Raw genomic sequence first — 101,161 nt, 5'->3', positions numbered from 1 at the left:
CGAACAGGATGGAAACGAATCTCCATCCTGTTCGATAGGTCTTACCAGATCCTCATCCAGCCCAACTTAAGTGAACTGCATTAGGGTCATGCCCCGCTTTTTTTGTGCCCGTCTCTCCGCGGGTTAGTGCCTTGACTGCCGTTTCGGCTGGTAGCCGCCGTCCGGCCTCTTGTCGAACATCTCCTTGATCTGCGGATGCCGGACTGGCTCACCCGACTGATCCTCAAGCAGATTCTGCTCGGAGACGTAGGCGATGTATTCGGTCTCCGAATTCTCGGCGAGCAGATGATAGAAAGGCTGATCCTTGCGCGGCCGAACGTCGGCGGGGATGGCTTCGTACCACTCGTCGGTGTTGGCGAATTGCGGGTCGACGTCGAAAATGATGCCCCTGAATGGAAACAGCCGGTGGCGAACCACCTGTCCGATTGCGAATTTGGCTGTTTTCATCGTACTCACCACTGAATTCCTTGGGCTTATTTGGCGCAGACCGCGCATCAATTCAATCCCGAGGCGCTTGACGCCCTATTAAGCAACGGGCTAGCCCGGCGCCAAGGTTTCGGACCAGCATAAAAATGTCTGACGTCATCGGTCTTGTTCTTCCGTTCTTCGGCTTGATTTTTGTCGGGTTTCTGGTGGCGCGCATCACCAGGCAGCCGCTGGAGGCGCTCGGCTGGATGAACACGTTCATCGTCTATGTCGCGCTGCCGGCCCTTTTCTTCCAACTGCTCGCCAAGACGCCGTTCGAAGACCTGACGGAATGGCGCTTCATCTTCGGTTCGGTCGTCTCGACCTTCATGATATTTTCCTTGATGTTCATGGGGTCGGTGCTGACCTCGCGCGGCGAGATAGCGCAATCGACCATCAAGGCGCTCGCGGCCGCCTATGGCAATATCGGCTATATGGGGCCGGGCCTGGCATTGCTGGCCTTCGGCGAGGAGGCTGCCGTGCCGGTCGCCCTGATCTTCTGTTTCGAGAACATCATGCATTTCGCCGTCGCACCCATGATGATGGCGCTGTCGGGCGACGAGAAGACCACTCCTCTCCGGCTTGCGCTGGGTGTCGTGCGCAAGATCGTGCTGCACCCGTTCATCATCGCAACCGCCCTGGGTGTCGGCGCCGCCTATATCGGCTTTCGACCGCCCGTGCCGGTGGAGCGACTTCTGGAATATCTTTCCCGGGCGGCCGCACCTTGCGCGCTGTTTGCCATGGGCGTCACCCTGGCGCTCAGGCCGCTCAATCGCGTCCCGCATGAGATGGTTCCGATTGCGGCGCTGAAACTGATCCTGCACCCGTTGCTCTGCTATGTCGTGCTGAGCTGGATCGGCCATTTTTCTGAGACATGGGTCTTCTCGGCGGTGCTTCTGGCGGCATTGCCGACCGCCACCAACGTCTTCGTCATCGCCCAGCAGTATGGCGTCTGGGTACAGCGCGCGTCGGCCAGTGTGCTGATCACAACCTGCCTGTCGGTCGTGACCGTCACCGGGCTGCTCTACCTGATCCGGCACAATATCCTAGCGCCGGACCTGTTTCCCTAACCCGCCAGCAAGCGCGGCAAAACCGCTGCCGGGACGAAGTCCCTCGCGCATGAAAAAAGCCCGAAGCGGCGCGAAGCCTCCGAGCACACCGAGCCCGGCAACGCGGGCCATCTGCGCCGGCAGCATGTCGGAAAGCAGCGACATGTTGAGCAGGTTGACCGCGCTGCTGCGCGCCAGAATATCGGGGCGGCGCTTGAAATCGTAGGCTGCAAGCGCCTTGGCTGCACCTGGATCGGCTCTATTTTCACGAGCGATTCCAATTAGATCGTCGACGTCCCTGATGCCGAGATTGAGGCCTTGCGCACCAATCGGGGGAAACACATGGGCGGCTTCGCCGACCAGCGCCACCCGATCTCGGGCGAAACGCAGTGGCGTCACCGCCGAAAGCGGATAGATCTGCCTGCCCGGCTCGACCGTCACCCGGCCCAGCATCGACTGCATCTGCTGTTCGACCCGCTCAGAAAGCGTCGCATCGTCCAGTGCGGCGAGGTCGGTCGCGGTCTCGGGCTTGACCACCCAGACCAGGCTGGAGCGATTGCCGGGCAGCGGGACCTGCGTGAATGGACCGGTCTCGGTGTGGAATTCGGTCGAGGTGAAGGCATGGTCGGCGCTATGGCCGAAATTGAGGACGAGAGCTGCCTGCGGGTAGGACCGGGCCGAGGTCGAGATGCCGGCGGCCTGGCGCGCCGGCGACAGCCGTCCGTCGGCTGCGACCGCCAGTGATGCGTCGACCGTGCTGCCGTCGGCCAGGACGGCATGGACGTGCTCGGCATCGAGATGCCAGTTCGCCACCATCGACATCAGCCAGTCGATGCCGGCATGCGCGGCAACGGCGCTGGCGAGTGCCGGGTTGAGGACGCTGTTGGGAAGGTTCAGCCCGAACTGGTCCTCGTCGATCTCGCTGGCACGGAAGGTGACGACCGGGCTGCGGATCAGCCGGCTGGTGGCGTCGACGATGCGCATCACTTTTAGGGCCGCCGCCTTGGATTTGACGGCTTCGAGCACGCCAAGCCGGTCGAGCACTTTCAAGGCAGGGTTCATCAGAGCCGTCGTGCGGCCGTCGGGGGCAGTGGGCTCCGGCCCGACCAGCGTCACCGGGAAACCTTCGGCGGCAAAACCGAGCGCCGCGATCAGTCCTGCCGGCCCAGTGCCGGCAACCAGTATCCGCGCAGTTTGCTGATGCTCCAAGATCGGCTTCCGGCTTGCAAGGCGAGGCGGGTCCACCCGACCTGCCGTTCGATGAGCATATAGGTCAGATCATGCCGCTTGATCAACGCGGCGATTCGGCCCATTCGGATGTCATGACCGGCCAGCAGGACGACTTCAGGCATCTCGACCGCGCCGGCCGCGCCATGGCCGGCATCGCGCGCAGTCCTCGCGTCACGGTAAACGTCGTTGTCGGCGCTTGCATCCTGCTTGCCTGGCTGACCCTTGCCGCGATGGCAATCCGCGGCGCCGAAGGCGGGATTGCAGGCGTCAGCGCCCCCGGCGACACGATCCTGCGCAGCCTGCCGCAACTGCCGCTGCCCGATTTCCTGGAACGGTTCTTTGTGCTGTGCCTCTCACCGGTGCCTTTGGACACAAGTCTCGGCTTGCAGGCCGGCGCGCTCGTTTTCATGTGGTTCCTGATGGCGATCGCGACGATGCTGCCTTCGGCGGCGCCGATGATCCGCACCTATTGCGAAATCACTGACACGGCTCGCATCAAGGGCGAACCGGTCGTTCACCCGCTGGTGCTGGTCGCCGGCTACCTCAGCGTCTGGCTCGCCGCTTCAATGATGTTCGCGGCGCTGACCCTGGCCGCCCATGCATTCGCCTCGTCAGCCGGGATGCTGGATCCGGTCGTCGGCGTTGCCGGTGCGCTCGCTCTCCTGATTGCCGGCCTCTACCAGTTCAGCGGCCTGAAGGAGGCTTGCCTGAAGAAATGCAAGAACCCGTTCTCGGTCCTGTTTTCGAACTGGAGCGCGAGGCCCCTTAACATCTTTCGGCTCGGTGTCGCGCAAGGTCTGTGGTGTCTCGGCTGCTGCTGGGCCTTGATGCTGGTGATGTTCGCCGTTGGCGTCATGAACATTTTCTGGATGGCGTTGATCGGGCTGTTCACCCTGATCGAAAAACAAACCGCCAGCAGGGTTCCAACCCGGCTGGCCGGTGCGATACTGCTTGTCTGGGCAGCCGCGCTGCTAGTAGTCTCGCTGTGAGTGGGGGAAAATCGATGGCAGACCAGAGCTGGGCGATGAAGGGAGAGCTCGTACTCTCCTGCAATTGCACGGTTTTTTGCCCCTGCGTGCTGTCGCTTGGCAATCATCCGCCGACCGAAGGCTATTGCCAGACCTGGGCGGGATTTCGCATCGATGCCGGCCATTTCGGTGAAGTAGATCTGTCCGGCCTCAATCTCGGGCTGGTCATGGAAATTCCCGGCTACATGAGCCGCGGCAACTGGACCGCGGGCCTGTTCATCGACAGCCGCGCCTCTGTCTACGCGGTCAAGGCGCTGACAAAGATCTTCACGGGCAAGGCAGGCGGAACCACATCGCTGCTCTCCATCCTGGTCGGCAAATTCCTCGGCGTCGAACAAGTGCCGATCACCTATGAGACGCGTGACAAGACGCGTATCTTCCAGATACCGAGGATCATCGACGGGGCGGTGACACCCATCCCCGGCAAGGATCGCGACAAGGATACGGTGATCAGCAATTCGGAATACTGGATCGCGCCTGAGATCATCGTGGCAAGGTCCGACAAGAGCAAGATGCGGGCTTTCGGCCGCAACTGGAATTTCGCCGGCCGTTCGGCCGAAATCTGCAAGCTGGATTGGCGGGGCCCGTGAGCAAGAACACAACGGCCCGAAAAGCCGCCAAAAAGATCACGGACCGGATTCCGCGCCCGAAGAAGAAGGTCACCTGGCCACAGGCGAGGGCGTTCTCCGTCCACCTCTTGACCGCCTCGGGGTCGTTCCTGGCCTTCCTGTCGCTGGTAGCGGCAAGCGAAGAGCGCTGGACGGCGATGTTCTGGTGGCTCGGGCTGGCATTGTTCGTCGACGGCATCGATGGGCCGATCGCGCGGAAGCTCGAGGTCAAGGAAATCCTGCCGACTTGGTCGGGCGAACTGCTCGACAACATCATCGACTACGTGACCTACGTGCTGATCCCGGCCTTCGCGCTCTATCAGCGCGGCTTCATGGGCGAGGGCCTGTCATTCCTGTCTGCGGCGATCATCGTCGTCTCCAGCGCCATCTACTATGCCGACACCGGCATGAAGACGAAGGAGAATTTCTTCAAGGGGTTCCCCGTGGTCTGGAACATGGTGGTGTTCACCCTGTTCGTCATCGAGCCCGGACAATGGGTTTCGTTTGCGGTGGTGGTGGTGGCCGGCGTCCTGACTTTCGTACCGATCAACTTCATCCACCCGGTGCGGGTGGTGCGGCTGCGGCGCATCAACCTTGGGATGACTCTCTTGTGGTGCGCTTTCGGCGCGCTTGCCCTGGCCCAGGCGGCACTCGCTGCCTTCTACGATCAGATCGGCGTGCTGGGCGAGCAGGTCAGCACCTTCACCAAGATCGGCATCACCATCACCGGGCTTTACCTTGCCTGCATCGGTGGCATCATGCAGTTCTTTCCCAATCTCGGTGCCAAAAAGGCCTGATCAGCCACTCCCACAGAGAGCCTAGCCCCACAGGAAGCCTAGCAATGTCCAAAGCGATCCGCATTCACGCCAACGGCGGCCCGGAAGTCCTGACCTACGAGGACGCCGACCTCGGTCAGCCGGGATCCGGGCAGATCCTGGTCCGGCACACCGCGATCGGCCTCAATTTCATCGATGTCTATCATCGCTCTGGCCTCTATCCGCCGCCCGGCGGCTTCCCGCTCGTGCCAGGCAGCGAAGCCGCCGGCGTGGTGCTGGAGGTCGGCCAGGGCGTCGACTGGCTGAATCCGGGCGATCGCATCGCCTATGCGGTGACGACGGGGGCTTATGCGCAAGAGCGCGTCATCGATGCCAGCCGGGTCGTCAAGGTTCCGGATGGCATCAGCGACGAACAGGCCGCCGCGATGATGCTGAAGGGCATGACGGCGGAATATCTGCTGCGCCGGACGTTCAAGGTGAAGGCAGGCGACACGATCCTGTTCCACGCCGCGGCCGGCGGCGTCGGGCTGATCCTCGGCCAATGGGCAAAACACCTCGGCGCGACCGTCATCGGCACCGCCAGCTCGTCCGACAAGATCGAGCTCGCGAGGGCGCATGGTTTCGACCATGTCATCAACTACAAGGAACAGGATTTCGTCGCCGGGGTTGCTGCCATCACCGGCGGCAGGAAGTGCGATGTCGTCTACGATTCGGTTGGCAACGACACGTTTCCGGCTTCGCTCGACTGCCTGAGGCCGCTCGGCATGTTCGTCAGCTTCGGCCAGTCCTCCGGACCTATACCGCCGTTCAGCATGTCATTGCTGGCTCAGAAGGGCTCGTTGTTCGCTACAAGGCCGACGCTGTTCGTCTACAACGCAAAGCGCGAAGACCTCGAGGCCTCCGCCGCTGCCCTGTTCGAAGTCGTGCTCAGTGGCGCCGTCAAGATCAAGATCAACCAGCGCTATGCGCTCAAAGACGCCGGCAAGGCGCATTCCGATCTCGAGGGCCGCAGGACCACAGGGACGACCATTCTCATCCCTTAGTTCGTTCTGCCTTGCTATCCCTTGAATTTCCGCTGAAATTCTTGAAGCTCTTTCAAGACGCGTGCCGCTTTCCGATGAGAGCCGGCCGCGCCTACCATGCCTGCGGGAACACAGAACATGTCTGGCTAACCAGATGGGAGGCACTGTGAGTGCAAATCAGGACGGCACGAACCTGCTCGAGGTGCGTAGCCTCACCAAGATATTCGGCACGCTGACGGCGTGCGATCACATCGATCTCGACATCGCCAGAGGTGAAATCCACGCTTTGCTCGGCGAAAACGGCGCCGGTAAGTCGACACTGGTCAAGATGCTGTTCGGCTCGCTGGAGCCCAATTCCGGAGAGATCTTCTGGAACGGCCAGGCGGTCAGGATTTCCAACCCCGGCGCCGCGAAAAAACTCGGCATCGGCATGGTGTTCCAGCATTTTTCGCTGTTCGAGGCGCTGACCGCGGCCGAAAACATCGCGCTATCGCTGGACGACGGCTCGCCGATCAGCAGCATCGCGGCCAAGGCGAGGGCGCTTTCCTTCAGCTATGGCCTGCCGCTCGATCCTGAATCGCTTGTCGGCGACCTGTCGGTGGGTGAGCGCCAGCGCATCGAGATCATCCGCTGCCTGCTGCAGACGCCGCAGCTCATCATCCTCGACGAGCCGACCTCGGTGCTGACGCCGCAGGAAGCCGACAAGCTGTTCGAGACGCTGGAGCGTTTGCGCTCGGAAGGCAAATCCATCCTCTACATCTCGCACCGGCTCGAAGAGGTCAAACGCATCTGCGACCGCGCCACGGTGCTGCGTCACGGCAAGGTGGTCGGCCACTGCAATCCGCGTGAGGAAACAGCCTCTTCGCTGGCTCGCATGATGGTCGGCAACGAGGTGCAGGCCGTGGTGCGCGCGCCGGTCGAGGGCATCGACAAGGCGCCACCGCTGCTCGAAATCCGCAATCTCAATCGCAAACCGGCAACACCGTTCTCGATACCGCTCAAGGGCATCAACCTGAACGTCCGCGCTGGCGAGGTGATCGGCATCGCCGGCGTCGCCGGCAACGGCCAGGGCGAGTTCTTCGAATCCGTTTCAGGCGAAGTGCTGCAGCAGAATGCCGCCTCGGTGCGCATTCGTGGCAAGGATGCGGGAGGCCTTAGCATCACCGGACGCCGACTGCTGGGCGCCGCCTTCGTGCCGGAGGAGCGCCTCGGCCACGGTGCGGCACCGCGCATGAAGCTTTCTGAAAACCTGCTGCTGTCGCGCCATGCCACCGACGGCAAGGCGTTCGTCGGTTCCGGCGGGATGGTGAAGAGCGGTGCCATCCAAGCCGCCTCCCAGCGCATCATCGAGGCGATGGATGTGCGCAAGAGTGCGCCGGATCCGGAGGCTGCGGCCCTTTCGGGTGGCAATCTGCAGAAATTCATCGTCGGCCGTGAACTCGACCGCCGGCCGAGCGTCATGGTGGTGAACCAGCCGACCTGGGGCGTCGACGCGGGCGCTGCCGCCCACATCCGCCAGGCCTTGATCGAGCTGTCGCGCAGCGGATCGGCGGTGCTGGTGATCAGCCAGGATCTCGACGAGCTGTTCGAGATATCGGATGCGATCGCGGTCATGCACAATGGCGAGCTGTCGAAGCCGATGCCGATCGCCGAGGCAACCTTCGAAAAGGTAGGTTTGCTGATGGGCGGCGCCGAACCAGGCCACGCCGAACACTCGCTGGAGACGGCATGATGCGCCTCGAACTCGTCAAACGCCCGCAGCGTTCCATGCTTTTTTCGGCCCTGTCGCCGTTCATCGCCTTTGCGCTGACCATCATTGCCGGCGCCGTCATGTTCGCGCTGCTCGGTGTCAATCCCCTGACCGCGTTCAATATCTATTTCATCGAGCCGATCAGCCAGGTCTGGCAGCTGCATGAACTGGCGATCAAGGCAGCGCCGCTCATCCTGATCGCTGTCGGCCTGTCGGTCTGCTACAAGGCCAACATCTGGAACATCGGCGCCGAAGGCCAGTTCATCCTCGGCGGCATTGCCGGTTCGATGATTCCGGTGCTGTTTCCGCAGTTCGAAGGTCCGCTGGTGCTGCCGCTGATGCTTTTGCTCGGCATGGTCGGCGGCGCGGCCTATGCGGCGATCCCGGCTCTGCTCAAGACTCGCTTCGGCACCAACGAGATACTGACCAGCCTGATGCTGGTCTATGTCGCGCAGCTCTTCCTCGACTGGCTGGTGCGCGGACCCTGGCGCGATCCGCAGGGCCATGGTTTCCCGCAGACCATCCAGTTCAACGATTCGGCCGTGTTGCCGGAGCTGATGCCGGATGCCGGGCGGGCAAACTGGGGTTTTGTCTTCGCATTGGTCGCCGCGGTGCTGGTCTGGATCCTGATGAGCCGCATGCTGAAAGGTTTTGAGGTGCGCGTGCTGGGCTCAAGCCCGCGGGCAGGGCGCTTCGCCGGCTTCGGCCTCAACCGCATGGTCTTTTTTGCTTTCCTGCTGTCAGGCGCGCTGGCGGGACTCGCCGGCATCTCCGAGGTCTCGGGCGCCATCGGGCAACTGCAGCCTGTCATTTCGCCCGGCTATGGCTTCACCGCCATCATCGTGGCGTTCCTTGGCCGTCTCAACCCGCTTGGCATCGTTGCCGCCGGACTGGTTCTGGCACTGACCTATCTCGGCGGCGAAGCGGTGCAAAGCGCGCTCGGCATTTCCGACAAGGTGGCGCGGGTGTTCCAGGGCATGCTGCTGTTCTTCGTGCTCGGCTGCGACACGCTCATCCACTACCGCATCCGCGTGATCGGCCTGGCGCTGACCAAACCGGAAGGCGTGGCCAAACTCGAAGCCGCACCGAAGCTGAAGGAAGCCCGTTGATGGACATCACCGTAAACATCCTTCTGACCATCGCCACCGCGGCAACGCCGCTGTTGATCGCGGCAATCGGCGAGCTGGTGGTCGAGCGCTCCGGCGTGCTCAATCTCGGCGTCGAAGGCATGATGATCATGGGCGCCGTCGGCGGATTCGGCGCGACCTATCTCACCGGTTCGCCCTGGATCGGCCTTTTGGCGGCAATCGCCATGGGCGCGGTATTCTCGCTGCTGTTTGCCGTCATGACGCTGTCGCTGGCCACCAACCAGGTGGCGACCGGCCTGTCGCTGACGCTGCTCGGCCTTGGCCTGTCCGGCATGATGGGCACCAGCTTCGTCGGCCAGCCCGGCGAAAGGCTGCCCAACCTCTACATTCCCGGCCTGACGGAAATCCCTGTGGTCGGCAGGCTGCTGTTCGGGCAGGATCCGATCTTCTACATCTCGATCGCGCTGACCGCGGCCGTCATGTGGTTCCTGTTCAAGACCCGGACCGGACTGACGCTGCGTTCGATCGGCGACAGCCACACCTCGGCGCATGCGCTTGGCATCAAGGTGATCCGTTATCGCTACCTCGCGGTCATCTTCGGCGGTGCCTGTGCCGGCCTTGCCGGCGGCCATCTCTCGCTGGTCTACACGCCGCAATGGGTGGAGAACATGAGTGCCGGCCGCGGCTGGATCGCGCTGGCGCTGGTGGTGTTCGCCTCCTGGCGGCCATGGCGGGTGCTGGCCGGCGCCTACATCTTCGGCGCGGTGTGGATCGGCCAGCTTCATGCACAGGCTTTTGGCATTCCGGTGCCCTCGCAGTTCCTTTCTTCGCTGCCCTATCTGGCAACCGTCGTGGTTCTCGTTCTAATCTCGCGCAACAAGCGTCTGACGATGATGAACACGCCGGCTTCCTTGGGGCAGCCATTCGTTCCGGATCGTTGACAATAAAAACAAACGGGAAGCTCCAAGGCTTAACTCAGAGAGGTAACACGATGAAAAAACTGCTTATTGCCCTGATGACCACGACCGCCGCCATGTCGCTGGCAGCGACGGCCGAGGCGGCGGACAAGCTAAAGGCTTGCTGGGTCTACACCGGCCCGATCGGCGACTTCGGCTACTCCTACCAGCACGACCAGGGCCGTCTCGAGGTGGAGAAGGCGCTCGGTGACAAGGTCGAGACCGCCTATCTCGAAAACGTCTCGGAAGGCCCCGACGCCGACCGCGCTTTCGAGCGCCTGGCTCGCGAAGGCTGCAAGATCATCTTCGGCACCTCCTTCGGCTTCATGGACCCGGAAGTGAAGGTCGCCAAGAAATTCCCGAAGGTGATGTTCGAGCACGCCACCGGCTACAAGACCGCTGACAATCTCGGCATCTACAATGCGCGTTTCTATGAAGGCCGCTATGTGCTCGGCCAGATCGCCGCCAAGGAATCGAAGGCCGGCGTTGCCGGCTACATCGTTTCCTTCCCGATCCCCGAAGTGGTGATGGGCATCAACTCCTTCATGCTCGGCGCACAGTCGATCAACCCGAACTTCAAGGCCAAGATCGTCTGGGTGAATTCCTGGTTCGATCCGGGCAAGGAAGCCGACGCCGCCAAGGCGCTGTTCGACCAAGGCGCCGACATCATCGTCCAGCACACCGATTCCACCGCTGCCCTGCAGGTGGCCGAGGAGCGCAAGCTGAAAGGCTTCGGCCAGTCCTCAGACATGATCAAGTTCGCGCCGAACGCGCAGTTGACCTCGCTCACCGACGAATGGGGTCCCTATTACATCAGCCGCGTCCAGGCCGCGCTCGACGGCACCTGGAAGCCGGACAATGTCTGGCTCGGCATCAAGGACGGCGCCGTCAAGATGTCGGCCTACACCAACATGCCCGACGACGTGAAGGCGATGGCCGAAGCCACCGAAAAGAAGATCGCCGGCGGCTGGAATCCCTTCACCGGACCGGTTGCCAAGCAGGACGGCACGCCGTGGCTGAAGGATGGTGAAGTCGCCGACGACGGCACGCTGCTCGGCATGAATTTTTATGTGAAAGGCGTCGACGACAAGCTGCCGAAATAAGCAGCGCGAGACATGAGACGGAGGGGCGCCGCGAGGCGCCCTTCTTCATTCGGCGGGCTGTGCGCCGGCAGAGGGGCGACGAAACCGCGTTCGTCCGGCATCGACCGCGCGGCCGAGCCAAAACCTGAGCAACCGCTGTACCGGTTGTTCGCAGGTGCGCCAGATCGCCCACGAAATGAAAAGCATGAGCACGACGCAACCAAGAGCGGCAATCCATTTGCCGACAAGGGGCGTTGCCGCATTGATGGCGAGATAGCCGATGTCCTGGTGCAGCAAATAGAGCGGATAGGTCAGCCCGCCCAGCGCCAGAGTGAGCCCCGATGCCCTGACACGGTCGCGCAGCAGCACCGCGCCGATCAAGGCCGCGTGCATGACGACGTTGGCGACGACGAGATTGGCCGAGGCAACGGCAATGCCGTAGTGGCCAAGCATCCAGTGCTGCGTCACCGATAGCGTTCCGCAGGAGATCAGGAACGCGGCGGCAAGCAGCAGCAGGGCCGGCACAGAACGGCCATGCGAATGGATTTGGTGGACCAGCACGCCGGCGGCGAAGAACGGGCCGAACTCGGTGAGGAACAGCAGCCTGGCTCCGCCGCTGCCGATGAAGAACTCGTTCAAGGCCGAGATCGCCAGCCAGATGAAGATCAGCTCCAGCTTGCGTTTCTGGAAGAGCCCGGTGAACAGGGCCAGCGTGATCCATCCGTAGAACACCAGTTCAAGCACGATCGACCAGTAGACGCCGTCCATGAAGGGCTGGCCGAAGGCCGGCGCGAACATCGACAGATTGGCGGCATACTGAACGAAAGAGGCCGAAAGCAGCGGCGACCCGACAAGGAAGACAATCGCGAAGGTGATCGTCATGCAGAACAGAAAACCCGGATAGAGGCGAACGAACCGCGCGATCGCAAACTGATCCCAGTTCCGGTTTTCCGCCGACCAGGCAATGACGAAACCGCTGATCAGGAAGAACAGGTTGACGCCGAGATAGCCGTAGAGGGCGAATGGTGCGGCAAGCGGATAGCCTTGCGCAAGGTAGCCTTCGGCGGCAGCGCCGCGAAAGAAATAGTGGAAGAACACGACGGCAAGTGCTGCCGCCAGCCTGAGCAGGTCCAGCGTCGCGATGTAATTTTGTTCCGCAGGTCTGGTGTTCATCCGCATTTCCTGCATCTACGGTCCACAAACCATAGAGCGGATCGCGGCTGCGCGGGTTAAGACGGCTGAATTATCGCCAGATGTAGTAAATACGGACCGTCAGACCGCCGAACCATAGAGGTCATAGGCATCGGCACGGTCGATCTTGACGGTGACGATGTCGCCTTGGCGCAGCGGGCGGCGCGACTGGATGTGCACCGAGCCGTCGATCTCGGGCGCATCGTATTTGGTGCGGCCCTTTGCCGATGTGCCGTGCGCCTCGTCGATCAGCACCGGTAGGCGCTTGCCGACCTTCCTGGCCAGCTGCGTCGCCGAAATCTTCTGTTGGCGCTGCATGAAGCGATGCCAGCGCGCCTCCTTGATTTCCTGCGGGACCTGTTCAAGGCCGAGATCGTTGGAGCGGGCGCCGCGGACCGGCTCATATTTGAAGCAGCCGGCGCGGTCGATCTTGGCTTCATCGAGCCAGTCGAGCAGCATCTCGAAATCGTCGTCCGTCTCGCCGGGGAAGCCGACGATGAAGGTGGAGCGGATGGCCAGATCAGGGCATACCTCGCGCCAGCCGCGAATGCGCTCGAGCGTCTTTTCGCCGTGTGCGGGCCGGCGCATGTTCTTCAACACCTGCGGCGAGGCATGCTGGAACGGAATATCCAGGTAAGGCAGGATCTTGCCCTCGGCCATCAGTGGGATGACGTCGGCGACATGCGGGTAGGGGTAGACATAATGCATGCGCACCCAGATGCCGAGCTTGCCCAGTTCCTCCGAAAGGTCGAGGAATTTCGCGCGCACTTCACGGTCGCCGAACATCGACGTCTGGTACTTGATGTCGATGCCGTAGGCGCTGGTGTCCTGCGAGATGACCAGAAGTTCCTTGACGCCAGCCTTGGCCAGTTTCTCAGCCTCGCGCAGCACATCGGCCGCCGGCCGCGAGACGAGGTCGCCACGCAGTGCGGGAATGATGCAGAAGGTGCAGCGGTTGTTGCAGCCTTCGGAAATCTTGAGATAGGCGTAGTGGCGCGGCGTCAGCTTGACGCCCTGCGGTGGCAGGAGATCGATATAGGGGTCGTGCGAAGGCGGTGCGGCCTCATGGACCGCAGCCATCACGCTCTCATAGGCCTGCGGCCCGGTGATCGCCAGCACGTTAGGGTGCTTTTCACGAATGACGTCCGGCTCGGCGCCCAGGCAACCGGTGACGATCACTCGGCCATTTTCCGAAAGCGCGGAGCCGATGGCGTTGAGCGACTCGTCGCGGGCGGAATCGAGAAAGCCGCAGGTGTTGACGACGACGAGGTCGGCGCCGTCATGCTTGCGCGCGATTTCGTAACCTTCGGCGCGCAGGCGCGTGATGATGCGCTCCGAATCCACGAGGGCCTTCGGGCATCCAAGACTGACAAAACTCACGCGGGGAGCGGACATAAAGGTTTTCCGGGCTTTTCAGGATTGCCGGCGCAGTACCACACTTATTGCGGCATTGGTATGGGCAGGCCCGCGATGCGGCAAAACGCACGGCGGTCTTGCTTCCACTGAGTGAAGATGCCGATGTCCGCCAGCCTCAGCCGACCGCACCGTTTACATGCGGCCAGACCTCCACCGCGCCACGATAGACCATGTCCACAGCCACATAGAAAATGATCAGCAGGCCGACATAGGCAATCCAGCGGTGGCGATGCAGCAGCTTGGCAATGAAAGTCGCGGCCAGCCCCATCAGGGCGATCGACAACACAAGGCCGATGACCAGCACCGGAAAATGATCGCGCGCCGCTCCAGCCACCGCCAGCACGTTGTCGAGCGACATCGACACGTCGGCGACGACAATCTGCAAGGCAGCCTGGCCAAGGGTCTTGCGCTTCGTCTTGCCGGCGACCGCCTGGTCGCTGTTGAGGTCCGAATTCGACAGTGCCTCGGTCGCTTCCAATTCATCGGCATGCGACGTACGCAACTCGCGGTACATCTTCCAGCAGACCCACAGCAGCAGGATGCCGCCGGCGAGCAGCAGGCCGACGATCGCCAGCAGCTTGACGGTAATTGCGGCAAACCCGATGCGCAGCACCGTTGCCGCCACCACGCCGAGAAGAATCGCCTTCTTGCGTTGTTCGGCGGGCAAGCCGGCCGCGGCGAGGCCGATGACGATCGCATTGTCGCCGGCCAGCACGAGGTCGATGGCGATGACCTGCAGCAGGGCGGTCAGACTGGCAGCGCTGAAAAAAATGTCCATCGACAGGAAGCCCTTGCTGATTTTGCCGAGTGTTCGTCGATTATCCAGAGGCCCTAACTTGGTGGTCCCCTGGCGTCAAGGGATCACGCGTGGCTGCATCACCGAAGCAGCATTGCGTCAAGCCGGATCACGGCTTCGCGGCACTCGCGACAGCCAGGCAAACCATGGCAGATCACAAATCAATCGTAGAGATTGTACCTTGCCCAGTCGGCTTCTGGAATTTCGTCCCCGATCCGGTAGCGGAGCTGCAAAACTTCCATATGGTCCGGCGCGGTCTGGCACTTGAATTTCAGCCGGTACCACTGCCCCTTGCTGCGAAACGCAGCACCCGGGCTCTTGATTGCATCGGCACCCATCTCGGGCGTGGCGAAGGCGTAGGCGACGACGCGATCGGCTTTGAACTTGCGATCGTCATGGGTGATGCGGTCGAGCACTTCGGCGTCGCAACGCTGTTCAAGACGGGTTTGGGGATCGAGTTTCATCAGACCGGCGCGCAATGCATTGTCCATTGCGCTGGCTGGAAAACTCAGTGTCACTGACGCCAAGGCGGTCATGCAGAGCTTCTTCATGGGCGGGACAAGCAACACATTTTGTCGGAGAAATCAACCGAGCGGACCGCCGCGAGCGCCGCCGGAATCTTCAATCATATGGCCGGTGCGTTCAAAATTGCGTGTCGGGCGTGCGATGCCTGCGGCCAACGGACCAAAGAGGCACGGCCTGCATCCGTAAGATCGTAGAGGCCGCGGTCGACGCGCGCGAACCAGCCATAGACATTGTGCTGCAGTATCTTGGGCGCGATCGGCGTCACCGCCTTGAGATCACGCGGTCGCCTGGGTCCGTCCACCATGGCGGCAGCGCAGGCGAGGGCGCTTTGACGATAGGCCGTCATGATCGGATTGCGCGATCCTCCTCCGGCAACGGGATCGCCGCGACGGCGCTGGTGCTCGTCAACCAGACGAGAGCGCCGGCGGGCATTCTTGCGCGGCGCCAGCGCGATCGGGCTGAGAAGCACCTCGACCCGGTCCGTCGCGGTCACACCGAGCAGGCCGAAGCCAAGACGGCGGCAGAGATTGCGAAATCTGGCGTCGCTTTCGCGGCCCTTGCCGCGGGCCGACATGCGCGCGGCCAGCCACACCTCGTCGCAGGCCGCCGCGCGATCGACACCTTGCAGCACCAGTTCGAGATTGAACTGCAGCTTCAACTCGCAGATGACGACAACCGGCGGCTCCCCCTCGCGCAATGCAACAACATCGCAGCCGCCGATCTCGCCTTTGACGACGAAGTCGAGGCTTTCGAGGAACCGCTTCACCGGCGCATAGAGAGACGTCTCGTTCATGCCTCAGGGTTTAGCCGATTCGACGCGAAAAGCCTTCCCGTGGTTCGGCGTTCTACGGCCCGAAATCGGATCGGGGTGGATACCGCACCGTCGGGCCAGCTGTCAGGCTTCGGTGTTCGGCACTGCTCGGTGCAGCTTCCTGCGGCGCAGGAGCGGATAGCCGATCTGACCGAAATAGGTGGAAGGGATCGGATCGTCGACGCCGTACTTGTCCGGCACCTTGTCGCCGGTGGGATTGTAGGTCCCGAACAGCATGTCGAGGAAAGGCAACTGCCCGGCGAAGTTCTTGTCATAGGCTTCGCGCTGGTTGGCATGGTGCCAGCGATGGAACTGCGGGCTGGCGATCAGCCACTTCAAGGGGCCGAACGGAATCCGCACGTTTGAATGCACAAGCAGCGTGTGTCCAAGGTAGATGGTCGAAAAGACGGCGATCGAGGCTTCCGAGAAGCCGAGGAAAAAGATCGGCGTCAGCGATATTGCCTTTGTGACGATGGCGTCGACGGGGTGATTGTGGAAGGCCCCGAGCCAGTCGAGTTCCTCAATGCCGTGGTGAACGGCATGGAACTTCCAAAGCGCGGGGATTTTGTGGAAGGCCCGATGTGTCCAGTAGACGCCGATATCGGTGATCACGATGATTTCGGCAACCTGCAGCCAGACGGGCTGGCCGCTGACGGCCTTCGTTATCGCCGGCGGGACCAGGAGCGCAGCGGCACCGAGCGCGCCTGCCGCCATCATGACGATGGCCAGCTTTATGATGAAGCCGTTGAACAGCAGATAGATCAGATCGACAGCGAAGCCCTTGCGGAAGATCTTCTGCGGCCGCTCGGCAAACAGATGTTCGAACGGAATGAAGATCAGCGCGCAGATCAACAGTGCCTTGATGCCGAAGATATCCATCGATTCGCCTCTGCTGCCGGCGCGCCGCCTGCTCCCTCGAGAAGAAACACATCTCCCTTTCCAAAGGCTAAAGGCTCTGTAAGGGCGCTGACGCACGGAACGTGCAAGCAATGTCGCCGAACGCAACGGCTCGGAGCAATGGGACCGTCGAACGCGGTTCTTTGACACGGCTTCGAACCGTTCGTGTCCTAGCCGTCAAGACCCCAAAGATCCGGGTTGCGTTTGAAATACTCAATCAGCATCTCGGTGAGCACGCGCACTTTCCGCGTAGGATGCTGCCCCGGCGGGCGTACGACATACGCAGCTCCCGGAGGTACCGGATAGCGTGTCATGATCGGGACCAGCGCGCCGGAGGCTACATATTCATGTGTAATGCAATCGGGGAGCCAGGCGATGCCGAGACCTGCCGCCGCCGTCGCGGCAAGCGCCGTGGCGCTGTCGGCCTTGAACCTGCCCTGCGGCTGGACCGTAACAATCTTGTCGCCATCCATGAACTGCCAGGCTTCCGTTCCCTGCATGAGGGCCTGATGGGTGACGAGTTCGTCCGGAGTCTCGGGTGACGCGTGCGCTTTGATGTAATCCGGGCTCGCGACAAGCTTTCCATGGATAGGCCCGACGCGCTTCGCGATCAGGTTGGAGTCCTGAAGGTAGGCGCCCCGGATCGCGCAATCGAAACCCTCTGCGATGAGATCGACGAAGCGATCGCTATAAGAAGTATGGATGTGAAGCTTCGGGTGCAGACGCGCCATTTCCGCGAGCACGGGAGCAAAATGGGTCGCGCCGAAAGTAAGCGGCATAGCAACCCTCAGGCGGCCGCGCAGCTCACCGGTAGGGAGGATCGTTTCCCTGGCCGTATCAATCTCGGCGCTGGCTCGGGCCGCATGATCTCTGAACGTGATTCCCGCTTCTGTGAGCGCGGCACCGCGGGTCGTTCGTGCAAGAAGCTGGACGCCAAGCTCCGCCTCAACCCGAAAGAGCCTGCGACTGACGATTGATTTGGAGACGCCGAGCCGGCGCGCGGCGGCCGATACGCCCCCGGCATCGGCCACTACGACGAATGTCTGTAGATCCTCGATATCCAATTCGGCGTTCCTCGTTTCGCGACACAGCTTGCCTGATTATGGCACTATCGCATCACCAAAAGGAACAGCAAATTGCGTTCAGGCAACGTCGCCCGCTGGCGCATGTCTCCCGGAAAACCCACGCCGTCCAGGCGGCAGAGAGAGGAAGTTCTTATGACCTTTCGTAACGGCCTTAATTCACTTCTTCGCCCCGAGGATTCGGTCCTCGTTCTGATCGACCACCAGCCCTACCAGCTCTCGAACCTGAACAGCCACGATCCGCATGCAGTGGTCAACAACTCGACGGCCTTGGCAAAGGTCGCAAAGGCCTTCGGCGTTCCCACCATCCTGACCAGCGTCGTTGCCGATCGGGGCGGCCTGATCTTCCCCCACATCACCGACGTATTTCCCGGCCAGGAGGTCATCGACCGGACGTTCATCAACACCTGGGAAGACAGGAAGGTCGTGAACGCGGTCAAGGCGACCGGCCGCAGGCAGCTCATCATCGCCGGCCTGTGGACCGAGATCTGCGTCGCCATGCCGGTTATCCAGGCGTTGGGCGAAGGCTGGGACGTCACGGTCATCGCCGACGCCTCGGGCGGCACGTCGGTCGAAGCGCACGAGGTCGCCATCCAACGCATGATCGCGGCCGGCGCAAACATGATGACCTGGCTGGCGCTGGCATCGGAGTGGCAGCGCGACTGGGCGCGTACCGAGCACGTCGGCGAGCTGACGGAAGTGCTCAAGCAGCACGCCGCTGGCAGCGGCATCGCGTACCTCTGGGAGCAGCAACTGCTCAACACGCCTGTGCCGAGCACCGCCGGCTGAACTGGGCGGGGTGACGAAAGCGTTGAGCGATCCAGCGCCAACATGCTGAGCCGGGTCACCCCCGCCCACAAGACGAGCCGCCTGAATGCAGGGCGGCCGGCCGTCATCAACGATCACTTCCTCCATCCATTGGCCGCGACTACAGTCGGCGCAGCCTGGCTATCTATCGCCTCATTGAAAGGACCATGGAGATGTTCGGCGGAGCGCTTCCGAGAGGAAATGGACGTCATCTATCCGAACTTCAAAGTCAGCCTGACGCAACAGGGCGCTCGTGATCGATGACCTCGCAGTTCGGATATATCGACTTGGAACAGAGGACCTTGCAACCAATCGACAACCCGCTGGGCACGAGGTTGTCATCATGTCTTAGGTACAAACCGCTACCCATGTCTCCGGGCTGGACAATTCGACGTCTGGCGGAGGAAGTGGGATTCGATTCTTGCCTCCGATCCAAGCAAATCAAGAAATCTAAGAATCGATTGTTACACAGCATGTTACGCGCCAGTCAGACGGTGCGGACACGAGCGCGGCCCTTCCCGAAAATGCTAGTGGTGAATCTGTCTAGCGAGGCAACGGAGCAGTGCACGGTGCCGTTTGCGAAGGCCCTGAGGGAATGATCGTGGAGAAAGGCCGCCTTCAGGATCAGCTAGACGCGCTCAAGGCTCCGCTTCTCGGCAAGCGATATGGATGAGCAACGAACGAGTGCCGGTTCCAGCACCTAAGCTGATTTGCGGCTATTGGCCTTTGGCCGATCTTGGCCGATCCCTTCCTTGGCGAGGCTCTTTCGAAGAACTGAGGCCAAGTCGACCACGTTCTCCTTGGGTTTCGGTACCGGTTTCGGGGGTTTTTTGCCCTTGCGCTTGGCGTCAATCATGGCAATCAACGCGTCCTCGTAGGTGTCCTCGAATTTCGAAGGATCGAACTTTGTCACCTTCTTGTCGATGAGAAGCCCCGCGATTTCGAGCAAATCCGAATCATATTTTGCGCTCTTCACATCGTCGAAGACGGTGTCTTCCGATGTCATCTCATTGTGGGTCCGTAGCTCGGTCAGCAACATCCCTTTTCCAAGGGGCTGTATCAACACTTCGCGCCCGCGCTGATAGAGTACGACGCAGGAGCGTGCCGCAACGCGTTTCTTGGCCATCGCATCGCGCAGGACGGCAAAGGCCTCCAGGGAGGCGCCGTCTGCCGGGATCAAGTAGTATGGTTTCTCGAGATAACGTGTGTCGATCTCGGCAACCGGAACGAAGGAATCGACGTCAAGTGTATGCTGTGACGTCAGCTTCAGTTTCTTTAACTCGTCCGGCTCGACGTGGATGAAATCATCCTTGTCCGCCTCATACCCTTTGATCTGATCCTCGGCTTTGACAACGTCGCCAGTCTCTTCATCGACATAGGCGCTTTTAACGGGTAAACCGTCCTTGCGGTTCAAAATCTTGAAGTCGATCTTGGTTGCCTCGCTTGTGGCACCCACTATCTTTACCCCGCATGACACGGAACCGACCCTCAGAAAGCCCTTCCAGACCGCGCGTGGCGCCACCATGCCGTTTCTCCTAGACGTCGATCCGGCACAACGTCAGGCACACGGTTCTGTTCCTCAACGTTGGCAGTACCCTCGCCAATGTTAGTTATTCTTCACGGTAGTCCAGCAGCTTTGCATGGCGCAGTTTTTCTTCGCCCTTCAGAAAAACTTGACCCGGCCGACCAAGCCTGGCTTGATCCTCTCGGCCTTGTCTTTCTTTAAGCCCTTCGGCACGGGACGCCGATCTTGCCCTGCACGCGCTCCGACAGGCTGTTGAATATGCCCAGCAGCAGGTTGATAGGCCGGCTCGATGTAGGTCCAGTTTTGGGCTTATGCGAATGTCCGCAAAGCGCCCTCATTCCTGTCGTTTGGGTTGTGTGTTTGCCGGCCTGGAAGCGGACATCGATTTTGTCAGAAATGGCGGACGCGCCGAACCGCGAAGCAGGTCTTTCTTTTGGTTGGCTCAAGCTACGTGGAAGGGGCGCCTTGTCGGCCTTGTGCCTGTCTCGAGATCCAATTCACTGGATTACAGTGGCCTCCATGCCGATGAAATGAAACGCCAACCCCAAAGTTCCATAAGGCGTTACTAATTTAAATTGTTGTTGTGGGCGGGTGGCGAGCTGTTCGTTCTGAACGGCTTCGGTCTGATTTGGGATGAGATATCGTTTCGCGCGCCGGCGGAGCAATGCGCTGTTTTTGTCATTTCGCAATCCATGTCGGGCAAGTGGCCGCCTTACCGGCTCTTGTCAGTGCGTAGGCGCGCGATAGTTTTTGTGGGGAAGGGACTTCGATCAAAAGGAGCCGACGATGGAACACCAAACTCTAAGTCAATTGCAGACAATTGCAGAAGTAGAACCCCTCTCGACATACCCGATCATGACCCGGCAACAGCGTATTGAGCGCTGGGCAGAGTTGCTGGCACAACATCCCGAGCGACGCCTGAGAGCCCTTACCGGCACTGAGTATCTGAAGCGGGAAGCCCGCGACGCAGCACGCGGTGAGGGCTCGCCAATTACAGTGGCCTTCGAGGACCCGCTACTGCGTGCGTTAGGCCTGAAGGATGACACCTATGGGGAAGCAAAGCGCTTCTTCGAACTGTCTGACGGTGAGTTGCATGACATCGTCTGCAGTTGCCATGTCGGAACCACGTTCAGAGGGCAGTGGGCTGCCGCTAGAGTCCGCCGGTCGATTGGAGGGAACAGGTTTCTTAAGTGGCTTAGAGAGAGAATGTGGCACTGAGATCGCCAAGGACGGCGATTGAAGCTCGTTTCAAGCGAGGTGGATGAACGATTGGGCGCCAGTGGCGCGCCGCCGGGGTGACGACGGGGGTCGGCGCCTGTCCCAAAGGTTGTGACGGCTGTGCAGACGGGTGGGGCGCTCCTCGGTCCGGTTTACTCGCGGTGCGTTCCAGGCAAGGCTGCAATACCCCAGGGGCAGGATTTCTGGATTCCTGTTTGCGGCTAGCATCACCACGTAAAGACGTCGATCGTTCGACCATCTGCTGCGCTAACCTCGGCGGCGCCGCCTGGCCTGTATGGCAGCAAAAGTGACTGGGCGAAAATCCCAGGCGTCTACGCCGACGTCGTGCTGGCGCGTCATCGGCTTCAGCCGGCCATGAGAATGGCCGTGCAGGTTTATCGATTTCTTGCCGATCTGGTTCCAGGTGCGGAACGGGTAGTGGCAAAGAACCAAGAAACGGCCCTCGACAGTCAGCTCCTTGTAGTGTTGCACGCTAGCCCAAGCCGAAGCGCGGAGCGTTACCACGCCGTCGTTGTTGCCGATGATGAGGTGCTTGGTGCCGTGGAGGCAGGACAGCAGCGAAGACACTGTCTCGGCCGATCCCCTGGCAAAGTCGCCGAGGTGCCAAACCTCGTCGTTTGGAGCAACAGTCTCGTTCCAAAGTTCAGTCAGTGCCTGGTCATGCGCCGCCAATGAACTGAAGGGGCGGGGGTCGAGCCGCAAAATGCGGGGATCGTTGAAATGCGTGTCGGAGGTGAAGAAGATCATGCGCCGCCGCTGGCTGAGACGAGCGCTCGACGAACGCTTCTAAGTTCGCTTGCCGGAGTGCCTTTTGGGTCCATCATCGATCCTGATTTGGGCTTCCCTGAACATCTTGAGTGCCTCTTCCTTGGTGAGGCCGCACTTGCGCGCAAAGTAGAGCGCTTCGATCGCTTTTTCACGATCCGCCGTGGCTTCTGTGTGCTGTTTGGGCTTTTTACCCATCGTTCTCTATCACCTTTGATGCCACCGAACCATCACCGTGCCGGGTTGTTCCCTCCATCGGATCTGCTGACCTGCCGAGCGCGGCAGCCTGATGTCGCCGATAAAACGAGATCCCGAGACCTTAGCAGGCATCAGCTTGGTCGTTTCTATATGGCTCTATATGGCCCATCTGGGAGGCACAGTCGGAGCTCTAAAGTTGCCGAACGCCTTGCAGACGGTTGCTTTTGGCTAGAGCGGGACGCGGCTGGCATCTTCTGCCGAAGGCGGCTCGCGCTCGCGGAGGAACCATGTAACGCGCTTGTTGAATCGTAGTCTGAAGACCAAACCTCGATCACCTCGTGCACCCGACGGTAGTGCCATGGCGATCCGGAACCTCGAGGCATGTGGAGAGTTGTCCAGCAGCCCAGCGGAGATCCAAGCCATGGCGCCACCAGATGCCAATCCCGGCGCCGCCGCGCAGCCAAAACGCTCTGGCAAGCGACAACCCCATCACCGGCACGGCACAAGGCCTCCGGAGCAGGATTATCTATCGACGGGCTTCCAACGATATGAAGGACATGGCCCATGAACGTCGCCAACCTGCAATTGGAAGGTTTGCTCATGGCGGTCGCGGCCGTCAATAACGCCTTGGTCCGCAGAGGCCTTCTCTCGGTCGATGATATCGACACGGCGTTGAAAAACGCCGAAGCCTCGTTCACGGTTGATGAGCGCCTCTTCGAGGATATGTCGCCTGCTAACCGCGACGCAGTGTGTTTCCCTTTGCGTCTTTTGCGGCTGGCTAACACCAAGCAGTTCGAAGCGAGTGTGCCACCGTTTTCCGAGCTGGCCAGGCAGGTGGGGATCACCAAGCAGCCTAACAACGACCAGATGTGAGGGAGGAAGGTCGACCTGCGCGGGTGACCTCAAAAGACTTGATGAACGATGACCCTGTAGATTCGCTCGCCAACGCAATTCGCCATCGCAGCGCAATTCTGTTTGTTGGGGCAGGGGTGTCGATCAGTGTTGGACTACCCTCCTGGGAGAAGCTGATAGAGCGAATGGCAAAGGAGCTCGGCGTCGACGACGAATTTTCCACGCGACGCGATCGTTTTCAAACCCTGGCCGAGTACTATCGGATCAAGCATGGCAGCATCGGGCCACTTCGCAGTTGGATGGACAGAAACTGGTCCGTCCCCAAGGACCGGATCGAGAAATCCGAGTTGCATCGTCTCATCGTGAGGCTCGACTTCCCTGTCATCTACACAACTAATTATGACCGGAACCTAGAACTGGCTTATGAGATATACGGCCGGGACTACGTGAAAGTGGCCAATGCACGCGATGTAGCGCAGGCCCGCCAAGGCGTTACCCACATCGTCAAGTTCCATGGTGATTTCGACGAGGATTCGTCCCTCGTCCTCACCGAAACGGACTACCTCGATCGCCTCTCCTTCAATTCTCCGCTGGACGTGCGTTTTCGCTCGGATGCACTCGGCAGCACGATCCTCTTCATTGGCTATAGCCTTTCCGACCCAAATATTCGGTTGCTGTTGCACCGTCTCTGGCAGACGTGGCATCGGTCCGGCTATGAGAAAGATCGCCCGCCCTCGTTCATCCTCATGACCAGCCGAAACCCTGTGGAGGAGGCCGTTCTTGGGCGTTGGGGAATTTCGGTCGTCGTCGGCGAAATCGACGAGCCGCAAGCTGCTTTGGTGGACTTCCTCAGCCGGCTGGCGGAGATGGTTGGGGATGGGGAACTGTCGCCAAAAAGTGGGCGATAGCAACATCCGTATGATGGGCAGTTCGGCGGGCTCTCAAGGAGCGGCACATGGCAGAGAATTCCGTCCGGAATTTCAAGTTCAATTGGCGTCAAGGATACTATCGCGGCACGGAGAGCTAATCGGAAAACTTACTCACGCGCTGCCTACTTTGAAGTGCCTTTCACAGCGGTAACGGCTCAACCTCGATGCGCCTTGCGCCGAGCTTCAGCGCAAGGCGCGAGCTTGTTTAGCAATGACGCTACCGGCTGATCAACGCTTGGCGTTCTCACTCTCCGAGTCGGCCCGCGCCAGGAACTGCTCGGTTGTCGCTGGAATATGGCTTTTCAACCAGTCCGCCATTGCGACTTCCTCACGCAGGTTCTCTTCGCAGACCTGGGCGACCTCTGCTTCACCCAGAGATTTGGCAGCGGCGATAAGGATTGTGTAGGAGGCGATTTCCATGTGCTCGAACGTGTAGCTTGCAAGCGATCCTTTCATCACTTCGTCACCGGCGAAGACCCCGCTGAGCGACTGCGCCATCGCCGTCAGCTTGCCGCCGGCATCCTTCAGTGTGGAAGATCCTTGTCCGATGCGGTCGAGACAGGTTTCCAGCCGAGCAGCCTGCTGCCTGGTCTCCTGGACGTGCTGGCGAATCCGTTCGCTGAGCTCAGGATAGTTCTCAATTCGGTTCAACTGCCCATTCAACATGGTCTCGGCCTGCTCTTCCATGGCGTGAGCATCCCTGAGCCATTGGACAAGCCATTCGCGCGATTCTGACATTTCATATCTCCTTCATGGGTCGGCCAGAACTTTCAAAGGGAGATATTGTTCCTCATCGGTTGAACTGCGGCCTCGGCCTGTATCGCGAGCCTTTTGCTGGTCGGCGCTGATTCAGGCTCCTGGACCTCGGGCGATGGGCATTGCCGCGGCGCTGGAAACGCATTCTGCAGAATGACCGAAGCTGCTGCCGTCACCGCGTTCGGCGATGGGTATCTCTACGAGTTTCGTGTTGGCTCGTATTCTGCTGCCACGCTGCCATGTGTCAGGCTAAGCTCTGTCTTGCCCGAGCTGGCCGGCATTTACCGTTTGTCTTGCGAAAACAGCCCGTTGGCTCAGCGAGGCCCCGGGTTCACCAGCGGAGTTCTTGTTTTCACGAACGAATTGCAATGGAACGTCACGGCGTTTCGCAGGTTGGTAATGGAATTTCGCAACCAAGGAAACGAGCCATGACTTCTTCAGACAATTCTTCAGTTGGCATATCACCCCGTCCCACGACATGGCGGAACTTCGGATCGCCGCCGCGCTTAACCCGGCGGAGGAGTTATCCGATGAACGCGACCAAAGAATTTTTTGAAAACTGGCTGCAGGAGAATGTCGGCACTCTGGCTGGCGAAGAGGAAGTCAGCTTCGCCGTGCTGGCCCAGCAATTCGAGCAGGATGCCGAAGCGGCCGGTTATGGTCGCGAGGTGCGTGAGGACGAGCTTGGAAACATTGAAGATGCGATCGAGCAAGCACTAAAGAATGCCGGAACTGGGGTGCATGGTGGCGTCGACGGAGAAGCCAGCGATGTGGCAGCCGTCATGGATGCGCTGGAGGTCGAAGATGCCAAAAGCGGGCCATAGGTTTTATCAGGTTAGCTCTATTCGTTTGTCGAAGTTGTCGGGGTAGCCCTATGGAGCAGTTTCGCAAGGACATGGCCGCCTTGGCAGAGCCGGCTTTCTGGGTGTCGATAGGTTTGCTTCTTGTCCCGTATGCGCTTGGAACCGTGCTCCTCGTCTGGACTTGCGGCTGCCTGTAAGGTTGACTGCAGACACACCCGGTAGTGGTTCAACGACCCTAGCGCCGAATTCCCTGCAATGCCGAGCTTATGCGTTTCCGCGGGATCCCTTGCTGCAGCAAAGTCTGAACCATCGCGTCGCGAGGAAAGTTCATCGTAGACACCTGCGGCATCACGCCGTTTGGACAACCTAAAGACCGACAACGTGTTCCAAGCGTGAAATCAGCTATGAACCTGCCTCGAGCAGTCCCGCTGCTCATTCGCGCACCTGCAAGGTGGGTCGTTATCAATCGCTGGACGCGAGTTGGCAAACGACGCCAGGCTCGGATCGCATGCCTTGGGATCCGCCGCTGCATCCGAAAATAGCCCAGCAACTTGCGAGTTGGCTGGGAACACTTCCGCCATTTCGAAGTTGGGCCCGCATAGGAGAACCGAGATGGCCATCCCACGAGCGGACAACGACAACCACCTGCGCAAGAAGCCGGCTCATGCAGGCAAAAGCTCCGCCAAGAGGACGATAGACCAGGTTAGAGCACGACCCGGGTACAAAATGGCACCGCGGGCGATAAGAATTAAGGCGAGGCGCTGAGATGCCGCGGACCAATGATGACGGTCGCAACGAGAAGACCACATCAGCTGCAGCACTCATTGTCGACAAGGAACGTGCTGAGCGCGCCGCCAAGACGGCGCGGTTGAAGGAGGCTCGCCTCGCACAAGCCATCACGCCCGGTCCCAGCCAACGCAAGCCGCGTGTCACCAAAAGGTTCGCAGGATTTTTGTTGCTGGCTAGGAGGTGTCCGTGACTCGCAATCACGACAAGGAAAGATACGACCGCGCCAAACGTATCAGCCAACAGATGCTGGACGCTGAACGAGCCGAACGCGCCGAGAAGACGGCGCGGCTGAGACAAGCAAGGCTTGCACAGCATCTGGTGGAGTCGTCGCCGGCGCAACCGCAAATTCATCGAAATCCATTCAGGCTCTCAAAAAGAGAAGCCGTAAAGCGGCGCGGCGTTTAACTTCGACCAAGAGCGTCTATCAATACCAATCGCGAGCAATCGCGGGGACTTTGCATCTCCGCACCTCGCCATTAAAGCTGGGAGCGAAACCTGCTCGCAAAGTAGTCGGTGACCTTTTCGCTTAGCGGACGAGCTTGCCATTCTTCCACACTGACCTGCCTTGATCGTTTCAGGTCCTCGTTGAAAACGTCTATTTGCGTCCGCGCGAATTCCATGCCGTAGACATTCAGAGTGGCCTCATCGTTGAGGCGCAAGGAACGCTCATCCAAATTAGCCGAGCCAAAGCTCACCCAGACATCGTCGACGATCAAAAGCTTCGGATGGTACATTGTGGGTTGAAACTCAAAGATGCGCACACCGGCCTTGAGCAATTCGCCCCAGAAGTAACGTGAACCCTTTCGCACTATAGGCACATCCGTCAGCCAATTGGGAACGATGATATCGACCGAGACGCCTCGCCTCCTTGCATCAAGAATCTGCTGCAGGGCTATGTCGTCCGGCACGAAGTAGGCCATGCCGATGCGCAGATGGTCCTTGGCCGCGGCTATTGCCGCCAACATCATCAACTCCATGTTCTCCGAGCCGTTTGGCTGCGAAGAAAGTATTAGTTGGGCATCGAGCCCACCAGCGGGCGCAACTGCAGGGTAGAACTTCGCGCCCTGCAATGTCTCGCCGGTCGTCTCCAGCCAGTTTTCGGCGAACGCCGCCTGGAATGCGGCCACGGCGGGTCCTTCGATCCGGTAGTGCGTGTCGCGCCATTCATTTGAGTTGCGTGCGTTCCCGCGCCAATTATCGGCAATGCCGACCCCGCCAGTGAAAGCGACCCGGCCATCGACGATCAGCAGCTTGCGATGAGTTCGGTTGTTTACACGGTCCAACGTATACCAGCGTAGCGGCCGATAGCGTTCGAACCTCACACCGGCCGTGGTCATGATGTGGATCAAGTCCTCGTCGAAGGGAAGGCTGCCAACCCCGTCGACGTTCACGCGGACTTCGACGCCTTCGCTGGCCTTGGCCGCCAATGCGATTGCGAACTCGTAGCCGATGGCTCCCGACCAATAAATATATGTCTCGATGTCGACGCTGGATCGAGCCGCCCCGATTGCTTGCAGCATTGACGGAAATATTTCGTCCCCGTTGATGAGAGTTTGGACCGCATTGGAGCCGAACATCTGCCCTTGCGAATAGCTGCTCATCGTCTTGGAAAATTGGGGATCCGTAGCGTCGAACCGATGGGGAACGATTGATCGTAGAACGCGCGACTCTGGAGTGAGATTTATGATCAACACCGTGAGCAGGCTGGCGATGGTGGCAATGGCCAGATAGATGAGCACCTTTCGCCAAAGCTCAATACCGGAGGTCTTCTTGCGGGCGCCTGACGCAACGGAACCGAAAGGCTGCACGTCAATCGCCCCGCTGCCGGCGATGGCGATGTTTTTCGATCTCCTCGGGCTCTTCATCGTCGATCCGCGTGATGTTTGAAGCCGCGTGATCTGACCGCAGAATCTCGTCAAGCTTGGCGTGGATCGCTTGAGTGTCGCGGTGCTCCGCGCGCTGGATGAACAGCGTCATCGCCCAAGTAAACAATGTAGCGGCTCCATGCCAATCCAAGCTCTGTCGCTCGAAAATCATCCAAAGGATTGCATAGGCCAGCAACACCAGGAACGCTGCGGGACGGGAAGTCAATGTGCCGATTGAGGTAAGGGCGCTCGTGACCGGATGATTTGCCATTCCAAAGAACTCGCGGCAGTGCCCCTGGTTCCGCGGGGCATTATATCCCCCCGCCATGAATCAACAAAAGGTACAGTTGAGCAGCGCACGCTTTCCAGGTGTCCTGCGTCGGCCCTCCCACATGCCATCCGGCATCGAGAACGGTCTCGATTTGGATAGTCTCGCCAAGCGTTCGGTTCAGCAAACGCTCATATCGGCGACGAGGCGATTTGGATTCAGCCGCTTCGGCACCTGCGGTTGCGCTTGGTAAATTCTGCTGCACGTTGTGCCCCATCAATCGCGCCGCGAAGAGTTATAGTCGCTGGAGTATAGGGCTTCGCCGTCTACACCCTTGCGCGAAGGTTAAGCGATGAATGGGCCGTGGGGCGATCTTCACGCATGAACAACGGCCGAGTGCATCATAGTTTAATGACAGCTGGTGGGCTGTGCCGCATAAAGCCGTGGTCAGCGGCTGTGTAACGGGTTTCGCTGCTTGGAGCGACTATCGCACTCTCGCCCGTTTGGAGGAGCCTGATGCTTAACCGACCCATCCGCATGAACACAGAAGCTCTCTACCCCAGTGACCTGAATATCCTTCGCGCGGCATTTGACGCGCTGTGCCAGGAATTTGCCATTTTGCCTGACACGGCGGCGGCCTATGCCGTCGCAAGAGAGTTGATCAGGCTGTTCCAAACAGGAATGACGGAAGCGGCCAAGCTGATGATTGCCGTGCGCGCACGTTGGCGGGACGATTGGGAGATGGGACGCAGCAACGCTGCCTGACGTTGGATGGTCATGCGAACACCATCCGCTGCATCCTTTTCGACACCGCCGCGTTGACCGTCAAACCTGCCAGAAATGGCCGATCCGCTGGCACACCGACTGGAGCAACCGATGCCGAAATTTCGCTTCGAGTTTATCGAAGGCATGTCGCAGCCTGCAATCTTCGCCGATATGGCTGATCGAGATGAGGCTGTCAGGGAGGCGAAGCGCGTTGCCAAAGAGGCCATGCTCGACGGAATTGTCGACGGCGTGGACCCGACCAGTTGGGTGACGAAGGTTTACGATGAGGCAGGCTATCTCGTCGCCACTCTCGGATTCCAGGATCTGGTCGCCGCGCCCAAGGATACGGAAGAGTTCAAGGAAACAGAGGAGCCTGGCGTCTTACGGTCGGGTTGAAGCCTGGTGTCTACGCTGTCGCCGTCGAGCCAGATGTCTCGAAAACCGCCCTTGGAACATCGCACGAACCAAATCGTTCGCCGGTGATGCGCCGAACCATGCACGATAGCCACGTCAGTCGACCGGCCGCCGAGACCGAAGATGTCCTGATCGTCGGAGGCGGGCCGGCAGGACTCACCGCCGCTCAATATCTGGCCCGTTTTCGCCATCGCGTGCTGGTGATCGATGCCGGCGATCCTCGTGCCGCCTTGATCCCAACGAGCCATAACTGTCCTGGCTTTCCCGAAGGGATAAGTGGAGCCGATATTCTGGATCGCCTCCGACGTCACGCCACCTTGTATGGAGCCACTCTGGTTGGAGGGCAGGTCTATTCCCTCGCCCCTGCCCATGGGGGGTTCGTCACTGAGACCTCGATTGGCGCAATCCGGACACGCAAGGTGTTTTTGGCGACAGGGATCACCGACACGACACCCGTCATTCCGCGTCTACGCGAGGCAATTGCCGCAGGTGTCATTCGACTCTGCCCGGTATGCGATGGGTATGAGGCGATCGACCAGAAGATTGCGGTCGTCGGGCACGACGTGAGAGCCTTGAAAGAGGCCATTTTTCTCAGTCGGTTTACACCGCTCATAACGATGCTTGGGAGCGACGCATCCGACTTTTCGCTCAGCACTCGTCGTGCGGCGAGGGCAAGAGGCATAGTCATCGGTGACGCTCTCGACACGCTCTGTCCGGCAGCAGACGGCTGCGAGGCGATTTTGAAAGATGGGACGTCAGACCGCTTCGATGCCATTTATCTGGCACTGGGGTGCAAGGTACGTTCTCAACTCGCCGAGGCCGTTGGCGCAAGATGTTGTAAAGACGGCTATGTCACAGTCGACGAGCATCAGCAGACTTCCATCCACGGCATGTACGCCATCGGTGACGTTGTCAAAGCGTTGAACCAGATAGCCGTCGCTTTTGGACAGGCTGCCATTGCCGCGTCGCATGCCCATAGAGAGTTGGAGAGCGCTGAGCGGACTGGATTTGCAGATCAGCCTTCTCAATGAACATGAGACCACGCGGCTGATCGGGATGTCGGCCGCTTGACGGCGCGTCGGAACGTCTCAACCCCGGCCGACAAGAAGTTGCCGCGCCCTGCAATCGCAGCAGATGATCTCGCCAACAGTTACAGCCGCGGAACATTCACTGCGGCACGAGGTTTGGCTGCAGGCCTACAATCCTCCCTCATTGTCTGGGCCTTGAGGCTGCCGAAGCAGCTTCGGCCCGTCTCGGCTTTGTCCGGGGCGGGCTTTCCATCTAGGAAGAGGCTTTCCGGATGTAGTTGAGGCAGATCACGCGTAGACCGATAAAAGGCCGTTGCGAGCGGACGCCATTTTGTTTGCCTCGTGAGAATACGTGGAACATTCTTTCTCGTCCAGCGTTAGCGCGCGCCGGACGACCTGTTCTGCGATTCTTGCTGGCCGGCATCAGAGGTTGCAACCATAGCTTCAGCCTCGGCCCCTCTCGAGACGGGCGGCGCGCGGAGTTGAGATGCGATGCATAGAGACGCCTTCACGCCATCAGAAGTTGCCCTACTCAGTCGCGTCTTCGCACGCAGCAAAATCAAAAACGAAACCGCAACCGAGAGGGAACGCCGCGCATCACGTATTCTGGCCTACTACCAAGCGGGGATCACGGATGAGGATGAGCTAGAACAGCTTTCTCGCCAACCGCTGGGAAGGTGACGATTAGTCTTCCTTCTTCAGAGCTTCCGCCTCATCTTTGAGCTTCGGCCAATCGGCGCCGTGCTTGCGAAGCAGCGTTCGGGCCTGCTTGGGATCAATGTCCGTGAGCTCGACCAGATGTTCGACCTCAAGTTCCTGGCCTTTCGCTACCCGGCTTGCTTCGTTCGCTTTTCGTTGCACTTCGACACCCACTGCTGAGACAACATGAACGAGCGCCGAGAGTGCGCGTTCCAGAACTTTATACAAAAAATACGCGACACCGGTTGGGCCGTATGGGACGGGCTATGCCCTTCTGGCTGTGCCTTGCCGATTTCTTCCATGTGGGCCCGCCCCGACTTGTCGTCGGTCGCAAATCGCGGCGGCATCTTCGTCCGACTGTCCGACCACGCGGCGTGTGCCGGCGCTCGGCAGCTTTTCGACGCAGCAAGTCCGGTGCGCACGTCACCTCATCAACTTGATCTGAAGCGAGATGCTCAGCCTCAGAATCCTGTCGCCGTTTTCGTTCCGCACTTCAACAAACACTTGCTGCCCGTCCACCTCAGTGAGTGCATCTCTCGTAAGGTCGATAAGGCCCTCGAAGCCCACGCGGCGCACCTCCTCCAAACCGGCACATTCGATGCCGATTTGGTCCTCGAAGACCAGATCGTGATCGCCACTATCAAAGAAAAATCGTGCCATGCGAGAGCATCCGTCACCACTAAACTGCAGGGTTTCTTTGGTGCAGGTAGGTCGTGTCGAAATCACCTGCATGAGTGAGGCCAAGCCAATCCAGAACATGCACTCTTGATCCTGTGGTGGCGATGAGGCCTCTACGTCGAAGTTCCTGAAGCATTCGGTTGACGTGGACTGTGGACAAGCCCAATGCATCGCCAAGGGCTGCCTGGGTAATGGGAAGATCCGCGACGTGATCCTGGATGCGTCCAACCGAGCGCAAGCGAAAAATCAATTCGCACAATATGTGAGCCATGCGCGTGTATGCCTCGCGTCTTCCCACATTAGTGACCCATTCCCTGTAAATAGCTGCATCGATCAGGGTCGACCGCCAAAAAGCCGTCGCGATTCGAGGATGCTGTTCGCAAACGGCGCGAAGAGCGTCATGTCGTATGAAGCCCAGTCTAGCTGCTGTGAGGGTCGTAAAATTGCAATCCATGACCGACAGATGCAGTCCGTGCAGATCCGGAATATCCCCAGCCACAAAGAAGGATGTAATCTGCCGTTTGCCGTCGCCGGTAAGTTTGGTGGAACCGAGCAGGCCATCCAAAACGACAAACGAACTGACAGGACGGTCCCCCTCACGCACCAGGTCGTAGTTGGGCAAAAAATCCTTCTCCTGGATCGGGATGCTCTTCAAAACGTCGATGTCGGTCTGTCGAACATCCGAGATGCTCAGGAGTTTGCGGATAAGTACATCCGAGGATGAGGTGGGAGACAAATTGGCTACCTAGCTTATGTTATTTATCGAACTTGCAATCGCGCTGAAAGTTCCGTGACATTACAGAGCGGCGGCGGAGAACGGGCCCGGTTCGGCGGGTGATTGGACCGCCGCACAATCGAACCCGCAGTTATGCCGCCCATAGGGGAGCCTGCGGAGCCACGCATTAACCTATGACATGGGCTGTGTTCGAAATTGTCGCTGAGATAACCATTGGCGCCAATTCGGCAAGGCTTTGACGTCCGCAACGGAACATATGCCCCAACTGGCGCTACGAGGTTGTTCCGCCGAGACAATCTGCAAGCACCTTGGAGCGGCAATACAGCTCCTGGCGCTCCGCTAAGCTCCGCTATTTGAAACAGTGGCTGGCTCACGCACGAACTTCATCCGCGGCGGCACGGCGAATGCCGTGAACCGCTCAGCCAGTCTGTCGAGGGCTTGGCGCATGCCAACTCCCGCAGCTGGCGCTCCGTGTCCGCTGATCACCATCTGCGGCTTCAGCGCAGCCAGTTGTTTCACGGATTTTTCCGCCGCATCCCAATCCGGTGTGAAGTAGCGCGGTGGACCATGCATCTCCAAGTCCTGAACGGCGACTTCATAGACCGACTCCTGACCCGTGGTGATGAAGGCGTCCCCAGCGATCAGCGAGCGGTCTTCTTCGCGCCAGAGAGAGACATGCCCCGGCGCATGCCCGGGCGTGTGCAGCCAGCGCCATCCGGGCATGCCGGGGACCGATCCGTCGGCCGGCAAGAGTTGCAGGCGATCTCCGAGATCGATTGGGCCACGAGGAAAGAGTGGCGAAAGCAGCGCTATCAGGCCGCCCCCCACCTAAGGATCAGGCGGTGGATAGGACCCGGTTCCGTCCAAATAGGGACGCTCGAGCGGGTGCGCGAAAACGGGCGCATCCCATGTGCCGGCCAGATCCACAACCGCTCCCACATGGTCGAAATGGCCATGGGTCAAGATGATCGCGGCGGGCCGCGCGCCGGCTCCAAAGCGCTTTTCCGCGACCGCCAGGATGCTGCTTCGCGACGTCGGCAAACCCGTATCGATCAGGACCCAGTTTCGATCTCCGCTGCCGGGAGCGCCGAAGAACACGACATTCACAATTGTCAGCCGCAAATAGGCCAAATCCGGCGCGATGCTCCAGACGCCGTCGCCACGATCCTCGCGCCTGGCATGGTCGATGTCGGAAAGTCGAATCTGAACGGTCATACTGTTCCCTGCCTCCGTTGTAACCGCTGGACAATCGATGACGGCTCGGTCCCGAACTTGCCTCGGCGCACCTTGTTCCCTGGCTCCTGTCTGCTCCACCGGCTCGGTGGGCTCGATCGGGGAACAAAGGCTCGACCATCCGGGTTTGGCCCTGAGTAATACACTGGACGATGGTGCAGCATGGCAAATGAGAAGGGGTTGCCGCATGAGCGAAGCAGCACAAAGCGATAGCGATGGCTTGACTTCGATTGCGGGCACGTCGGCGTTCGCCAGTTTTTTCATGGCTGGCTTTGAGTGCTCGTCGCACCGGCGCAAGGACGGCGTTCGCCTCGATCTTATCCGCGCGACGTCGCATTATTTGCATGCCCTGGGCGACTACCGCGGTTGCGCCGAACTCGGTCTTCGTACCATCCGCGACGGTTTGCGCTGGCACCTCATCGAAACCGCTCCTGGGACCTATGACTGGTCAAGCTGGACGCCGATGGTCGAAGCAGCGCAATCGGCAGGTGTCCAGGTCATCTGGGACATTTTCCACTACGGATCTCCAGACCACGTTGAACAGGGGTCGATGCATTTCATCGATGCCTATGCCTCGTTCGCTGCGGAAGCTGTGAGGGTCCATCGTTCAATCGCCGGTACAGCGCCTCTGTTGTGCCCAATCAACGAAATTTCGTTTTTCGCCTGGGCTGTTGAGGTCGGGTATTTCCCGCGCGTCGGCCCGAAGAAGCGGGGATGGTTCAAGCGGCACCTCGTGAAAGCTGCAATAGCTGGCGTTCGGGCAATGCGGGAGGTCGATCCCGCTTGCAGATTTGTCTGGGCCGAGCCGCTTATCCACATTGCTCCTCGCGACCGAACGCGGACCGAATGGCGCCGGGCCGAAAATGCCCGTCTCGGACAGTTCGAAGCTTACGACATGCTGCTGGGCCGGGCAGAACCAGAGTTGGGGGGCAGCGAAGATGTTGTCGATGTCGTTGGCCTGAATTTCTACCCACACAATCAGTGGTACCTAAACGGGCCGACGATTCCGATGGGGCATCACGAGTACCGTGCCCTATCGGAGATGCTGATTGAGGTCGCGCGTCGATACGGCAAGCCGATGTTCATCGCCGAGACCGGCTCCGAAGGATCGGGCGGGGCGGCTTGGCTCCATTATGTCTGCGACGAGGTGCGTGCCGCAATCGGTCTCGAAGCGCCGATCGAAGGTATTTGCCTATACCCGATAACCGCCTATCCGGGCTGGGACAATTCGCGGCATGCGGAAGTGGGATTGTTTTCGGTCATCCAGGCGAACGGCAGCCGACATGTCCGCACGCCCATCGCGGATGAATTGGCCCGCCAGCAAACTTTGTTCGCGGCGAACCCGACGCGTTAAATACATGAGCGGCACAAGGGACTGTTGCGAGCGCTGTTGGCGCCGCGTTGCCAAGCCCGATGCTCCCAAGTACGTCTAGGTGGGGGAGCTACAGCGCCCCTTCGGCCAACGACGCCTTCCTCGCGCTCGCCCATTCCGGGACGCTCTTTTGGATGCGGGCGAAAGTTGCCAGAGCCTGCCCGACCACTTGATCCATATTGTAGTAGCGGTAGGTTGCCAGGCGGCCGACAAACCACACGTCGGGACAGGTTGCGCCGAGCGCTTCGTAACGCTTGTAGAGCTCTTCGTTTTCGGCCCGCGGCACCGGATAGTACGGGTCCCCGATATCGGTGGGATATTCGTAGGTCAGGCTGGTCCGCGCGTTCTGCTGGCCGGTCAGATGTTTGTACTCGGTGATGCGGGTGTAATTTTCCGTCTGGGGGTAGTTGACGACGGCAACCGGCTGAAACTGCTCTTGGTCGAGGGTGACGTGCTCGAAACGGAGCGAGCGATAAGGAAGACGCCCGAGCTGCCAGCCGAAGTATTCGTCGATCGGGCCGGTATAGATCAGGTGGTTGAATGGTATCTCGTCACGAATTTCGCGGAAGTCGGTCTGCAACATGACCTTGATGTTCGGATGGTCGAGCATGCGTTCGAACATTCTCGTGTACCCGCCGGCCGGCATCTTCTGGAAGCTGTCGCTAAAATAGCGGTCATCGCGGTTGGTTCTGGTCGGCACTCGTGCCGTCACTGATTTGCTCAGTTGGCTAGGATCGACGCCCCATTGCTTCCTGGTGTAGCCACGGAAGAATTTCTCATAGAGTTCGCGTCCCACCGTGCTGACGACGACGTCCTCGGCCGTTCGTACGTCCTCTACGGTTTCGCGCCGCGACGCGAAGAACTCCTCCAACTGTGTGGAATTCAGGTCGAGGCCGTAAAGGCGATTTACCGTGTCGAGATTGATCGGGATGGGAAGCAGTTTCTCATCCACGGCCGCCAGCACCCTATGCTCGTATGTGCGCCATTCCGTGAACTGCGAGAGGTAGTCCACGATCGACTGGCTGTTGGTGTGAAAAATATGTGGCCCATAACGATGGATGAGGATGCCGGCCTCATTATAGCAATCATAGGCGTTGCCGCCGACATGGCTGCGGCGGTCGACCAGGAGAACACTTTCGTGGCGCTGGGAGGCTATCCTTTCAGCAAGCACGCTGCCGGCAAATCCCGCGCCGACGATCAGCCAATCGAACATGGCTATGCACTCCTGCGGAGAGGGATGACCTTCTTACCTCGATAGGCACGCTCGATGTGAGCGGTCATGCCACTCCATGTCTTTTGCCAAGACATGTCCGCAAGATAGGCGTCGACTTGCGGCAGGAACGTCTCACGAGGTCGCAATAGAATGGAGCGCAGCTTGATTTCCAGATCGTCACTGTCGGCGATTTCCACCAGTCCAGCAGCGCCGTAGCTGCGCACAACGTCAACGATTGCCGTCGAGATCACCGGGAGACCGGCCGCTAGGAACTCTGGCGTCTTGGTCGGACTGATGAAGCGGGTCGCTTCGTTGAGTGCAAACGGCATCCAACCGGCATCCCAATGGCGCATATAGTGGGGCAGGTCGCAGTAGGCCTTCGCGCCCAACCAATGCAGGTTTTCGGCTCTGGGCAGGGTTGCGGGGTCGATCTTGACGACCGGGCCAAGCATCACGAAATGCACGTCCGACATAGTCTCCGCCGCCTGCGCTACGAGCTCGACGTCCAGCCGCTCGTCGATAACTCCGAAATATCCGACCCTCGGATGAGGAATGCCGGCCTGGTCGGTTGGCTCCTTTCCTGGGCGTCTCGCAGTGTGAAAGTGCTTCACATCGATGCTGCTAGGAAAAGGGAAGATCGCGTGATGCAGGTGACGCTTGGTCTCGAACAGGCTTAGGCCTCCGGTGAAAACGAGATCGGCGCGGCGCAGCAGGGCCTTTTCCATCTGCCCCAGCTCGGGCGGCGCATTCTTGAATGCGGAGAGTTCGTCCATGCAGTCATAGATGCATATGTCTGGGTCGAGGTGCTCGGTGAAGCGCAGAGCCATCGGCGTGTAGTACCAAGCGATCAACCGGCTGTGCGGCATTGAAGCTATGATCTGCTGGACAAATCTCCGCTGGACGGCATCTGCTTTCGCGGCCGACATGCCGAGCGGAAGCACTGGCGTCACAATTAGAATGCTTGGCGCTGCCTCGCTCGTCCGCATCAGCGGCTGTGGCAGGTCTTCGAAAACAGGCTCTTCGAAGTAGACCACTCTCTGCTGCATGGAGGCGAGACTGAGGATATGTTGCGGGCGTTGATGAACGAAATTCCACCGCAAATGGGAGAAGCAAACCAGTAGATTTTCCCTGCCAGCGCGGTTACTGGCGACTGCCCCACCCAAGGCTGCTTCCATTGAAGATTTCCTTCCTTTAGTCTGTCGTTTATGTTCCGACTAACATTTGTTAGTCGCGGACGGGAGAGAACTAAACTTCGTTCCCGTCTCCTAACTTTCAACGAGGTGAGTTGTTCCAAGGTGAAATGGAGCGCCTTCAGTCGCCGCTCGATAGACGAAAACGAGATCCGCTCGCTGAGTCGAGAACGGCTATCGTGTGTCGGCGGGCTTTGAGGCGCGGGGCGACTGGGGAATGCTGGTGGAGAACGGCATTGCCGTATTTGCGTTGAACTTGTCGGCTATAAAATGTGCAGAACATCACGTTGATTCGCCTGCACGACTGGCGATTCGGTTTTGGCAGGGCAAGATTCCGGGGCTGATATGAAGATCGACTTTGCGACCAATGTTTTTCCGCTGTTTCATCCGCAAAGCGTCGATGATCTCAAAGACCCGTGCCCTGTCTTCGATGGCAGTCTGTGGCACGTCTTCGGCTCAAGTGGCACGGTGACCACCGAGACGTGGAGGATCCTTCATGCCACGGCGCCCGATCTCTATGGACCGTGGACCGAGCATCCGCCGATCGAACTTCCTATCAACGGGAGTGGTGTTGCGGCTCCCGGCGTCATCCACGAAAGCGGCGTCTTTCATATGTTCATCCAGACCGAGTTCATGAAGTCTGGCGGCCGGTGCGAGCACGCGGTTTCCAATGACGGATTCCAGTGGGTGGTTCTCAGCCCGGCGATCCTTGCCATCCCGGACACCGAGGAGGACGGCATTTACGATCCGCATCCCGCAGTTATTGGCGGCAAGCGCTACCTCGTCTATTCCGCGATGCCAAAATTCACCAGGGTGCCGCAACCCGACATCTACCTCGCACGGAGCCAATCCGACTCGTGGTTCGGTCCCTGGAAGCGGATCGGCAAGATCCTCGACCATAATGATGTCCCTCACCATAATACGAGAGAGGATCCCGACTATGAATGGGGCATAGAAGGCGCACAGCTGGTCGAGTTGCCGGACGGTCGGGTGCTTCTCAATGCCACTTGTTTTCTGCCGAATGGACTTCGGGGGAACCGGCAACGCGTGTTCTTCGCTATCGCTGATGACGTTGCTGGACCTTACGTATCGATCGGCCCGGTGCTGGAGCCAGGCCAGCCGGGAGAGAACGGCCACTCGACGGTGATGATCGAAGGCAGCCAACTATCGTTGTTTTACCAAAGCCGGGTCGCCACGACCGATCATCGGTGGCGCTACGGCCTGGCCAGATGCGACGTCGCCCTGTTTTCCAAGGTCGCATGATCCCCGGTGCCAATGGGCACCCACGGCGTAGACCGACTGGACGGCTCGCATTGCGCAATGAGCTTCCGTAGCTCGAGACGTTCCGTCGGGAAGCCTGCCGGAATTAAACGTTCCTCCTACGGAACAATGCGTCCGAGCTGAGGTTCGGCTGACTTCAAACCAGGAGTCAGCCATGTATTACACCGACAAGAAATTGCAGTACCCGGTTCGTGTGGAAACGCCGAATCCAGTCTTTGCCCGCGCGTTGCAGCAGGCCATAGGTGGAGTAGAAGGCGAGATCCGCGTCGCCTTGCAGTATTTCTTCCAGGCATGGGGATGCCGCGGACCGGCCAAATACCGCGACCTGTTGTTGAACACGGCGACCGAGGAACTCGGCCATATCGAAATGCTGGCGACTGCGGTCGCCCTCAATCTAGAGGGTGCACCACTTTCGCTGCAGGAGGACATCTCGTCGGACACGGTCGGCGGCTCGGTCCTCAACGGGATGAACTTCCGCCATATCTTGTCGACCGGCCTGGCCGCACTGCCTGAAAACGCCAACGGCGTTCCCTTCAATGCTTCGCATGTCTATGCCAGCGGCAATCTTGCCGCGGATATGGTCGCAAACGTCACCGCGGAAGGAAGCGGCCGCGTACTGGCTACCCGCCTGTACAACATGACCAACGATCCCGGCATGAAGGACATGCTGTCCTTCCTTATTGCGCGCGACACCATGCATCAACAGCAGTGGCTCGCGGCGATCGAAGACATGGGCGGATTGAACGCGTCTCTGCCGGTCCCCAACTCCTTTCCGCAGGAGAAGGAGCATCAGGAGGTATCCTATGCCTTCATCAATTGCTTCGTCGAAGGTGTCGAACCAGCGCGGGGACGTTGGAGCGAAGGACCGTCGATAGACGGAAGGGGCGAGTTCTCCCTTGTTGCCGCTGCGCCAATGGGCGAGGAGCCCATGCTTTCGCCGCCAAGGCCAAGTTCAGGCGCCCAGAGCGAGCAGTTGATCGACAGGCAGGCAGCCGAATAGGCTGTCTTAGCAATACCGAAGGCTGCCGGCACTGGCTGTCTCCCCCTTGGCGCTTCTCGCTGACTCGGCCGCACCCGGTTATATCGGCCAATTGGCGCTGTGTACGAGAGACAGCGCAGCTCATTCGTGTTGGTGTGTGCCTGACGAGCTCTCCATTTTCAGCTTAGCTATAAATGCTTCACCTAATGGAACATCGGAGGTTCCACGAAGTTGGGAGCCACGGAGGACGTGCACATGAACAGTGTTATCTATCTTATCGGCCTTATCGTTGTCGTGCTCGCGGTCCTCTCCTTCCTCGGTCTTCACTAGGTGGCCCATGCAGCGTGAGAACGATCAGGGCGGACAGCCCACCGATTTTGACAAGGCGAAAAGCGACGTTTCCGACAGGCTTCGCCTGGAACAAGAACGTGCCAGCGAGTTGCTCCACGACGCGCGTGACACGGTGACCCGTAAGGCTGGCGACTATGCATCTGAAGCCAGGGATGTCATTTCCGACAAGGCGGAGGAAGCTCAGCGCGACATCGGATCGAGTTTGGCGGCGCTGGGCGGCGCACTGCGCGCGGCCAGTGACCATCTGGCCAACAACGATGAAAGGAACGCATCGAAGTTCGCATTGGATGCCGCCGGTGGCTTGGAGCGGCTTTCATCGTCATTGAAACAGAAGCCGTTCGGCCAGGTCCTGGAGGACGTGCAGTCCTTTGGCCGGCAAAATCCCGGTGTCTTGCTTGCCGGATCGGTATTGGCCGGATTGGCTCTCGGGCGGTTCATCAAGGCTTCTCCGCCGGCGGGTCCTGAAGCAGCTCAGGGAGCGTCGGGAGACATCACGTCCAGCCAGGCCGCCGATTGGTCCGCCGACAGTTCCCAGAATTTCGACCTTCTCGGCGAGGATCCGGCCACTCAGAATGCGGAGCAAGACAGATGAGCACACAGGACAATACCAGCCTTGCCGGGCTGGTGACGGACCTGGCCCAGAACGTCACCACGCTTGTGCAAACCGAAGCCAGGCTGTTTCGGGCAGAGCTCTCTGAAAAGCTTACCAAAGCCGGAGCAGGTGCCGCGGAAGTACTGGGCGGCGCGATCTGCCTGCTCGCCGCGCTATTGGTGTTGCTGCAGGCACTCGTTATCGCACTGACGCGGGCAGGGCTTGGCGCGGGGTGGTCTTCCCTGCTGGTCGGTGTGGTCGTGGCGGTCCTCGGCGTCATCCTGCTGCGGACCGGGATGGCCAGCATGGCGCCTTCGGAACTTACCCCCGACCGGACCCAGGAACAGCTCAAGCGCGATGCGAGCGTGATCAAGGAACAGGTGAGATGAAAGAGAAATCCGCAGCCGAACTTGAACGCGAGGCAGAGGCAGCCCGCGCCCGGGTGATGGAGACCGCCGAATCTATTCGAGGCAAGATGACGCCCGGACAATTGCTGGATGAGTTCACCGGGCTGTTCTCGGGAGGGGAGAGCTCGGCCATACTCAGCAATCTCAGGACGCAGGTCCGAGACAATCCTTTGCCGGTCACCATGGTGGGCGCGGGTCTGGCTTGGCTAATGTTCGGCAGCGGTACCTCAAACATGGCCCACGGTTCGGCTGGCTACCCATTGCCTCCAGCGCCGGGACGACATGATGAAGGGGAGCGCGGCGGCTTCGGCGGCACGCTCTCCGATGCCGCGGATTCGCTCTCATCGAGCGCTACCAGCGTCGGCGATACCATATCGGGCACCGCAAGGGCCGCTGCGGCGGGTCTGACGGGAAGCGCTGCCAATGCAAGCTCGATGACTGGTGACATGGCGGCGAAAGCCAGCCGCTCCGCGCAAGATCTGTTGGAAGACCAACCCTTGGCCGTAGCGGCCGTCGGTCTCGCCATCGGCGCCGCTATCGGTGCAATGCTGCCGCATACCACAACGGAGGATGAGCAACTAGGCGCCTTTGGTGACAAGCTTCGCGATACTGCCGGAACCATGCTGGACAGGGGTCTCGATGAGGCCAAGCAGGCCGCCGCCGACGCCTATGAAACCATCAAGCAGGAAGCTGGCCGGCAACATATGGAAGCAGACACGATGGCCGATCAGCTCGGCGAGATCGTGAAGTCCACAGCAGACAAAACCGAGCACGCCGTGCGTGAACGGATTTCCGATCCGTCTCAGGGTCAAACCTAGCTTGAATGATCCTGGATCAACGATAGTCGGTCTCTTCAGAAGGGCCGGCGTTGTTGTTCAGACGATGAACCGCTAAGATCATTTTAGAGCGTAGAGGTAGGCCGCGATATCGCGCGCCTGCTGCTCCGTGATCCGTGTCGATGGCATGGCCGTGTGCGGATCGATTTCCCTGGCCGATCGTATCCAGCGGATCAGGTTCTCTGGATTGTTGGCCAGCCCGCCGCCGATAAAGACGCGGCCAGCAAGACTGGCATCCAGGCGAGGACCCACCTGCCCTTGCGCGCCCGGCACGCCCGTTATCGTATGGCAGCCGGAACAGCCATTCGCAGTCATGATCGGCAAGGCCCTCGCAGTGTCACCGCCCGTGGCCGCCTCCGCCTCGTGGCGGACGCGCGCGGCCCGATCGGACCACCAAGTCATTCCGGCCACGGCCGCGACGAGCAGCACTAGCGCGGCGATGACCGCGCCAAGCAGTTTAGACAAGCTCGTACGCATGCGCCGCCTCCCTCCTTCCGCTCGCCTTGATCCACAACGCGGCCAGCAGCAGAGCTGCGCCGCCATATATCAATCCAGCCGGAACCCACATCACCAGCCCGGCAAGTTGCTGGTCCTCCAGGGGGCTCAAATTCCACAGTGCCGCTCCTACGGCGTTATCCGGGTACCAGAGGCGTGGCGAGAGCAACAGGAGGACGCCGAGCAGCCCGGTATGCAGCGAGGTGACAAAGAGGTGCATCACTGCGCTCCCATAGGCATGCTGGCGGCCGGGACGCGGCAAGAGGACCCACCAGAACAGCAGCCCTGTTCCGAAGAAGCTCGCGTGCTGTGCATAGTGCAGCACGCCGCGTTCGAGCGCGGCTTCGAATAACACCGGAATGTGCCAGATCCATATGGCTATGCCGTGGATAATGGTCGCCATGAACGGCCGCGTTGCGAAAGCCCAGACCGCCTTCAGCCAATTGGCGTGCCCGGCAATTCCCAGAATGCGCCGGAACCGGGTGGGTAGGCCCCACATCAAGGCAGCAGCCGGGCAGGCAGAGACCAACAGCGGCGCCGCCACGGCCATCAGCAGTTCATGCTCGATCATATGCGCCGCAAAGACCTGCTCGCCGAGCATATGAATCGGGCTGACCAATGCGGCTGTCAACACGCCCCATCCGGCCGTGAACAGCAGAGCCTGGCGCAGCCGCAACGTCCTGCCGCGGCTGCTGCGCCGCCAAAGCCGGCTCGCGCCAACGACATATATCAAGGCAAGCACGGCGAGTGGCAGGGTGATGGGCAGCGCGAGCGTCCACCCGGCCCCGGGCGCGCCGGCGCCGTAGCAGATGGAAGTAGGGAACAGCGCGTCCAGGTTCATCGCAGGCACTCATCCAGGATCAGCGCCGCGCTGCCTTGCATGAGGATCACAAGCGCAAACAGCAACGCCGACAACATCCCGAGATTGGCGACGAAGCGCTCTGTGCCGCGCGTACGCTCCGGTTTGAATCCGGCACCGCCTCGCCGCTTCGCCCGCCACGACAGCGCCCCGCCGAGCAGCGACAACAAGACGAGCAGCAGCGCCACGGGAAGCACGACCGGCACCTGGCGGTTGCATTGCCAAGGCACCAGCGCATAATTCAGCTGTGTCGAGACCGCCCAGGCCAGCGGACCTGACAGAAGACCACCCCAAGACGTTCCCAACCGCAACGCTCGCATCTCAGCCTAGCCTCGGCGCCCAATAGATGAGCACGTAGATCGGGATCCAGGTCAGGACCACGAAATCCCAGTAGAAGACATTGTCGCCGACATCGCCGAAGCGCCGGCCGCTATAGCCGTGGCGCGTGAACATCAGCACTGTCAGCACGATGGTGTCGCCGACATCTGTTATGAGGTGCGTGGTGTGCAGGCCAAGCAGCACCCAGAGCATCGATCCATAGGCGTTAGTGTCCCAATAGATGTTGAGGGCGGCGAATTCGAACCAGCGCACGACGAGCGGAGCGATGCCGAGCAGCGACATGACCAACAGGCCGATCCGCACCGGAACAATGGAGCATTGCTTGGCATAGCGGTGCAGGATGTGGTTGGGCACAAGGCTGACGACAAACAAAATCGTGACGATCGTCCCGGGCCAATGGTTCGGCTGCGGTGCGCTGAGCGGCCATGCTGGCCATGACAGCGCAAGGTAGAGATACGCGCCCGCCGCCAGCGCGAAACCGGTGCCTTCGAGCGCCATGAAGCCCAGCGTGCCCCACCAGGTCGGGCTATGCGGACCATGCCCGAAGGTCGGCAGTCCTGAAAGATCGGCGGCAACTCGATGCTTCATTCCTGGTCCTCCGGATCGCCCTTCGGCCAGAACCAACCGATCAACGTGATGGCGATCGGCGCGGCGCCCCAGACGATGGCCCAAGGCGTAAAAATCGAATAGAGAAACGTACCACCGACGGCGAGCGCCGCGAAAAGAGGCCAGATCGACGGTGTGGCCGATTTCTCACGAATGTCGGGATGAGCTTCCGCCACGGTGGAGATGAGGAGCTCGCGCGCATCGACGCGCAGCCCGGTCGCTACAGAGAGCGTCTCGCGCTCGGCCCAGAGCGGCTCGATATGGGTGACGATGGGAATGCGTGCGAAATTATAGCTCGGCGGCGGCGAGGATGTTGCCCACTCCAAGGTTCCTGCGTCCCACGGATTGTTGCCGGCCGAGGTGCCTTTCAACGCGCCATGCACGAGGTTGAAGGTGAACAGCACAAAGCTCAGGAAGAAGAGCAGCGCCCCGGCCGAGATGAAAAGGTTGATGTTGCCCCAGCCAAGCTCGGCCGGATAGGTGTAGACCCGTCGTGGCATGCCCCATAGACCGACGAGATGCATCGGGAAAAAGGTCGCATTGAACCCGATGAAGGCCAGCCAGAAATGCCAACGCCCAAGGCGTTCGCTCATCATGCGGCCGCTGATCTTCGGGAACCAGAAATACGCAGCGCCAAGCAGCGGGAACACCGAGCCGCCGATCAGCACGTAATGGAAATGCGCGACGACGAAATAGGTGTCGTGCACCTGAAGATCCAATGGCACAGAGGCGAGCATGACGCCGGTCAGCCCGCCGATGACGAAGATGAAGAAGAAGCCGAAGACAAACAGCAACGGGGTCCGGATCACCGGTCTGCCATCCCATAATGTTGCCAGCCAGCAGAAGATCTGCACGCCGTTCGGAATGGCGATCATCATGCTGGACGCGGTGAAGAAGCTTGCGCCGAGCTTCGGCAATCCGGTGGCGAACATGTGATGGACCCAGAGCCCGAACGACAGGAGGCCGACAGCGAAGAGTGACAGGACAAGCCCGAGATGGCCGAATGTCGGTCGCCTGGCGAAAGCCGGGATGATCGAAGAGACCATGCCCGTCGCCGGCAGGAAGATGATGTAGACTTCCGGATGGCCGAAGAACCAGAAGAGATGTTGGAACAGCAGGGCATCCCCACCCTCAGCCGGGTTGAAGATATGTGTGCCGACTAGCCGGTCCAGGATCAGGAAGGTCGAGGTGATCATCACCGCCGGCATCGCGAAAACGACGACGAAGGAAGTGACCAGCATCGCCCAGACATAGAGCGGGATCTTGTCCAGCGACATGCCGGGGGCTCGCTGCTTGAACACGGTGACGATGGTCGCCACCGCCACGGCCAATGAAGACACTTCCGTATACGTGATCATCTGCGCCCAGACGTCGGCGCGCTTGCCCGGTGCGAATTCGGGGCCGGACAGCGGCACGTAAGCGAACCAACCGACATCAGGAGCCATGTTGAGGGCGAAGGACACCCAGGCAAAAGCGCCGCCCGAGACGTAGATCCAGTAGCTGAACGCATTCAGGCGCGGAAACGCGATGTTGCGGGTGCCGACCATCAGCGGTACCAGATAAATGCCAGTCGCCTGGACGATAGGCACGGCGAACAGAAACATCATCGTAACGCCGTGCATCGTGAACAGCTGGTTGTAGAGGTCCGGCCCGATCAGGCCGCGTTGCGGTCCCGAGAGCTGGATACGCATGGCCACAGCGTTGAGGCCGCCAAGACACAGGAAAACAAATGCGGTGATCAAATAGCGTCGTGCGATCACCTTGTGATCGACGCTAGACAGCGCTCCAAAGATACCGGACGGCGTCCGCCAAGTGCGTTCGAGCCAGCGATGCAGACTGGCATCATCCATTCCCGTATCCCGGGGTCCGTCGCGTTCGGGAGCGAGGTCGCCCTTGGAGGCGGTATCCAGTTCCGGGATGTGGCGGTCGCCTGTGATATCGGCGCTGCTCATTTCAGTCCCTCGAGATAAGCCACAATTGCGTTGAGCTCGTCGCCATTGAGATCTGCCACTGGCATGTGGGAACCCGGCTTGATGCCTTGCGGGTCGGCTATCCAGGCGGCGAGATTGCCGCGGCTCATCGTCAGCGTTCCGGCCGCCAATGTTTTCCGGCTTGCTATGTGGGTGAGATCGGGAGCCACCGTTCCGCCGGCCGGCGTCCCCCCGATCCTATGGCACATCACGCAGGGGCGCTTGAGGAACAGGTCCGCGCCGGCCTTGGCCTCGCCACTCGCCGGCGCGCCGGCCGGCTGCAACTGGTCGTTCAGCCAGGCATCGAATTTCGGACGCGGCTCAGCGATGATGAAGGTGCCCATATTGGCATGCTGCGCGCCGCAGAATTCAGCGCATTGACCACGGTAGACGCCCGGCTTGTCCGCCTTGATGTCCAGCACGTTCATGTGACCCGGTATAAGGTCGAGCTTACCGGCCAAGCTTGGAATCCAGAACGAATGGATCACATCCGTCGAGGTCAAAAGAAGCCTCACCGGCTCGCCGGCGGGGATGTGGACCTCATTCGCCGTCGTCAGGATGCGGCTCGGCGTAGCATTCTCGTAACGCACCTCCCACCACCACTGATGCCCGGTTACCCTGATTGTCAGCGCGGCGTCCGAGCCAATGGCGGCAAGCGTCCTGTTGGCGAAAAAGCTCAGCAGCGTAAGTCCGATCAGGATTATGGCGGTCAGCCCAACAGCGGTGACAACCACGCGCATCTTGCGGCGTTCGGCCCCTTCGTCGAGTAAGAGCGGCTCATCGCCGGGACGCGATCGCATGACCAGCGGTGCTGCGAGCGCGATCATCACCAGCACCCACACAACCGCGCAAAGCGCGGTGAAGAACCAGATCAGCCAGGCCAACTCGCCGGCCGCGGGGCCTTTCGGGTCCAGCGCCGACTGCCAGCCTGCGCATCCCTGCAGAAGCAGGACACACAAGGGGGCAAGCGCCATGAAGGCGAGCCGTTTCACGGCGACTTTCCCAGCGTCGCGGCATCCGGCAGGCGGTTTTCAGACGGGTGCACCATCATATCGTCGTTGCGTTGCGGCGCGGCGGAGGAGGGCGCGTTGCCGCTCAGTGCGCGTACGAAGGCCGCAAGTTCCCAGATTTGGTCGTCGGGTATCTTCTGGCGGAAGCTCGGCATCCCGTTTGGTCGCCCGTCGCGGATCGTGGCATGGATGCTTTCGATCGAGCTGCCGTAGAGCCACTTTTCGTCCATCAGCGCCGGGCCCATGCCGCCACCGCCATTGGCGTGACAGCCCGAGCAGTTGAACCAGCCGAACAGGCGCTTGCCCTCGCTAAGGTGAAAGGCGTTCGCCTCGAAGCTCGCCGCCTTGTTGTCACTGGCGGAAGGCCGCTGGCCGCCGGGCTCAAGCGCGGTCACCGGTGTCGGCTGTTCGCCTGAGCCGAGCGCCGATTGTGGCCGGGTATCGCGCTCCTCACGCTGGCAGGCGACCAGGGCCAGCGTCAAGGGCAGCAACATCGCCAGAGCCTGCCTCATCGCGCCGGATTCCCGGCCATGTCCAGACGCGGTACGCCGTATTGCGCCAGAACCGCGTCGATCTCGGCCTTGTGTCTGGCAAGCGCGCTATTCACATCGCCACGCAGCGCATCGTCCTCGCGCCGAACACCCATTGAGATGTCGTACATCAGCGGCAGTTGCGGTCCGTCGATGCGAGGCGTGACCGGCGTGATCCGGAGCGACACCTTTTGCCTCTGGGCGAAATAGCCGGCGAGCGGACCCCAGACCACGGCAAGATCAATCTCACCGTTCGCGACAGCTTCGACGATGCGCGCCGGAGGGTTGGGAGCGGAGTAGTCGCCATAGACGGGATAGCCGATCAGATGTCCGACGATGCCGCGGCGGCCAAGCGCTTGGACAGGCGGCGAGTTGGCGCCATCGTCGCCGATGAGCTGAACACCGATGCGCAATTCTTGCAACCGCAGGTCGTTGAAGGAGGTCACGTCCGGGCCGTCCTGGCGGGTCACGAAGACATAGGACGAACGGTAGTAAGGCGTGGTCGTGCGCAGCATTTCGAGATTGGCAGGCGTGCCGGGCACGAGATCGCAAAGACCTGCCTTCAGCGTGTTGCGGATGAAGCCACGGCGCTGCGCCCACCAAGTATACGTCAGCTTGGCGCCGAGATCAGTGGCGATAATTTCCGCGATCCTGTTCTCGAAGCCTTGACCGGCCGCGTTGGAAAACGGCATGTTGTTCGGGTCGGCGCACACTCTCAACTCACGTGCATTGGCAATAGCCGGCAAGAGCAATAAGGCGAGCCCGGCCATGCCGATCGCCACCCGTTGGAACGCCTTGCGCGTCGGACGGACGGTCAAGTCCAATCCATCAAGGAAGCCGGAACACATAAAGCGTGCCTCCCGCCGTGGTAGCGTTCTTCAGATCCTTCATCGCGTTGACGAAGCCAAGTGCCGCGGTGGCATCGCGTGGGTCGAGGTCGCCCGAAACGATGGCGCCGGCCCAGCCACCGACGCCCGACAGAATTGCGACATATTGGTGCCCATCGGGGCCGCGATAGGTTATCGGCTGGCCGATGATGCCGGACGATGTCTTGAATTGCCAAAGGAGATCGCCAGTCCTGGCGCTGATCGCCTTGAACCAGCCTTCCATGGTGCCGTAAAAGACGACATCGCCGGCAGTGACGACGGTGCCGCTCCACACCGGAAAGTTCTCCTTCAGGACCCAGGCCGGCTTGGCGGCGGCAACATCCCAGGCGGTGAAGGCACCACGATTGCCGCCCGGCCCGGGGATCATGCGTACGTTCATGCCGACATAGGGCGTGCCTGCGATGTAGTTTACCTCGACGCCTTCTTCGTCCATGCAGAGATTGTTGTGGGGGATGTAGAGCAGGCCGGTCCTCGGCGAAAAGGCCGATGGTTGCCAGTCCTTGAGGCCCGACGCTGTCGGGCAAATGTCTCGCACCACCTTGCCGGTGCCGGTTCTCTTGTCGGGGTTTGCAATCAGGCGGCCGGTCTTCAGGTCGACGCCCTTGCTGGAATTGACCGGGCCATAGGCTGTGGCCGACAGCACCTCGCCAGTGGTCCGATCCAGGATATAGAGGTAGCCGTTGCGTTCCGGTCGGACGAGGACCTTGCGCGGCTTGCCTTGCCAGGTCATGTCCAGAAGGATCTGCTCGTTGATCCCGTCATAGTCATGGAGGTCATGCGGGCTCCACTGATAGAACCACTTCGCCGCTCCGGTATCGGGATCACGCGCGAAAATACCGGACGTCCATTTGTTGTCGCCGGGCCGCAAATCCGGATTCCACGGTCCTGGATTGCCTGTGCCGTGGAAGATCAAGTTCAAGTCCGGATCGTAGGAGATCCAGCCCCACATATTGCCGCCGCCGATCTTCCAGGCTTCCGGCGGCCATGTCGTCACGCCAAGGTCTGTGCCCTTGTCCATGTCATAGTGGGGCTTGAAGTCCGGGCCGATCAGCACATCCTTGTCGGGTCCAGTGCCATAAGCCGTCCAGACAACATGCCCGTTTCCGGCATCCAGCGCCTTCACCCAGCCGCGGACGCCCATTTCGCCGCCGGAATTGCCGACCAGAACTTTTCCCTTCACCACCAGCGGCGCCATGGTGATTGTCTCGCCGATGTTGATGTTGCCGATATGAGCGTTCCAGATCGGCTTGCCCGTACCGGCATCGAGCGCGATCGTGTAGCCGTCCAGCGTGTTGAAGAAGATACGCCCGTCGGCGAAGGCCGCGCCGCGGTTGACGACATCGCAGCAGGCCACCCCTTGTGCCGCCGGCTCGGGGTTGGGCTCGTACTTCCACTTCATCGGCGCGCCGGGCCTGGAAAGGTCGAGCGCGTAGACGATGTTGGGAAAGGGCGTGACGATGTACATGATGTTGCCGACAACCAGCGGCGCTGCTTCCTGACCCTTGTTCACGCCGGTCGAGAAGGTGAAGGCGACCTGCAGGTTCTTGACGTTGCCTTCGTTGATCTCGGTCAGGTCGCTGAAGCGGGTCGACGCGTAGTTCTTGGCCGGCATTGTCCATTGCCCGTCATCGGGTGGCGCGGCGGCGGCGGGCGGCGCAATAGCCGCCGCCGATGGCGGCCCCGAGGCACCGCTCAGGAATGGGCCGCATGCCAGCAGCATCACCGAGAGTATGCAGGTGCGAAAAGAATTCCAGGTCGCCAATGCGCGGGCGCCTTGTCCTGCGTCAACGCGCGCTGGTGCCGGGTGCAGCATGCCTTTCATTTGTGGATCGAGCCTCCCACGCCGGCGCCGAGCTCCGCCGCGATGTCAGCCTCGGTGCCGGCACAAAGCGGATGACCCCAGCCCGAGGCGCTTTTGCCGCCGGGATCGAGATCGTAGACGATGGCGTCCTTGCGATTGGGATTGACCCCGGCGGGAACCTTGTCGAAGCCGAGCGCCGCGCGAACACGCCAGGCGACATTGTGATCGGCGCATGAGGAATCTCCGGAGACTCCGATGCCTCCGACGATGCTCTTGCCGTCATAGAGGGCAAGCCCGCCGCCAAACACAACGACGCCTCCAATCGGCTTGCCGACGAGGGGATCGCTGGCGCTTCCGAACGTTTTGGGATCGCCCGCATAGGCCGCGGCCTGGTTGACCGGATTGGTCTCCTGCAAGCCGAAAAGCGGCCCGCCCGGCTGCGCCCCCGCGTAGAGATTGGCCGTCGATAGGGCCATCTGCGCCAGGCTGAGTCCATTGGCCGTGTTGGCCTTCTCTGCCGCGACGAGGCGACTGCCTGGCCATTGCGAATCGGCGGTGGGACCGCTGAAAGCGATCGCGCATACGGCGCCGTCGCGGGCGACGATAGCGGCCCATTCGTTGGTCTCAAAGCCACCGTTGGCAGGTCCGCCGCTTGCTTTCACATTGGCCTTGAGGACAGCGAGCAGCTTATCGTGGTCGGCCGGGCAGGGCGCCTGTGCCATGGCTTGGCCCTGTGGGAACAGGCCACCCGTCAACAACACCAGACCAAAGGCTGATAGCAAAAGCTGACAGCGATACATTGTCCTGCCCATTCGTTCGAGCATCAAAGAATCCCGGAGCACTCTGGCAGACTGGAAATGCGAGAATGAAGCCGTGATCCAATGCCGTCGGTATTTAACTTGGGCGATGCAGCTATGTTCCTGCTTCTGCAAAAAATTGCGCAGCCCCCTCGTACGCCGATGCAAGTTGCCGTCTGTCCGTGTCGCCGGCGGAATATCCGCGGCGAGATTGTGCTGCCTGCTGTGATACATATTGTGATACAAACAACACCCCGCAGGAAGGAAAAACGTGACAAAAACAGTTGGTTGATGGGCGAACTGATCCCAGCCAACGGTACCACCGGCTTTCCTCATAAAGCATTGGATTTAGTGGAAATGATCGCCCTCCGTTGCAGGAAGCGGTCGGGATCATGCTGCCCAGAGAGGTCAGGGATCACGGAAGGCGTGTGGTTCTCCGTATACCAGCCGTGACGGAGGAGAACGAACGGCAGACCCGAGGTCCGCAACGCAGCTTGACCTTTTGCAACGCTGCGCTGAAGCGCTTGAGGGGTTTTGAGCTATGGCGTTCCGGATGGGTGTCGCATCGGCCCGAACTGCGAGGTCGATCCTGGCTGCGTAAATTAAACTCGTTGACGATGTCCGCTTCTGGCTGTTGGGACGCTTGGTCTTATCGTCCAACTGGGGATCGTATGGAGAACGGCAGCTATCTCAAATGCCTGCCGAGACCTGACAGTCGGTTACAGCCCGTTGCCGCCGGACTGCTTGCGCCCGCTTTTGGTCAGGCGAAATGCGTCAAAAGATGTTCGATGACGCGCTGTGTAGCATCGATGTCTGCCATGCTCAGCCCTCGGCGATGATCGCTAGTGCCTTTGCAAAGCTAGCATCAAGGGAGGTCAGCGCCTCAATCGCTCCGTCATATACGCTGTCGAGTGTCGCTCCCCAGCCGTCTGCTGCGCCACGAGTATCGATGCCAAAGCGGGCGAGCGCCTCCTCGATGCCGGCGTCGATGCGCCCAGCCAATTTTACGCCAGATTCATTCCAACTTTGTGCGGCGTCTCAGTTGGGCGAACGCCGATAGATACTCGTTTGACAGGAAGAACAATGACCGTTCTCACTTGGTCACGAGCGTCTGTTGGTAGAAGGATCGTTGACAGAGGCGCTCTGGGGCCATAGCGTATTGGTATAACAGGTATGCCAATGATCGGAGTTCTGATCAAGCCGCGGAAGCTTTCGGACGAGGTTGCAGCGCACCTTGAGCGGATGATCCGCGAGGGAGAGCTGGCCGAAGCCGACCGGCTCCCATCCGAACGGGAACTCATGCGGCAGTTTGGGGTCGGGCGCCCTTCAATCCGCGAAGCCCTGCTGCATCTGAGCAAGATGGGCCTTGTCGAGGTGAAATCCGGCGAGCGCGCCCGCGTCACTCGGCCAACGCCCCAATTCGTGATCGACGCCCTCTCGGGGCCGGCGCGTCACATGATTTCGGCCCCCGGCGGGGTTCATGACTTCCAGAGCGCGCGTTTGTTTTTCGAAGTCGGTCTTGCCCGCAACGCCGCCATCAATGCCACCCCAGAAGATATTGAAAGTCTCAAAGAGGCGCTTGAAATCAACCGACAGTCGATCGGGGACCTGACGCGCTTCGAGCGCACCGACGTGGACTTCCACTACGTGCTGGCGGTGATCACCCGCAATCGAATCTTCACAGCTATCCACGCGGCGTTGGCCGAATGGCTGCTCGAACAGCGGCGCACGACTTTGGCCAAAGGTGAAGACCGCAAGGCCTATGAGGCTCATCGCGAAATCTTTGATGCCGTCGCCGCGCGCGATCCAGACGCCTCCGAAGCGGCTATGCGCAGGCATCTGGAATATGTGTCCAGGCGCTATCTGGAAATTGCAGGTGCCAAGTGATGAGGGGCTTCGTGGTCTGGGTCGATTTCCGCCTCAAGCCGGGTGCCCGGGGCAGATTCCGCGAACTTGTGGACGCCAATGCAACCGCGTCGATGCGCAGCGAGGCCGGCTGCCGCCGCTTTGACGTGACGGAGGCGCGCGGCGAACCGGACCGGGTCCTGCTCTATGAGATTTACGATAGCGAGGCCGCATTCGAGGAGCACTGCCGCACCGCTCACTTCGACGAATTCAATACGCAGAGCGCGCCGCTCGTCGTGACCAAGTTGGTGATGACCTGCGACCTCGTTCTTGAGGCCACGCATTGACGAGAACTAGGCGGATTGGCCCTTTTGGGCGAACGGGAGGAAGTGCATGTCAGAGCCAAGTCTCAGGGCGTTAACTTCTCACAGGCGGGTCAAACTTGGTACGCTCGTCGCCGAGTTCGCGACGCCGGGTATAGGTCACATCCTGAAGTCCGCTGGCTGTGACTTCGTCTTTTTCGATATGGAGCATTCGGGCTTCAGCCTGGAAACGGTGAAGAGTGCGATCCGCTATTTCGAAGCGGCCGACCTGCCGGTTATGGTGCGTGTGCCATCGCAGGACTACCATTTCCTTGCCCGCGCCATGGACATGGGGGCCGAAGGCCTGATCGCCCCGATGGTGAGTACCGTCGAGCAGGCGCAGCACATCATCAATTCCATGAAATATCACCCTGCCGGCGTCCGCGGCGTGGCGCTGCAGATCGCTCATGACCGCTACCGTCCGGGCTCGGTCGCTGATAAATTCTCAGCCGCCAACAAGCGCTCGACATTCATCTGCCTGATCGAGACCGCCGACGGCGTCAAGAACATTGAGGGCATCGCGGGACTGGACGGGGTCGATTGTCTGTGGGTCGGACATTTCGACCTGTCCGTCTCGCTCGGCATTCCTGGCGACTTCGCCCACCCCACTTTCTCTGCTGCAATGGCCAAAATCGTTGCCGCCGCCAAGAAGCACAACAAATCGCTTGGACGCTTGGTTCCCAACGTCGCGCAGGGACACGACTTCTACGCACAAGGCTTTGATTTTATTTGTTATTCAGGCGACGTTTGGATTCTGCACGACGCGATCGCCGACGCGGTTTCCAAGATCCGCGCCGGGTGCGAATAGGAGCGGAGGAGACGATGGACAGCGTAAAATTCAGGGTGGCGCTTTCCGGTGATTTCCGCAAGCCGGACGGCTCGCCGACCTACCCAGATTTCGATCTGGTGCCACTGCGCAATGCGACGGGCGTCGAGATGGTGTTCCTGGAGTCAAACAGTCCGCTTCGCGCCGACCAACTTGAGGATTTCGATGCGCTGATCCTCCTCGCCCATCGCTTCGATGCCACGAGTGTCCCCAGGAGCGGACGCCTGGCCGTCGTTGCCCGCTTCGGGGTCGGCTACGACACTGTCGACGTTGAGGCCTGCACCGCAGCCGGCATTGCCTTGGTCATCACGCCCGATGGCGTGCGACGCCCCGTCGCCGTATCCGTCATCACCTTCATGCTGGCACTGACCGGCAAACTGCTGACAAAGGACGCGCTCACCCGCAAAGGGTCTGTTGGTTTCGAGAAGCGCTCCGATCACATGGGGGTCGGCCTCGTCGGGCGTTCGCTTGGGTCACTGGGCATCGGCAACATCGGTGCCGAGGTCTTCCGCTTGGCGAAGCCCTTTGACATGCAATTCATTGCCCATGACCCGTTTGCCGACAAGAGGGTCGCTGCCGACCTGGGCGTCGAGCTGGTCGGGCTGGAGGATCTGTTTCGCCGCGCCGACGTGCTGTCGGTCAGTTGCCCCCTGTCGCCTCAGACCCACCACATCGTCAACGCTGAGCGGATCGCCCTGATGAAGCCGACAGCTTACCTGATCAACACCGCGCGCGGCCCGATCGTCGACCAGAAAGCGCTGTCGCAAGCGCTGCAGGAGCGCCGCATCGCCGGCGCCGGTCTCGACGTGCTGGAACAAGAGCCTCCCGACGCAGACGATGCGATCCTCAAACTCGACAATGTCATCCTGGCGCCGCACGCACTTTGCTGGACCGACCAGTGCTTTGCCGGCAACGGTGCCGCCGACGTCAAAGCGGTAATGGAGGTGCAGCGCGGTCGGGAGCCGCGCGGCGTGGTCAATCGCGAGGTTCTTTCGAGCGAGCTGTGGAAGACCAGGCTGTCGGGGCTCGCCGCCCGCTTCGGAACCTAGGAGGACACTGATTTTTGGGCGCGCCGCCGCGGCCCCTTTGCGGCGACCTTACGGGAGGAAATGCTTGACCGCAGCGCCGGCGGACGAGTGAAGCAAATGGAAATGGGAGGACCAAGCACTATGAACGATCGTGAAAAACGTGACTTTCAGGCAGGTCTCGAAGCAGAGGTCGACGCCTTCATGAGCGGCGAAACCACCCGCCGAACTTTCATCACCCGCTTCGGTCAGATGACCGGCATGTTGGCCGTGTCCGGCCCGATGCTGGGGATGATGACGGATTGGGCGATGGCGCAGCAAACATTGGAATTGGCGGACGCCACGTCGCCGCTCGGCCAGGCGCAGGCCGCAGCCCTAAAAGCATCGAAGGAAGGGCCGGCGGACGGTTCCGCCTTTCGCGCGGCGGAGGCGGCCAAGGCGCATTCGGGCGTCACCCTCAACATGACCTACGAGGCTGGCCTGCAGGCACTCGATCCGCGCAATTTCAGTGGGCCGATGTGGGAGCAGCTTACCGGGATGAAGTCGAATGTCGTCGAACTGTCGAACCCTGACCAGTACTCCAAGGCAGTCGCCGAGCACATCGCCGGCTCGGGTGCCTATGACGTTCTCGACATCTCGCCGGCCTGGACACCGTCGCTTGCCGATGGCGGCGTCATTGCCCCTCTAGACGACTACATCGCCAAATACATGAACCCGGCAGACCTCGAGGACTATCATCCCCTGTACAAGGCGCTGCCGACCTACAAGGGAAAGATCTGGGGGTTCTTCGACGACGGCGACATGTTCGCTCTCTACTACCGCAAGGACATCTTCGAGGATCCGAAAATGGTGGAGGCTTACCAGGCGAAGTTCAACGCCAAGCTTGGACCGCCGAAGACCTGGGAAGAATATGCCCAGATCGCCCAGTTCATTACCGACCAGATGGCGCCAAAGGTTTATGGCGCGGGACATTTCCGCAAGGCGGGCAGCCCTGGCAATCAGTTCGACTTTCTGCAGCAGTACCGCGCCAACGGCGGAAAACTGTTCGGAGACGACATGAAGGCCGGCTTGGTGTCGGATGCCGGCGTCAAGACGCTGACAAACATGCTCGCCGCAAACAAGGCCTCGATCCCCGGCAACAACGAGCTCGACGCCGTTTCCTTGTGGGCGGCTTTCCTGACCGGCAAAGTCGCGATGATCTATTCCTGGCCTCCTAGCGGCCGTATGGCGGCGAACTATTCGCAGTCCGCCACGGCAATCAACTTCATTCCGCAGTCGCAGATCGCTGGCAAGGTCGGCTATGCCGTCGTTCCGGGAAATCCGGAACATGCGACCGGCTACAACAAGGCACTGTCCGCGGATTCGCCCAACCCAGAGGCGGCATATCTGTTCATGCAATGGGTATGCTCGCCACCCGTCTCGCTGGCACGTTGCATGCTGCCCTATGCGCTACGCGACCCATACCGCATCTCGCACTTCAAGTCCGAGCTCTACGGCGCGCTCTTCCCCAGTGCCAAGGAGTACCTTGCCAACCTCAACAACTCGGCAAATGTCGGTCTGCTCGATCCGATCATGCCAGGCGCGCAGGACTACTTCTTGAGCATCGACCGCATGTGCACCGCGGTGTGGGCTGGGGCGGATGCGAAGGCGTCGCTTGAAACGGCCGCCGCCGAGTGGAACGAGACGACCGACCGACTGGGTGTGGATTCGCAGAAAGGCTTCTACACCGAGTTCTTGAAACTGCCTGGCGCCACTGCCGACAACACGGTGGAAAAACTTGGCATGGCGGTCACCCTCTGAGGGGAGGCATGCTGTCTGGAGCAATTGGTGTTGCGGGCGCTTGGCTCGCAACACCTCCCCGCTAAGCGGCGATTTTTGGATACGCCTATGCAGCCCACCGCCACGATCCGTCGCTTGAAGGCCGCCGGCGCACCGCCCCGGCTGTCTGCCTTTGCCCAATGGGCAGACCGTCACTTCAAGTGGCTGCTGGTGGCGCCCGCGGTGCTGCTGATATTGGCGCTCTCGATCTATCCGCTTCTGTTCTCGCTGGTGGTATCTTTCATCAACTACGACTTCCAGGTGCCGGGCCACGCCTTTGTCGGATTGAAGAACTTTGAGCGGGTCGTGTTCGATCCAGTAGCACGTTGGTCGCTGTTGCTGACAGCATGGCTGTCGGGCATCAGCGTCGCTATCGAATTCGTGCTCGGTCTCCTGGTGGCGCTGACAATGGTGCGCAGCTTTCCGGGCCGCGGTGTGATCATGTCGATCCTGATCGTGCCGCTGTTCATCAGCCCGGTCATCGTCGGCCAGGCCTGGACGCTGCTTTTACAGCGGCCTTTCGGACCGACCAACTATATCCTGACGCAACTATTGGGGCAGGAGGTTACGATAGGATGGATGACGGAGCGCCCGTGGCTCTATATCTCGCTGATCATCGCCGATGTCTGGCAGTGGACGCCGTTCATGTTCGTCATCCTGCTCGCTGGGCTGACCGCAATCCCACCCAATCTCTATGAGGCGGCAGAACTTGACGGCGTCAACGCCTGGCAGGCTTTTTGGGCGATCACGCTCCCGCATCTCGGGCCGATGATGCTGCTGGCCCTGACCTTCCGTCTGCTCGACGCAATCCGTATGTTCGATACCATTTTCATCATGACAGGCGGTGGCCCGGGAACACAAACTTACACGGCCTCCTATTATCTCTATACCGTCGGCTTCACGCAGTTTCATCTATCGCAAGCAACAGCAGGAAGTTGGCTGTTCCTGATCTTTACGGCGCTCATCGTGACGTTGCTGGTGCGTCGGCTCTTGAAGGTAGAACCGGTCTAATGGCCGCCGTCGCGCCCGCCCGCCGCAGGAAACGCCGGTCGTTGCCGATCGGCCGAATTCTGCTGCTGGGGTTCTTCCTGGTGTTTGTGCTGTGGCCGCTCTACTGGATGTTCAACACCTCCATCAAGCCCAGCGACGACTACCTCACCGTACCGCCTGTCTGGTTCCCTGCCGCACCGACGCTTGTCCACTACGAAGCTGCGCTGTTCACCTATCGCGGTCTCGACGGGCTTATCAACAGCCTGATTATTTCGCTTTCGGCGACGGTGCTTTCGGCACTGATCGGCACGCTGATGGCTTATAGTCTGGCGCGCTACAACACGGGCGGCCGGCATCTGTCCTTCTGGGTCCTGTCGCAGCGCTTCCTGCCACCGATAGGCATCGTCCTGCCGGTATTCCTTATCTATCGTGGCGTCGGGCTGTACGACACCCATATCGGGCTGATCCTAGCTTACACGGTCTTCACGCTACCGGTGTCGGTTTGGATGATGTTTGCCTATTTCCGCGGCATGCCGAAGTCGATGGAGGAGGCGGCCCTCGTCGATGGCTGCACGAGATGGGAGGCGTTCTGGCGCGTTGCCGTGCCGCTCGCAGCACCAGGCATCGTCGCGGCGGCTGTCTTCGCCTTCATTGCCTGCTGGACGGAGTTCTTCTTCGCTCTGATTTTGACCAGCCGAACTGCCTTTACGCTGCCAACGGTCTTCCGAGCCTTCATCGGCTTCCAGGGCGCACAATATGGTGAAGCCGCAGCCCTTGCCATTGTCTCCCTTGTGCCATCGATCGCCCTTGGAGTGCTTGCTCAACGACATCTCGTGCGCGGGCTGACGCTCGGCGCCGTTCGCGGATAGGAAGGGAAGGCATGGCCGAAGTCAGAATCACCGGCTTGCACAAGCGCTACGGCGCCTTCCATGCGGTGCGCGGCATTGACCTCCACATCCCCGACGGCGAGTTCACTGTCCTGGTTGGACCCTCCGGATGCGGCAAGAGCACTCTGCTGAGGACCATCGCAGGACTGGAGGAGAGCTCACAAGGCACGATCGAGATTGGCGGCGAAGTGGTCAATGATTTCCGGCCGCGCGATCGCGACGTGGCAATGGTGTTTCAAGATTATGCGCTCTATCCGCATATGAGCGTGGCCAAGAACATTGGCTTCGGCCTCAAGGCTCGCAAGATGCCGAAGCCAGAGGTCGAGGTGCGCGTGGCCGAGGCGGCACGCATGCTTGGCATCACTCCCTTGCTGGGGCGTTTTCCGCGTCAGCTGTCCGGTGGCCAGCGTCAGCGCGTCGCCATCGGCCGCGCCATAGTCCGCAACCCCCTCATCTTTTTGTTCGACGAGCCACTGTCCAATCTCGACGCACAGCTTCGCGACGAAATGCGCGGCGAAATCAAACGCCTTCACCAGGACATTGCCACAACGATGATCTACGTCACCCATGACCAGATCGAAGCGATGACGTTGGCTGACCGCATCGTGCTGATGCGCGACGGGTTGATAGAGCAGCAGGGCGCGCCACTCGAGTTGTTCGAGCACCCGGCCTCAACCTTCGTCGCTGGGTTTCTGGGTTCGCCGCGGATGAGCTTCCTGCCAGGCAACCTTGCCTTGGACGGAAGCGCCGCCGCCATCCGGCTCGCGGACGCGCTGCTGCCCTTAGCGCCGGGCAGGGGGCTGAAGGGCGTCGCAGACGGACAGCAGGTGCTGCTCGGGTTGAGGCCAGAACATCTCACTCGGGCGCACACTGCCACACCGGAGCAGGGCACGTTTCGCTATGAGGCAACGATCGACCTGCTGCAGCCGACCGGCTCGCGCAGCTACGCGACATTCCGACTGGCTGGCGCGCCGGTGATGGCTGAGCTGCAGGCGCACGACGTCAGCCGTCCGGGCGAGAAGCTTGCGATCGACATCAACATGAACCGGGCCTCGATCTTCGACGCCACGACGGAGCGGGCAATTTGACCTCGACAGCTTCCCTGGCAGTCCGCTTATGTGGCACCGAACAGCACGAGGCACCGCTGCGCACACTGCGCGCCGGATCCTTGTCGGTCGCGTTCGACAATGGGGCGTTGCGCTACATCCGCATCGGGACGATCGAGATCTTGCGCGGAATCTCGTTTCTTGTACGGGACGAAAACTGGGGAACATGTACCCCCGTTCTCGATGATCTGCGGATCGACGAGAGGCCGGATGCGTTCGCCATTGAATACCGTGCAACATGTGCCGCAACATCCGGCCGCCTGGTTTACCGGGCACGCGTCTCGGGCAGTAGCGATGGTGCGCTGTCGTTTGTGACAGAAGCAGAGCCTGAGACCGACCTTTTGACCAACCGGACCGGCTTCGTCGTGCTGCATCCCATAGCAGATTTGGCCGGCAAGCCGGTGCGGGTCCTGCATCAAGATGGTCTCGAAAGGCTTTCGCATTTTCCGGACTTTATTGATCCGGAATGTCCGTTCACCGACGTGCGCGCGTTGTCACATGAGATCGCGCCTGGGATCTGGGCCACCTGCACCATGGATGGTGATGCCTTTGAGATGGAGGATCAACGCAATTGGTCTGACGCATCCTATAAAACCTATGTTCGTCCCTTGCGTCGCCCGTGGCCCTACAGACTGCCCAAGGGCCAGAAATTCACCCAGGCCGTCCGGCTGCATATGTCGGGGACGCTTCTTGCGCCGATGTCTGAAAATCCTGACCCGCCGATCAAAGTGACGATTGGCGGACCGGCCGGCCGAGTGCCTCGCATTGGCGTCGGCGTCGCCGCCGACGAGGCCAGGCACGCCCTTGGAAACTCCGATCTAATTCGGCAATTGGCTCCGCAGTGGATAGCCTGCCAGGTCGATCTCCGTCTCGGGCACGGCCACGATGAACTTGAACGGTACGCAGCGCTGACCCGGTTGATTGGTGCAAGCGTCGTGCTGGAGATCATAACCAGGGGAACGCTGGATCCCTTCGGCGAGTTAAAGCCGGTCGCGGATGCTGTCCGTCGCCTCGGCCTCAATCTAGAAGCTATCTGCGTCTTTCCGGCGCAGGACATGAAATCGGTACAGCCGGGAGCAGCATGGCCGGCCATGCCGAGCTTCCAGGAAAGCTACTCGGCAGCGCGCCGGGCTTTCCCGGGTGTACCGGTCGGCGGCGGCATGGCCGCGTACTTCACCGAGCTCAATCGCAAGCGCCCGCCAAGCGAGGCGCTCGACTACGCGACCTTTACCACCTGTCCAAGCGTGCACGCTGCCGACGATGTGTCAGTGATGGAGACGCTTGAGGCCATTCCCCACCTGATCCGCTCTGCCCGTTCCTTCATGGGCGGGTTGCCGCTGCGTGTGGGTCCCAGTCAGCTCGGCTGCCGCGAGAACCCTTACGGTGCCTCCACGGCGCAGAACGAAGCGAATGGTCGCGTCTGCCTATCGCGCATCGATCCTCGTCAGCGCGGGCTGTTCAATGCGGCCTGGATCGTCGGCTATTTCGCCGCATGCGCTCGCGAGGGCATCGAGGCCGTCGTCTTCGGTGACTTCACCGGTCCATTTGGCCAAATCCATAGGAAGGCTGACTTCGTGCAGCCATGGTTTGACCAGCAGGATTCCCGAACGGTCTATCCCGCTTTCCATGTCTTGGCTGGTCTCTCAAAGCTCGGCGGAGCCACCTTGCTGTCCGTAGGAACTTTCGGCGCTGACGGCGTTGTGACGATCGCAGCTGAAAACGATCGGGGCGTGACCCTGTGGGTCGCTAACCTCACCGCCAAGACGCAATCTGTGCGGCTTTCGGATGCGCCGAGCAGCGCCCGTATTGCTCTTCTCGGCGCCGAGCAGTTCGAGCAGGCGGCAACCGATCCCAACTTCATGGAAATTTCCGCAAGACCGCTGGATGACCAATTCATCTCGCTTGACGCCTACGCCGTCGCGCGAGTCGACCTCGATCGGCCGTCTTCGGCCTAGCCCGATCTTCGCTTAGTTGGCCAAAACCCCAACAAAGATGAGGGTGATAGTTCTATGAGGCCCTAAGGCCGCGCTTGGGATCAATCTCGCTTTGACCCCCAACCCCATCGTTGGTCAATTCAAAGGCATAGCGCGCGAAAGCAGCAGATGATTGAGACCTGGTCTGCCGTGCAAAACGTCCGTGAGCCTGGTTTGCCCTGGCTGCGCCGGGCAAGCCTCACGCGCCTCAATGCCCCCTGGCCACTACGTGCGCTTCAGCATGTGCCTGGAAACCCGTTCACCGAAACGATTTTCAGGTCAACAAAAGTCAACATAATCGTAACACCCCATGGAGTGGCACCGTTTGCATCTTGATTCATTCAAGCGGATTGTTGACCCATTCAAACCCGTCCGAATATGTCCGTTGAGGAGTCAAGTCATTCGTTGAGCGCCGACGATTGCCAAGCCAATTTGCTAGGAATCAGCCGCAGCTCTCCACCTCTCCCAACGATACCGCTGCGCTTCGGCTATCCTATCCTTTCCTCCTTGGGATGTGGGGCCTGTACTCAGCCCACCATGAAACCGACATCTGAGCTTTCCAGGCACAGCTGCGTTTCTGCATTCCGTCCCCCTCCTAGTTTTAGCTTCGCATGTCTCGGTGTAGTCTTGGGCCAACTGGTTCTGTCCTCCATGTTCGATCCTTCGCTCCAACGCGGAACAGGGTAGCTTCGCCGCTCGCGGCAAACATTTTTCAAAATGGTTTAGGTAAGATTTTTTGTTTCGTTGGATTTCCGTCTTGTATGGTCTCTATCTCTGTCTCTGTGTCGATAGGGTATCGATAGGGTATCGATGGGGTATGGATAAGGTATCGATAGGGTAGGGCAGCGACAGGGTCTCGATAGGATGGCTCACTGAGAGCGTTTCAAAGACCCAGCATTTCGGACGATTGCGGTATTATGAATACCCGATTTGAATGGGAGTACCTCTGATTCATCTTTTAGCTTTACTGGGCAAAGCCGCTCAAGCTCGGATAGCGCCGCTCCACGAACTCGCTTGCTTACAATCTTGTCGATTTGCATTATCACGCCAAGCCGATGTTTTTCACGGCGGGTTATCTTTGAACCAGTCGATAATGAAATATTCTTCAGTCTTTGGATCGTAGATGACAAAACGATCTTCGATAAGGACAGTTCGAGCCAATGACAGCTGTTTTTCATTTAGGCGGCTCTCTGCAATGGCATGAGCATCGGGGAGCTGACAGCAGCCCCCACTGGTCTGGTACGGAGACGTAAGCAGGTAAACGTAAAAATGGTGGCTCTCCAGAGCTGGCAAAAGCACGGGCCGCTTCGATCCCGTCCAGCGTCGTAGAAATCTTAGCCGAGGCTCGGCATCGGTGAGAAACAGCGCCTGCAGGCGGTGGAACGCCTCGTGGTAGGCCGCATTGGGCCGGCCGCTGTCCAGCGCGGTACGATTGCGTCTCTAGGCGTGTAGTAGCCGCCGGCGGTGTCCGTCCGGTCGCTCCAAACTCAGGCGCGTCTGCTCGGTGTCACCGTCGACGGCACCCCAGCCGCATAGGCCGATTTCGCTGCCTTGGGGCGTAGACCCTCCAAGGCTTTTCGCGCGAAGTCGCCCGTCTCTTTCGACTGTTGCCGAAGCAAGTCGAGCTCAGAGGGCGTCAGCATCACGGAAGTCGAGGATGTACTCAGCTTCGGAGCGGATGAGGGCCGAAGACTGGAGATTGAGTTCTTCCCTAACGACATCGCCATACATCCTTCGGCCTCTCGGATTTGTTCTCGGCTCACGGCCATTAATCGGAGAGCACCGCATATACAAGCGTGACTGTACCCCTGAGAGCGCATACGTGCCGTTGTTCGAGCATCTGGAGCGCGCCGTCGAGCTCAAGCGCGCCACGATGATAACGCGGCGGTCCTCACCGCAATGATGCGCGGGAGGTCAAAGATGCGCCGGCGGTTTGAACGCGATCTTCTTCAGCCAGAACTGCTTTTGCTCGAGCGTCGGGCCAGAACCGTATTTTGGCCGATGCCATTTGTGGCCCATCAGCATGGCCACGACCTTTTCGGGCGCCTCCACGGCCGTCAGCCGATCCTCGTATGTGTGCCGCAGGCTGTAGAGAGAGTGGTCATCAGTCGGCAGGAGATTCGCATTGTCAAGAAACTTGTTGACCAAGGCAGAGAGCGAGTCGGCCTTGTCGAGATAGCGCGGAAACCCTTTGGGGTGGAGCTTCATTACGGCGAGCGCGCAACCCACGAGCGGAATGTCGCGCAGGGAGTGGTCTGTCTTCAACACGCGTCCATCGGGCCTCACCTGCACATGTGGCACCGCGTGATCTAGCAAGATGCGGTGCGGCAGAAGGTTCGCCGCCTCCGACAAACGCATGCCGGTGTCCGCTATCAGCAGCACAAGGTGACGGGCCTCCTCGTTGAGTTCCGCCAGCGCGCGGTCGGCAAGGATCTTGTCTTGGACGAAAGCCGCTTCGAAAGCCGCTCGTTGGACCGCGACCTGTCCCGATAGCCGCAATTTCTTGAACACCGGCGGCAAATTCAGCTGATGTGCCATGTCGACAGTGGTCAGCATCTTCGACACGTGGCCAATGTCCTTGTTTGCGGTGCCGATGTCGAGACTTTCCACGCGTATGCGTTTCTGCCACCACTCGCGAAATTGTATGGCGTGGCTCCGGGTGAGGGCGGCTATGTTCATGTCGCCCACAACCTCGATAAGGTTGCCAACGGCGCGCTTTTTCGGATTGCGCCACTTTCGGAGCTGGTTCGGGGACATGGCATTGAGGCTTTGGGCCTCGATCTTCTCGAATTCTGCAACCAGCCCCGTGAGGCGGATCGCCGGCCGCTCCTCACCACCCAGGGCGGCCGCCACCTCCCGCTCGTCCTCAATGACGTTCCTGTCGAGGAGCAGTCTAATGCGGTCGACAATATCATCGCGCGCGCCTTCAGCGAGCTCGGCATTCGTCTGATAGACCAGCCTCAGGGCTTTCGCCCGCTGCTGGGCCGCCTCGAAACGCAAGCGAGCTTCGCCAGATTGACCGTCGCGAAGCCCTCCCCAATACGCATCGAGCTCGACGTGGAGGCGCTGCACTACTTCCTTGGCACGAATGCCACGGGGATCGTTTACGATCGGAATGTCGGTGCTGATGCGGACCAGGACGCGGCGATCGAGCTCGGCGAATTCCTTCGGAACACGGCGAACGAGGTACCAGGTGCCGTCGCGCTTATGCGCCTTTGGCGGATCTTGCAGGGGCGCCAGTTGGCGGAGGAAGTGGGATTCGAACCCACGGTGAGCTTGCACCCACGCCGGTTTTCAAGACCGGTGCCTTAAACCGCTCGGCCATTCCTCCATCGTGATTTTTCAACCACTTGGGTAGCGCGGGGGCCAACCCGTTTGGCCTGTTGGCACCGGATTGGCACCGAAGGCGCTCCCGGCTGGTTCACGCCTCATTCCTGTAAAGCGGCATTGAGGGCTGCGTCAACCACCGCTGCGTCGCTTCCTGCTGTCCTGGGCAGACTCTGAGCTTGTCGGGATCGAGCACCGGGACCATCGCGGTCCAATGGTGCATGAAGAAGAAGCCCGCCGCGGGCGTTGCCCGAGATTGTGAGGCGCTGCAGTGCTTCCATGCAGCGCCCCAGGCAAGGGCGCAGTCCAGCTATCGCCAGAACCATCCTTGCAACCGGGCGGGGCGGGTTAATCCCTATAGGTCAACCTCTTGGGAGAGCTGCGGCATTTCCCCAAAAAATTCAGTTCGCCAAGGGAACAGCTGCTCGTGAGGAAGGCCGAAGCTGCAAATCGGCTCCGGCCTGCGTGTTCCTCAGTCTTTGCAGCTTTCGTCCGCCTTTGCCGCCGCGGCCTTATCACCATGCTGCTGCGCCTCAATGTCCTGCTGCGAGGTTGCAAGATTCTTGTCGCCGCCGCCTTCGGCGCCCGCCAACGGCATCGTGGCGCCATCCTTGGCGGCTGGCTTGCCCGTGCTGTCCGACGCTTTTGGGGTCTCTAAAGGCGCATGAGTTCCATCTTTCGAAATACCGGCCGTCTGTTCGGAATCCGTCCCTGCGTTGGAAGCCGACTTGTCCGGGCATGCGGCGATCGCAGACCCGGCAGAAAGTGACATTGCGATCGCGATTGTCAATGAAGCCATTTTCATCATGCTCGTCCTTCTGTTCGAGTGCCCTGCGGAAGAAACTAGCGGCGCATTTCTTTGTTCCGACGGTCGGTCCGCTGCCCGTCAAAGCTTGGTCAACGGCAGGCATGGGCGGCAGGAGCGAAGCCAGGCTCTTTGTGGCAGAGGGCATCACATCTCTCGCGTGGAAGCACGAAAACCGTTACTTTTCAGAAGGCTTTCACGGTGGAGACGCCACAATCTTGCCCGGTTGCAGCCACAATCGGTTAATACCGTGATAAGCAATTCCTGCGCACAAAGGATCGGGGTTCAAAGGCGTCGTTGTATTGGTCGGGTGAGTGTTTCGGCTTCTTCGACGGTTGGACACAACGTCTAGGTCAAGACTGAAGGGGACATCAGGAAAATGCAGGCTGTGACGCAACCGCGTCTTCGTCGCGCTGCTGCAGTCGCGTTGTTCGCCATGTCGGCCGCCTTGCTGGCGGCTTGTGCGTCGCAGCCCGAGCCGAAAGCGATGGTCTACAAGAAGACCCGCTCCAAAGAATATTTCGCCGAATCCGAATATGGCGTGAAGGCAAGCCCGCGTGTGATCTCCCAGAATGGGCGCATCCAACGTGGCGGCGGCAGGGATCAGCTCGGCAAACCCTATCAGGTCCGCGGCAAGTGGTATTACCCCCGGGAAGACAAGCGCTACGCCAAGGTCGGCCTGGCCTCCTGGTATGGCGACGCCTTCCATGGCCGGCTTACCGCCAATGGCGAAGTCTACGACATGACCCATCTAACGGCGGCGCACCCGACCATGCCGCTGCCGAGCTATGCCCGCGTCACCAATCTCAAGACCGGCAGTTCGGTCATCGTTCGCGTCAACGATCGCGGCCCATATCACGAAGGCCGCATCATCGATGTCTCGGAGCGCGCTGCCCAGATGCTTGACTATGCCAACACCGGCACCGCTCAGGTGAAGGTCGAATATGTCGGCCGCGCGCCGCTCGACGGCGATGACGACCAGTATCTGATGGCTTCCTACCATCCCGGCAACAGGGCGCCAGACCCGTCGGATGGACTGCCGACCGGCGTCATGGTCGCCATGAACGGGCCGTCGCCAAGCCTGCCTGCGGGCGCCGCCGCCGTGCCGTTTCCGGGCCAGTTGACCGATTCCGGCGCTGTCCAGCCGGTCATGTCGACGCAGTCCTCGGCCTATGGCGATCTGGCGCTTCCGGATTTCGGCCCGATCGTGCCGGAGCGCCCGCAGATCAATCTGCCGCCGCAATCACCGTTTGCCGTGGCCTCGCTGTCCTATGCCGACGAGCGGGTCGAACGCGCCTCAAATGCCTTCGCCGCAATGGGTAGCGACGGCATGTCGCCGGCCGACGTGCTCCAATCGTGGAAGCGGCAGCCGCCACCGGCCGGTCCGTCCACCGACTACGTTGCTGCCGGTTCGTTCGAGGATGCCGGAGAAGCCAAGCGTATTGCCGCTCAGCTTGCCGCCTTCGGCAAGATCGAGATCCAGCGTTCGGAACTCGACGGCGAGGATTGGTATTCGGTCAATCTCTATCCCGATGGCCATCACAACCTGGATGATTTGCTGCAGGCTGCCTGGTCGCATGGCGCTCCCGATGCGCTGGCTGTGCGCAACTGAGCACAAGCCAGGCTGGATTTCCGCTACGCGGTTGATCCGCCGTGCAAAAAGCCCGATACTTTTTGCGGGCTTGCCGGCGGTGCCGGCCAACGGGTCGAACATCATGCAATTGCGCTTGCTCCCGCTCGCCGGGCTTCTGGTTTTTGGCCTGCTGCTGTTTTTCCAGGCTCCGGCCGGTGCGCAGCTGTTCGAGACCAAGGCCGCACAGGCCTTCATGATCGACGCCGAGACCGGGACGGTGCTGTTTTCCAAGGATGCCGACAAGCCGATACCGCCGGCCTCGATGGCCAAGCTGATGACCATGGAAGTGGTTTTCAACGCCATCAAGTCCGGTCGCCTGAAGCTCGACGATACGTTCGTTGTCAGCGAAAACGCCTGGCGCAAGGGTGGCGCGCCTTCGGGAACATCGACAATGTTCGCCAAGCTCAAGTCGTCGATCCGGCTCGAAGACCTGATTCAGGGCGTGACCGTGCAGGCGGCCAATGACGGCTGCATCGTCATCGCCGAAGGCATGTCGGGATCCGAGGACAATTTTGCCGCGCAGATGACCGAACGGGCCCGCCAGATCGGCCTCAAGACGTCGACTTTCGTCAATTCGACCGGCCTGCCGGCGGATGGCCAACAGACGACCATGCGCGAGCTGGCGCAGCTCGCCCTGCACCTGTGGCGCGATTATCCGGATCTCTATCGCTATTACAGCCAGAAGGATTTCACCTGGAACAAGATCTCACAGAGGAACCGCAATCCGCTGCTGGCGATGGACATCGGCGCCGACGGCCTGGCGGTCGGTGCGAGCGAGGCAGCCGGTTTCGGCATCGTCGGTTCGCTCAGCCACAATGGTACCCGCGTGATCGCGGCGATGAGCGGGCTGGCCTCGGACAAGGAGCGCGCCGAGGAAGCGCGAAAGCTGCTCGACTGGGGTGTCCGCTCGTTCGAGAAGACTGAAATTTTCGCCAAGGACGAGGTGGTTGGAGAAGCCCAGGTTTTCGGCGGAGCGAAATCCGGGGTGACGCTGAAGGCCAAGGGTCCGATCGACATTTTCCTGCCGATCACCAACCGCGACAAGCTGACGGCCAGGATCGTCTACAACGGCCCGGTTGCTGCACCGGTGGAGGAGGGGCAGCCGGTGGGTGCGCTGCGCGTCTGGATCGGCGATACGCTCAGCCAGGAGACACCGCTTTTCGCCGCCGAATCGATCGGCGTCGGCACGCTGCCGCAGCGCGCACTCGATGCCGTCAAGGAACTGGCGGTCGGCTGGCTGCGATAACGCATATCACTCAAAACCAGCCATGGTTTTGGGGGCGACTGCACAAGGGCAAAAATTGACGGCATGGACGTTTGGCCGAACGCGGACTATCTAGAGCGCTACAATCCCATTCAGCCATGGACAAGAAGGCCTCTCGGTTGGCACGCGGTTTTTTCATCACCTTCGAAGGCGGCGAGGGGGCAGGCAAGTCGACGCAGATCGAGCGGCTGGCCAGGAAGATGCGCGCCAAGAAATACGATGTGCTGCTTACCCGCGAACCCGGCGGCTCGCCGGGCGCCGAAGCCGTCAGGCATGTGCTGCTTTCGGGCGCGGCCGAACCGTTCGGACCGAAGATGGAAGCGCTGCTTTTCGCCGCCGCGCGATCCGATCATGTCGAGCAGCTCATCCGGCCGGCGGTCGAGCGTGGTTCCATCGTGCTTTGCGACCGCTTCCTCGATTCCTCGCGCGTCTACCAGGGCGTCACCGGCGGCATCGATTCGGCGTTCATGGATGCGCTGGAGCAGGTCGCCATCAACGGCATGATGCCGGACATGACGCTGATCTTCGACATCGATCCGGCGGAAGGCCTGAGGCGCGCAACGCTGCGGCGCGGCACCGAGGCAGTCGCCGACCGCTTCGAAAAGGAGACGCTGGCGATCCATCAGGCCCGCCGCGAGGCGTTTCTGGCGATCGCCAAGGCCGAGCCGGAGCGCTGCATCGTCGTCGACGCAGCCGCCGAGCCCGACGCGGTCGAGAACGTCGTCACCGCGGCGGTGTTCGCGGCACTGGCGGCGAGAACGCCGGCACGCGACAGGCAGGCAACGCCGGCATGATCTTCGAACGCATCGCACCCGAGCAGCACGACACGCTCGACGGCGTGCCGGAGCCCTCCGAAACGCCCGTTCTGGTCGGGCATAGCCAAGCTGCAGGCGTGCTCACCGCCGCTTATCGTGCGGGCAAGCTGCCGCATGCGCTGATCTTCTCCGGGCCAGTCGGCATCGGCAAGGCGACGCTCGCCTTCCACCTTGCGCATCATCTGCTGAAGCACCCGGATTTTGCGCAGGCGCCGGAAAGCCTTGCCACTGCCGATCCGGCTTCGTCGCTGTTTCGCCAGATCGCCACCGGGGCGCATCCTTCCGTGCTGCATCTGACCCGGCCGCTGAACGACAAGACCAAGAGTTTCAAGACAGTCGTCACCGTCGATGAGATACGCAAGGTCAGCCGCTTCCTGTCGCTGACCTCGCACGACGGCAGCTATCGGGTCGTCATCGTCGACCCCGCCGATGACATGAACACCAATGCGGCCAATGCGTTGCTGAAAAATCTTGAAGAGCCGCCGGCACGGACTCTGTTCATCCTGATTGTCCACGCGCCGGGCAGCCTGCTGCCGACGATCCGGTCGCGCTGTCAGGTGGTGCGATTGAACCCGCTCGACGCCAACGACCTGATGACGGTGCTGGAAACGACCGAGCCCGCGCCGCCTGACGATCCGGCGGCTCGCGCGGCACTGGTCGGGCGGGCAGGGGGCAGCGCCCGGAACGCGATCCTGTTGACGCAGTATGGCGGGCTGGAGATCGCCTCCACGCTCGACGCTCTGGTCACCGGCAGAAAGAGCGATGTCGGCGGCGCGTTTCGCCTCGCCGAAGCCGTGGCTGGCCGCGATCAGGCGATCCAGTTCGATATCTTCAACCGCCGGGCGCTGGACCTGTTGTCGGACGCGGCAAGTCAGGCAGCACTGGCGGGCGATCTCGCACGGGCCAAAACGTTGTCCGACACTTGGCATGAGGCGCTGGACGCTATATCTGAGACCGATACCTACAATCTCGACAAGAAGCAGCACGCCCTGATCATGATCGACCGCCTGAATTCTGCAATGCGAATGTGACTGGGTTTCCTGGATCGGGATGGCAAATGCTGCCTCGATACGATATCCACCGCCACGCCTTTCCATTCAGACATTCATGACGGTTCCTTCATGTCACGCGACAAGTTCTACATCACCACCCCGATCTTTTATCCGAACGGCAAGCCGCATATCGGCCACGCCTATACGGTCATTGCAACCGACGCCCTGGCACGCTTCCAGCGCCTGGACGGCAAGGACGTCTTCTTCCTGACCGGTACCGACGAACACGGCCTGAAGATGCAGCAAACGGCCGAGAAGGAAGGCATAACGCCGCTGGCGCTGGCCGACCGCAATTCGGCGATTTTCCGCGCGATGACCGAGGCGATGGGTGGCTCGAACGACGACTACATCCGCACGACGGAACCGCGCCACTACGAATCCTGTCAGGCGATCTGGAAGGCGATGGCCGCCAATGGCGACATCTATCTCGACCGTTATAGCGGTTGGTATTCGGTGCGCCAGGAAGCCTATTTCGACGAGAGCGAGACGACGCTCGGCGAGGATGGCGTGCGTCGCGAACCGCTCGGCTCGCCCGTCGAATGGAACGAGGAAGAAAGCTATTTCTTTCGGCTTTCCGCCTATCAGGAAAAATTGCTGGCCCTTTATGAGAGCCAGCCAGACTTTATCGGTCCCACCGAGCGCCGCAACGAGGTGCTCAGCTTCGTCAAGTCCGGGCTGAAGGATCTGTCGATCTCGCGCACCACCTTCAAATGGGGCGTGCCGGTGCCCGGCGACGACAAACATGTGATGTATGTCTGGGTCGACGCGTTGACCAACTACATCACCGCCGCCGGCTATCCCGACACAAAGGCCGAGCAATGGCGCTATTGGCCGGCCACGCACATCATCGGCAAGGACATTGTCCGCTTCCATGCGGTCTATTGGCCGGCATTTCTGATGTCGGCGGGCATTGAGTTGCCGAGCCGCGTTTTCGCGCATGGCTTCCTGTTCAACCGCGGCGAGAAGATGTCGAAATCGGTTGGCAACGTCGTGGATCCATTCGCGATGGTCGAGCACTACGGCCTCGACCAGGTGCGCTACTTCTTCCTGCGCGAGGTGCCCTTCGGCAACGACGGCAGCTACAGCCATGACGCGATCGTCAACCGCACCAATGCCGATCTTGCCAACGGCCTCGGCAACCTTGCGCAACGCTCGCTGTCGATGATCGCCAAGAACTGCGGCGGCGTGGTGCCGCAGCGCGGCGACCTGACGGATGCAGACAGAGCAATCCTGGATCAGGCCGTCGCCGCTCTCGACATCGCGCGCAAGGCGATGGCCGAGCAGGGCATCCATCTGGCGCTGGCGGCGATCTTCGGCGTGGTGGCGGAAGCCGATCGCTACTTTGCCGGCGAGGCACCATGGGCGTTGAAAAAGACCAACCCTGCGCGCATGGAAACGGTGCTGTGGACGACCGCCGAAGTCGTGCGCCGCGTGGCGGTGCTGTGTCAGCCCTTCACTCCGGGATCGGCCGCGAAACTGCTCGACCTGTTGGCGGTGCCGGCGGAGAGCCGCGCTTTCGCGCATGTCCATGCTGACCATGCGCTGGTGCCCGGCACTGCGTTGCCCGTACCGGAAGGGGTGTTTCCACGTTATGTCGAACAGCCGGACGCGAACGTCTGATGCTCGTCGACAGTCACTGCCATCTCGACTTTCCCGACTTCGCCGAGGAGCGGGCGGCCATCGTCGCCCGCGCGTTAGCCGCCGGAATCGACCGTATGGTGACGATCTCGACACGCGTGAGGCGGTTTCCGCAAGTACTTGAGATCGCTGAAACTTTCGACGAAGTCTATTGCTCTGTCGGCACTCATCCGCACAATGCGGCCGAAGAGCTGGATATCACGGTCGAGGAGCTTGTGCGGCTATCCGCGCACCCGAAAGTGGTGGCCATCGGCGAGGCCGGGCTGGACTACTTCTACGACAAAGCGCCCCGCGATGCGCAGGCGCAAGGCTTTCGCACCCACCTATCAGCCGCGCGCGAGACCGGCCTACCGCTGGTCATCCATTCGCGCGACGCCGACGACGACATGGCAGCGATCCTCAAGGCCGAAACGGGGAAGGGCGCCTTCCCCTTCATCCTGCATTGCTTTTCTTCCGGACATCGGCTCGCCGAAATTGGCGTCGCTCTCGGCGGCTACGTGTCGTTCTCGGGTATCCTCACCTTCAAGAATTCAGCTGAGTTGCGCGCCATTGCCGCCGATGTGCCGCATGACCGGCTGCTGGTCGAAACCGACGCGCCCTATCTGGCGCCCGTGCCGTTTCGCGGCAAACGCAACGAGCCCGCCTATGTCGCGCACACGGCCAAGGTGCTGGCCGAAACCATCGGCGTCAGCGAAGCTGAAATCGCTGATCTGACGACGGATAATTTCTTCCGGCTGTTCGGCAAGATGCCGCGGCCTGTAGAGCAAAGTGCCTGAACGATGACCGACCGGCTGCGCCTCACCATTCTCGGCTGCGGCTCGTCCCCAGGTACGCCGCGCATCACCGGCGACTGGGGCAATTGCGACCCCGACAACCCCAAGAACCGGCGCACGCGTGCCGCCGCACTCGTCGAGCGGATCGCGGCGAACGGCAGCCGCACGACTGTCGTCATCGACACGGGGCCGGATTTTCGGCAGCAGATGCTGCTGGCCGGCGTTAAACGTGTCGATGCGGTCGTCTATACCCACCCGCATGCCGACCACATCCATGGCATCGACGATCTGCGCGGTTTCGTTCTCGATCAGCGCCAACTGATCGACGTCCATGCCGACAGGGCGACGATGCTTCGGTTGCGGGAAGCGTTCGGATACTGTTTCGAGACGCCGCAAGGCAGTTCCTATCCGCCGATCGTCAGGCCGCATCTCATCGACCACACCAGGCCGGTGGTCATCGAAGGAGAGGGGGGTACCCTCACCCTTGAGCCGCTGCCGCAGATCCACGGCGACATCGTATCGCTCGGTTTCCGCATTGGCGGTCTCGCCTATTGTCCCGACATCAGCGACTTTCCGGAACCCACCGCCGAACGGCTGCGCGACCTCGACGTGCTGATCATCGACGCGCTGCAGTACCGGACGCATCCCAGTCACCTGTCCCTTGGCGAAGCGCTTGAATGGATCGAGCGGCTGGCGCCGATACATGCGGTGTTGACACATATGCACGTGCCGCTCGACTACGCCACGGTGATGGCCGAGACACCCGCCAACGTCGAGCCGGCCTATGATGGGATGGCGATTGAAATCCCTTACGAATCAGCGTGATGCGAATAGACTTTCATACAGGCTTTCGGTTCATTGGTGCGAATATCAGCAGCGTTCCGATCCGTTCGTAGCCCATCCGGGGATAAAGCAGAGCCCCGGCGTGGGTTGCAGCCAGCACCGAGCACCTCGACCCACGCGCCCGATCGTCGTGCAACATTTTCGACATCAAAGCCTGGCCAATGCCGCGACGCCGGTGCGAAGGCTCGACATACATGCTCGAACACCACGTGGCTTCCACGGCATCCAAGCTGCGCACGCGCCCAACGATATCGGCGCCATCGACTGCCACATACTGGCGCAACGGCGCGCTGTCGCCGAGCAAATGATCCGGGATCGGCTGTCTGCGGATGATCTTTCCCAACTGCGCCGCCGCCCGTTCGGCTGTCTGCACGCGTTCGACCGAAGCGCCCGCAACCGCTGGCGGGCTCGGAATCCGGCGCAACCGGTGGACGAAAAAACCTTCGGTCCGAAGCAGCCGGTAGCCGAGAGCTTTGTAGGCGGTTCGTGTCGGCCCGTCCGGATCCTCGTTCGCGATCACAACGGAAATGGCAAAGCCCGGCCGTGCATGCTGCCGCACGACGGCATCGGCTTCTTGAGCGGCGACGTCATGGACGACCCATTCTTCGCCGCGGTAGTCACGAAGATTCTTGCGCTCGGCATCGCGCATCAGCCACAAGCGTCCAACGCGGCTGGCCTCGTAAGGAAAGGTGCGGCTTCTGTCGGCGCTGAAGCCATGCACGAACACTTCGATCGCCGCTTCGATCTCGCTGTTTGCCATCTTCATTTCGACAGCCTAGCGTTGGCCATCCGCTCAAGGCAATACGGCACAATCGGCTCAAGCCTATGAGAATCAGCGGCAATTTCCAGTTCTTGACCGATGCGTTAGTTCCATAATCTATCTTATGCGACTTTTGGATGCGGCGGCAATAGCAATAGAGTGTATGCGTCGTGACGGCTTTGCTTCGTGGGAGCCAAAATGAATTGGTGGTTCCAACGCGCGGCTGTCGGCGGCGTGCTCGACCCCATGTCAGTTGGGGCGATCAGGCTCCCTATTCCAGAATAACGGTGGCTTCCACCTCGAAAAGCATGGGGTCGATTGCAAGCTTGGGAACGGGAACCAGTGTCTGCGCCGGCAACGCCTCGCCGAACATGTCCTTGACGTTCCTGGTTAACACATCGAGCTTGGACATGTCGTGGTCGACCACGAAGACCGTGAGCTTCGCCACCTGATCCGGCTTGGCGCCGATGCCCCCGAGCGCCGCATGCAAATTTGCGTAGGCCTGCTTAACCTGGACGGCGAAATCGGGTGACAAGGCTCCTGTGCTGTCTTGGCCGCCCTGCCCGGAAATGTAGGCAATCCGAGCTCCGCGCGGTGCGATCACGGCGGTGCTGTAGCCATTCGGCGACGGGTCGTAGAGCGTCTGTGGATTGATGATGGTCAGCTTGAACTCGTTCGCCGGCGACGCAGTGGGAACTGCAATGGTCATGATGATTAGCCCTCCGATAAGCAGATGCTTGATTGCGCGTGACATGATTTCTCCTGGCTCTGCTGACTGCGAATAACGCACTCGCCGCCGGCATGAACTTTAAACCAGATCGCTCATACGATGAATCGTGCGATGTACGAGTCATCGTATGGTACATCGTACTAGTCAAGCGATCAGCGTCGACATTCCTGACGGTGCCTGCCAAAATCGACGTTCGGCCAGCAAGGAAGACAGATGGCAGCCAAACCCCGCAGTGCCAGCAAACGATCGCAACGGACAAAGCTTCAACCCATCCAGGAGGCGAGCAGCGAGCCGCCGCTGTCTCGAGAGCGTATCGTGGCGATCGCCGTGGAACTGCTGGACGCCCAGGGCATAGACGGATTGACAATGCGTCGGCTGGCCGATCGCCTCGGCTCGGGTGTGATGAGCCTGTATTGGCACGTTGACAACAAGGAGGATGTCTTTGATCTAGCACTCGATTCGGTGCTCGAACATCGCGGATCGCCTGAAACAGGTGAGTCTCCGGACTGGCGTGGAGACGTCGTTCATATGCTCGAAGACTGGCGCGCCAGAATGTTGCGCCATCCTTGGTCGGCATCGCTGTTGCCGCGCCGGGCGCTCGGCCCGAACATTCTCAGCCGCCTGGAAATGTTGAGCAAGACCTTGTCCAGAGCCGGTGTTGCCGACGCGAATCTGAACGCCGCGATATGGTCGCTCTGGAATTATGTGATGGGCGCCACCCTCACCCGGGCAAGCTTCGACCTCTCGGAAGAAGACAGGGCAGCCGCACAGCAGCGTCTTACACACCTCAGCGAACACTACCCGACAATCGAACGCTCTCGTCTGCTGTTGGACAACGATTGGGATGGCGCCTTCCGAAAAGGCCTCGACTTCCTGCTCGATGGGCTGTCGCCAAGATAGAATTCCGGCGGCTACGCCCGGAGTAGACCGGATGGCGCTGCTTTGCCAGTTTGACGCAATAGCTTCCCAATCCACATCATTACGTTTGGCTCGCCGCCAAGGCGGCGCAGGCAGCGGGCAAGCCCCGGTGCTCGATCCCATCGCGGCGGTGGCTGGCGCGGCTGCATTGCAGCTGAATTGGTGCAGCTGGCGATGTCGTCGTTACGCGTTGCCAAACGCTGGCCGGAATCCTCTCGGCAAGTCGATCTTTTGCGCAAACCTTTTTGCCTGACATGCGTTGTTTCCTCTCCAAGCCAAGGAGACGATCATGCAGATGAAGTCGGAAATAGCCGGTGAAGCGGCCAAGCAGCGCCATATCCAACGTGGCGTCGATGCCAAGGACAAATCGAAAGGCGGTGGGAAGCAGCAAGGCGCCATGCAGGCTGGCGCCCGTGAATATCCCGAGCCCCCCTTCCCCGAGCAACATCAGCCCAAACCGGGGCACGAATGGGCGCTAGAGCCGGAGCCGCTGTACGATGCGCCGTACTATCTCGGATCGAAAAAACTCGACCAAAAGGTAGCACTCATCACGGGCGGCGATTCCGGCATCGGCCGCTCGGTGGCGGTGTTGTTCGCCCGCGAGGGCGCCGACGTCGCGATCGTCTATCTGGCCGAGGACAAGGATGCTGAAGAGACCAAATCAGCGGTGGAAAAGGAGGGACGACGCTGCATCCTGGTCAAGGCCGATGTCAGCGAACGCAGCCACTGCCACAAGGCGGTCATGGAGACCGTTGAAAAATTCGGTCGCATCGACGTGCTGGTCAACAACGCTGCGTTCCAGATCCATTCCAGCGATTTCGGCGAGCTGACCGAAGAACATTTCGACACGACGCTGAAGACCAATCTTTACGGCTATTTTCATATGGCGCAGGAAGCGGTGCCGCACATGAAGCCAGGTTCGGCGATCATCAACACCGGTTCGGTAACCGGTATCGACGGTTCAAAACAACTGGTCGACTATTCGATGACCAAGGGCGGCATCCATGCCTTCACGCGGGCCCTGTCGGGCAATCTCATCGGCAAGGGCATAAGGGTGAATGCGGTCGCACCGGGTCCGGTGTGGACGCCGCTCAATCCGTCGGACAAGGAAGCCGACGACGTCTCGAAATTCGGCGCGGACACGCCAATGAAACGACCCGCGCAACCGGAAGAACTCGCGCCGGCCTATGTGTTCCTCGCTTCGCCGCATTGCTCGAGCTACATCACCGGCGAAATCTTGCCGGTCGTCGGAGGGTACTGAGGATGGCCGGAATGAAATCCATGAGCAAGGAGTAGGATGGATGGGCCGTCTGCTTTTCATGGTGGCGCTCACTTGTGTAGCGTACCGCATCTACACGGAAATCGCAGGATCTGCTCGGCATGCGCCGCAGGATGACGATGAGGCGCTGCGCAAGCAATCAACGGCCTTGGGCGTCGACCCGTCTCGCTGACGGAGTGGAAACCTGCCAGCAATCCGGCCGGCCGAGTTACCAGCCGGCCGGATTGCAGCCCTATTCGGCTGCCTGCAGGTTGATCTTGCTTTCCGCCATTTCGGTGAGCTTGCGATCTGTCGCCTGTTCTTCCCTCAGGTTCTTGGCCAGCACATTGGCGCAGTCGGTGCGGCCGAGTTGCTTGGCCCAGGCGATGAGCGTCCCGTAGCTGGTCATCTCATAGTGTTCGACGGCCTGCGCCGAAGCAATCAGCGCCGCGTCGAGAACCTCCTTGTCATCGACGTCACCGCTCACATCGTCGGCCTCCTCGAGAATACCGTCGATTGCCGGACAGTTGACCTCCTTGGCCTTGACGCCATGCAACTCAAACACCTGTTCGACGCGCTCGATATGGCCTCTCGTCTGGTCGAGGTGTTTTTCAAATCCGGCTTTCAATTGCGGGTCGGTTGCCTTGTCGATCATCTTCGGCAGCGCCTTCTCGATCTGCTTTTCGGCGTAATAGATGTCGCGCAGCGTGTGCACGAAGAGATCGTCGAGTGTCTTGATGTCCTTCGAAAAGAAGCCCATGGCCTTACCTTTCATTGCGCTTGGTGTGGATTTCGGCGACGGGGTTTGCACGCCGCCAGCAAAGACCGGGACGGTTCCCGGCTTGTCTGGTCAACGTACCGGCACCGAAGGAGTTCCTGATTTCCGAGGGCGAACCGCCCCTCCTCCACCTACGATTCGGTCGGTGGGGAGCCTTTGTCTCGATCACACGTTCTAGCCACAGGGCAACCGGAACGAGAAGGGTCGGCGGAATGTATTTCATTGCATTGGCGGCAGACTATGACGGCACGCTGGCTCATGATGGGATCGTCGCCAAGAAGACGCTCGCCGCGCTTGAGCGGTTCAAGAAAAGCGGCCGCAAGCTGGTTCTCGTCACCGGGCGTGAACTGCCCGATCTCAAGCGCGTCTTTCCCGAGCTTAGCCTCTTCGACAAGGTCGTCGCTGAGAATGGCGCGATGATCTACACGCCGGCCAGCGAGGAAGAGCGGGTGATCGCCCCATCGCCCGAGCCCAAATTCGTCGCCAGATTGAAGCGGCAGGGCGTCAAGCCGCTTTCGGTCGGGCGATCGATCGTCGCGACCTGGGAACCCCATCAGGCGACCGTGCTCGATATCATCAAGAAGATGGGTCTCGAACTGGAAATCATCTTCAACAAGGGCGCGGTGATGATCCTGCCGAGCGGCATCAACAAAGCCACCGGGCTCGCTGCGGCCCTTCAGGACCTTCGACTTTCGCCGCACAACGTCGTCGGCGTCGGCGACGCCGAGAACGACCACGCGTTCCTGCAAGCCTGTGGCTGCAGCGCCGCCGTCGACAATGCAATTCCGGCGGTCAAGGATACAGCCAACCTGGTCATGCGTGGCGCCCGCGGCAAGGGCGTGGAGCAATTGATCGCAAAGCTGATAAAGCGTGATCACGCGATAGTGCCGAAGCGCCATGACGGCATCGTTCTTGGGTCGTCTGGCGGCGATGATGTCTACCTGTCGCCGAGCGACACGATCCTCATTGCCGGGAGTTCCGGCATTGGTAAATCCACCTTGGCCACCGCGCTGACGGAACGCTTCGTCGAAAGTGGTTTTCAGTTCTGCGTCTTTGATCCCGAAGGCGACTATGACGGCCTCGAAGGCGCCGTTCGCCTGGGAGACGGCTCAAGCGCGCCGACAAAGGCGCAGGTGCTGGATCTGATCGCCAAGGCCGACAGCAACATTGTCGTCAACGGATTGGCCCTGCGCGTCGACGAGAGGCCGGATTTCTTTGCCGACCTGCTGCCTGGCCTGAGCAGTTTCCGCCGGCGCACCGCGAGACCGCACTGGCTCGTCATCGATGAAGCGCACCATCTTCTGCCCAAGCGGCGCGACGATACGCGGGCGGTCCTTTCATTGGAATTGCCGGGCACAATCTTGATCACCGTTCACCCCGAGGCGATCTCGACAGACGCCTTGCGCCTTGTGACAGCCATCATTGCGCTTGGCCCCAAGGCGAAGGACGTGGTGAAGGTCTTCTGCAAGGAGACTGGCATTGAGCCGCCAAAGGACATCCCCAGCCCCAAGGGCGCGCGCGTGCTGTTCTGGCGGCCGCAGGCGGGCAAGAAAGTCAAGACGGTCAAGGTGGTGGAACCACGTCAGTCACTCAAGCGGCACAGCCGGAAATATGCCGAAGGCCAGCTCGACGAAGCCGGCAGCTTCTATTTCCATGGCCCTGACAATGCGATGAACCTCAGGGCTCACAATCTGATGATCTTCGCTCAGATCGCCGAGGGCATAGACGACAAGACTTGGGAGTTTCACTTGCGCACCGGCGACTATTCCAAATGGTTTCGACATCAGATCAGGGACAAGGACCTGGCGCGCGAAACCGCCGAGGCGGAAGAGGACAAGACCCTGTCGGCGCAGGAGAGCCGCAAGCGGGTGCTTGACGCTGTGCGCCGACGTTACACGGCTCCGGCCACAGCCCCGGAGTGACACTCGAGAGCCAAGGCAACTAAGCTATCGCTGCACGCGAAAACTTTTTCAGTCAGGCAACGCCGCCACCGCGACAATCGATGTCGGCTTGCGCAAGCGCTGCAATCCCGATCACCTCGGAGGGCGGCGGGTTGTTATAGCTGCAGTGCTTCGCGCAATGCTCGGCAAAGAACTCGTCCCGTACGTCGAGACGAAAATTGGGTGAACTTAGAACGCCGCCATCGGGAAATGGCCCCTTGATGAAGAAGGTCAGCCGGATGAGATAGTCGAGCGCGCTGCCGAGTTCTTCCAGATCTGATTTGATGTTCGCCAAAATTGCGCGCCACTGTGCCGCCGCATCGCCAGGGAAGCCCCTCCTCTCTTTCCGGCAGGATCGTAATTTTCGGCGGTTGCCGTATTGCCGCAGAGGTAGACAAATCCCTTTGCTCCGGTGACGACCGTGCCTTTTCCCCACGGCATCAACCTGCCGTTTTTGAATTTCCTATGGGTTACGAGTTCCATGCTCCGTCCAGAGCTCTTGATCGTCAGCCTATCAAATCATCTATTCTGATCGGCAGATCGCGAATGCGCTTGCCGGTGGCATGATAGACGGCACTCGCCACGGCAGCAGCCGTTCCGACATTGCCGAGTTCGCCCAAGCCCTTGACGCCGGCAGGATTGACCTGGTGGTCGATTTCGGGGACCAGGATAACGTCGACCTGTTTGATGTCGGCGTTGACCGGCACGAGATAGTCCTGCAGGTCGCGATTCACGTAGCGCGCGTGTCGCTGATCAATTTCCGTGGCCTCGTGCAACGCTTGGCCAATGCCCCAGATCATGCCACCTATCAGCTGGCTGCGCGCGGTGCGCGTGTTCATGATGCGCCCGGCAGCGAAGGCTCCGACCATGCGCGGCACCCGGATTTCGCGTGTATAGCTGTTGATGCGCACTTCGACGAACTCGGCGCCAAACGCATATTTGACCGAATCTTCGTCGTTCTCTCCACCATGAAACTCCGATTGTCCGGCATAGAGTTTCCTCAGGGCTTCAGGCGAAGAACCCTTCGGCGCAAACTCGGCATATTCTTCGATGGCGCCGACTTGCATGGCCTTGAAGACATCGGCCAGCTTGGCGGACTTGCCGGTCTCGGTGACGACCTCTTCGTCCTTCAAATCCAGCTTCGCATTGGCCGAACCTGCCAGCGGAGCCCCCTTGCCCGCAGCGGCGGCAAACAGTTTTTCGCGTATCGCGTCGCAGGCTTTCATGACCGCGGAGCAGACGCTGGCGGTCGAGATCGATCCGCCCGACACGGGAGCCGGCGGCAAGGCACTGTCGCCCATCTCCACGCTGATCTTGTCCATGCCGACCCCCAGCCTTTCGGCCGCCATTTGGCCGGCGATGGTGCGAACGCCGGTGCCAATTTCATGGGAGCCGCACTGGACCCGAACCTCGCCATCCGCGGTGAGACGAACCCGGGCCGCGCAAGGTGCGGCGGCAGTCGGATAGATTGCCGTCGCACAGCCCATTCCGACCAGCCAATCGCCGTCGCGCATCGAGCCGACCCTGGGATCGCGCTTCGACCAGCCAAAGGCCTCGGACGCCTGGTCGTAGCACTTGATGAGTGAGCGGCTGGAAAATGGCTTGCCTCCGATCGGCTCCTTCTCCGGTTCATTGATGCGACGAAACTCGACAGGATCCATACCGAGGGCCACGGCCATTTCGTCCATGGCGTTTTCCAGCGCGTAGACATAAGGCGTCTCCGGCGGCGATCGCATGTAGCCAGGCGTGTTGCGGTCGGCATGAACCAGCGAAACATGCGTCAGAACGGAGCCGTAATCGTACATGCGCGCGGTGGCGGACGTGCCGCCGACGACATAAGGGTCCGGGCGTGACGTCACCTCCCAGGCCTCATGTCCGAACGCCGTGATGCGGCCGTCCTTGCCGGCGCCCATGCGGATCCGATGCCGCGTTTCGGCGCGATAGGTCTGCGTACCGAAGGCTTGCATGCGATTGACGACGCAGCGAACCGGCCGGCCGATGCGCCGCGCCGCGACGGCAACGATAGCAGTGCGTGCCGTCATCGGCCCCTTGGAGCCGAAGGCGCCGCCGATATAGGGACTGACGATCCGCACATTGGCCGGATCGAGCTTCAGTTGGCGTGCCAGTTCCACCTTCCAGCCCGTAACGTTTTGACTGGGTTCGTGTATCGTCAACTGGTCGCCCTGCCATATGGCGGTGGTCGAAAACAGCTCGATCGGATTATGATGCTGGGTCGGCGTCGAATATTTTTCGTCGATCTTCACCGTCGCATCCGCCCAAGCGGCGTCGAAGTCACCGGCCTTCGCATCCTCCTTGAACATCGGGCTTTTGCCGGCAGCCGGTTCCATCTTCACGCCCTTGGAATCAAAGCTGGCGCTGGGCCGTTCGTCCTCATAGTCGGCGCGGACCAACATCGCTGCCTCCTCCGCCGCCTCGAAGGTTTCAGCGACCACCAGAGCGATGATCTGACCATCGTGAAAAACCGTCTTGTCGTGCAAGGGCCCAATCGAACTTGCACCGGTGTTGCCGAATTTCGGCATGTCGGTCTTGTCCAGATCGCCATAGGTGACGATGTCCAGCACACCGGGTACGGCATTGGCGTCTTTCGTGTGAAGTTCGGAAACCTTGCCCCGGGCAATGCTGCTGGTGGCAAGGGCACCGTAGGCGACGTTGGCCGTAACGATGTCGGCGGGATAGCCGGCTTGTCCGGTAACTTTTAGCCGGGCGTCAATGCGAACAACGGGATCGCCCTGGTTTTCCCTTGGAGCGGGTGCAGCTTGGTTCATGGCTCAGCCCTTCATATCCCGGGTTTCGAGCAGCGCCCGCACCAGCGTGCGCTTGCCGAGCGGTATCTTGAATGCGTTATGCTCGCGCGGTCTGGCATCGGCGAAAGCAGCCTCGGCGGCCTCCTGCGCCGTGGCTTCGTCAAGCACTTTGCCCTGTAGCACGTCCTCTGCTTCGCGCGCACGCCACGGCACCGTCGCCACTCCGCCAAGCGCAATGCGCGCACTCCTTACCGTCTCGCCATCCATGTCGAGCGCGACAGCCGCGGACGCCAGCGCAAACGCGTAGGATTCGCGATCGCGTATCTTCAGATAGCGCGACCGGCTGCTCCACTGTGCCAGCGGCACTTCGATGGCGGTAATGAGCTCGTCGGCGGCCAGATCCGTCTCGATGTCGGGCGTTTCGCCCGGCCGTTTATGCAGCTTGGCAAAAGTGAGCGTGCGCCTTCCCCGCGGACCTTCGACATCGACGGTGGCATCCAGCGCAACCAGCGCCTGCGCGAAATCGCCGTGATACGTGGCAATACAGGCATCGCTCGTACCCAGCACGGCATGCTGGCGATTGGACCCTTCCATCGCAGCGCAGCCGGAGCCCGGTTCGCGCTTGTTGCACGGCCAAGATATCTCTCGAAAATACTCGCAGCGCGTACGTTGCAGCACATTGCCGCCCAGGCTCGCCATGTTGCGAAGCTGACCGCTGGCAGCGAATTTCAAGCTGTCGGCGAGGACCGGGCAACGGCGCCTGACATCATTGTTGTCGGCTGCTTCACCCATACGGACCAGCGCACCAAACCGGATCTTATCATCGTCTATCCTGATCTGCCGCAAGGCCGGCTCGGCAAGAGTGTTGAGGTCGAGCAGTCGCTCCGGCCGCGCGACACCGAGCTTCATGTAGTCGGCCAGATTGGTGCCGCCGACGATGAACTGCGTGTCGGCGCCGGTTGGCGGAACATGCACGGCATCGGGACGGGACGCCATGGCGATTGCCGTGGAGACGCTGGTTGGTCTTTCATATACGAACGGGCGCATCCTAAGCCCTCCTGGTCTCGTCGCGTGCCTGAACGATCGCCGCAACGATGTTGGGATAGGCCGCGCAGCGACATAGATTGCCGCTCATATATTCGCGAATATCATCTTCCGATCCAGCATGGCCTTCGTTGATGCAACCGATGGCGGACATGATCTGACCCGGTGTGCAATAGCCGCATTGAAAGGCATCGTGGTCGACGAAGGCCTGCTGGACCGGATGCAGGTCCCCGTCCGCCGAAGCCAGGCCTTCCACCGTTGTGATCTCCCGGCCCTGGTTCATGACGGCAAAGCTCAAGCACGACAGTACCCGCTTTCCGTCGATCAGCACCGTGCAGGCACCACACTGACCGTGATCGCAACCTTTCTTGGTGCCGGTCAGGCCGACATGGTCGCGCAGCGCGTCAAGCAGGCTGGTTCGATTGTCGAGCGCGAGGTTGTAGGTCTGCTTGTTGATACGCATCGAAACCGCCGACAAATCGCGCGGTTCGGCCGGTTTTGCGGACGCGGGCTGGGCAGCTCTCGTTGGGGAATTCACAAGCGGCATCACCGCCGCCGCCGAAACAGAGGCCGTCATGAACATGCGTCTGCTCAAGCCGCTGGAAATTTTGGCATCGGACATGGCTGGCTCCGGGCTGGCTGGGTCTCAAGCGGCCCAAACCACTCGCGGAGGGCAAAGTTCCCTCCTCACGAGCCTGTGATCCTTTTTCTGCTGGCCGGATCGATGCAATCGGAACCTCCCCGGTCAAGCGATGGTTGTGTGCCAAGAGCCGGAAGGAGGCGATCATGAGCGATGGTCGGCATGGCAAGGACGGCGACAATGGACCTGTATTCTCTGCGGAGCAGGCGAGACAAGGCGAGATCATCCTGCGAACGCGCACCCGTCGGGTCATCTTCATAGCCGGCTTGGTCGGTGTCGTGATCCTGGCCCTCGTCGTGAGGTTGGCAATCGGCTGAACCAATTCCCCTCGCCTGCTGCTGCGCTCTCCCCGGCCCGAAAAGCGTTAGCCTGCGCGCGGCGGTGTTTGGCCATGCCGGGCGATGGCATTGGCTACGCGAACTTCTGTTGGAACCAGCGCGTCAAATCGACGTTCAGCCCTTATTCAATAGGAGCAGGCCATGCCACGAGGCGACAAATCGAAATACACTGACAAGCAGGAGCGTAAGGCCGACCACATTGCCGAAGGCTACGAGAAGCGCGGGGTTTCGGACAAGGAAGCAGAGCGGCGTGCATGGGCTACCGTCAACAAGGACGATGGCGGTGGCAAGAAGGAAGGCGGTTCGGGCCGCGGCAAACACACGGGCCATCTCGCGGCGCACAAAGGCGGTAAAAGCGGCGGCAAGGCATCGGCATCACGGTCTGCCGCAAGCCGATCCGAATCGGCAAAGAAAGCTGCAGCGACCCGCAAGCGCAATGCGGAACACCGCGCCCATTGATCTTGGCGACGGCCTTGGGCCGAACGATGGAAGCACAGGGATGAAATCTCAGCTCGTCAATGAGATCGGCGGACAACGGACATTCGTCGTGGTGCTCGACCCAGGCGAAGAAGCGTTCGCGGCACTGACCGCCTTCGCGGTCGACCAGGAGATCGGCAGTGCGTCCTTGACCGCCATAGGGGCTTTCGAAAAAGCCACCGTGGGCTGGTTTGATCCGACCGCGAAGACCTACCGCAAAATCCCCATCGGCGAACAGTGCGAGGTTCTGAGCGCGATCGGCGATGTTGCACTGGGTGATGATGACAAGCCCAGCCTGCACGTCCATGCGGTGCTTGGATTGAGCGACGGCACCACCCGGGGTGGACATCTGCTTGACGGCATCGTTCGACCAACGCTCGAAATCACCCTGGTGGAAGCGCCCGGTCATCTGCGCCGCAGCAAGCGTCCGGACCTCGGTGTCGCGCTGATCGATCTGGCCGACTGATCTACAGCCCTCTGTCTCGTTCTCACGCTTTTTTGCTCCGCTCAGCAGGCGCTGTGTCCGGCGCAGCTTCCCACCCGAACACGCTGCGCCCGCCAAGCAGATGCGATTGGTCGAATTCTCCCGCGACAATTTCCTTCAGGCTGGGGCCGGTCACGTATCGCTCGACTTGCCGCGACTGATCGTCGAGCCGCCTCAAGGCGCCGATTTCTTCATCGCGACCGAGCTTTGCCTTCTGCACGGCCGACTTCAGAACCCCGATCGTCTCGTCATAGACCTTCAGCGGTACCGGAAATGGATGCCTGTCCTTGCCGCCATGCGCCAGCGAGAAGCGGCCGGGATCGGAAAAACGGCAAGGAGCGCCATGCACCACCTCGGCAACGAGGGCCAGCGCGCGCACTGTGCGTGCGCCGACGCCGGGGACCAGAAGGAGCTCGGCGAAATCGGTGGGACCGCGGTCCGCGGCGGCTGCGATATTGCCGTGTAGGCGATGCATGACGACATCGCTTTCGCGAACGTCATGGTGGGCCGGCATGACCAAATGCGGCAGCAGCGGTTGTTCCGGTTCCTGCCGGCGCGTCGGCTCCGCGCCTCGCTCCAATGCCGCCAGCTCGCCCAGGATGCGATCCGGTCCGAGATTCTGCAAAAGGTCAAGTTGCCCTTGGCGGGACGCCTCGGCACGCCGGTCGGTCAGGTTGACGATCTCGCCTTGATTGGCCCCTTCGATAGCGGCATGCGGCTGGTCGACAAAACTCTTCAGGCCCTCGGAGAGCCAATGGTAGCGGCGCGCCACCTTGCTGTCGCCGTTCATGCCTTGCTGCACCACAACCCAGTGACCGTCATCGGCGACGATAAAGCCATGCAGATAGAGATCGAAACCGTCCTGGACGGCGGCGCTGTCGACCTTGGCGACCAGCCGGCTGGCGGTTGCCAGGCCCGCTCCGTCGAAGCCGACGCGTTGGCCGATGGCTTCCAGCTCATGCGGGGTTTTGCGCGAATGCGCGCCGCGGCCACCGCAGACATGAATGCCGAGCTCGCCGGAAAGCGGCGTGAGGCCACGCTTCAAAGCGCCCACGACGCTGGTCGTGATTCCTGACGAGTGCCAATCCATGCCCATGACAGCACCAAAGGACTGGAACCAGAATGGATGCGCCAGCCGCCGCAGCAACTCGTCTCGACCATAGTGATGAATGATCGCCTCGCACATCACAGCGCCAAGACGCGTCATGCGGTCGCCGAGCCATTTTGGCACGCGCCCGCCATGGAGTGGAAGATCAGCACTTCCCGATCGTTGCGTCACGTCCTGCTACCTGTTCTGGTGTCCGTCATTCTCTTAACAGATAGGCAGCCCAACCGCGCAAGGAAGCATGGACACTTCCCACCCGGGCCGGGTTAGCGGACGTCAAGTCCAGTTCGAGAGAACCGTTTCCATCTCAACCGTCTCGACCTGTTGCGCGAAACGTTGGTGGTAAACGGTCAGCAGTGCATCATGGGTTGCGTCGGAAGAACTGCACAGCGCGTCCGTGACGAGAACCACGCGATAGCCGAAATCGATGGCCCCGAGCACCGTAGCCAGAACGCAAACATCCGTTTCGCCGCCGGTGATGACCAGCGTATCGATGCCGCGCTCCACCAGGAGCGCTCTGAGACGCCCTTCGAACCAGGGCGAGTAGATGTGCTTGTCGACGATCGCCGCTGGCGGGCAGTAGCCGGCTAAAGACGGCAACAATTCGGTCATTTCGGGCCCGATCGTCTCGATCGTCAGGGAAGCCCAGCGCTGATAATAGCGCTTCCATGTGCCGACCCCTTGCCCCGGCTTCCCGGCGGGCAGGAAGCGTGTAAAGACCGTCTGTGGCGCGCGTCTTTCGACCAGCCTCTCGATCTGCGGGAGAACCCGGGTGATCCAGGGTGTTGCCCATTCAGACGGCTCTGCAAATAGCCGCTGCATATCCACGCAGATATGCATGCATCGATCGCCGAGAGGACCGTATGCCAGCCCCGGCATCGACATCAGCGCTTCTCCGACCGGCGATGCATTTTCCCTGTTTCCTCCCGTTGTCGGCAAAGACACGCAACGCCGCGCGCAAGCACTGGTTCCTGAGATAGCCACAGGAACCGACGTAAATGGCTGGCGTTTCCGCTGAGATGAATGGAGGTGCTCGCATGAGACCGCGCGAGAGGCGTTGGAGCGGCAAGTCAGCCGGGGCGCCAAAATGGAACTGAGCGGAGGATGTCTCTGCGGCACGATCCGCTTCCGCGTTGGAAGCGAACCGAGAGTGCATTACTGCCATTGTGATATGTGCCGGCGGGCGACCGGCAGTGCGTTCGCGGTTCTGGCCTGGGTGCCTTCCCAAAGCGTGACCTGGACCAATGCGATGCCGACCTATCGCAGGTCTTCGCCGATTGCCCGGAGGGGCTTCTGCTCCGCCTGCGGGTCACCGCTCAGCCTTGCCTATGACGCATCGCCCGGAGAGGTCGCGCTGCATATCGGAACGTTCGACGATCCGGCTCGCCTGGAACCGCGCTACAATTATGGATCGAGGCAGCGACTTGGCTGGGTTTGCTGCGGAATAGACCTGCCGCACCACGATACCGAGGAGCGATGGTGAAACCAGGTCTGAAGGACAAGCCAGATGAGCATGTTTTACCGGGCGGCCAAGATTGCCGAAGAGGTCCACGCAGCACAGCGCGACAAGACCGGGCGACCGTATATCGAGCACTGCCGCCGTATCGTTGACGCGGTCGAAACCAAGGACCAGAAGGTCGTCGCCTATCTCCATGACGTCCTCGAAAAGGGCGAAGGCTGGGACCGGACCAAGTTGGAAGAGGCCGGTTTTGGCCCGACGATCGCTTCGGCCGTCGACGCCATGTCGCGCAGGTCCGGTGAGGATTACTTCGCGTTTGTGCGACGAGCGGCATCGAATCCATTGGCGCTGCCGGTGAAGCGCGCGGATCTGGCGGACAATATCTGGCAGGCACGACAGGTCGGGGCATCGACTGTCAAATATGAGGAGGCACTATGCATCCTTGATGACGAGTTTCCGCGCCGTCAGCACCAGCCTTGAATTCAGATCGCCCCGCTGCGAACGGGCAATCTACTCCGGGACGTGGGGCGTGTGCCGTCTGTCCTCCGCGGGCTCGGCATCGATGCGCGCCTTTTCCGGATCGAATGCACCATGACGTGCAATGGGCCGCGCCGCGGTTTCAGGCGTCTCGTATGCCCACATGACATCGTCAGCCGAGCTGCCCACCGCATGGACGCGCCAGTAGCTCGCGGTGCCTTTCAAAGGGGAGCGGCTGGTGGTGTTCGTCTTTTCGAAAAGGTCGAAATAGATGTCTTCGAAAGGGATGTAGAACACGGGCTCATGTCCTTCTTCCTGAAGCACTTTCGCCCGTTCCGTGGCAGCGACTATGGCGTCGGAAAATCGTACCGTCACCGTGCCGGCAAACGGTTCTATGGCCAGTTGGCCAGCATGGTGTGTTGAGATTGCGCCTGAAGCTTGCATTCAAATTCTCCCTGGCTGCCGATTGATTGCGAGACCGCATTTCGGTTCGTCATGCATGGAGACGAAATGCACGGCGATGCGTCAGGTTCCGGTCTGTATTATGAGGTCGAATGACGACCCCACTTCAGCGCTTGCCATGGCTATCGAGAAACGCAGCCAACAATCGCGAAACCTGATCAGAAGCCTCACGCGTCGGGAAGTGTCCGATGCCATCCAGCACCACCCGCCTGTAGAACGCGGTGAAATGCTTTTCGAGCCCCTCTGAGGACTGGGCAAACACAACGCGGTCGTCGCCACCATGAAGCGTCAGGATTGGCACCGTGATGATCTTGACCGCTGCTTGCCGGCGGGCGAGTTCGGCATAGCGTGGATCGGGCTCGGCCTCTTCCCATCTGACCCGATAGGAATGCAACGTCACATCCGCCCAGTCAGGATTTTCGAACGAGCTCGCGACACCATCGAAAATAGCGTCGTCGAACCAGCCTAATGGGCCCCAGCTATCCCACTGGTATCTGGCGAATTTCTTGCCATTGTTTCGTACGAACTCAGCGCCCCGGGCCGTCGCCATGAACCATTGATACCAAAATGCTTTCGCTTGTCCGGGCGCCGGCGTTGCTGGTTTGCCTGGTTGCCAGCCGAGCGACAGCGCAGCACAGCACTTGATGCGGTCCGGGAAAACCGACGCGAGCAGATAGGATATCCGGGCGCCCCAATCGTGTCCGACAACCGCAAAGCGGCTGAGGCCAAGCGCATCGGCAAAATCCAAGGCGAAAACGTCCGAAAGCCAGCTTCATGAAGGGCTGGCGAAATGCGAGCGTATGTCGTCGCGTCGTCGGGCCAGCCATGCAGCAGGATAACCGGGGCGCCGTCTCGCGGTCCACCATCGAGATAGGCGACGCGCAGCAGAGGTGTGTCGCAATGTGAGACCGAGTTCATTTGCCCTGAGGCACAGTGGCTGGCTGATCACCACCAGTCGTGGACTCTGGTCTGGCGGCCTGGTCAATCTGTGGGTTCTTGTTGATGGTGCCGGTGTTGGCTTTCATCGGCTCGATATTGTTGTCGCAGGCGCCGAGCGCAAGGACGGCGGCCAGGACCAGGAGTAAAAAGAACCTCTTCATCGAAACCTCCTCTGGTTGCTGTCCGGCAAACGAGGTTCCACCAATTTGGTTGCCTGATCGTACTCTCAAGACGCCATGGATTTGACGATCAACGCTTTGAGCTATTGGAATCGGCTGCAACTGTCGGATCAGGCAAAACCGGGCCACGTTCAGTCTCCGAACCCTCAGCCTCGATCTCCTGCACGGCCTGGTCCCAGTGCTCCTGCTCGCGGCCAGCCGGCCGGCCCTCTTGCTCCCAGATTTCATGGGCTCGCCGTTTGATCTTTTCTTCCCTGCTGTCCATGGCTAGATCCTCCAATTCGTCAGTCTCAATTCCGGGCCATATTTTTTGTTCCTCCCCATATTTTTCCTCCTCTGTCGGGAACAGCGCTGCCGGAGTCGCGATTTCGGGGAAGGCGCTTGTGGATTGCGTGGGATGAGCCGCTTGGTAATTTTCGTACCGATATTTTTTCGTGACACACCGATGCCCGCAGCTTTATGAATCTGGCTATCGGCCAGCGCCGAGCACGTCCCTCTCCGATCCCATTGCCCGGCGCTCAACGCCTGATCGCCCGTCGCATCGACATGACGGGCTATTGCTTCGAGAGGAGGTGACGCCCATGCGGGAATTGCCGAAAGACATCGACGCCGATGTGGTCATCGAAATCAGCAAGCTGCTGGACGACAGCCCGCTTTTCGTCCCGGTGCGGGTTCATGAACTTGCGGCCAAGGTGAGGCAGAGGGTGAAGACCGGCCTGCCGGATTTTTCGATCGAAGAACTGATCGTCGAGATGGCCTCCGTACGTCAACTGGCCATGGCCTTTGATCTGCCTGGATCGGAGAACGTCGTGCAAATCCCGGTGCGGTATCGCCGCTAGCACTGCGGCATCACACGCTCCATCCGGAGGTCAGAACAAGCGACGCCTCAAACATCTGCGCACCGATCTCATCGCGTACTTTGACGGTTACCTTGACGAAATCGCAGTCGGGCATTTCGTCTTGGGCAACATCCTGCAAAATACGAATTGCTTCCGCTCTGGCTTGTTCCCGGGATTCGAACAGCTGCCCGTCATCGTCGGGTACCGCGCCGTCACCGTTTTGAAGATCGAAATAGTACCGCTTCATTTTCGGGCCACGCTGGAAACATCGGGCGGGTCAGTGATTTCGCTTCATTGGGGTTCCTGCCCGCTCGGCGGCCGTGCTGGTGAAGACGTGGTCGTTCAACGCACCGCAGCGCGAAGCGCCGATAGGAAAAGCACAAGCAACGCCAAGGCATTGAGGCCGGCGGCGATGGCATGTGAATACTCCCATTGGCGCCGCAGCAGCTCCCAGTTTTCAGGCAGGACAGTCCAGTTCCGGGTCGCCTGATTGATTGGGTAGGTCAGCGTCCAGAAGGCAAATTGCGTGGCGCCGATGCTGAGAAAGGCGACGACAACCAAGCCGAAAGATGCACTCGCTCGGTAGAGCAGGATCGCCAGGGCGGCCGTAGAGAGCAATGCTCCCAGCACCATGATTCCGAACAGGCTCCATCCATCATAGGCGCGCTGCGCAGCCAGATAGTTTGGCCCGTCGAGCTTCATCTTGTTGAACATCGCGAAGAGATGCGCGGCGGCCGGAACGAAAGCCAGTGCCACGAAAATGAAGCTGACCACCCTCAGACTATAAATTGCCATATCCGGCCTCCTCTCAGGAGAGAGCTAGGGCAATCGGCAAGGTTGAAAAGGTCATTTTAACGACGGCTTCCGCCCGCGATCATATGGTCCCGAGTGAGGTCGTTTTTTTAGACCTCACTCAACTATCTAGGAACATTTTTTTTGGGTTCTGGTTCTACGCACTGAAGGGACGAACCTTACCAAGGGAGATTTCCCCATGAAACATGTTCTCATTACCAGCATGCTGGCGATCGGGCTCGGCTGTGGAACGGCAATGGCTCAGACACAACAACCCGAAAGCCAATCTGGCGCAGACGCCAATTGCGCTTCCGGGCAGGCCGACTGCCAGGGCGGTTCCAAGATGGGCGAGCAGGCCCAAGGCAAAGCCAAGCTGAAGACCGACGAGCAGGCTCAGGGCAAGGCCGGCACCTCCACCGACCAACAGGCGCAGGGCAAGGCCAAACTGAAGACCGACGAGCAGGCGCAGGGCAAGGCCGGCAGCTCCACCGACCAACAGGCTCAGGACAAGACCAAGCTGAAGACCGACGAGCAGGCGCAGGGCAAGGCCGGCACATCCACCGACCAACAGGCTCAGGACAAGACCAAGCTGAAGACCGACGAGCAGGCGCAGGGCAAAGCCGGCACCACCGACCAGCAGGCTCAGGACAAGACCAAGCTGAAGACCGACGAGCAGGCGCAGGGCAAGGCCGGCACCACCACCGACCAGCAGGCTCAGGACAAGACCAAGATGCAGACCGACGAGCAGGCTCAGGGCAAGGCTGGCACCACCACCGACCAGCAGGCTCGGGACAAGACCAAGATGCAGACCGACGAGCAGGCTCAGGGCAAGGCCTCGACACAGGATACGACGGCGACCGGTTCCATCAACAACGTGACGGTGGAGCAGAAAACCCAGGTCACTCAGATCATCCGGGAGACGAAGGTCGAGCCTGTGTCCAATGTCGATTTTGACATCACCGTCGGCGTCGAAGTCCCACGGCAGAAGGTCAGGCTGCATCGTTTGCCGGCTCGTATCGTCAAGATCGTTCCCGCTTACGAAAGTTACGAGTATTTCGTGCTTGCGGACGGCCGGATCGTCATCGTTGATCCGGATACGTTCAAGATCGTCCTGATTTTGACCTAACATCTCCAACGAGTGGTCCGCCCTCTAGAGGGCGGACCGTCATTGCTGGACTGCTATGGATTCAAAGCAACCCAGAAGGACCGCAAGCGGCAGGTGATACATTCTGCCACCCGCATCGCGGACTCGGCTAGAGACGCCCGAGCACGACTAAGATAATGACTACAAGCAGCAGCAGACCGAGACCGCCGCCGCCATAGTAACCGGTGCCGTAGAAAGGCCCGCCGCCAAGACCACTAAAACCGCCAAGCAATGCAATGACCAGAATAATGATAAGAATCGTGCCGAGACCCATGACTTGCTCTCCTGTTTGCGGCTTCGCGCCGTATAGACGGAGCGGCGATCGCCGGCTGATGAGAATATGAACTCGCTACAAGCCTTCCTGTTCCCGATTGAGACCTCATCGACGCTGCTAAGGTAGTGTTTAGGCGAACAAAGGTCACCCCGAGACGCCCGAGTAGTCCCGCTCTTTCAGCAATCCAGCGAGATGGGCGGCGTTTGAGGCTGCCATTTCGATCGCACCCGAGACTTTTTCCGGAGTTGCCGGCAGGTCGACGTAGTTGACCTCCTGCATGGCCTCGCCAACTCAATAGACCCCGCCATTGGCCGGGATGGTGAAGCCAACATCGTTCAGTGACTGAAAGCATTCCGCGTGGCAGTGATGCGCACCGTCCTCATTGCCGACGATGGCTACCAAGGCCACCTTTCCTGCTGCCGGCATGCGCCCTCTGTCATCGGTCTCATCGAGAAGCGCATCCATCCGCTCCAGGACGCGCTTGGCCACACTCGAGGGCTGGCCAAGCCAGATCGGGAGCCCGAGCACGAAAATGTCGGCCGCCAGTATTTTCTTCCTGAGTTTCGGCCAATCGTCGCCCTCGCCCATGTCGGAGAGCACGCCGGGCTTGATATCGTGGCTGAGCGCACGCACGATCTCGCCCTTCACCTCGTATTGCATCAGCGCCGCCAGGACATCGGCGAGCAACCGATCGGTGGAGGATTTTTCCCTGTCGTTCGAAGCTTTGAGCGAGCAATTGAGTGCGAAGGCCGTAAGCGGCATCTGGATCTCCCTGCATTGTCCTAATTGCAAATCGCCGCCGCGACGACATTGCGCCAGCCCATTCGCCCGTTGCGGGTTCGCCCGCATTTCAACGCCAAGGTTGAATGCTTGTTCCGCAGGCGGACCGGCATGCCGGTGGCGAGATGGCCCCTCCTCCCACTTGGTGACGGTCCAGCCGGCTCACAGCGGGCTGGGTTCTTGAGCACCGACCACCGCCGGAGAACAGGCAGCGGTGAGCGATGCTGGCGGAACCCGGTCGAGCAACCTATTCGTTCGCTCATCGTTTTCTCCTGAGTTCCCGAGAATGGATAGACGATGCTCGTCCGGACCCTCGAAGCAGGCAATATACGGCTGGCGGTATCCATGGCCGGCGATCCGGGTCGCCCGGCCTTGATCCTTCTGCACGGTTGGCCCCATTCCCGGAAAATCTATGATGGTGTGATCGATGAACTCGGCGCACGATACTTTACGCTGGCTTTCGATCTTCCGGAGATCGGTGAATCGCGTGGCACGCCGCCGTCGGCGGAAAAGAAGGTTCTTGCCGATATCGTGATTTCAGCCGCCGAGACGCTTGGGGCCAAATCCATCGTCGTTGCAGGCTTTGATGTGGGCGGCATGATTGCCTTCGCTGCTGCTCGCCATCATGGCGATCGCATCGTTGGTGCGGTGCCGATGAATACGGTTATCCCCGGCCTTCATCCCTGGACGAAGATAGTGGCAAACCCGGACATCTGGCATTTTGCGTTCCATGCGGTGCCCGAACTGCCGGAGTTGCTGGTGACAGGCCACCAGCGCGCCTACTTCGATTTCTTCTTCGATCTGCTCGCCGGACATCCCGATGCGTTGACCAATGAAATGCGGGAGATGTTTGCGGAGGCCTATTCGAGGCCGGAGGCACTTAAGGCCGGCTTTGATTGGTATCGCGCGTTCAAGGAGGATGCCAAGGTCAATGCAGTACCGGCGCGCATCGAAATTCCGATCCTCTATATCCGCGGCGACGCGGATTTCGGATCGATCGACGACTACCTCGAAGGTTTGAGGCTGTCTGGAGCAAAGGACCTGCAAGGTCGCGTGATCGCCAACTGCGGCGAATTCCTGCCCATCGAGGCACCGGCAGAATTCGTCAAGGCGCTGGTGGAATTTGCACCGAGATAGGTGAAGCGATCCGCGTTTATGCAGGTGCCTACCGGCTCGCGGAAGTTACGCGCCAGACTGTGTTTCCGACATCGTCGGCGATCAGCAACGCGCCCGATTTGTCGACGGCAACGCCGACGGGCCGCCCGTGTGCCTTGTTGTCCTTGTCGAGGAAACCGGTGACGACATCCTGCGGCTTGCCATCTGGATGACCGTCCTTGAACGGCACGAACACGACCTTGTAACCGTTGAAGGTCTTGCGGTTCCAGCTGCCATGCTCGCCAACAAAGGCGCCATTGCGATACGGGTCCGGCAGGTTGGTTCCAGTGTAGAACGCTAAGCCCAGCGGTGCGACGTGGGAACTCAAGGCATAGTCGGGAGGGATCGCCTTGGCGACAAGGTCCGGCCGCTGCGGCATCACGCGCGGGTCGACATGCTGACCATAGTAGCTGTACGGCCAACCATAGAACGCGCCGTCCTTGACCGAGGTCATATAGTCGGGAACCAGGTTAGGCCCGAGCTCGTCGCGCTCGTTGATCACAGCCCACAGCGCGCCGCTCTGTGGTTCCCAGCTCAGCCCGTTGGGATTGCGCAGGCCGCTCGCGAAAATACGATATCGGCCAGTGGCCCTGTCGACTTCCCATATGGCGGCCCGGTCCTTTTCTGCCTGGATGCCGTTCTCGGTGATGTTGCTGTTGGATCCGATGCCGATATAAAGCAGAGACCCGTCGGGGCTGGCCACGAGAGACTTTGTCCAGTGATGATCGATAGGCCCGCCGGGCAACGGCGTCAGCACTGTGCCCGGCGCGGTGATCTTGGTGTCGCCCGACATGTAGGGGTAACGCACGATAGCGTCGGTGTTGGCGACGTAGAGATCGTTGCCGACCAGGGCCACGCCAAAGGGCGAATTGAGATGATAGAGGAAGACCTCCTGGACATCGGGCACACCATCGCCGTTGGTATCGCGCAGCAGGGTGATACGGTTGCTTCCTTCGGTGCCGCCGCCTGACGTCGCCATGGACTCGATCCAGCCCATGACCAGGTCTTTCGGCCGCTTGATCGCCGCACCGGGCGGCGCCACGGACTCGACCACCAGAACGTCACCATTCGGCAATGTGTAAAGCGAGCGCGGATGCTTTAAGCCCTTGGCGAAGGCCTGGATTTGCAAACCCTTGGCGACCGTCGGCTTCTCGTCTTGTTTCCAACCGATGACCGACGCGACATGCATCGGCGGCACCAGATACTGGATCGGTTCAGGCAGCGTCGGGTTCGCTCCGACCTGATCGGTGGGATCCGGTTCGTTATCGCTGCATGCGGGCAGCGCCAAAATCGATCCACACAGCAGACCGAGGCTCGCGATACGCCTGATATGCCTGGCCGAGACATTCATTCGACCACCTCCACCTGAGTGCGGCCGGAACTCCATCCCAGCAGGCCCACCAAGAGAATAACGATCACGGCGACGGCGGACAGGATGAGCCCCGTCGGCACGACCGAGGTCCAGGCATCACGGCTGTGCACCAGTGCGTTGAAGAGAGACACGACGAGCACGACGAGGCTGCCGAGGAGATATGGCCATACACGCCCGGCTTCACCGGAAAGCCGGCCGGTAAACAAATCCACCAGTGCTGCAAGAACCGCGAGCACGCCCACAACCAGGCCAGCAAGCAGCAGCCAGGCGGAAAAATCGGCCCACATCATTTCAGCGCCTCGCCAATAGGCAACGTCGGTCAGCAATGTGCCGACGAAACATGCATTTGCGACTGCCATCGGCGTTTTATGGAACGGACGCCTGGCGGCCACCAACACTGAGCGGGCACGGGCCATGCGCATTCTCCACCTTTGAAGCTGTACCTGCCCTCCAAACCAACTTGTGGTTGGGAGGTTCCCGGAACCGTTTGCGTTCAAGAACTCGTGATGGCGCTGGCGATGCCTCAGAACGGCTCGGCGCGCGATGCTCATGCGGAATTGGCGCGCAATGTCCGCAAGGTGATCGAGTATCGATGCAGGTCAACTGGCGGAATGCTATGCTCCCATTCCGTGCGCGATGGTCCGGTCATGAGATACGCCGACCTTGGTTCGACGACGATGGTGCGGCGATCCCACTTGGTGCCATTCTTCCGCCGGAGCCGAAAACTGCAAGGCGCCAGCAACGAAACACCCGCAACGCCTTCGAAATGAGGCTTGTCTCGATGCCAGCCAATGCCGGCGCCGGGCCGGTATTCATTGATCAACACTTGCGCGAAGGCCTCGGCGGGCCTGCCTGCCAACGCCGCGATCTTGTCGCGTAGGGCCAACAGGAAGTCAGGGATCGGCGGCGCCTCGACGACTTGGCGCCTGTCGTAGTCGTAGCGCAGGCCAAAACCGACGACGCGCCGGTTTGCCAGATGGCCATGGAAATCGAACGCCTCGAAAGGCAGGCCTTCGAGATGCCGGGCGAGTTCCGTTTCTTCTTGCGCCGCGATCAGTTCGGGCTGGTAGAGGAAACCTTCCGGCAGGTCGTCGGCAGCACCAAAGAGATCGTGCTGGAGCCTGGATGAGTCGAGTGTTTTCGATGTGGGTGTCGCCATCCCAGCTAGATGGTGAAGGCCAGCCCGCCTGGCAATATCGGAACCTGGCCAGCAAATCTGCACCCCACCCAGCGGACATCACCGCATCTGACAACGCCTGCCAATCCGGAGTTTATCGGGTGCTGTATTCAACTCAGGATTCGCGAGCATGCCTTGAATGCAACCGAGGGAGGTTGCGTGCATGTACGTACGGTTCTTACCAAACCGTGAGCCTTCGTTGCCAGTTGCTTGTCAGCAACTAGATTGGCACCGCGGCATCCCCAAAAAATGCCGCGGTGGCCGGCGCGGGCTTAGGCAACGGTGTCTCACCGGCATCATCGCGTCGGCCACTCGAAAATGTCTTCCTGGCGGTTCAGTGGTGGAGAAGCCTCTGTTGGCCCCGGCGCTCAAGCGAGAGGCCGCTCCTGCCTCGCGGCATGCTTCGAGCCCAAATCTCCGATCAGCCGGCGGTACTGGGTTTCAGGTGGACCGTAAGAGCCTCGCGCCAACTTCACGAGACCGTCTCGATCGCGGATCGTGATCTCTCCGCGGCGCGCCCGGATATAACCGTAACTTTCGATCATCTGAAGACCGACGGTAACCCCGGGACGCCTGACACCAAGCATGACGGACAGAAATTCATGGGTTATCATTAGCCTGTCGCCGACAGTGCGGTCGCTGCACATCAGAAGCCATCTCGCCAGCCTGACTTCCAGGCTCTGCCGTGCGTTGATCGATGCCGTATAGCTTGTCTGAACATGAAAATATTGGACATAGCGCAACAGGAACGACCGCAACGTGGGACTGTCCTCCAGGGCTTCAACGAAGGGGGCAGCCTCGATCCGGAGCGCCTCGCACGTCGACTGGACGTAGCAATCAAAGTTCGCCTGGTCGTCCCCCATGACCAGGGCCGAACCGGTCATTCCTTCGAACCCGATGATTCCGACTTCCGCTTCGGTCGCCGCGGAAGTCTTGGCCACCACCGACGCCAGTCCGCTTTCCAGAAAATAGACGGCTTCGATCTTCTGCCCCTCGGTCTCCAGCGGCGCGCGCAACTCCAGGAAAACACTTGCCAGATGCGGCTTCAGCCGCGCGAAATCGTCCGCGCTCATGCGGCGAAGCAATTCGCTCTTGGATTGCAGGATCTGGTAATCCACGAGACTCTTTTCCCTTGGGCAAGAGTACTGGGATCTCTTAGCCGGCCGCGCCCGTCGAACGAGCGGACGGTAACGAACCATAGACTTCGTCTCGCCCAGCACTAGGCGGGCCGGCGTGTTGGTATGAAACCGACAGTTACTGCTGAAGACTCGAAGGCCTTGTTGGCTGACCATCTTTCGCCAGCAAACGAGCCTCCCGCAGGATAGAGGCGCGATCGAACCCGAGGAGCGATATGATTTCGCGTATCTGCTGTTCAGTGGCGCCTGTATCCCGCGCCAGCGCGGTTATCGCGCCTACTGGCAGACCGGGGTGCTCGGGCTCCTTCGCCATGCAACGCCATGCCTCGTGATGGGCAAGAGCGATGGTCACTCCCAAGCGTCAACGCCCAAACTGTGCTGCTGACGATTGCTCTTTGTACGCTTCCGTACGGAGCTTTGCGAGTCAATTCGGCCCGAGGCTGGTTTGAGGGTTCTTGCGTCCCTGCGTCGTCCGTCCGTCGCCCCCGAAATTGTTGGGAACGATTGCTCGCCTGAGAGGTTCAAATATTCCACCCAACAGGAGCTTTGACCGATGGATCACACCAACCATGTACGCCTCACAAGCACCGAACTGACGCCAGACATTCTCGAAGACGCCACCATTTACGACGCGGACGACAACAAGGTCGGCAGCGTTTCGCATGTCCACGGCTCCGGAGCCGCCAGTCAGGTCGTCATCGATGTCGGCGGCTTTCTCGGCATAGGCGCCAAGCCGGTGGCCGTTCCCGCGAGCCAGCTGGAATTCATGCGTGATGAAGACGGCGATGTTCACGCGGTGACGAACTGGACCAAGGATCAGCTCAAGAGCATGCCCGAGCATCACGATGCATGATTCGAGGAAATCACCTTCAATGGGAGCGGCCGCTTGGCCGCTCTCTTAACGTCGCTTGGGCGCGACAGGATGGACAAACAATGCGGCGCGAGACCGGAGCCTGCTTCTGCGGAGGGATCGCCGCAGCCATGGACGGAGAGCCTTTCTGGATATGCTACGATCACGACGACGATTGCCGCCGGGCCATCGGAAGTCCGCTGACGATCTGGGTCGGTTACCGGCCAAAGCAATTTCAGCTTCTTAGGGGAACACCGAAGGCCTTTTCCAA

General features: G+C 60.5%; 110 protein-coding genes, 1 tRNA gene and 2 pseudogenes (1 of these 113 cut by a window edge). 55 read left to right on the top strand and 58 right to left on the bottom strand.

Features of this window, described 5'->3' with window-relative positions:
• Window positions 1–123 precede the first annotated feature (123 nt).
• Window positions 124–447 (bottom strand): heat shock protein HspQ, encoded by a 324-nt coding sequence (gene hspQ / locus NKH95_RS21425; protein ID WP_023811879.1) that lies wholly within the window; start codon window positions 445–447, stop codon window positions 124–126.
• Between the two features lie 125 nt (window positions 448–572).
• On the opposite strand from hspQ, the gene NKH95_RS21420 reads away from it, so the two are divergent.
• On the top strand, window positions 573–1,535 hold the full coding sequence (locus NKH95_RS21420; protein ID WP_352892872.1) for an AEC family transporter: 963 nt from the start codon (window positions 573–575) through the stop codon (window positions 1,533–1,535).
• Here NKH95_RS21420 and NKH95_RS21415 read toward each other — a convergent pair.
• On the bottom strand, window positions 1,512–2,723 hold the full coding sequence (locus NKH95_RS21415) for a UbiH/UbiF family hydroxylase (protein WP_352892868.1): 1,212 nt from the start codon (window positions 2,721–2,723) through the stop codon (window positions 1,512–1,514). The genes NKH95_RS21420 and NKH95_RS21415 overlap by 24 nt on opposite strands.
• 71 nt (window positions 2,724–2,794) lie before the next feature.
• Here NKH95_RS21415 and NKH95_RS21410 point away from each other — a divergent pair, with 71 nt between their 5' ends.
• The 8 genes from NKH95_RS21410 to NKH95_RS21375 all read left to right on the top strand — a co-directional run bounded on the left by NKH95_RS21410 (window position 2,795) and on the right by NKH95_RS21375 (window position 11,075).
• Window positions 2,795–3,733, top strand: a complete 939-nt coding sequence (locus NKH95_RS21410; RefSeq protein ID WP_023811882.1) for a DUF2182 domain-containing protein — start codon at window positions 2,795–2,797, stop codon at window positions 3,731–3,733.
• 14 nt (window positions 3,734–3,747) lie between these two features.
• Window positions 3,748–4,362 carry a DUF1326 domain-containing protein gene (locus NKH95_RS21405; RefSeq protein WP_023811883.1) on the top strand — a complete coding sequence of 205 codons (615 nt, stop codon included), beginning with the start codon at window positions 3,748–3,750 and terminating at the stop codon, window positions 4,360–4,362.
• Window positions 4,359–5,177: a phosphatidylcholine synthase gene (gene pcsA / locus NKH95_RS21400; protein WP_023811884.1), complete on the top strand. Its 819-nt coding sequence runs from the start codon at window positions 4,359–4,361 to the stop codon at window positions 5,175–5,177. Before NKH95_RS21405 ends, pcsA begins: the two co-directional genes overlap by 4 nt.
• Window positions 5,178–5,221: 44 nt before the next feature.
• Entirely contained in the window at window positions 5,222–6,199 is a 978-nt protein-coding gene (locus NKH95_RS21395; RefSeq protein ID WP_352759856.1) for a quinone oxidoreductase family protein, read from the top strand.
• A 133-nt stretch (window positions 6,200–6,332) separates the two neighbouring features.
• Window positions 6,333–7,910 (top strand): ABC transporter ATP-binding protein, encoded by a 1,578-nt coding sequence (locus tag NKH95_RS21390; RefSeq protein WP_023811886.1) that lies wholly within the window; start codon window positions 6,333–6,335, stop codon window positions 7,908–7,910.
• Complete coding sequence (locus NKH95_RS21385; RefSeq protein WP_352721481.1) at window positions 7,907–9,037, top strand: ABC transporter permease; 1,131 nt, start codon at window positions 7,907–7,909, stop codon at window positions 9,035–9,037. The genes NKH95_RS21390 and NKH95_RS21385 overlap by 4 nt, the downstream gene beginning before the upstream one ends.
• Entirely contained in the window at window positions 9,037–9,957 is a 921-nt protein-coding gene (locus NKH95_RS21380) for an ABC transporter permease (protein WP_031213469.1), read from the top strand. Before NKH95_RS21385 ends, NKH95_RS21380 begins: the two co-directional genes overlap by 1 nt.
• 50 nt (window positions 9,958–10,007) lie before the next feature.
• Window positions 10,008–11,075, top strand: a complete 1,068-nt coding sequence (locus NKH95_RS21375) for a BMP family ABC transporter substrate-binding protein (RefSeq protein WP_352759850.1) — start codon at window positions 10,008–10,010, stop codon at window positions 11,073–11,075.
• 45 nt (window positions 11,076–11,120) lie between these two features.
• Here the strand turns inward: NKH95_RS21375 and NKH95_RS21370 are convergent, their stop codons facing one another.
• The 7 genes from NKH95_RS21370 to NKH95_RS21340 all read right to left on the bottom strand — a co-directional run bounded on the left by NKH95_RS21370 (window position 11,121) and on the right by NKH95_RS21340 (window position 17,754).
• The gene (locus tag NKH95_RS21370; protein ID WP_352443143.1) at window positions 11,121–12,227 is read right to left on the bottom strand and encodes an acyltransferase family protein; all 1,107 of its coding nucleotides are present in this window, start codon (window positions 12,225–12,227) and stop codon (window positions 11,121–11,123) included.
• Between the two features lie 99 nt (window positions 12,228–12,326).
• Window positions 12,327–13,640 carry a 30S ribosomal protein S12 methylthiotransferase RimO gene (gene rimO, locus NKH95_RS21365; RefSeq protein WP_013531645.1) on the bottom strand — a complete coding sequence of 438 codons (1,314 nt, stop codon included), beginning with the start codon at window positions 13,638–13,640 and terminating at the stop codon, window positions 12,327–12,329.
• A gap of 136 nt (window positions 13,641–13,776) precedes the next feature.
• A complete protein-coding gene (locus NKH95_RS21360) occupies window positions 13,777–14,439 on the bottom strand; it encodes a TerC family protein (RefSeq protein WP_023811892.1) in 663 nt (220 codons plus the stop codon).
• 179 nt (window positions 14,440–14,618) lie between these two features.
• Window positions 14,619–15,026, bottom strand: coding sequence for a DUF930 domain-containing protein (locus NKH95_RS21355; protein WP_352443142.1), 408 nt, complete (start codon window positions 15,024–15,026; stop codon window positions 14,619–14,621).
• A 56-nt stretch (window positions 15,027–15,082) separates the two neighbouring features.
• Window positions 15,083–15,775: a DUF2161 domain-containing phosphodiesterase gene (locus NKH95_RS21350; protein WP_352443141.1), complete on the bottom strand. Its 693-nt coding sequence runs from the start codon at window positions 15,773–15,775 to the stop codon at window positions 15,083–15,085.
• Window positions 15,776–15,877: 102 nt separating this feature from the next.
• On the bottom strand, window positions 15,878–16,672 hold the full coding sequence (locus NKH95_RS21345; RefSeq protein ID WP_352892858.1) for a sterol desaturase family protein: 795 nt from the start codon (window positions 16,670–16,672) through the stop codon (window positions 15,878–15,880).
• Window positions 16,673–16,860: 188 nt separating this feature from the next.
• Window positions 16,861–17,754: a LysR family transcriptional regulator gene (locus NKH95_RS21340; protein ID WP_352892856.1), complete on the bottom strand. Its 894-nt coding sequence runs from the start codon at window positions 17,752–17,754 to the stop codon at window positions 16,861–16,863.
• Between the two features lie 153 nt (window positions 17,755–17,907).
• Between NKH95_RS21340 and NKH95_RS21335 the strand changes: the two genes are divergently transcribed.
• Entirely contained in the window at window positions 17,908–18,561 is a 654-nt protein-coding gene (locus NKH95_RS21335; RefSeq protein ID WP_352892854.1) for a hydrolase, read from the top strand.
• A gap of 718 nt (window positions 18,562–19,279) precedes the next feature.
• On the opposite strand, the gene ku is transcribed toward NKH95_RS21335, so the two are convergent.
• Window positions 19,280–20,104 (bottom strand): non-homologous end joining protein Ku, encoded by an 825-nt coding sequence (gene ku / locus NKH95_RS21330; protein WP_023811897.1) that lies wholly within the window; start codon window positions 20,102–20,104, stop codon window positions 19,280–19,282.
• Window positions 20,105–20,890: 786 nt separating this feature from the next.
• On the opposite strand from ku, the gene NKH95_RS21325 reads away from it, so the two are divergent.
• Complete coding sequence (locus NKH95_RS21325) at window positions 20,891–21,322, top strand: hypothetical protein (protein ID WP_023811898.1); 432 nt, start codon at window positions 20,891–20,893, stop codon at window positions 21,320–21,322.
• Between the two features lie 267 nt (window positions 21,323–21,589).
• On the opposite strand, the gene NKH95_RS21320 is transcribed toward NKH95_RS21325, so the two are convergent.
• Window positions 21,590–22,090, bottom strand: coding sequence for a metallophosphoesterase family protein (locus tag NKH95_RS21320; RefSeq protein WP_352442910.1), 501 nt, complete (start codon window positions 22,088–22,090; stop codon window positions 21,590–21,592).
• Between the two features lie 39 nt (window positions 22,091–22,129).
• Window positions 22,130–22,306: a hypothetical protein gene (locus tag NKH95_RS21315; protein WP_352442909.1), complete on the bottom strand. Its 177-nt coding sequence runs from the start codon at window positions 22,304–22,306 to the stop codon at window positions 22,130–22,132.
• Between the two features lie 564 nt (window positions 22,307–22,870).
• Here NKH95_RS21315 and NKH95_RS21310 point away from each other — a divergent pair.
• Window positions 22,871–23,179 carry a hypothetical protein gene (locus tag NKH95_RS21310; RefSeq protein WP_023811900.1) on the top strand — a complete coding sequence of 103 codons (309 nt, stop codon included), beginning with the start codon at window positions 22,871–22,873 and terminating at the stop codon, window positions 23,177–23,179.
• Between the two features lie 41 nt (window positions 23,180–23,220).
• On the top strand, window positions 23,221–24,066 hold the full coding sequence (locus tag NKH95_RS21305) for an SIR2 family NAD-dependent protein deacylase (RefSeq protein WP_352442908.1): 846 nt from the start codon (window positions 23,221–23,223) through the stop codon (window positions 24,064–24,066).
• Window positions 24,067–24,315: 249 nt separating this feature from the next.
• Here NKH95_RS21305 and NKH95_RS21300 read toward each other — a convergent pair whose 3' ends face one another.
• Complete coding sequence (locus NKH95_RS21300; protein WP_128305833.1) at window positions 24,316–24,825, bottom strand: ferritin-like domain-containing protein; 510 nt, start codon at window positions 24,823–24,825, stop codon at window positions 24,316–24,318.
• Window positions 24,826–24,996: 171 nt separating this feature from the next.
• On the opposite strand from NKH95_RS21300, the gene NKH95_RS21295 reads away from it, so the two are divergent.
• The 3 genes from NKH95_RS21295 to NKH95_RS21285 all read left to right on the top strand — a co-directional run bounded on the left by NKH95_RS21295 (window position 24,997) and on the right by NKH95_RS21285 (window position 26,840).
• On the top strand, window positions 24,997–25,275 hold the full coding sequence (locus NKH95_RS21295) for a hypothetical protein (RefSeq protein WP_352442907.1): 279 nt from the start codon (window positions 24,997–24,999) through the stop codon (window positions 25,273–25,275).
• A gap of 98 nt (window positions 25,276–25,373) precedes the next feature.
• A complete protein-coding gene (locus tag NKH95_RS21290; protein ID WP_128305828.1) occupies window positions 25,374–25,667 on the top strand; it encodes a DUF768 domain-containing protein in 294 nt (97 codons plus the stop codon).
• Between the two features lie 954 nt (window positions 25,668–26,621).
• Complete coding sequence (locus NKH95_RS21285) at window positions 26,622–26,840, top strand: hypothetical protein (protein WP_352630710.1); 219 nt, start codon at window positions 26,622–26,624, stop codon at window positions 26,838–26,840.
• Window positions 26,841–26,911: 71 nt separating this feature from the next.
• Here the strand turns inward: NKH95_RS21285 and NKH95_RS21280 are convergent, their stop codons facing one another.
• Window positions 26,912–28,300, bottom strand: coding sequence for a phospholipase D-like domain-containing protein (locus NKH95_RS21280; protein WP_352630707.1), 1,389 nt, complete (start codon window positions 28,298–28,300; stop codon window positions 26,912–26,914).
• Window positions 28,245–28,571 carry a low affinity iron permease family protein gene (locus tag NKH95_RS21275; RefSeq protein ID WP_352721459.1) on the bottom strand — a complete coding sequence of 109 codons (327 nt, stop codon included), beginning with the start codon at window positions 28,569–28,571 and terminating at the stop codon, window positions 28,245–28,247. The genes NKH95_RS21280 and NKH95_RS21275 overlap by 56 nt, the downstream gene beginning before the upstream one ends.
• A gap of 513 nt (window positions 28,572–29,084) precedes the next feature.
• Here NKH95_RS21275 and NKH95_RS21270 point away from each other — a divergent pair.
• The 3 genes from NKH95_RS21270 to NKH95_RS21260 all read left to right on the top strand — a co-directional run bounded on the left by NKH95_RS21270 (window position 29,085) and on the right by NKH95_RS21260 (window position 30,778).
• The gene (locus NKH95_RS21270; protein WP_352630703.1) at window positions 29,085–29,333 is read left to right on the top strand and encodes a hypothetical protein; all 249 of its coding nucleotides are present in this window, start codon (window positions 29,085–29,087) and stop codon (window positions 29,331–29,333) included.
• Window positions 29,334–29,444: 111 nt separating this feature from the next.
• Window positions 29,445–29,729, top strand: a complete 285-nt coding sequence (locus NKH95_RS21265; protein WP_352613335.1) for a DUF6894 family protein — start codon at window positions 29,445–29,447, stop codon at window positions 29,727–29,729.
• A complete protein-coding gene (locus tag NKH95_RS21260) occupies window positions 29,726–30,778 on the top strand; it encodes an NAD(P)/FAD-dependent oxidoreductase (protein WP_352442904.1) in 1,053 nt (350 codons plus the stop codon). Before NKH95_RS21265 ends, NKH95_RS21260 begins: the two co-directional genes overlap by 4 nt.
• 681 nt (window positions 30,779–31,459) lie before the next feature.
• On the opposite strand, the gene NKH95_RS21255 is transcribed toward NKH95_RS21260, so the two are convergent.
• The 4 genes and pseudogenes from NKH95_RS21255 to NKH95_RS21240 form a co-directional block, all read right to left on the bottom strand.
• On the bottom strand, window positions 31,460–31,702 hold the full coding sequence (locus NKH95_RS21255; RefSeq protein WP_352552161.1) for a hypothetical protein: 243 nt from the start codon (window positions 31,700–31,702) through the stop codon (window positions 31,460–31,462).
• Between the two features lie 195 nt (window positions 31,703–31,897).
• A complete protein-coding gene (locus tag NKH95_RS21250; RefSeq protein WP_127296098.1) occupies window positions 31,898–32,134 on the bottom strand; it encodes a DUF6894 family protein in 237 nt (78 codons plus the stop codon).
• A 19-nt stretch (window positions 32,135–32,153) separates the two neighbouring features.
• A complete protein-coding gene (locus tag NKH95_RS21245) occupies window positions 32,154–32,888 on the bottom strand; it encodes a Crp/Fnr family transcriptional regulator (RefSeq protein WP_352677659.1) in 735 nt (244 codons plus the stop codon).
• Window positions 32,889–33,227: 339 nt separating this feature from the next.
• Window positions 33,228–34,103: pseudogene (locus NKH95_RS21240) on the bottom strand (MBL fold metallo-hydrolase).
• 205 nt (window positions 34,104–34,308) lie between these two features.
• Here NKH95_RS21240 and NKH95_RS21235 point away from each other — a divergent pair.
• Window positions 34,309–35,475, top strand: a complete 1,167-nt coding sequence (locus tag NKH95_RS21235) for a beta-glucosidase (protein WP_128305822.1) — start codon at window positions 34,309–34,311, stop codon at window positions 35,473–35,475.
• A gap of 88 nt (window positions 35,476–35,563) precedes the next feature.
• Here the strand turns inward: NKH95_RS21235 and glf are convergent, their stop codons facing one another.
• Both glf and NKH95_RS21225 read right to left on the bottom strand, forming a co-directional pair.
• Window positions 35,564–36,706 (bottom strand): UDP-galactopyranose mutase, encoded by a 1,143-nt coding sequence (gene glf / locus NKH95_RS21230; protein ID WP_352613341.1) that lies wholly within the window; start codon window positions 36,704–36,706, stop codon window positions 35,564–35,566.
• Between the two features lie 2 nt (window positions 36,707–36,708).
• Window positions 36,709–37,881 (bottom strand): glycosyltransferase family protein, encoded by a 1,173-nt coding sequence (locus NKH95_RS21225; protein WP_023811918.1) that lies wholly within the window; start codon window positions 37,879–37,881, stop codon window positions 36,709–36,711.
• Between the two features lie 360 nt (window positions 37,882–38,241).
• On the opposite strand from NKH95_RS21225, the gene NKH95_RS21220 reads away from it, so the two are divergent.
• From NKH95_RS21220 to NKH95_RS21200, 5 genes are all read left to right on the top strand, one after another.
• The gene (locus NKH95_RS21220) at window positions 38,242–39,159 is read left to right on the top strand and encodes a glycoside hydrolase family protein (protein ID WP_352442897.1); all 918 of its coding nucleotides are present in this window, start codon (window positions 38,242–38,244) and stop codon (window positions 39,157–39,159) included.
• A 172-nt stretch (window positions 39,160–39,331) separates the two neighbouring features.
• On the top strand, window positions 39,332–40,177 hold the full coding sequence (locus tag NKH95_RS21215; protein WP_023811920.1) for a manganese catalase family protein: 846 nt from the start codon (window positions 39,332–39,334) through the stop codon (window positions 40,175–40,177).
• Between the two features lie 316 nt (window positions 40,178–40,493).
• Window positions 40,494–41,099 (top strand): hypothetical protein, encoded by a 606-nt coding sequence (locus NKH95_RS21210; RefSeq protein ID WP_352442895.1) that lies wholly within the window; start codon window positions 40,494–40,496, stop codon window positions 41,097–41,099.
• Window positions 41,096–41,488, top strand: coding sequence for a phage holin family protein (locus NKH95_RS21205; RefSeq protein ID WP_352442894.1), 393 nt, complete (start codon window positions 41,096–41,098; stop codon window positions 41,486–41,488). The genes NKH95_RS21210 and NKH95_RS21205 overlap by 4 nt, the downstream gene beginning before the upstream one ends.
• Window positions 41,485–42,324, top strand: coding sequence for a hypothetical protein (locus NKH95_RS21200; protein WP_352442893.1), 840 nt, complete (start codon window positions 41,485–41,487; stop codon window positions 42,322–42,324). The genes NKH95_RS21205 and NKH95_RS21200 overlap by 4 nt, the downstream gene beginning before the upstream one ends.
• A 78-nt stretch (window positions 42,325–42,402) precedes the next feature.
• Here NKH95_RS21200 and NKH95_RS21195 read toward each other — a convergent pair whose 3' ends face one another.
• From NKH95_RS21195 to NKH95_RS21145, 11 genes are all read right to left on the bottom strand, one after another.
• Window positions 42,403–42,819: a c-type cytochrome gene (locus NKH95_RS21195; RefSeq protein ID WP_352442892.1), complete on the bottom strand. Its 417-nt coding sequence runs from the start codon at window positions 42,817–42,819 to the stop codon at window positions 42,403–42,405.
• Entirely contained in the window at window positions 42,800–43,678 is an 879-nt protein-coding gene (locus NKH95_RS21190) for a cytochrome c oxidase assembly protein (protein WP_352442891.1), read from the bottom strand. The genes NKH95_RS21195 and NKH95_RS21190 overlap by 20 nt, the downstream gene beginning before the upstream one ends.
• Window positions 43,675–43,884, bottom strand: a complete 210-nt coding sequence (locus NKH95_RS21185) for a hypothetical protein (RefSeq protein ID WP_352442890.1) — start codon at window positions 43,882–43,884, stop codon at window positions 43,675–43,677. Before NKH95_RS21185 ends, NKH95_RS21190 begins: the two co-directional genes overlap by 4 nt.
• A 133-nt stretch (window positions 43,885–44,017) precedes the next feature.
• A complete protein-coding gene (locus NKH95_RS21180; protein WP_352775747.1) occupies window positions 44,018–44,623 on the bottom strand; it encodes a cytochrome c oxidase subunit 3 in 606 nt (201 codons plus the stop codon).
• Window positions 44,620–46,593 carry a cytochrome c oxidase subunit I gene (gene ctaD, locus NKH95_RS21175; protein ID WP_352892849.1) on the bottom strand — a complete coding sequence of 658 codons (1,974 nt, stop codon included), beginning with the start codon at window positions 46,591–46,593 and terminating at the stop codon, window positions 44,620–44,622. Before ctaD ends, NKH95_RS21180 begins: the two co-directional genes overlap by 4 nt.
• Window positions 46,590–47,585, bottom strand: coding sequence for a cytochrome c oxidase subunit II (gene coxB / locus NKH95_RS21170; RefSeq protein ID WP_352613359.1), 996 nt, complete (start codon window positions 47,583–47,585; stop codon window positions 46,590–46,592). The genes ctaD and coxB overlap by 4 nt, the downstream gene beginning before the upstream one ends.
• Before the next feature lie 14 nt (window positions 47,586–47,599).
• Window positions 47,600–48,133, bottom strand: a complete 534-nt coding sequence (locus tag NKH95_RS21165) for a c-type cytochrome (RefSeq protein WP_128304512.1) — start codon at window positions 48,131–48,133, stop codon at window positions 47,600–47,602.
• Entirely contained in the window at window positions 48,130–48,999 is an 870-nt protein-coding gene (locus NKH95_RS21160) for a substrate-binding domain-containing protein (protein WP_352892846.1), read from the bottom strand. Before NKH95_RS21160 ends, NKH95_RS21165 begins: the two co-directional genes overlap by 4 nt.
• Window positions 48,980–50,860: a methanol/ethanol family PQQ-dependent dehydrogenase gene (locus tag NKH95_RS21155; RefSeq protein WP_352892843.1), complete on the bottom strand. Its 1,881-nt coding sequence runs from the start codon at window positions 50,858–50,860 to the stop codon at window positions 48,980–48,982. The genes NKH95_RS21160 and NKH95_RS21155 overlap by 20 nt, the downstream gene beginning before the upstream one ends.
• Window positions 50,857–51,972 (bottom strand): heme-binding protein, encoded by a 1,116-nt coding sequence (locus NKH95_RS33485; RefSeq protein WP_502895284.1) that lies wholly within the window; start codon window positions 51,970–51,972, stop codon window positions 50,857–50,859. The genes NKH95_RS21155 and NKH95_RS33485 overlap by 4 nt, the downstream gene beginning before the upstream one ends.
• A gap of 486 nt (window positions 51,973–52,458) precedes the next feature.
• Entirely contained in the window at window positions 52,459–52,638 is a 180-nt protein-coding gene (locus NKH95_RS21145; protein ID WP_128304509.1) for a hypothetical protein, read from the bottom strand.
• A 177-nt stretch (window positions 52,639–52,815) separates the two neighbouring features.
• Between NKH95_RS21145 and nanR the strand changes: the two genes are divergently transcribed.
• From nanR to NKH95_RS21100, 9 genes are all read left to right on the top strand, one after another.
• On the top strand, window positions 52,816–53,523 hold the full coding sequence (gene nanR, locus NKH95_RS21140; RefSeq protein WP_023811936.1) for a transcriptional regulator NanR: 708 nt from the start codon (window positions 52,816–52,818) through the stop codon (window positions 53,521–53,523).
• Complete coding sequence (locus NKH95_RS21135) at window positions 53,523–53,828, top strand: putative quinol monooxygenase (RefSeq protein WP_023811937.1); 306 nt, start codon at window positions 53,523–53,525, stop codon at window positions 53,826–53,828. Before nanR ends, NKH95_RS21135 begins: the two co-directional genes overlap by 1 nt.
• A 46-nt stretch (window positions 53,829–53,874) precedes the next feature.
• A complete protein-coding gene (locus NKH95_RS21130; protein WP_352552133.1) occupies window positions 53,875–54,651 on the top strand; it encodes an HpcH/HpaI aldolase family protein in 777 nt (258 codons plus the stop codon).
• Window positions 54,652–54,665: 14 nt separating this feature from the next.
• Entirely contained in the window at window positions 54,666–55,718 is a 1,053-nt protein-coding gene (locus tag NKH95_RS21125) for an NAD(P)-dependent oxidoreductase (protein WP_352892840.1), read from the top strand.
• 120 nt (window positions 55,719–55,838) lie between these two features.
• The gene (locus tag NKH95_RS21120; protein ID WP_127296120.1) at window positions 55,839–57,494 is read left to right on the top strand and encodes an extracellular solute-binding protein; all 1,656 of its coding nucleotides are present in this window, start codon (window positions 55,839–55,841) and stop codon (window positions 57,492–57,494) included.
• Between the two features lie 27 nt (window positions 57,495–57,521).
• Complete coding sequence (locus NKH95_RS21115; protein ID WP_245273236.1) at window positions 57,522–58,523, top strand: carbohydrate ABC transporter permease; 1,002 nt, start codon at window positions 57,522–57,524, stop codon at window positions 58,521–58,523.
• Window positions 58,524–58,564: 41 nt separating this feature from the next.
• Window positions 58,565–59,371 (top strand): carbohydrate ABC transporter permease, encoded by an 807-nt coding sequence (locus NKH95_RS21110; protein WP_245273237.1) that lies wholly within the window; start codon window positions 58,565–58,567, stop codon window positions 59,369–59,371.
• An 11-nt stretch (window positions 59,372–59,382) separates the two neighbouring features.
• Window positions 59,383–60,477, top strand: a complete 1,095-nt coding sequence (locus NKH95_RS21105) for an ABC transporter ATP-binding protein (protein ID WP_023811943.1) — start codon at window positions 59,383–59,385, stop codon at window positions 60,475–60,477.
• Entirely contained in the window at window positions 60,474–62,450 is a 1,977-nt protein-coding gene (locus NKH95_RS21100) for a D-apionate lactonase family protein (RefSeq protein WP_352630691.1), read from the top strand. The genes NKH95_RS21105 and NKH95_RS21100 overlap by 4 nt, the downstream gene beginning before the upstream one ends.
• A gap of 453 nt (window positions 62,451–62,903) precedes the next feature.
• Here NKH95_RS21100 and NKH95_RS21095 read toward each other — a convergent pair whose 3' ends face one another.
• The 5 genes from NKH95_RS21095 to NKH95_RS21075 form a co-directional block, all read right to left on the bottom strand.
• The gene (locus tag NKH95_RS21095) at window positions 62,904–63,104 is read right to left on the bottom strand and encodes an HGGxSTG domain-containing protein (RefSeq protein ID WP_352461333.1); all 201 of its coding nucleotides are present in this window, start codon (window positions 63,102–63,104) and stop codon (window positions 62,904–62,906) included.
• Window positions 63,105–63,530: 426 nt separating this feature from the next.
• The gene (locus tag NKH95_RS21090; protein WP_352461332.1) at window positions 63,531–63,767 is read right to left on the bottom strand and encodes a hypothetical protein; all 237 of its coding nucleotides are present in this window, start codon (window positions 63,765–63,767) and stop codon (window positions 63,531–63,533) included.
• A gap of 615 nt (window positions 63,768–64,382) precedes the next feature.
• Window positions 64,383–65,750, bottom strand: a complete 1,368-nt coding sequence (locus NKH95_RS21085) for an integrase (protein ID WP_352611758.1) — start codon at window positions 65,748–65,750, stop codon at window positions 64,383–64,385.
• A tRNA-Ser gene (locus tag NKH95_RS21080) sits at window positions 65,710–65,799 on the bottom strand. The genes NKH95_RS21085 and NKH95_RS21080 overlap by 41 nt, the downstream gene beginning before the upstream one ends.
• A gap of 468 nt (window positions 65,800–66,267) precedes the next feature.
• Window positions 66,268–66,603 (bottom strand): hypothetical protein, encoded by a 336-nt coding sequence (locus NKH95_RS21075; RefSeq protein WP_128304492.1) that lies wholly within the window; start codon window positions 66,601–66,603, stop codon window positions 66,268–66,270.
• A gap of 376 nt (window positions 66,604–66,979) precedes the next feature.
• Between NKH95_RS21075 and NKH95_RS21070 the strand changes: the two genes are divergently transcribed.
• The 7 genes from NKH95_RS21070 to NKH95_RS21040 all read left to right on the top strand — a co-directional run bounded on the left by NKH95_RS21070 (window position 66,980) and on the right by NKH95_RS21040 (window position 74,600).
• On the top strand, window positions 66,980–68,212 hold the full coding sequence (locus NKH95_RS21070; protein WP_023811949.1) for a septal ring lytic transglycosylase RlpA family protein: 1,233 nt from the start codon (window positions 66,980–66,982) through the stop codon (window positions 68,210–68,212).
• A 103-nt stretch (window positions 68,213–68,315) separates the two neighbouring features.
• Window positions 68,316–69,479: a D-alanyl-D-alanine carboxypeptidase family protein gene (locus NKH95_RS21065; protein WP_164892962.1), complete on the top strand. Its 1,164-nt coding sequence runs from the start codon at window positions 68,316–68,318 to the stop codon at window positions 69,477–69,479.
• 137 nt (window positions 69,480–69,616) lie between these two features.
• Window positions 69,617–70,291 carry a dTMP kinase gene (tmk, locus tag NKH95_RS21060; RefSeq protein ID WP_023811951.1) on the top strand — a complete coding sequence of 225 codons (675 nt, stop codon included), beginning with the start codon at window positions 69,617–69,619 and terminating at the stop codon, window positions 70,289–70,291.
• Window positions 70,288–71,343, top strand: a complete 1,056-nt coding sequence (locus NKH95_RS21055; protein WP_023811952.1) for a DNA polymerase III subunit delta' — start codon at window positions 70,288–70,290, stop codon at window positions 71,341–71,343. Before tmk ends, NKH95_RS21055 begins: the two co-directional genes overlap by 4 nt.
• A gap of 90 nt (window positions 71,344–71,433) precedes the next feature.
• Complete coding sequence (gene metG, locus NKH95_RS21050) at window positions 71,434–72,984, top strand: methionine--tRNA ligase (protein ID WP_023811953.1); 1,551 nt, start codon at window positions 71,434–71,436, stop codon at window positions 72,982–72,984.
• On the top strand, window positions 72,984–73,778 hold the full coding sequence (locus NKH95_RS21045; RefSeq protein WP_023811954.1) for a TatD family hydrolase: 795 nt from the start codon (window positions 72,984–72,986) through the stop codon (window positions 73,776–73,778). The genes metG and NKH95_RS21045 overlap by 1 nt, the downstream gene beginning before the upstream one ends.
• 3 nt (window positions 73,779–73,781) lie before the next feature.
• Window positions 73,782–74,600 (top strand): MBL fold metallo-hydrolase, encoded by an 819-nt coding sequence (locus NKH95_RS21040; protein WP_023811955.1) that lies wholly within the window; start codon window positions 73,782–73,784, stop codon window positions 74,598–74,600.
• A 13-nt stretch (window positions 74,601–74,613) separates the two neighbouring features.
• On the opposite strand, the gene NKH95_RS21035 is transcribed toward NKH95_RS21040, so the two are convergent.
• Both NKH95_RS21035 and NKH95_RS21030 read right to left on the bottom strand, forming a co-directional pair.
• Window positions 74,614–75,267 carry a GNAT family N-acetyltransferase gene (locus NKH95_RS21035; protein WP_245273240.1) on the bottom strand — a complete coding sequence of 218 codons (654 nt, stop codon included), beginning with the start codon at window positions 75,265–75,267 and terminating at the stop codon, window positions 74,614–74,616.
• A gap of 382 nt (window positions 75,268–75,649) precedes the next feature.
• Window positions 75,650–76,132 (bottom strand): RidA family protein, encoded by a 483-nt coding sequence (locus NKH95_RS21030; protein ID WP_023811957.1) that lies wholly within the window; start codon window positions 76,130–76,132, stop codon window positions 75,650–75,652.
• A gap of 189 nt (window positions 76,133–76,321) precedes the next feature.
• Here NKH95_RS21030 and NKH95_RS21025 point away from each other — a divergent pair, with 189 nt between their 5' ends.
• The 3 genes from NKH95_RS21025 (at window position 76,322) to NKH95_RS21015 (ending at window position 78,477) form a co-directional block, all read left to right on the top strand.
• Window positions 76,322–77,008, top strand: a complete 687-nt coding sequence (locus NKH95_RS21025) for a TetR/AcrR family transcriptional regulator C-terminal domain-containing protein (protein ID WP_023811958.1) — start codon at window positions 76,322–76,324, stop codon at window positions 77,006–77,008.
• A 307-nt stretch (window positions 77,009–77,315) separates the two neighbouring features.
• Entirely contained in the window at window positions 77,316–78,287 is a 972-nt protein-coding gene (locus NKH95_RS21020) for an SDR family oxidoreductase (protein ID WP_023811959.1), read from the top strand.
• Window positions 78,288–78,327: 40 nt separating this feature from the next.
• Window positions 78,328–78,477 carry a hypothetical protein gene (locus tag NKH95_RS21015; RefSeq protein ID WP_023811960.1) on the top strand — a complete coding sequence of 50 codons (150 nt, stop codon included), beginning with the start codon at window positions 78,328–78,330 and terminating at the stop codon, window positions 78,475–78,477.
• 60 nt (window positions 78,478–78,537) lie between these two features.
• Here NKH95_RS21015 and NKH95_RS21010 read toward each other — a convergent pair whose 3' ends face one another.
• Window positions 78,538–79,044: a YciE/YciF ferroxidase family protein gene (locus NKH95_RS21010; RefSeq protein WP_352892831.1), complete on the bottom strand. Its 507-nt coding sequence runs from the start codon at window positions 79,042–79,044 to the stop codon at window positions 78,538–78,540.
• A gap of 230 nt (window positions 79,045–79,274) precedes the next feature.
• On the opposite strand from NKH95_RS21010, the gene NKH95_RS21005 reads away from it, so the two are divergent.
• The gene (locus tag NKH95_RS21005; RefSeq protein WP_023811962.1) at window positions 79,275–80,984 is read left to right on the top strand and encodes an HAD family hydrolase; all 1,710 of its coding nucleotides are present in this window, start codon (window positions 79,275–79,277) and stop codon (window positions 80,982–80,984) included.
• A gap of 52 nt (window positions 80,985–81,036) precedes the next feature.
• Here NKH95_RS21005 and NKH95_RS21000 read toward each other — a convergent pair whose 3' ends face one another.
• The 4 genes from NKH95_RS21000 to NKH95_RS20985 form a co-directional block, all read right to left on the bottom strand.
• On the bottom strand, window positions 81,037–81,297 hold the full coding sequence (locus tag NKH95_RS21000; protein WP_352721431.1) for a hypothetical protein: 261 nt from the start codon (window positions 81,295–81,297) through the stop codon (window positions 81,037–81,039).
• 211 nt (window positions 81,298–81,508) lie between these two features.
• On the bottom strand, window positions 81,509–83,788 hold the full coding sequence (locus NKH95_RS20995) for a xanthine dehydrogenase family protein molybdopterin-binding subunit (protein WP_023811963.1): 2,280 nt from the start codon (window positions 83,786–83,788) through the stop codon (window positions 81,509–81,511).
• A 3-nt stretch (window positions 83,789–83,791) separates the two neighbouring features.
• Window positions 83,792–84,814 carry an FAD binding domain-containing protein gene (locus NKH95_RS20990; protein ID WP_023811964.1) on the bottom strand — a complete coding sequence of 341 codons (1,023 nt, stop codon included), beginning with the start codon at window positions 84,812–84,814 and terminating at the stop codon, window positions 83,792–83,794.
• A 1-nt stretch (window position 84,815) separates the two neighbouring features.
• On the bottom strand, window positions 84,816–85,388 hold the full coding sequence (locus NKH95_RS20985) for a (2Fe-2S)-binding protein (protein WP_245273254.1): 573 nt from the start codon (window positions 85,386–85,388) through the stop codon (window positions 84,816–84,818).
• A gap of 209 nt (window positions 85,389–85,597) precedes the next feature.
• Between NKH95_RS20985 and NKH95_RS20980 the strand changes: the two genes are divergently transcribed.
• From NKH95_RS20980 to NKH95_RS20970, 3 genes are all read left to right on the top strand, one after another.
• Window positions 85,598–85,768, top strand: coding sequence for a hypothetical protein (locus NKH95_RS20980; protein WP_023811966.1), 171 nt, complete (start codon window positions 85,598–85,600; stop codon window positions 85,766–85,768).
• A 162-nt stretch (window positions 85,769–85,930) separates the two neighbouring features.
• A complete protein-coding gene (locus NKH95_RS20975; protein ID WP_023811967.1) occupies window positions 85,931–86,248 on the top strand; it encodes a hypothetical protein in 318 nt (105 codons plus the stop codon).
• A gap of 40 nt (window positions 86,249–86,288) precedes the next feature.
• A complete protein-coding gene (locus tag NKH95_RS20970) occupies window positions 86,289–86,732 on the top strand; it encodes a PPC domain-containing DNA-binding protein (protein WP_023811968.1) in 444 nt (147 codons plus the stop codon).
• Window positions 86,733–86,754: 22 nt separating this feature from the next.
• Here NKH95_RS20970 and NKH95_RS20965 read toward each other — a convergent pair whose 3' ends face one another.
• Entirely contained in the window at window positions 86,755–88,029 is a 1,275-nt protein-coding gene (locus tag NKH95_RS20965; RefSeq protein WP_023811969.1) for a DUF763 domain-containing protein, read from the bottom strand.
• 102 nt (window positions 88,030–88,131) lie between these two features.
• Window positions 88,132–88,740, bottom strand: coding sequence for a cysteine hydrolase family protein (locus NKH95_RS20960; RefSeq protein ID WP_023811970.1), 609 nt, complete (start codon window positions 88,738–88,740; stop codon window positions 88,132–88,134).
• Window positions 88,741–88,942: 202 nt separating this feature from the next.
• Here NKH95_RS20960 and NKH95_RS20955 point away from each other — a divergent pair, with 202 nt between their 5' ends.
• Window positions 88,943–89,338 (top strand): GFA family protein, encoded by a 396-nt coding sequence (locus NKH95_RS20955; RefSeq protein WP_023811971.1) that lies wholly within the window; start codon window positions 88,943–88,945, stop codon window positions 89,336–89,338.
• A 24-nt stretch (window positions 89,339–89,362) separates the two neighbouring features.
• On the top strand, window positions 89,363–89,794 hold the full coding sequence (locus NKH95_RS20950; protein ID WP_023811972.1) for an HD domain-containing protein: 432 nt from the start codon (window positions 89,363–89,365) through the stop codon (window positions 89,792–89,794).
• A gap of 30 nt (window positions 89,795–89,824) precedes the next feature.
• Here the strand turns inward: NKH95_RS20950 and NKH95_RS20945 are convergent, their stop codons facing one another.
• The 4 genes from NKH95_RS20945 to NKH95_RS20930 form a co-directional block, all read right to left on the bottom strand.
• Window positions 89,825–90,235 (bottom strand): DUF427 domain-containing protein, encoded by a 411-nt coding sequence (locus NKH95_RS20945; protein ID WP_023811973.1) that lies wholly within the window; start codon window positions 90,233–90,235, stop codon window positions 89,825–89,827.
• Window positions 90,236–90,359: 124 nt separating this feature from the next.
• Complete coding sequence (locus tag NKH95_RS20940) at window positions 90,360–91,001, bottom strand: alpha/beta fold hydrolase (RefSeq protein ID WP_352775167.1); 642 nt, start codon at window positions 90,999–91,001, stop codon at window positions 90,360–90,362.
• 166 nt (window positions 91,002–91,167) lie between these two features.
• The gene (locus NKH95_RS20935) at window positions 91,168–91,353 is read right to left on the bottom strand and encodes a hypothetical protein (RefSeq protein WP_023811976.1); all 186 of its coding nucleotides are present in this window, start codon (window positions 91,351–91,353) and stop codon (window positions 91,168–91,170) included.
• 88 nt (window positions 91,354–91,441) lie between these two features.
• Window positions 91,442–91,636 carry a DUF2934 domain-containing protein gene (locus NKH95_RS20930; RefSeq protein WP_023811977.1) on the bottom strand — a complete coding sequence of 65 codons (195 nt, stop codon included), beginning with the start codon at window positions 91,634–91,636 and terminating at the stop codon, window positions 91,442–91,444.
• A gap of 316 nt (window positions 91,637–91,952) precedes the next feature.
• On the opposite strand from NKH95_RS20930, the gene NKH95_RS20925 reads away from it, so the two are divergent.
• A complete protein-coding gene (locus tag NKH95_RS20925) occupies window positions 91,953–92,210 on the top strand; it encodes a hypothetical protein (protein WP_023811978.1) in 258 nt (85 codons plus the stop codon).
• 10 nt (window positions 92,211–92,220) lie between these two features.
• Here NKH95_RS20925 and NKH95_RS20920 read toward each other — a convergent pair whose 3' ends face one another.
• Both NKH95_RS20920 and NKH95_RS20915 read right to left on the bottom strand, forming a co-directional pair.
• Window positions 92,221–92,457 (bottom strand): DUF6894 family protein, encoded by a 237-nt coding sequence (locus tag NKH95_RS20920; protein ID WP_023811979.1) that lies wholly within the window; start codon window positions 92,455–92,457, stop codon window positions 92,221–92,223.
• 95 nt (window positions 92,458–92,552) lie between these two features.
• A complete protein-coding gene (locus NKH95_RS20915) occupies window positions 92,553–93,005 on the bottom strand; it encodes a hypothetical protein (protein WP_352892823.1) in 453 nt (150 codons plus the stop codon).
• 196 nt (window positions 93,006–93,201) lie between these two features.
• Between NKH95_RS20915 and NKH95_RS20910 the strand changes: the two genes are divergently transcribed.
• Window positions 93,202–94,128: a DUF1236 domain-containing protein gene (locus NKH95_RS20910; RefSeq protein ID WP_352892820.1), complete on the top strand. Its 927-nt coding sequence runs from the start codon at window positions 93,202–93,204 to the stop codon at window positions 94,126–94,128.
• Between the two features lie 127 nt (window positions 94,129–94,255).
• On the opposite strand, the gene NKH95_RS20905 is transcribed toward NKH95_RS20910, so the two are convergent.
• Together NKH95_RS20905 and NKH95_RS20900 are read right to left on the bottom strand one after the other, a co-directional pair.
• Window positions 94,256–94,420 (bottom strand): DUF3309 family protein, encoded by a 165-nt coding sequence (locus tag NKH95_RS20905; protein ID WP_023811982.1) that lies wholly within the window; start codon window positions 94,418–94,420, stop codon window positions 94,256–94,258.
• A 144-nt stretch (window positions 94,421–94,564) separates the two neighbouring features.
• Window positions 94,565–95,182: pseudogene (locus NKH95_RS20900) on the bottom strand (flavodoxin family protein).
• A gap of 315 nt (window positions 95,183–95,497) precedes the next feature.
• Between NKH95_RS20900 and NKH95_RS20895 the strand changes: the two are divergent.
• Window positions 95,498–96,337 (top strand): alpha/beta fold hydrolase, encoded by an 840-nt coding sequence (locus tag NKH95_RS20895; protein ID WP_352892818.1) that lies wholly within the window; start codon window positions 95,498–95,500, stop codon window positions 96,335–96,337.
• Window positions 96,338–96,365: 28 nt separating this feature from the next.
• Here the strand turns inward: NKH95_RS20895 and NKH95_RS20890 are convergent, their stop codons facing one another.
• The 4 genes from NKH95_RS20890 to NKH95_RS20875 form a co-directional block, all read right to left on the bottom strand.
• Window positions 96,366–97,706 (bottom strand): PQQ-dependent sugar dehydrogenase, encoded by a 1,341-nt coding sequence (locus NKH95_RS20890; protein WP_023811985.1) that lies wholly within the window; start codon window positions 97,704–97,706, stop codon window positions 96,366–96,368.
• Window positions 97,703–98,143 (bottom strand): DUF2231 domain-containing protein, encoded by a 441-nt coding sequence (locus tag NKH95_RS20885; protein WP_023811986.1) that lies wholly within the window; start codon window positions 98,141–98,143, stop codon window positions 97,703–97,705. The genes NKH95_RS20890 and NKH95_RS20885 overlap by 4 nt, the downstream gene beginning before the upstream one ends.
• Window positions 98,144–98,274: 131 nt before the next feature.
• A complete protein-coding gene (locus NKH95_RS20880; protein ID WP_352892817.1) occupies window positions 98,275–98,886 on the bottom strand; it encodes an alpha-ketoglutarate-dependent dioxygenase AlkB in 612 nt (203 codons plus the stop codon).
• Window positions 98,887–99,272: 386 nt separating this feature from the next.
• The gene (locus NKH95_RS20875) at window positions 99,273–100,022 is read right to left on the bottom strand and encodes a Crp/Fnr family transcriptional regulator (protein ID WP_023811988.1); all 750 of its coding nucleotides are present in this window, start codon (window positions 100,020–100,022) and stop codon (window positions 99,273–99,275) included.
• 571 nt (window positions 100,023–100,593) lie between these two features.
• Between NKH95_RS20875 and NKH95_RS20870 the strand changes: the two genes are divergently transcribed.
• Window positions 100,594–100,893: a PRC-barrel domain-containing protein gene (locus tag NKH95_RS20870; RefSeq protein ID WP_013531539.1), complete on the top strand. Its 300-nt coding sequence runs from the start codon at window positions 100,594–100,596 to the stop codon at window positions 100,891–100,893.
• 80 nt (window positions 100,894–100,973) lie between these two features.
• A protein-coding gene (locus NKH95_RS20865; RefSeq protein WP_023811990.1) for a GFA family protein crosses the window boundary here: on the top strand, window positions 100,974–101,161 show its 5' portion. The gene runs 247 nt beyond the window's last position; the window shows 188 of its 435 coding nt (coding positions 1–188); the start codon lies at window positions 100,974–100,976; the stop codon falls past the right edge of the window.

The organism is Mesorhizobium sp. M0848 (assembly GCF_040319805.1).
Lineage (GTDB): Bacteria > Pseudomonadota > Alphaproteobacteria > Rhizobiales > Rhizobiaceae > Mesorhizobium.
Note: the sequence above shows the minus strand (reverse complement) of the source record. Positions and strands in the feature narration are given on the sequence as shown.

Excerpts from the sequence above, each read along its gene's own strand:
- hspQ (WP_023811879.1), bottom strand. The coding sequence starts at position 447 with ATGAAAACAGCCAAATTCGCAATCGGACAGGTGGTTCGCCACCGGCTG.
- NKH95_RS21420 (WP_352892872.1), top strand. The coding sequence starts at position 573 with ATGTCTGACGTCATCGGTCTTGTTCTTCCGTTCTTCGGCTTGATTTTT.
- NKH95_RS21410 (WP_023811882.1), top strand. The coding sequence starts at position 2,795 with ATGCCGCTTGATCAACGCGGCGATTCGGCCCATTCGGATGTCATGACC.
- NKH95_RS21405 (WP_023811883.1), top strand. The coding sequence starts at position 3,748 with ATGGCAGACCAGAGCTGGGCGATGAAGGGAGAGCTCGTACTCTCCTGC.
- NKH95_RS21395 (WP_352759856.1), top strand. The coding sequence starts at position 5,222 with ATGTCCAAAGCGATCCGCATTCACGCCAACGGCGGCCCGGAAGTCCTG.
- NKH95_RS21390 (WP_023811886.1), top strand. The coding sequence starts at position 6,333 with ATGGGAGGCACTGTGAGTGCAAATCAGGACGGCACGAACCTGCTCGAG.
- NKH95_RS21385 (WP_352721481.1), top strand. The coding sequence starts at position 7,907 with ATGATGCGCCTCGAACTCGTCAAACGCCCGCAGCGTTCCATGCTTTTT.
- NKH95_RS21380 (WP_031213469.1), top strand. The coding sequence starts at position 9,037 with ATGGACATCACCGTAAACATCCTTCTGACCATCGCCACCGCGGCAACG.
- NKH95_RS21375 (WP_352759850.1), top strand. The coding sequence starts at position 10,008 with ATGAAAAAACTGCTTATTGCCCTGATGACCACGACCGCCGCCATGTCG.
- NKH95_RS21370 (WP_352443143.1), bottom strand. The coding sequence starts at position 12,227 with ATGAACACCAGACCTGCGGAACAAAATTACATCGCGACGCTGGACCTG.
- rimO (WP_013531645.1), bottom strand. The coding sequence starts at position 13,640 with ATGTCCGCTCCCCGCGTGAGTTTTGTCAGTCTTGGATGCCCGAAGGCC.
- NKH95_RS21360 (WP_023811892.1), bottom strand. The coding sequence starts at position 14,439 with ATGGACATTTTTTTCAGCGCTGCCAGTCTGACCGCCCTGCTGCAGGTC.
- NKH95_RS21350 (WP_352443141.1), bottom strand. The coding sequence starts at position 15,775 with ATGAACGAGACGTCTCTCTATGCGCCGGTGAAGCGGTTCCTCGAAAGC.
- NKH95_RS21345 (WP_352892858.1), bottom strand. The coding sequence starts at position 16,672 with ATGGATATCTTCGGCATCAAGGCACTGTTGATCTGCGCGCTGATCTTC.
- NKH95_RS21335 (WP_352892854.1), top strand. The coding sequence starts at position 17,908 with ATGACCTTTCGTAACGGCCTTAATTCACTTCTTCGCCCCGAGGATTCG.
- ku (WP_023811897.1), bottom strand. The coding sequence starts at position 20,104 with ATGGTGGCGCCACGCGCGGTCTGGAAGGGCTTTCTGAGGGTCGGTTCC.
- NKH95_RS21325 (WP_023811898.1), top strand. The coding sequence starts at position 20,891 with ATGGAACACCAAACTCTAAGTCAATTGCAGACAATTGCAGAAGTAGAA.
- NKH95_RS21320 (WP_352442910.1), bottom strand. The coding sequence starts at position 22,090 with ATGATCTTCTTCACCTCCGACACGCATTTCAACGATCCCCGCATTTTG.
- NKH95_RS21315 (WP_352442909.1), bottom strand. The coding sequence starts at position 22,306 with ATGGGTAAAAAGCCCAAACAGCACACAGAAGCCACGGCGGATCGTGAA.
- NKH95_RS21310 (WP_023811900.1), top strand. The coding sequence starts at position 22,871 with ATGAACGTCGCCAACCTGCAATTGGAAGGTTTGCTCATGGCGGTCGCG.
- NKH95_RS21305 (WP_352442908.1), top strand. The coding sequence starts at position 23,221 with ATGAACGATGACCCTGTAGATTCGCTCGCCAACGCAATTCGCCATCGC.
- NKH95_RS21300 (WP_128305833.1), bottom strand. The coding sequence starts at position 24,825 with ATGTCAGAATCGCGCGAATGGCTTGTCCAATGGCTCAGGGATGCTCAC.
- NKH95_RS21295 (WP_352442907.1), top strand. The coding sequence starts at position 24,997 with ATGACCGAAGCTGCTGCCGTCACCGCGTTCGGCGATGGGTATCTCTAC.
- NKH95_RS21290 (WP_128305828.1), top strand. The coding sequence starts at position 25,374 with ATGAACGCGACCAAAGAATTTTTTGAAAACTGGCTGCAGGAGAATGTC.
- NKH95_RS21280 (WP_352630707.1), bottom strand. The coding sequence starts at position 28,300 with ATGAAGAGCCCGAGGAGATCGAAAAACATCGCCATCGCCGGCAGCGGG.
- NKH95_RS21275 (WP_352721459.1), bottom strand. The coding sequence starts at position 28,571 with ATGGCAAATCATCCGGTCACGAGCGCCCTTACCTCAATCGGCACATTG.
- NKH95_RS21270 (WP_352630703.1), top strand. The coding sequence starts at position 29,085 with ATGCTTAACCGACCCATCCGCATGAACACAGAAGCTCTCTACCCCAGT.
- NKH95_RS21265 (WP_352613335.1), top strand. The coding sequence starts at position 29,445 with ATGCCGAAATTTCGCTTCGAGTTTATCGAAGGCATGTCGCAGCCTGCA.
- NKH95_RS21250 (WP_127296098.1), bottom strand. The coding sequence starts at position 32,134 with ATGGCACGATTTTTCTTTGATAGTGGCGATCACGATCTGGTCTTCGAG.
- NKH95_RS21235 (WP_128305822.1), top strand. The coding sequence starts at position 34,309 with ATGAGCGAAGCAGCACAAAGCGATAGCGATGGCTTGACTTCGATTGCG.
- glf (WP_352613341.1), bottom strand. The coding sequence starts at position 36,706 with ATGTTCGATTGGCTGATCGTCGGCGCGGGATTTGCCGGCAGCGTGCTT.
- NKH95_RS21225 (WP_023811918.1), bottom strand. The coding sequence starts at position 37,881 with ATGGAAGCAGCCTTGGGTGGGGCAGTCGCCAGTAACCGCGCTGGCAGG.
- NKH95_RS21220 (WP_352442897.1), top strand. The coding sequence starts at position 38,242 with ATGAAGATCGACTTTGCGACCAATGTTTTTCCGCTGTTTCATCCGCAA.
- NKH95_RS21215 (WP_023811920.1), top strand. The coding sequence starts at position 39,332 with ATGTATTACACCGACAAGAAATTGCAGTACCCGGTTCGTGTGGAAACG.
- NKH95_RS21210 (WP_352442895.1), top strand. The coding sequence starts at position 40,494 with ATGCAGCGTGAGAACGATCAGGGCGGACAGCCCACCGATTTTGACAAG.
- NKH95_RS21205 (WP_352442894.1), top strand. The coding sequence starts at position 41,096 with ATGAGCACACAGGACAATACCAGCCTTGCCGGGCTGGTGACGGACCTG.
- NKH95_RS21200 (WP_352442893.1), top strand. The coding sequence starts at position 41,485 with ATGAAAGAGAAATCCGCAGCCGAACTTGAACGCGAGGCAGAGGCAGCC.
- NKH95_RS21195 (WP_352442892.1), bottom strand. The coding sequence starts at position 42,819 with ATGCGTACGAGCTTGTCTAAACTGCTTGGCGCGGTCATCGCCGCGCTA.
- NKH95_RS21190 (WP_352442891.1), bottom strand. The coding sequence starts at position 43,678 with ATGAACCTGGACGCGCTGTTCCCTACTTCCATCTGCTACGGCGCCGGC.
- NKH95_RS21180 (WP_352775747.1), bottom strand. The coding sequence starts at position 44,623 with ATGAAGCATCGAGTTGCCGCCGATCTTTCAGGACTGCCGACCTTCGGG.
- ctaD (WP_352892849.1), bottom strand. The coding sequence starts at position 46,593 with ATGAGCAGCGCCGATATCACAGGCGACCGCCACATCCCGGAACTGGAT.
- coxB (WP_352613359.1), bottom strand. The coding sequence starts at position 47,585 with ATGGCGCTTGCCCCCTTGTGTGTCCTGCTTCTGCAGGGATGCGCAGGC.
- NKH95_RS21165 (WP_128304512.1), bottom strand. The coding sequence starts at position 48,133 with ATGAGGCAGGCTCTGGCGATGTTGCTGCCCTTGACGCTGGCCCTGGTC.
- NKH95_RS21160 (WP_352892846.1), bottom strand. The coding sequence starts at position 48,999 with ATGTGTTCCGGCTTCCTTGATGGATTGGACTTGACCGTCCGTCCGACG.
- NKH95_RS21155 (WP_352892843.1), bottom strand. The coding sequence starts at position 50,860 with ATGAAAGGCATGCTGCACCCGGCACCAGCGCGCGTTGACGCAGGACAA.
- NKH95_RS33485 (WP_502895284.1), bottom strand. The coding sequence starts at position 51,972 with ATGAGGAAAGCCGGTGGTACCGTTGGCTGGGATCAGTTCGCCCATCAA.
- nanR (WP_023811936.1), top strand. The coding sequence starts at position 52,816 with ATGATCGGAGTTCTGATCAAGCCGCGGAAGCTTTCGGACGAGGTTGCA.
- NKH95_RS21135 (WP_023811937.1), top strand. The coding sequence starts at position 53,523 with ATGAGGGGCTTCGTGGTCTGGGTCGATTTCCGCCTCAAGCCGGGTGCC.
- NKH95_RS21130 (WP_352552133.1), top strand. The coding sequence starts at position 53,875 with ATGTCAGAGCCAAGTCTCAGGGCGTTAACTTCTCACAGGCGGGTCAAA.
- NKH95_RS21125 (WP_352892840.1), top strand. The coding sequence starts at position 54,666 with ATGGACAGCGTAAAATTCAGGGTGGCGCTTTCCGGTGATTTCCGCAAG.
- NKH95_RS21120 (WP_127296120.1), top strand. The coding sequence starts at position 55,839 with ATGAACGATCGTGAAAAACGTGACTTTCAGGCAGGTCTCGAAGCAGAG.
- NKH95_RS21105 (WP_023811943.1), top strand. The coding sequence starts at position 59,383 with ATGGCCGAAGTCAGAATCACCGGCTTGCACAAGCGCTACGGCGCCTTC.
- NKH95_RS21075 (WP_128304492.1), bottom strand. The coding sequence starts at position 66,603 with ATGATGAAAATGGCTTCATTGACAATCGCGATCGCAATGTCACTTTCT.
- NKH95_RS21070 (WP_023811949.1), top strand. The coding sequence starts at position 66,980 with ATGCAGGCTGTGACGCAACCGCGTCTTCGTCGCGCTGCTGCAGTCGCG.
- NKH95_RS21065 (WP_164892962.1), top strand. The coding sequence starts at position 68,316 with ATGCAATTGCGCTTGCTCCCGCTCGCCGGGCTTCTGGTTTTTGGCCTG.
- NKH95_RS21055 (WP_023811952.1), top strand. The coding sequence starts at position 70,288 with ATGATCTTCGAACGCATCGCACCCGAGCAGCACGACACGCTCGACGGC.
- metG (WP_023811953.1), top strand. The coding sequence starts at position 71,434 with ATGTCACGCGACAAGTTCTACATCACCACCCCGATCTTTTATCCGAAC.
- NKH95_RS21045 (WP_023811954.1), top strand. The coding sequence starts at position 72,984 with ATGCTCGTCGACAGTCACTGCCATCTCGACTTTCCCGACTTCGCCGAG.
- NKH95_RS21040 (WP_023811955.1), top strand. The coding sequence starts at position 73,782 with ATGACCGACCGGCTGCGCCTCACCATTCTCGGCTGCGGCTCGTCCCCA.
- NKH95_RS21035 (WP_245273240.1), bottom strand. The coding sequence starts at position 75,267 with ATGCGCGATGCCGAGCGCAAGAATCTTCGTGACTACCGCGGCGAAGAA.
- NKH95_RS21030 (WP_023811957.1), bottom strand. The coding sequence starts at position 76,132 with ATGTCACGCGCAATCAAGCATCTGCTTATCGGAGGGCTAATCATCATG.
- NKH95_RS21025 (WP_023811958.1), top strand. The coding sequence starts at position 76,322 with ATGGCAGCCAAACCCCGCAGTGCCAGCAAACGATCGCAACGGACAAAG.
- NKH95_RS21020 (WP_023811959.1), top strand. The coding sequence starts at position 77,316 with ATGCAGATGAAGTCGGAAATAGCCGGTGAAGCGGCCAAGCAGCGCCAT.
- NKH95_RS21015 (WP_023811960.1), top strand. The coding sequence starts at position 78,328 with ATGGGCCGTCTGCTTTTCATGGTGGCGCTCACTTGTGTAGCGTACCGC.
- NKH95_RS21010 (WP_352892831.1), bottom strand. The coding sequence starts at position 79,044 with ATGGGCTTCTTTTCGAAGGACATCAAGACACTCGACGATCTCTTCGTG.
- NKH95_RS21005 (WP_023811962.1), top strand. The coding sequence starts at position 79,275 with ATGTATTTCATTGCATTGGCGGCAGACTATGACGGCACGCTGGCTCAT.
- NKH95_RS20995 (WP_023811963.1), bottom strand. The coding sequence starts at position 83,788 with ATGAACCAAGCTGCACCCGCTCCAAGGGAAAACCAGGGCGATCCCGTT.
- NKH95_RS20990 (WP_023811964.1), bottom strand. The coding sequence starts at position 84,814 with ATGCGCCCGTTCGTATATGAAAGACCAACCAGCGTCTCCACGGCAATC.
- NKH95_RS20985 (WP_245273254.1), bottom strand. The coding sequence starts at position 85,388 with ATGACGGCCTCTGTTTCGGCGGCGGCGGTGATGCCGCTTGTGAATTCC.
- NKH95_RS20980 (WP_023811966.1), top strand. The coding sequence starts at position 85,598 with ATGAGCGATGGTCGGCATGGCAAGGACGGCGACAATGGACCTGTATTC.
- NKH95_RS20975 (WP_023811967.1), top strand. The coding sequence starts at position 85,931 with ATGCCACGAGGCGACAAATCGAAATACACTGACAAGCAGGAGCGTAAG.
- NKH95_RS20970 (WP_023811968.1), top strand. The coding sequence starts at position 86,289 with ATGAAATCTCAGCTCGTCAATGAGATCGGCGGACAACGGACATTCGTC.
- NKH95_RS20960 (WP_023811970.1), bottom strand. The coding sequence starts at position 88,740 with ATGTCGATGCCGGGGCTGGCATACGGTCCTCTCGGCGATCGATGCATG.
- NKH95_RS20955 (WP_023811971.1), top strand. The coding sequence starts at position 88,943 with ATGGAACTGAGCGGAGGATGTCTCTGCGGCACGATCCGCTTCCGCGTT.
- NKH95_RS20950 (WP_023811972.1), top strand. The coding sequence starts at position 89,363 with ATGAGCATGTTTTACCGGGCGGCCAAGATTGCCGAAGAGGTCCACGCA.
- NKH95_RS20945 (WP_023811973.1), bottom strand. The coding sequence starts at position 90,235 with ATGCAAGCTTCAGGCGCAATCTCAACACACCATGCTGGCCAACTGGCC.
- NKH95_RS20935 (WP_023811976.1), bottom strand. The coding sequence starts at position 91,353 with ATGAAGAGGTTCTTTTTACTCCTGGTCCTGGCCGCCGTCCTTGCGCTC.
- NKH95_RS20930 (WP_023811977.1), bottom strand. The coding sequence starts at position 91,636 with ATGGACAGCAGGGAAGAAAAGATCAAACGGCGAGCCCATGAAATCTGG.
- NKH95_RS20925 (WP_023811978.1), top strand. The coding sequence starts at position 91,953 with ATGCGGGAATTGCCGAAAGACATCGACGCCGATGTGGTCATCGAAATC.
- NKH95_RS20920 (WP_023811979.1), bottom strand. The coding sequence starts at position 92,457 with ATGAAGCGGTACTATTTCGATCTTCAAAACGGTGACGGCGCGGTACCC.
- NKH95_RS20915 (WP_352892823.1), bottom strand. The coding sequence starts at position 93,005 with ATGGCAATTTATAGTCTGAGGGTGGTCAGCTTCATTTTCGTGGCACTG.
- NKH95_RS20910 (WP_352892820.1), top strand. The coding sequence starts at position 93,202 with ATGAAACATGTTCTCATTACCAGCATGCTGGCGATCGGGCTCGGCTGT.
- NKH95_RS20905 (WP_023811982.1), bottom strand. The coding sequence starts at position 94,420 with ATGGGTCTCGGCACGATTCTTATCATTATTCTGGTCATTGCATTGCTT.
- NKH95_RS20895 (WP_352892818.1), top strand. The coding sequence starts at position 95,498 with ATGCTCGTCCGGACCCTCGAAGCAGGCAATATACGGCTGGCGGTATCC.
- NKH95_RS20890 (WP_023811985.1), bottom strand. The coding sequence starts at position 97,706 with ATGAATGTCTCGGCCAGGCATATCAGGCGTATCGCGAGCCTCGGTCTG.
- NKH95_RS20885 (WP_023811986.1), bottom strand. The coding sequence starts at position 98,143 with ATGGCCCGTGCCCGCTCAGTGTTGGTGGCCGCCAGGCGTCCGTTCCAT.
- NKH95_RS20880 (WP_352892817.1), bottom strand. The coding sequence starts at position 98,886 with ATGGCGACACCCACATCGAAAACACTCGACTCATCCAGGCTCCAGCAC.
- NKH95_RS20870 (WP_013531539.1), top strand. The coding sequence starts at position 100,594 with ATGGATCACACCAACCATGTACGCCTCACAAGCACCGAACTGACGCCA.